The sequence below is a fragment of the Paraburkholderia sp. Ac-20342 genome, from assembly GCF_017104985.1.
GTDB lineage: Bacteria > Pseudomonadota > Gammaproteobacteria > Burkholderiales > Burkholderiaceae > Paraburkholderia.
This window is the reverse complement of the sequence record NZ_JAAGPQ010000013.1, coordinates 1-114,758: the sequence shown is the minus strand read 5'-3', so window position 1 is coordinate 114,758 and position 114,758 is coordinate 1. Positions and strand designations below refer to the sequence as shown.

General features: G+C 62.7%; 103 protein-coding genes and 1 tRNA gene (1 of these 104 running past the window's edge). 51 read left to right on the top strand and 53 right to left on the bottom strand.

Annotated features, from left to right (window positions below; all coding sequences use genetic code 11):
• The 6 genes from treZ to G3N58_RS07810 all read right to left on the bottom strand — a co-directional run.
• A protein-coding gene (gene treZ / locus G3N58_RS07835; RefSeq protein WP_205998888.1) for a malto-oligosyltrehalose trehalohydrolase crosses the window boundary here: on the bottom strand, window positions 1–127 show its beginning. It extends 1,802 nt beyond the left edge of the window; the window shows 127 of its 1,929 coding nt (coding positions 1–127); its start codon is at window positions 125–127; its stop codon lies beyond the left edge, outside the window.
• 67 nt (window positions 128–194) lie between these two features.
• A complete protein-coding gene (gene glgX, locus G3N58_RS07830) occupies window positions 195–2,426 on the bottom strand; it encodes a glycogen debranching protein GlgX (RefSeq protein WP_167283645.1) in 2,232 nt (743 codons plus the stop codon).
• A gap of 128 nt (window positions 2,427–2,554) precedes the next feature.
• Window positions 2,555–4,765, bottom strand: a complete 2,211-nt coding sequence (gene glgB / locus G3N58_RS07825) for a 1,4-alpha-glucan branching protein GlgB (RefSeq protein WP_205998887.1) — start codon at window positions 4,763–4,765, stop codon at window positions 2,555–2,557.
• A complete protein-coding gene (gene treS / locus G3N58_RS07820; RefSeq protein WP_205998886.1) occupies window positions 4,758–8,237 on the bottom strand; it encodes a maltose alpha-D-glucosyltransferase in 3,480 nt (1,159 codons plus the stop codon). The genes glgB and treS overlap by 8 nt, the downstream gene beginning before the upstream one ends.
• Window positions 8,234–11,734, bottom strand: a complete 3,501-nt coding sequence (locus tag G3N58_RS07815) for a maltotransferase domain-containing protein (RefSeq protein ID WP_205998885.1) — start codon at window positions 11,732–11,734, stop codon at window positions 8,234–8,236. The genes treS and G3N58_RS07815 overlap by 4 nt, the downstream gene beginning before the upstream one ends.
• Window positions 11,735–12,266: 532 nt before the next feature.
• Window positions 12,267–12,929: a DUF1345 domain-containing protein gene (locus tag G3N58_RS07810; protein WP_167039140.1), complete on the bottom strand. Its 663-nt coding sequence runs from the start codon at window positions 12,927–12,929 to the stop codon at window positions 12,267–12,269.
• A gap of 347 nt (window positions 12,930–13,276) precedes the next feature.
• Here G3N58_RS07810 and G3N58_RS07805 point away from each other — a divergent pair, with 347 nt between their 5' ends.
• The 4 genes from G3N58_RS07805 to G3N58_RS07790 all read left to right on the top strand — a co-directional run bounded on the left by G3N58_RS07805 (window position 13,277) and on the right by G3N58_RS07790 (window position 17,980).
• Window positions 13,277–13,921: a sugar dehydrogenase complex small subunit gene (locus G3N58_RS07805; protein ID WP_167039142.1), complete on the top strand. Its 645-nt coding sequence runs from the start codon at window positions 13,277–13,279 to the stop codon at window positions 13,919–13,921.
• A gap of 73 nt (window positions 13,922–13,994) precedes the next feature.
• Entirely contained in the window at window positions 13,995–15,596 is a 1,602-nt protein-coding gene (locus tag G3N58_RS07800) for a GMC family oxidoreductase (RefSeq protein ID WP_167039144.1), read from the top strand.
• A 20-nt stretch (window positions 15,597–15,616) separates the two neighbouring features.
• A complete protein-coding gene (locus G3N58_RS07795) occupies window positions 15,617–17,056 on the top strand; it encodes a cytochrome c (protein ID WP_205998884.1) in 1,440 nt (479 codons plus the stop codon).
• A gap of 186 nt (window positions 17,057–17,242) precedes the next feature.
• Window positions 17,243–17,980, top strand: coding sequence for a metallophosphoesterase (locus tag G3N58_RS07790; protein ID WP_205998883.1), 738 nt, complete (start codon window positions 17,243–17,245; stop codon window positions 17,978–17,980).
• A gap of 75 nt (window positions 17,981–18,055) precedes the next feature.
• Here G3N58_RS07790 and G3N58_RS07785 read toward each other — a convergent pair whose 3' ends face one another.
• Together G3N58_RS07785 and G3N58_RS07780 are read right to left on the bottom strand one after the other, a co-directional pair.
• A complete protein-coding gene (locus G3N58_RS07785) occupies window positions 18,056–18,757 on the bottom strand; it encodes an RES family NAD+ phosphorylase (protein WP_205998882.1) in 702 nt (233 codons plus the stop codon).
• On the bottom strand, window positions 18,754–19,191 hold the full coding sequence (locus tag G3N58_RS07780) for an MbcA/ParS/Xre antitoxin family protein (RefSeq protein WP_167039152.1): 438 nt from the start codon (window positions 19,189–19,191) through the stop codon (window positions 18,754–18,756). Before G3N58_RS07780 ends, G3N58_RS07785 begins: the two co-directional genes overlap by 4 nt.
• Before the next feature lie 113 nt (window positions 19,192–19,304).
• On the opposite strand from G3N58_RS07780, the gene G3N58_RS07775 reads away from it, so the two are divergent.
• Entirely contained in the window at window positions 19,305–19,988 is a 684-nt protein-coding gene (locus tag G3N58_RS07775) for a hypothetical protein (protein ID WP_205998881.1), read from the top strand.
• A gap of 116 nt (window positions 19,989–20,104) precedes the next feature.
• Here G3N58_RS07775 and G3N58_RS07770 read toward each other — a convergent pair whose 3' ends face one another.
• Window positions 20,105–20,956, bottom strand: a complete 852-nt coding sequence (locus tag G3N58_RS07770; protein WP_167283636.1) for a LysR substrate-binding domain-containing protein — start codon at window positions 20,954–20,956, stop codon at window positions 20,105–20,107.
• 97 nt (window positions 20,957–21,053) lie between these two features.
• Here G3N58_RS07770 and G3N58_RS07765 point away from each other — a divergent pair, with 97 nt between their 5' ends.
• On the top strand, window positions 21,054–21,437 hold the full coding sequence (locus G3N58_RS07765; protein WP_205998880.1) for a tautomerase family protein: 384 nt from the start codon (window positions 21,054–21,056) through the stop codon (window positions 21,435–21,437).
• A 60-nt stretch (window positions 21,438–21,497) separates the two neighbouring features.
• On the opposite strand, the gene G3N58_RS07760 is transcribed toward G3N58_RS07765, so the two are convergent.
• Entirely contained in the window at window positions 21,498–22,331 is an 834-nt protein-coding gene (locus G3N58_RS07760; RefSeq protein WP_167039160.1) for a class II glutamine amidotransferase, read from the bottom strand.
• A gap of 271 nt (window positions 22,332–22,602) precedes the next feature.
• Between G3N58_RS07760 and G3N58_RS07755 the strand changes: the two genes are divergently transcribed.
• Window positions 22,603–23,439 carry a TOBE domain-containing protein gene (locus G3N58_RS07755; protein ID WP_205998879.1) on the top strand — a complete coding sequence of 279 codons (837 nt, stop codon included), beginning with the start codon at window positions 22,603–22,605 and terminating at the stop codon, window positions 23,437–23,439.
• Between the two features lie 29 nt (window positions 23,440–23,468).
• Here the strand turns inward: G3N58_RS07755 and G3N58_RS07750 are convergent, their stop codons facing one another.
• From G3N58_RS07750 to G3N58_RS07735, 4 genes are all read right to left on the bottom strand, one after another.
• On the bottom strand, window positions 23,469–24,170 hold the full coding sequence (locus tag G3N58_RS07750) for an ATP-binding cassette domain-containing protein (protein WP_167039164.1): 702 nt from the start codon (window positions 24,168–24,170) through the stop codon (window positions 23,469–23,471).
• Between the two features lies 1 nt (window position 24,171).
• Window positions 24,172–24,846 (bottom strand): molybdate ABC transporter permease subunit, encoded by a 675-nt coding sequence (gene modB / locus G3N58_RS07745; protein WP_205998878.1) that lies wholly within the window; start codon window positions 24,844–24,846, stop codon window positions 24,172–24,174.
• A gap of 20 nt (window positions 24,847–24,866) precedes the next feature.
• Window positions 24,867–25,640: a molybdate ABC transporter substrate-binding protein gene (gene modA, locus G3N58_RS07740; RefSeq protein WP_167039168.1), complete on the bottom strand. Its 774-nt coding sequence runs from the start codon at window positions 25,638–25,640 to the stop codon at window positions 24,867–24,869.
• Window positions 25,641–25,853: 213 nt separating this feature from the next.
• A complete protein-coding gene (locus G3N58_RS07735; RefSeq protein WP_167039170.1) occupies window positions 25,854–26,555 on the bottom strand; it encodes a phosphatase PAP2 family protein in 702 nt (233 codons plus the stop codon).
• Window positions 26,556–26,976: 421 nt separating this feature from the next.
• Here G3N58_RS07735 and G3N58_RS07730 point away from each other — a divergent pair, with 421 nt between their 5' ends.
• Together G3N58_RS07730 and G3N58_RS07725 are read left to right on the top strand one after the other, a co-directional pair.
• Entirely contained in the window at window positions 26,977–28,143 is a 1,167-nt protein-coding gene (locus tag G3N58_RS07730; RefSeq protein WP_205998877.1) for a PHB depolymerase family esterase, read from the top strand.
• A gap of 108 nt (window positions 28,144–28,251) precedes the next feature.
• The gene (locus G3N58_RS07725) at window positions 28,252–28,434 is read left to right on the top strand and encodes a DUF3563 family protein (protein ID WP_167039175.1); all 183 of its coding nucleotides are present in this window, start codon (window positions 28,252–28,254) and stop codon (window positions 28,432–28,434) included.
• 158 nt (window positions 28,435–28,592) lie between these two features.
• On the opposite strand, the gene G3N58_RS07720 is transcribed toward G3N58_RS07725, so the two are convergent.
• The 7 genes from G3N58_RS07720 to G3N58_RS07690 form a co-directional block, all read right to left on the bottom strand.
• Complete coding sequence (locus G3N58_RS07720) at window positions 28,593–29,051, bottom strand: TspO/MBR family protein (protein ID WP_205998876.1); 459 nt, start codon at window positions 29,049–29,051, stop codon at window positions 28,593–28,595.
• 44 nt (window positions 29,052–29,095) lie between these two features.
• Window positions 29,096–30,595 carry a deoxyribodipyrimidine photo-lyase gene (locus G3N58_RS07715; RefSeq protein ID WP_205988667.1) on the bottom strand — a complete coding sequence of 500 codons (1,500 nt, stop codon included), beginning with the start codon at window positions 30,593–30,595 and terminating at the stop codon, window positions 29,096–29,098.
• 237 nt (window positions 30,596–30,832) lie between these two features.
• Entirely contained in the window at window positions 30,833–31,252 is a 420-nt protein-coding gene (locus G3N58_RS07710) for an organic hydroperoxide resistance protein (RefSeq protein ID WP_167039179.1), read from the bottom strand.
• 181 nt (window positions 31,253–31,433) lie between these two features.
• Window positions 31,434–31,886, bottom strand: coding sequence for a MarR family transcriptional regulator (locus G3N58_RS07705; RefSeq protein ID WP_167039181.1), 453 nt, complete (start codon window positions 31,884–31,886; stop codon window positions 31,434–31,436).
• A gap of 203 nt (window positions 31,887–32,089) precedes the next feature.
• A complete protein-coding gene (locus tag G3N58_RS07700; RefSeq protein ID WP_167039183.1) occupies window positions 32,090–32,896 on the bottom strand; it encodes a BPSS1780 family membrane protein in 807 nt (268 codons plus the stop codon).
• Window positions 32,887–33,882, bottom strand: a complete 996-nt coding sequence (locus G3N58_RS07695) for a homoserine kinase (RefSeq protein ID WP_167039185.1) — start codon at window positions 33,880–33,882, stop codon at window positions 32,887–32,889. The genes G3N58_RS07700 and G3N58_RS07695 overlap by 10 nt, the downstream gene beginning before the upstream one ends.
• A gap of 239 nt (window positions 33,883–34,121) precedes the next feature.
• Entirely contained in the window at window positions 34,122–34,517 is a 396-nt protein-coding gene (locus tag G3N58_RS07690) for a hypothetical protein (protein ID WP_167039187.1), read from the bottom strand.
• Between the two features lie 177 nt (window positions 34,518–34,694).
• On the opposite strand from G3N58_RS07690, the gene G3N58_RS07685 reads away from it, so the two are divergent.
• Window positions 34,695–36,221 carry an AMP nucleosidase gene (locus tag G3N58_RS07685; RefSeq protein ID WP_167283651.1) on the top strand — a complete coding sequence of 509 codons (1,527 nt, stop codon included), beginning with the start codon at window positions 34,695–34,697 and terminating at the stop codon, window positions 36,219–36,221.
• A gap of 74 nt (window positions 36,222–36,295) precedes the next feature.
• Here the strand turns inward: G3N58_RS07685 and G3N58_RS07680 are convergent, their stop codons facing one another.
• The 3 genes from G3N58_RS07680 to G3N58_RS07670 form a co-directional block, all read right to left on the bottom strand.
• Entirely contained in the window at window positions 36,296–36,826 is a 531-nt protein-coding gene (locus G3N58_RS07680) for a chromate transporter (protein ID WP_167039189.1), read from the bottom strand.
• Window positions 36,823–37,392, bottom strand: a complete 570-nt coding sequence (locus tag G3N58_RS07675) for a chromate transporter (RefSeq protein WP_167039191.1) — start codon at window positions 37,390–37,392, stop codon at window positions 36,823–36,825. The genes G3N58_RS07680 and G3N58_RS07675 overlap by 4 nt, the downstream gene beginning before the upstream one ends.
• A 229-nt stretch (window positions 37,393–37,621) precedes the next feature.
• Window positions 37,622–38,365, bottom strand: a complete 744-nt coding sequence (locus G3N58_RS07670; protein ID WP_167039193.1) for a TIGR00730 family Rossman fold protein — start codon at window positions 38,363–38,365, stop codon at window positions 37,622–37,624.
• A gap of 1 nt (window position 38,366) precedes the next feature.
• Here G3N58_RS07670 and polA point away from each other — a divergent pair, with 1 nt between their 5' ends.
• The 3 genes from polA (at window position 38,367) to G3N58_RS07655 (ending at window position 43,604) form a co-directional block, all read left to right on the top strand.
• Window positions 38,367–41,105, top strand: coding sequence for a DNA polymerase I (gene polA, locus G3N58_RS07665; protein ID WP_205998875.1), 2,739 nt, complete (start codon window positions 38,367–38,369; stop codon window positions 41,103–41,105).
• A gap of 168 nt (window positions 41,106–41,273) precedes the next feature.
• Entirely contained in the window at window positions 41,274–42,629 is a 1,356-nt protein-coding gene (locus tag G3N58_RS07660) for an NAD(P)/FAD-dependent oxidoreductase (RefSeq protein WP_167039197.1), read from the top strand.
• A gap of 102 nt (window positions 42,630–42,731) precedes the next feature.
• On the top strand, window positions 42,732–43,604 hold the full coding sequence (locus tag G3N58_RS07655) for a dienelactone hydrolase family protein (protein ID WP_205998874.1): 873 nt from the start codon (window positions 42,732–42,734) through the stop codon (window positions 43,602–43,604).
• 215 nt (window positions 43,605–43,819) lie between these two features.
• Here G3N58_RS07655 and G3N58_RS07650 read toward each other — a convergent pair whose 3' ends face one another.
• Window positions 43,820–44,689, bottom strand: a complete 870-nt coding sequence (locus G3N58_RS07650) for a sulfurtransferase (RefSeq protein ID WP_167039201.1) — start codon at window positions 44,687–44,689, stop codon at window positions 43,820–43,822.
• Window positions 44,690–44,850: 161 nt separating this feature from the next.
• Window positions 44,851–45,957 (bottom strand): aromatic ring-hydroxylating dioxygenase subunit alpha, encoded by a 1,107-nt coding sequence (locus G3N58_RS07645; protein ID WP_205998873.1) that lies wholly within the window; start codon window positions 45,955–45,957, stop codon window positions 44,851–44,853.
• A gap of 308 nt (window positions 45,958–46,265) precedes the next feature.
• On the opposite strand from G3N58_RS07645, the gene G3N58_RS07640 reads away from it, so the two are divergent.
• The 4 genes from G3N58_RS07640 to folE2 all read left to right on the top strand — a co-directional run bounded on the left by G3N58_RS07640 (window position 46,266) and on the right by folE2 (window position 50,480).
• Window positions 46,266–46,571: an exodeoxyribonuclease VII small subunit gene (locus G3N58_RS07640; protein WP_167039207.1), complete on the top strand. Its 306-nt coding sequence runs from the start codon at window positions 46,266–46,268 to the stop codon at window positions 46,569–46,571.
• A complete protein-coding gene (locus G3N58_RS07635) occupies window positions 46,568–47,449 on the top strand; it encodes a farnesyl diphosphate synthase (protein ID WP_205998872.1) in 882 nt (293 codons plus the stop codon). Before G3N58_RS07640 ends, G3N58_RS07635 begins: the two co-directional genes overlap by 4 nt.
• An 87-nt stretch (window positions 47,450–47,536) precedes the next feature.
• The gene (gene dxs, locus G3N58_RS07630) at window positions 47,537–49,444 is read left to right on the top strand and encodes a 1-deoxy-D-xylulose-5-phosphate synthase (protein WP_167039210.1); all 1,908 of its coding nucleotides are present in this window, start codon (window positions 47,537–47,539) and stop codon (window positions 49,442–49,444) included.
• Between the two features lie 229 nt (window positions 49,445–49,673).
• A complete protein-coding gene (gene folE2 / locus G3N58_RS07625) occupies window positions 49,674–50,480 on the top strand; it encodes a GTP cyclohydrolase FolE2 (protein ID WP_167039212.1) in 807 nt (268 codons plus the stop codon).
• A 112-nt stretch (window positions 50,481–50,592) separates the two neighbouring features.
• Here the strand turns inward: folE2 and tsaD are convergent, their stop codons facing one another.
• Complete coding sequence (tsaD, locus tag G3N58_RS07620) at window positions 50,593–51,621, bottom strand: tRNA (adenosine(37)-N6)-threonylcarbamoyltransferase complex transferase subunit TsaD (protein ID WP_167283623.1); 1,029 nt, start codon at window positions 51,619–51,621, stop codon at window positions 50,593–50,595.
• 152 nt (window positions 51,622–51,773) lie between these two features.
• Here tsaD and G3N58_RS07615 point away from each other — a divergent pair, with 152 nt between their 5' ends.
• The 6 genes from G3N58_RS07615 (at window position 51,774) to G3N58_RS07590 (ending at window position 58,680) form a co-directional block, all read left to right on the top strand.
• Window positions 51,774–52,991: an NAD(P)/FAD-dependent oxidoreductase gene (locus tag G3N58_RS07615; protein WP_205998871.1), complete on the top strand. Its 1,218-nt coding sequence runs from the start codon at window positions 51,774–51,776 to the stop codon at window positions 52,989–52,991.
• Window positions 52,992–53,059: 68 nt separating this feature from the next.
• Window positions 53,060–53,272, top strand: a complete 213-nt coding sequence (gene rpsU / locus G3N58_RS07610) for a 30S ribosomal protein S21 (RefSeq protein WP_008919901.1) — start codon at window positions 53,060–53,062, stop codon at window positions 53,270–53,272.
• 238 nt (window positions 53,273–53,510) lie between these two features.
• Window positions 53,511–53,957: a GatB/YqeY domain-containing protein gene (locus tag G3N58_RS07605; RefSeq protein WP_167039219.1), complete on the top strand. Its 447-nt coding sequence runs from the start codon at window positions 53,511–53,513 to the stop codon at window positions 53,955–53,957.
• Window positions 53,958–54,083: 126 nt separating this feature from the next.
• On the top strand, window positions 54,084–55,958 hold the full coding sequence (gene dnaG, locus G3N58_RS07600; protein ID WP_205998870.1) for a DNA primase: 1,875 nt from the start codon (window positions 54,084–54,086) through the stop codon (window positions 55,956–55,958).
• 90 nt (window positions 55,959–56,048) lie between these two features.
• Window positions 56,049–58,436 (top strand): RNA polymerase sigma factor RpoD, encoded by a 2,388-nt coding sequence (rpoD, locus tag G3N58_RS07595; RefSeq protein ID WP_167283620.1) that lies wholly within the window; start codon window positions 56,049–56,051, stop codon window positions 58,434–58,436.
• 156 nt (window positions 58,437–58,592) lie between these two features.
• A tRNA-Ile gene (locus tag G3N58_RS07590) sits at window positions 58,593–58,680 on the top strand.
• A gap of 402 nt (window positions 58,681–59,082) precedes the next feature.
• Here G3N58_RS07590 and G3N58_RS07585 read toward each other — a convergent pair.
• Window positions 59,083–59,334: a hypothetical protein gene (locus G3N58_RS07585; protein WP_167039225.1), complete on the bottom strand. Its 252-nt coding sequence runs from the start codon at window positions 59,332–59,334 to the stop codon at window positions 59,083–59,085.
• Window positions 59,335–59,422: 88 nt separating this feature from the next.
• On the bottom strand, window positions 59,423–59,932 hold the full coding sequence (locus G3N58_RS07580; RefSeq protein WP_205998869.1) for a MarR family transcriptional regulator: 510 nt from the start codon (window positions 59,930–59,932) through the stop codon (window positions 59,423–59,425).
• A gap of 180 nt (window positions 59,933–60,112) precedes the next feature.
• Between G3N58_RS07580 and G3N58_RS07575 the strand changes: the two genes are divergently transcribed.
• From G3N58_RS07575 to G3N58_RS07540, 9 genes are all read left to right on the top strand, one after another.
• Window positions 60,113–61,363, top strand: a complete 1,251-nt coding sequence (locus tag G3N58_RS07575; RefSeq protein WP_205998868.1) for a flavin-dependent oxidoreductase — start codon at window positions 60,113–60,115, stop codon at window positions 61,361–61,363.
• 14 nt (window positions 61,364–61,377) lie between these two features.
• Window positions 61,378–62,418, top strand: a complete 1,041-nt coding sequence (gtdA, locus tag G3N58_RS07570) for a gentisate 1,2-dioxygenase (RefSeq protein ID WP_167039231.1) — start codon at window positions 61,378–61,380, stop codon at window positions 62,416–62,418.
• Window positions 62,419–62,447: 29 nt separating this feature from the next.
• Window positions 62,448–63,146: a fumarylacetoacetate hydrolase family protein gene (locus G3N58_RS07565; protein ID WP_205988657.1), complete on the top strand. Its 699-nt coding sequence runs from the start codon at window positions 62,448–62,450 to the stop codon at window positions 63,144–63,146.
• The gene (gene maiA, locus G3N58_RS07560) at window positions 63,146–63,787 is read left to right on the top strand and encodes a maleylacetoacetate isomerase (protein ID WP_167039235.1); all 642 of its coding nucleotides are present in this window, start codon (window positions 63,146–63,148) and stop codon (window positions 63,785–63,787) included. Before G3N58_RS07565 ends, maiA begins: the two co-directional genes overlap by 1 nt.
• Window positions 63,788–63,811: 24 nt before the next feature.
• Window positions 63,812–64,735 carry a transporter gene (locus G3N58_RS07555; RefSeq protein WP_167039237.1) on the top strand — a complete coding sequence of 308 codons (924 nt, stop codon included), beginning with the start codon at window positions 63,812–63,814 and terminating at the stop codon, window positions 64,733–64,735.
• 66 nt (window positions 64,736–64,801) lie between these two features.
• Complete coding sequence (locus G3N58_RS07550) at window positions 64,802–65,422, top strand: UbiX family flavin prenyltransferase (RefSeq protein ID WP_167283615.1); 621 nt, start codon at window positions 64,802–64,804, stop codon at window positions 65,420–65,422.
• On the top strand, window positions 65,419–66,741 hold the full coding sequence (locus tag G3N58_RS34065; protein ID WP_241017028.1) for an MFS transporter: 1,323 nt from the start codon (window positions 65,419–65,421) through the stop codon (window positions 66,739–66,741). The genes G3N58_RS07550 and G3N58_RS34065 overlap by 4 nt, the downstream gene beginning before the upstream one ends.
• A 43-nt stretch (window positions 66,742–66,784) precedes the next feature.
• Complete coding sequence (locus tag G3N58_RS07545; protein WP_346778246.1) at window positions 66,785–68,230, top strand: UbiD family decarboxylase; 1,446 nt, start codon at window positions 66,785–66,787, stop codon at window positions 68,228–68,230.
• 568 nt (window positions 68,231–68,798) lie between these two features.
• Window positions 68,799–69,071 carry a DUF4148 domain-containing protein gene (locus G3N58_RS07540; protein WP_167283614.1) on the top strand — a complete coding sequence of 91 codons (273 nt, stop codon included), beginning with the start codon at window positions 68,799–68,801 and terminating at the stop codon, window positions 69,069–69,071.
• A 48-nt stretch (window positions 69,072–69,119) separates the two neighbouring features.
• Here G3N58_RS07540 and G3N58_RS07535 read toward each other — a convergent pair whose 3' ends face one another.
• Window positions 69,120–70,178, bottom strand: coding sequence for an extracellular solute-binding protein (locus G3N58_RS07535; RefSeq protein WP_205998866.1), 1,059 nt, complete (start codon window positions 70,176–70,178; stop codon window positions 69,120–69,122).
• A gap of 470 nt (window positions 70,179–70,648) precedes the next feature.
• On the opposite strand from G3N58_RS07535, the gene G3N58_RS07530 reads away from it, so the two are divergent.
• A complete protein-coding gene (locus tag G3N58_RS07530; RefSeq protein WP_167039246.1) occupies window positions 70,649–70,903 on the top strand; it encodes a DUF4148 domain-containing protein in 255 nt (84 codons plus the stop codon).
• 116 nt (window positions 70,904–71,019) lie between these two features.
• On the opposite strand, the gene G3N58_RS07525 is transcribed toward G3N58_RS07530, so the two are convergent.
• The 10 genes from G3N58_RS07525 to G3N58_RS07480 form a co-directional block, all read right to left on the bottom strand.
• Window positions 71,020–72,273, bottom strand: coding sequence for an MFS transporter (locus tag G3N58_RS07525; RefSeq protein WP_167039248.1), 1,254 nt, complete (start codon window positions 72,271–72,273; stop codon window positions 71,020–71,022).
• Window positions 72,274–72,286: 13 nt separating this feature from the next.
• Complete coding sequence (locus G3N58_RS07520; RefSeq protein ID WP_205998865.1) at window positions 72,287–72,742, bottom strand: hypothetical protein; 456 nt, start codon at window positions 72,740–72,742, stop codon at window positions 72,287–72,289.
• A gap of 3 nt (window positions 72,743–72,745) precedes the next feature.
• Window positions 72,746–73,876 (bottom strand): zinc-binding dehydrogenase, encoded by a 1,131-nt coding sequence (locus G3N58_RS07515; RefSeq protein WP_167039252.1) that lies wholly within the window; start codon window positions 73,874–73,876, stop codon window positions 72,746–72,748.
• Between the two features lie 76 nt (window positions 73,877–73,952).
• Window positions 73,953–75,113: a porin gene (locus G3N58_RS07510; RefSeq protein ID WP_167039254.1), complete on the bottom strand. Its 1,161-nt coding sequence runs from the start codon at window positions 75,111–75,113 to the stop codon at window positions 73,953–73,955.
• A 308-nt stretch (window positions 75,114–75,421) separates the two neighbouring features.
• Window positions 75,422–76,486: an extracellular solute-binding protein gene (locus tag G3N58_RS07505; protein ID WP_205192628.1), complete on the bottom strand. Its 1,065-nt coding sequence runs from the start codon at window positions 76,484–76,486 to the stop codon at window positions 75,422–75,424.
• 97 nt (window positions 76,487–76,583) lie between these two features.
• Window positions 76,584–77,702: a cupin domain-containing protein gene (locus tag G3N58_RS07500; protein WP_167039256.1), complete on the bottom strand. Its 1,119-nt coding sequence runs from the start codon at window positions 77,700–77,702 to the stop codon at window positions 76,584–76,586.
• 78 nt (window positions 77,703–77,780) lie between these two features.
• Window positions 77,781–78,389, bottom strand: a complete 609-nt coding sequence (locus G3N58_RS07495; protein WP_167039258.1) for a cupin domain-containing protein — start codon at window positions 78,387–78,389, stop codon at window positions 77,781–77,783.
• Between the two features lie 2 nt (window positions 78,390–78,391).
• A complete protein-coding gene (locus G3N58_RS07490; RefSeq protein ID WP_167039260.1) occupies window positions 78,392–79,012 on the bottom strand; it encodes a cupin domain-containing protein in 621 nt (206 codons plus the stop codon).
• A gap of 26 nt (window positions 79,013–79,038) precedes the next feature.
• A complete protein-coding gene (locus G3N58_RS07485) occupies window positions 79,039–80,139 on the bottom strand; it encodes an ABC transporter ATP-binding protein (RefSeq protein ID WP_205998864.1) in 1,101 nt (366 codons plus the stop codon).
• Between the two features lie 31 nt (window positions 80,140–80,170).
• A complete protein-coding gene (locus G3N58_RS07480; protein ID WP_345889881.1) occupies window positions 80,171–81,907 on the bottom strand; it encodes an iron ABC transporter permease in 1,737 nt (578 codons plus the stop codon).
• Between the two features lie 312 nt (window positions 81,908–82,219).
• On the opposite strand from G3N58_RS07480, the gene G3N58_RS07475 reads away from it, so the two are divergent.
• Window positions 82,220–84,031, top strand: coding sequence for an ethanolamine ammonia-lyase reactivating factor EutA (locus G3N58_RS07475; protein ID WP_205998863.1), 1,812 nt, complete (start codon window positions 82,220–82,222; stop codon window positions 84,029–84,031).
• A 21-nt stretch (window positions 84,032–84,052) separates the two neighbouring features.
• On the opposite strand, the gene nikR is transcribed toward G3N58_RS07475, so the two are convergent.
• A complete protein-coding gene (gene nikR, locus G3N58_RS07470; RefSeq protein ID WP_167039266.1) occupies window positions 84,053–84,487 on the bottom strand; it encodes a nickel-responsive transcriptional regulator NikR in 435 nt (144 codons plus the stop codon).
• A gap of 197 nt (window positions 84,488–84,684) precedes the next feature.
• On the opposite strand from nikR, the gene G3N58_RS07465 reads away from it, so the two are divergent.
• Window positions 84,685–85,734: a HoxN/HupN/NixA family nickel/cobalt transporter gene (locus tag G3N58_RS07465; RefSeq protein WP_167039268.1), complete on the top strand. Its 1,050-nt coding sequence runs from the start codon at window positions 84,685–84,687 to the stop codon at window positions 85,732–85,734.
• A 59-nt stretch (window positions 85,735–85,793) separates the two neighbouring features.
• Complete coding sequence (locus G3N58_RS07460) at window positions 85,794–86,861, top strand: porin (protein ID WP_205998892.1); 1,068 nt, start codon at window positions 85,794–85,796, stop codon at window positions 86,859–86,861.
• A 147-nt stretch (window positions 86,862–87,008) separates the two neighbouring features.
• Here the strand turns inward: G3N58_RS07460 and G3N58_RS07455 are convergent, their stop codons facing one another.
• The 3 genes from G3N58_RS07455 to G3N58_RS07445 all read right to left on the bottom strand — a co-directional run bounded on the left by G3N58_RS07455 (window position 87,009) and on the right by G3N58_RS07445 (window position 89,598).
• Window positions 87,009–87,542 (bottom strand): chromate transporter, encoded by a 534-nt coding sequence (locus tag G3N58_RS07455; protein WP_167039270.1) that lies wholly within the window; start codon window positions 87,540–87,542, stop codon window positions 87,009–87,011.
• Window positions 87,543–88,112 carry a chromate transporter gene (locus tag G3N58_RS07450; RefSeq protein ID WP_167283610.1) on the bottom strand — a complete coding sequence of 190 codons (570 nt, stop codon included), beginning with the start codon at window positions 88,110–88,112 and terminating at the stop codon, window positions 87,543–87,545.
• A gap of 196 nt (window positions 88,113–88,308) precedes the next feature.
• Window positions 88,309–89,598: an aromatic ring-hydroxylating dioxygenase subunit alpha gene (locus tag G3N58_RS07445; RefSeq protein WP_205998862.1), complete on the bottom strand. Its 1,290-nt coding sequence runs from the start codon at window positions 89,596–89,598 to the stop codon at window positions 88,309–88,311.
• 152 nt (window positions 89,599–89,750) lie between these two features.
• Between G3N58_RS07445 and G3N58_RS07440 the strand changes: the two genes are divergently transcribed.
• Window positions 89,751–90,077, top strand: a complete 327-nt coding sequence (locus tag G3N58_RS07440) for a non-heme iron oxygenase ferredoxin subunit (protein ID WP_167039276.1) — start codon at window positions 89,751–89,753, stop codon at window positions 90,075–90,077.
• Between the two features lie 79 nt (window positions 90,078–90,156).
• Here the strand turns inward: G3N58_RS07440 and G3N58_RS07435 are convergent, their stop codons facing one another.
• From G3N58_RS07435 to G3N58_RS07415, 5 genes are all read right to left on the bottom strand, one after another.
• Entirely contained in the window at window positions 90,157–91,092 is a 936-nt protein-coding gene (locus tag G3N58_RS07435) for a GTP-binding protein (protein WP_167039278.1), read from the bottom strand.
• Window positions 91,093–91,111: 19 nt separating this feature from the next.
• Window positions 91,112–91,792, bottom strand: coding sequence for a class II aldolase/adducin family protein (locus G3N58_RS07430; protein WP_205998861.1), 681 nt, complete (start codon window positions 91,790–91,792; stop codon window positions 91,112–91,114).
• 5 nt (window positions 91,793–91,797) lie between these two features.
• The gene (locus tag G3N58_RS07425) at window positions 91,798–92,526 is read right to left on the bottom strand and encodes an ABC transporter permease (RefSeq protein ID WP_240162794.1); all 729 of its coding nucleotides are present in this window, start codon (window positions 92,524–92,526) and stop codon (window positions 91,798–91,800) included.
• A 62-nt stretch (window positions 92,527–92,588) separates the two neighbouring features.
• Window positions 92,589–93,392 carry an ABC transporter ATP-binding protein gene (locus tag G3N58_RS07420; protein WP_167039282.1) on the bottom strand — a complete coding sequence of 268 codons (804 nt, stop codon included), beginning with the start codon at window positions 93,390–93,392 and terminating at the stop codon, window positions 92,589–92,591.
• Window positions 93,393–93,409: 17 nt separating this feature from the next.
• A complete protein-coding gene (locus G3N58_RS07415; RefSeq protein WP_205998860.1) occupies window positions 93,410–94,453 on the bottom strand; it encodes an ABC transporter substrate-binding protein in 1,044 nt (347 codons plus the stop codon).
• Between the two features lie 322 nt (window positions 94,454–94,775).
• Here G3N58_RS07415 and G3N58_RS07410 point away from each other — a divergent pair, with 322 nt between their 5' ends.
• The 5 genes from G3N58_RS07410 to G3N58_RS07390 all read left to right on the top strand — a co-directional run bounded on the left by G3N58_RS07410 (window position 94,776) and on the right by G3N58_RS07390 (window position 99,696).
• Entirely contained in the window at window positions 94,776–95,582 is an 807-nt protein-coding gene (locus tag G3N58_RS07410) for an IclR family transcriptional regulator (RefSeq protein ID WP_167039284.1), read from the top strand.
• Between the two features lie 31 nt (window positions 95,583–95,613).
• Window positions 95,614–96,636 (top strand): 2Fe-2S iron-sulfur cluster-binding protein, encoded by a 1,023-nt coding sequence (locus G3N58_RS07405; protein WP_345891007.1) that lies wholly within the window; start codon window positions 95,614–95,616, stop codon window positions 96,634–96,636.
• A gap of 27 nt (window positions 96,637–96,663) precedes the next feature.
• Window positions 96,664–97,656, top strand: coding sequence for an ABC transporter substrate-binding protein (locus G3N58_RS07400; protein ID WP_167039288.1), 993 nt, complete (start codon window positions 96,664–96,666; stop codon window positions 97,654–97,656).
• Between the two features lie 66 nt (window positions 97,657–97,722).
• On the top strand, window positions 97,723–99,102 hold the full coding sequence (locus G3N58_RS07395; RefSeq protein WP_167039290.1) for an MFS transporter: 1,380 nt from the start codon (window positions 97,723–97,725) through the stop codon (window positions 99,100–99,102).
• 174 nt (window positions 99,103–99,276) lie between these two features.
• Window positions 99,277–99,696, top strand: a complete 420-nt coding sequence (locus G3N58_RS07390; protein ID WP_240158804.1) for a hemerythrin domain-containing protein — start codon at window positions 99,277–99,279, stop codon at window positions 99,694–99,696.
• A gap of 134 nt (window positions 99,697–99,830) precedes the next feature.
• Here G3N58_RS07390 and G3N58_RS07385 read toward each other — a convergent pair whose 3' ends face one another.
• The 3 genes from G3N58_RS07385 to tssJ form a co-directional block, all read right to left on the bottom strand.
• The gene (locus tag G3N58_RS07385) at window positions 99,831–100,613 is read right to left on the bottom strand and encodes a DotU family type IV/VI secretion system protein (RefSeq protein WP_167039294.1); all 783 of its coding nucleotides are present in this window, start codon (window positions 100,611–100,613) and stop codon (window positions 99,831–99,833) included.
• A complete protein-coding gene (gene tssK / locus G3N58_RS07380) occupies window positions 100,610–101,956 on the bottom strand; it encodes a type VI secretion system baseplate subunit TssK (RefSeq protein ID WP_167283605.1) in 1,347 nt (448 codons plus the stop codon). The genes G3N58_RS07385 and tssK overlap by 4 nt, the downstream gene beginning before the upstream one ends.
• A gap of 90 nt (window positions 101,957–102,046) precedes the next feature.
• A complete protein-coding gene (tssJ, locus tag G3N58_RS07375; protein ID WP_205998891.1) occupies window positions 102,047–102,661 on the bottom strand; it encodes a type VI secretion system lipoprotein TssJ in 615 nt (204 codons plus the stop codon).
• Between the two features lie 368 nt (window positions 102,662–103,029).
• Between tssJ and G3N58_RS07370 the strand changes: the two genes are divergently transcribed.
• The 9 genes from G3N58_RS07370 (at window position 103,030) to tssA (ending at window position 113,860) form a co-directional block, all read left to right on the top strand.
• On the top strand, window positions 103,030–103,713 hold the full coding sequence (locus G3N58_RS07370; RefSeq protein ID WP_167039299.1) for a hypothetical protein: 684 nt from the start codon (window positions 103,030–103,032) through the stop codon (window positions 103,711–103,713).
• Window positions 103,714–103,771: 58 nt separating this feature from the next.
• Window positions 103,772–104,317 (top strand): type VI secretion system contractile sheath small subunit, encoded by a 546-nt coding sequence (tssB, locus tag G3N58_RS07365; RefSeq protein WP_167039301.1) that lies wholly within the window; start codon window positions 103,772–103,774, stop codon window positions 104,315–104,317.
• Window positions 104,318–104,335: 18 nt separating this feature from the next.
• The gene (tssC, locus tag G3N58_RS07360; protein WP_167039303.1) at window positions 104,336–105,829 is read left to right on the top strand and encodes a type VI secretion system contractile sheath large subunit; all 1,494 of its coding nucleotides are present in this window, start codon (window positions 104,336–104,338) and stop codon (window positions 105,827–105,829) included.
• Window positions 105,830–105,959: 130 nt separating this feature from the next.
• Window positions 105,960–106,463: a type VI secretion system tube protein Hcp gene (locus G3N58_RS07355; RefSeq protein ID WP_167039305.1), complete on the top strand. Its 504-nt coding sequence runs from the start codon at window positions 105,960–105,962 to the stop codon at window positions 106,461–106,463.
• A 106-nt stretch (window positions 106,464–106,569) separates the two neighbouring features.
• On the top strand, window positions 106,570–107,049 hold the full coding sequence (gene tssE, locus G3N58_RS07350) for a type VI secretion system baseplate subunit TssE (RefSeq protein ID WP_167039307.1): 480 nt from the start codon (window positions 106,570–106,572) through the stop codon (window positions 107,047–107,049).
• 84 nt (window positions 107,050–107,133) lie between these two features.
• Window positions 107,134–108,972: a type VI secretion system baseplate subunit TssF gene (gene tssF, locus G3N58_RS07345; protein ID WP_205998859.1), complete on the top strand. Its 1,839-nt coding sequence runs from the start codon at window positions 107,134–107,136 to the stop codon at window positions 108,970–108,972.
• A complete protein-coding gene (tssG, locus tag G3N58_RS07340; RefSeq protein ID WP_167283601.1) occupies window positions 108,936–110,021 on the top strand; it encodes a type VI secretion system baseplate subunit TssG in 1,086 nt (361 codons plus the stop codon). Before tssF ends, tssG begins: the two co-directional genes overlap by 37 nt.
• Before the next feature lie 31 nt (window positions 110,022–110,052).
• Complete coding sequence (tssH, locus tag G3N58_RS07335) at window positions 110,053–112,722, top strand: type VI secretion system ATPase TssH (protein ID WP_167039313.1); 2,670 nt, start codon at window positions 110,053–110,055, stop codon at window positions 112,720–112,722.
• A 1-nt stretch (window position 112,723) separates the two neighbouring features.
• Complete coding sequence (gene tssA / locus G3N58_RS07330; protein WP_205998858.1) at window positions 112,724–113,860, top strand: type VI secretion system protein TssA; 1,137 nt, start codon at window positions 112,724–112,726, stop codon at window positions 113,858–113,860.
• A 131-nt stretch (window positions 113,861–113,991) separates the two neighbouring features.
• On the opposite strand, the gene G3N58_RS07325 is transcribed toward tssA, so the two are convergent.
• A partial coding sequence (locus G3N58_RS07325) for an OmpA family protein (RefSeq protein ID WP_205998857.1) occupies window positions 113,992–114,758 on the bottom strand: 767 nt, incomplete at its 5' end.

Below are 114,758 nucleotides of genomic sequence, written 5' to 3'. Positions count from 1 at the left end.
TGCACGACGGCGCCCAGAAACGGAAACGCGTGCGCGGCCTGGCGCCCGTCGCGCCGATCAGCTGCGCGCTGAACGGCAGGCAATGCGCGTGATGATGCGCATGAGGATCAATCGGACTTTCGGACATGATTCTTCACCCTTCGAGAATCGGCTATCGAACTGTCTTGCAACGTGTTTGCCGCAGTGGTCGCCGGTTAGGGCGACACATCGCCTTCCGGCGCTTCCGCGCCGGCCTCGCCGCCGGCGCGAGGATCGGGCGGCAGCGCGCTCAGCAGCCGCGAGCCGTGCCGCGCGCCGGCTTTCCAGCCGGCCTGCCAGTCCGCCTCGCCGCTCGGCTGCGCGGCCAGCATCACGAGCGTGTGCGCGCCGACTTCGACTTCGGCCGTGGCGAGCCGCCGCGGCGCGTCGTCCGGGGCCGCCGTGTCCAACAGCACGTGCCATTCCAGATGCGGGGCGGGCGGAACGAACTGCCGCGGCTCCTCGTGCGCGTTGAGCATCAATAACAATACTTCCGTTTCGCCATTCAGGCCCGGACCCGCGCGGCGCAACGTGAACGCGCGGCCTTCCGGGTCTTCCCAGGCTTCGATCGTAAGCGGGTCGCCGTGCTCGTCGAACCAGCCGACGTCGAACAGGCCCGGCAGCACCTCGCGGTCGCCGAACAGAAAACGCGTTTCGCGCAGCAGCGGATGGCGCTTGCGCAACGCGACCATGCGCGCAACGAACTCGGTCATGCGCCGGCCTTCCGGCGAATCCGCGAGCGGCCAGTCGAGCCACGATATTTCGTTGTCCTGGCAATACGCGTTGTTGTTGCCGAACTGCGTGCGCAGTGCCTCGTCGCCGGCCAGCAGCATCGGCGTGCCGAGCGCGACCAGCAGCGTCGCGATCAGCGAACGCGACACACGCCGGCGCGTGGCGAGAATCGCGGGGTCGTCGCTCGGGCCTTCCACGCCCCAGTTGCGGCTGCAATTCTCGTTGTGGCCGTCGTTGTTGTCTTCCTGATTCGCCTCGTTGTGCTTCTGCTCGTAAGCGGTGACATCGGCCAACGTAAAGCCGTCGTGTGACGTGATGAAGTTGATCGACGCCCACGGTTTGCGGTGCCGCCGGTTGAACAGATCGGCCGAGCCCGTCAGGCGCGCGGCGAGATCGGGCCGCAGGCCCGCGTCGCCGCGCCAGAAGCGCCGCACGGTGTCGCGAAAACGATCGTTCCATTCGCTGAAACCGGGCGGATGATTGCCGAGCTGATAGCCGCCGGGGCCGATGTCCCACGGCTCGGAAATCAGCTTGCGCTGAGACAGGAGCGGGTCCTGGCGCAACGCGTCGAAGAGGCCCGAGCCCGGATCGAAGCCGTGGCTCTCGCGCCCGAGCGTCACGCCGAGATCGAAGCGAAAGCCGTCGATGTTGAACGCACTCGACCAGTAGCGCAGCGAATCCATCACCATTTGCAGCACGCGCGGATGCGCGAGGTTCAGCGTGTTGCCGCAGCCGGTGTCGTTGATGTGGTGGCGCTCGTCGCCGGGAATCAGCCGGTAGTAGCTCGCGTTGTCGAGCCCGCGCCACGAGATCGTCGGTCCCATTTCGTTGCTTTCGCAGGTGTGGTTGTAGACCACGTCGAGCATCACCTCGATGCCGGCCGCGTGCAACTGCCGCACCGCGATGCGCATTTCGTCGAGCCGGTGCGAACTCAGATACGACGGCTCCGGCGCGAAGAACGCGGCGGTGTTGTAGCCCCAGTAGTTGCGCAGCCCGCGCTCGACCAGAAAACGGTCGTTCAGAAACGCATGCACGGGCAGCAGTTCGACCGCTGTCACGCCGAGCTTCAGCAGATGCTCGATGAACTCGGGCGAGGCCAGCGCGGCGAAGGTGCCGCGTTCGTGCTGGCGCAGGTTGGCGCGCAGCATCGAGGTGCCGCGCAGGTGCGTTTCGTAGATCACGGTGTCGCCCCACGGCACGTCCGGGCGCCGGTCGTGCGAGGCGTCGAATGCCTCGTCGATCACGACGCACTTCGGCATCGCGGGCGCCGAGTCGCGCCGGTCGATCGACAGGTCCGCGCGATTCGAATGCATGCGAAAGCCGAACAGGGCATCGGACCAGCGGAATTGCCCGACGAGCTTGCGCGCATACGGATCGAGCAGCAGCTTGTGCGGATTGAAGCGATGCCCGTATTGCGGCTGATACGGCCCGTGCGCGCGAAAGCCGTACGCGGTGCCCGGATGCGCGTTCGGCAGATAGCCGTGCCAGATTTCGTCGGTGCATTCGGGCAGCGCGAAGCGGCGTATCTCCTTGCGGCCGGTGGGATCGAACAGGCAAAGCTCGATTTTCTGCGCGTTCGCGGAGAACACCGCGAAATTCACGCCGAGGCCGTCCCAACTCGCTCCGAGCGGATACGGCGCGCCGGGCAGCAGCCGGTCGGGCATGGCATGCGACATGGTTCCCCTTTCCTGTTCTGACTTATGAGCGCGAAGCCCGGGTTTTCATGCCACGGGCGCGTGGCGCATGTTCCGGCGAGTTTCCTGCGAGTCCTCGCGAACCGCGCGCCCGTGGTGCGGCAGCTTCGTCAATCCGCGCGCAATACGATCGTCGCGAGCGGCGGCAGCGTCAGCGCGGCCGAGTACGGGCGGCCGTGGCTCGGCACATGGTCGACGTGAATCCGGCCGCCGTTGCCCATGTTCGAGCCGCCGTACACGCTCGCGTCGGTGTTCAGCACTTCGCTCCAGTGTCCGCCGCGCGGCATGCCGAGCCGATAGCCGAGACGCGGTACCGGCGTCATGTTGCACAGCACGACGCACTCCGCGCCCGCGCCGTCGGTGCGGCGATACGCGAACACGCTGTTCGCGCTGTCGTCGCCGATCAGCCATTCGAAGCCGCCCGGTTCGCTGTCGAGCCGATGCAGCGCGGACTCGTCGCGGTACAAGCGGTTCAGATCGCGCACCAGCAGCTGCACGCCGTGATGCAGCGTATCGTCGAGCAGATGCCAGTGCGGCGAGCCGTCGTGATCGAACTCGGCCATCTGGCCGAATTCGCCGCCCATGAACAGCAGCTTCTTGCCCGGATGCGTCCACATGAAACCGAAATACGCGCGCAGATTCGCGAAACGCTGCCAGCGGTCGCCGGGCATCTTGCCGAGCAGCGAGCCCTTGCCGTGCACCACCTCGTCGTGCGAGAGCGGCAGCACGAAGCGCTCCGAGTACGCGTACACCATGCCGAACGTCATGTCGTGATGATGGTATTGGCGATACACCGGGTCTTCGTGCAGGTAGTGCAGCGTGTCGTGCATCCAGCCCATGTTCCACTTGAAGTCGAAGCCGAGGCCGCCGTCGTCGAGGCGCGCGGTCACGCCGGGCCAAGCGGTCGATTCCTCGGCAACCGTGATCGCGCCGGGCACGCCCGGCACGTAGCGGACTTCGTGATTGAGGCGCTTGAGGAACGCGATCGATTCGAGATTCTCGCGGCCGCCGTGGATGTTCGGCACCCACTCGCCGGCCGCGCGCGAATAGTCGCGATAGAGCATCGAGGCCACCGCGTCGACGCGCAGGCCGTCGACGTGATAGCGCTTGAGCCACGCGAGACCCGAGGCGATCAGGAACGCGCTGACCTCGTTGCGGCCGAGGTTGTAGATCATCGTGTTCCAGTCCTGGTGGTAGCCCTCGCGCGGATCGGCATGCTCGTAGAGCGGCGTGCCGTCGAAGTCGACGAGACCGTGCGCGTCGTTCGGAAAATGCGCGGGCACCCAGTCGAGAAGCACGCCGAGCCCGGCTTCGTGTGCGCGATCGACGAAGCGCGCGAACTGCTCGGGCCTGCCGAAGCGCGCGGACGGCGCGAACTGCCCGAGCGGCTGATAACCCCACGAGCCGCCGAACGGATGCTCGGCAATCGGCATGAACTCGAGGTGCGTAAAGCCCATGCTCGTCACGTAGGGAATCAGCCGTTCGGCGAGTTCGTCCCAGTCGAGGCCGCGCTGGCCTTGTTCGGCGATGCGCAGCCACGATTCGGCGTGCACTTCGTAGATCGTGAGCGGCGCGCTCGCGGTCTGCCGGTCGGCGCGGGCTTGAAGCCAGTCGTGGTCGGTCCACGGAAACTGTTCGACCTCGTCGACGTACGCGACGACCGATGCCGTGCCCGGCGGTCTTTCGGTCTGCATCGCGCACGGGTCGGCCTTCAGCGGCAGCGGATGACCGTCGCGCGACAGCAGTTCGTACTTGTAGCGCGCGCCCGGCCCCACGCGCGGCACGAACAGTTCCCACACGCCGGCCTGATGACGCAGCCGCATCGGATGACGGCGGCCGTCCCATGCATTGAAGTCGCCGACCACCGACACGCGCCGCGCGTTCGGCGCCCACACCGCGAAGCGCACGCCGGGCACGCCGTCCATGTCGATCGGCCGCGCGCCGAGACAGTCGAGCACCGCATACGGATCGCCGCGCGCGAGACGTTCGAGTGGTTCGTCGCCGAGTACGGGACCGAACGAGTAGGTGTCCTCGACTTCCTGCACGACGCCATGCCAGTCGATCCGCAAGCGGTACGGTTGCGCGGACGCGACGCGGCCCGCGAACAATCCCCCGCGCAACGGTTCGAGTTCGCCGAGCGTCGCGCCGTCGGCGCGCGCAATCACGCTGACGTGTGCGGCGTTCGGCAGCAGCGCGCGCACGACCGGTCCGGCGTCCGTGCGATGCGGGCCGAGTTGCGAGAACGGATCGGGATGGCGCGCTTCGACGAGCGCGTCGATATCGACCGGTTGCAGGCCAGCGGCCGGATCATGCTCATTCATAGTCGCCCTCGGCCGGGTTAGGCGGCGCGGCGTCGCGCGGCGCCTCGCTGGATGGATTCGACGGATCGTGACCCGGCGGCGTGCCGGGGGTGCCGAGCAGGCGGTCCGCGAGCGCCGCGAGGCCGCGCACCGGCAGGCTGAGCCACGTCGGCCGGTTGGCCGCTTCGTAGCGGATCTCGTAGGCGGCCTTCTCGATCAGGAACAGGTCGAGCAGCGCCTGCTCGGATTCGGGCGCGACGAGCGGTGTCGGCGTCTGTTCGACGATCGCGCGGTACTCGGCGAGGAACGTTTCCGTGGCTTGCACGCGGAAGCGTTCGAACAGCGCGCGCTTGCGGTCCGCGGTCTGTTGCGGCGCGCTCTCGGTGGTCGATTGCGCGGCCGCGCTCGCATACGACAACGAACGCATGAGACCGGCCACGTCGCGCAACGGGCTCGATTTCTGCCGACGCTCTTCGAGCGAACGCGCGGGCTCGCCCTCGAAGTCGATCAGATACGCGTCGCCCTGCGCGACCAGCACCTGCCCCAGATGGAAGTCGCCGTGAATGCGGATGCGCAACGCGCCCGCCGCGCCGGACACGAGCCCGCCGACCGCCGCGACGAGCCGCTTGCGCCGGTCGAGCAGGCTTTGCGCGAGCGCCTTGGTGTCGGCATCGAGCAGGTCGGCAATGCGCGGCGCGAGCAGATCGAGCGCGCTCGCGAGCATCGCCTGCGTTGCGTCGACCCATGCCTTGACGTGTTCGGCGCTGGCTGGTTCCGGCGCGAATGCGGGGTCGTCGGTCGGGCTCGCGAGCGCGACGTGCAGCTCGCCGAGCCGTTTGCCGATGATGCCGGCGAGTTCGCCGTAACCGTCCAGCAGGATCGCCTCGTTGTCGCGATCGGGCGCGGTTTGCGTATCGGTGTCGATCGCGATCGCGAGTTCGTCGACCGAGCGGCGCAGATAATCGAGCGACCAGTTCCACGCGTCGCCCTGATTGTCGATATAGCCTTGCAGGATCGCGAGCGTATGCGGCACGCCCTCGGGATCGACGCGCACCACTTCGCCATACAGCGGCGCCGTGTTCGCATAACCGAGCTGCGTCAGATAGCGGCTGATTTCCGCTTCCGGATGAATGCCGCTGACGAGCCGGCGCACGAGCTTCAGCACGGCGGCATCGGCGACGATCAGCGAGCTGTTGCTCTGCTCGGCCGCGAGCCAGCGAATCTCGGGCCGCTCGCCGAGAGCGTCGAGTTCGGCGAAGCGTTCGGTCGGCAGGAATTGGATCTCGCTCTTCTGCACGGTCGGCACGACCGCGCGTTCGCGCAGCTTGCGCAGCACGTTGTGCGCGAAGATCGGCAGCGAGAACGCGTCGGTCAGATAGCCGACGTTGCGGCCGCGCCGCACGCGTGCGAGCGCCAGTTGCAGGAACAGCGGCGTGGTGGTTTCGCCGCCCCACGTGAGCGCGATCGGCACCACATAGCGCTCGGTATGAGCGCCGACGTCCACCTCGATTTCGGTGAACGCGAAGCCGCCGTTCGGAATCGTGGTCAACGCGGCGAGCCGCACCGCGTGCATCTTCTGATCCTTCGAGGCGAACCAGCGGCGCCGGCTCAGCCATGACGGCAACACTTCCGATTCGAGCAGGCGCACGTTCTCGGGCGTCGGGCCGGTTTGCCCTTCGCGGATCACGATCGTGACGAACTCGGGCAGCGGCTCGGAATGCGCCTGCGCCCACGTCGGACGCTGGCTGCCCTCGCAGAGCAGGAACCACAGGAAGCCGTACGGCGGGAACGTCAGCAGATAGGTGAGCTGGCCGATCGCGGGGAACACCGAATCGGCGGTCATTTCGATCGGCACGGTGCCGTTGAATTCGGACAGGTCGAGTTCGACCGCCTGCGGCGCGCGCGAGAGATTGGCGACGCACAGGATCGGCGGCTCGCCCGGCATCTCGCGCAGATACGCGAGAATCTTGCGGTTCTCCGGCTTCAGGAAGCGGATCGTGCCGCGCCCGAAGGTCTGCTTCGCGCGCCGCGTCGCGAGCATGCGGCGCGTCCAGTTCAGCAGCGAATGCGGGTCGCGGCTTTGCGCTTCGACGTTGACGGCGTCGAAGCCGTAGAGCGAGCCCATCACGGGCGGCAGCACCAGCTGCTCGGGGTCGGCGCGCGAGAAGCCGCCGTTGCGGTCCGACGACCATTGCATCGGCGTGCGCACGCCGTCGCGGTCGCCGAGATGGATGTTGTCGCCCATGCCGAGTTCGTCGCCGTAATAGATGACCGGCGTGCCCGGCATCGACAGCAGCAGCGAATTGATGAGTTCGATGCGGCGGCGGTCGCGCTCCATCAGCGGCGCGAGGCGGCGGCGAATGCCGAGATTGAGGCGCGCGCGACGATCGCTCGCATAGGTGTTCCACAGATAATCGCGCTCGGAATCGGTGACCATTTCGAGCGTGAGTTCGTCGTGATTGCGCAGGAAGATCGCCCACTGGTTCGATTCGGCGAGGTCCGGCGTCTGCTTCATGATGTCGGTGATCGGAAAGCGGTCCTCGCTCGCAATCGACATGTAGATGCGCGGCATTAGCGGAAAGTGGAACGCCATATGGCATTCGTCTTCGTTGCCGAAGTACTCTTTCACGTCTTCGGGCCACTGGTTCGCTTCGGCGAGCAGCATCCGGTTCGGGTATTCGGCGTCGATGGTCGCGCGAATCTTCTTGAGGATCGCATGCGTCTCCGGGAGGTTCTCGTTGTTGGTGCCTTCGCGTTCGACGAGGTACGGCACCGCGTCGAGCCGCAGCCCGTCGATGCCCATGTCGAGCCAGAAGCGCATCACCTGCAGCACTTCCTTCATGACCGCCGGGTTGTCGAAGTTCAGGTCGGGCTGGTGCGAATAGAAGCGATGCCAGAAATACGCGCCCGCGACCGGATCGTGGGTCCAGTTCGACGGCTCCGAGTCGATGAAGATGATGCGCGTATCGAGGTACTTCTGATCGGTATCGGACCACACGTAGTAGTTGCGATAGTTCGAGCCGGCCTTCGCGCGGCGCGCGCGCTGGAACCACGGGTGCTGGTCGGACGTATGGTTGATGACCAGCTCGGTAATCACGCGGATGCCGCGTGCGTGCGCTTCCTGAATGAAGTGCCGCACGTCGGAGAGGTGCCCGTAGTCGGGATGCACGTTGCGGTAATCGGCGATGTCGTAGCCGTCGTCGCGGCGCGGCGACGGATAGAACGGCAGCAGCCAGATCGCGTTGACACCGAGTTCGGCGATGTAGTCGAGCTTGGCGATGAGGCCGGGGAAATCGCCGACGCCGTCGTTGTTCGCATCGAAGAACGACTTGATGTGCACCTGGTAGATGATCGCGTCCTTGTACCAGAGCGGATCGTCGCTCAGCGTGGCCGGCTTGCCGCGCCGGCGTGCATGGGGGTGCGCCTTGGCGCTGCCGGCGGCCGCGGCCGTCTGCGCCTCGTGCGCGGTTTGGGCGGGATCGTCACGCTTCATGTTCCACCTTCCATCCAGATTGGGTTGCCAGCGTCTGCGTGAGATGCGCTGTCGGGATCATGGTCGGCCTCCTGCGGACGCTCGGCGGGCAGGCCGCCGAGCGGTGCGATGCGCCAGATCGAGAACGGCTGCCCCGAGCGGAGCCGCACGTGCTGCCAGCGTCCGTGCCATTCGAAGCGCGCGCCGCTCATCTGGTCGGTGACGTCGAGCGCGCCGTGATCGTGCAGATGCCAGCGCTGGAACGTGTCCCACGACAACTCGACATCGGCGCCCTGTTCGTTGAACGGATCGAGATTGATTGCGACGACGATCACGTTGTCGCGTGCCTCGGTGGCCTTCTCGAAGAACAGGATATGGTCGTTGTGCGCGGTGAGGAACGTGAGGCCGAGATGCGATTGCAGCGCCGGATTGGCGCGGCGAATCCGGTTCAATGCCGTGATCTCGCCGACGATGTTGCCGGGCCGCTGCCAGTCCCATGCGCGCAACTGATACTTTTCGGAATCCAGATATTCTTCGCTGTTCGGCAACGCGGCGGCTTCGCACAGTTCGAAGCCGCTATACACGCCCCACAAGCCGGCCAGCGTCGCGGCGAGCGCCGCGCGAATCAGAAAGCCCGTGCGTCCCTGCGCCTGCAGATGGCGCGGGTTGATGTCGGGCGTATTGACGAAGAAGTTCGGCCGGTAGAAATCGCGCGCGCCCGTTTGCGTGAGTTCGGTCATGTACTCGATGAAATCGCGCTTCGACTCGCGCCACGTGAAGTACGTGTACGACTGCGAGAAGCCGATCTTGCCGAGCCGGTTCATCATGCGCGGCCGCGTGAACGCTTCGGCGAGGAAGATCGCGTCGGGGTAGCGCGCGCGCACGTCGCCGATCATCCACTCCCAGAACGGCAGCGGCTTCGTGTGCGGATTGTCGACGCGGAAGATGCGCACGCCCGCCTCGATCCAGAACAGGATCACGTCGCGCAGCGCGAGCCACAGGCCGGGCTTTGCGTCGTGCGCATAGAAGTCGGGATTGACGATGTCCTGATACTTCTTCGGCGGATTCTCGGCATAGCGCAGCGTGCCGTCGGGACGCCACGCGAACCATGTCGGATGCTCCTTCAGCCAGGGGTGATCAGGCGAGCATTGAATCGCGAAGTCGAGTGCGATTTCGAGGCCGTGCCCGTGCGCGGCGGCGAGCATCGTCTTGAAGTCGTCGAGCGTGCCGAGCTGCGGATGCACGGCGGTGTGGCCGCCTTCGGCCGCGCCGATCGCATACGGACTGCCCACATCTCCGGGCTGCGCGGTCAGCGTGTTGTTGCGGCCCTTGCGGTTCGCGAGCCCGATCGGATGGATCGGCGGAAAGTACAGCACGTCGAAGCCCATCTCGCGGATACGCGGCAGTTTCGCCGTGACGTCGGCGAAGGTGCCGTGGCGCGCTTCGTCGTCGCTCATCGAACGCGGGAAGATTTCGTACCAGCTTGCGAAGCGCGCGGCGGTGCGTTCCGCGTCGATCCTGTAGATCACCGGGTCGCGGCTCAGGAACGGACGATGGCGCGCGGCCGTCATCGCCTGCGCGGTGGCCGGCGCCAGGATCAGCGCGAGCTTCTGTTCGGCGCCGGCCTTCGTGAAGTCGCGCACGATCCGTTCGAGCGCTTGCTTCTGCGCGCCATCGGCTGTTTCGACTTCGGCGAGCACGAGCGCGAACAGATGCGCGGCTTCGTCGATTTCGATCTCGACGGTCTGCCCCGCCTTCAGCTTCTTCTCGATGTGCTCGACGAGCGAGACGAAGTCGTCGCGCCAGGCGATCACGGTGAACTCGTAGCGGCCGATTCTTTCGAGCGGAATGCGCGCGCTCCACAAGTCGAGCCCGGCCGGCGGCGCGGGCGACATGAGCGTTTCGTGCCACGCGGTTTCGTCGGCGGCGCGCCAGAGCACGGCGGCCGCGATCTTGTCGTGACCCTCGGCGAAAATTGCCGCGCCGATCTCGGCGCGCTCGCCGACGCTGCGCTTCGCCGCGAAGCGGCCCTGCTCGACCGACGGCGAGACGCTTTCGATCGCGACGCGCGGCGCGTCGATTGCTTCGAGCACGGTCTTGTGGCCGCTGTGCTGGCTGTTCGGTTTGTCGATCGGCGGCGCGAGACAGATCGGCTGCTCGGCGAACGCGCGCCAGAGCCGCACGGCGCCAGGCGCGAGCGCGAACGGTGCGAGCGCCGCGGGTTGACTCTCCTGTTGCGCCTCGGTATGCGCAGCGGGAGCGTCGACAGGTGGTGCAACAGGTGGTGCGAAAAGCGGCGCAAAGCGCGTGAAGCCGCCCGGCACGCCCGCGAGGAAGCGCGCGGGATCGACGCGCAGCGGCGCGCCGAGTTCGGGATTGACGACGATCAGCATGGCCTCGCTCGCATCACGCAGATCGGCCTGCTCGGCGCGCAGCAGCACCGCGGCCGGCGCGTCGGGCCCGGAGAGCGGGCGCAATTCACCGTTCGCGTGCAGCACGGGCGTATGGCGCGCGATGTCGTTGGCCTGCGTGATCGCGGCTGTCAGGTCGAAGCGCCGCGCCTGCGCCGCGAGCGCGAACTGTGCGGCATCGCCCCGTGTTTGCGACAACGGTTCGGTAAGGCCGTACTCGAAGCCCATCGGCATCATCCAGCCGCTGCCGATCGCCACCGAGGTGAACAGCGCGCGCCGGTACGCGCGCTCGACGAGCGCGGCGTCGTGCGCGTCGCCGAATTCGGCGGCGAGGCGCGTGCCGTACGGCGCTTCGGGAAACGCGATCGGCGTGCCGATCCGCGCGAGCGCCGCGTGTTCCTCGGCCATCCAGCTTGCCCGAAAGTCCCACCAGCGCACCGAGGAAAACACGCTGTCGAAGCCGGCTGGTTCGAGCGCGGGCAGATCGCCGCGCGCGAGGCCCGGCGTCGCGGCGAGAAAGCGCACGTGCGTATGCTTCGCGCGCACCGCCTCGCCGAGATGCCGCCATACGCCGGCCGGCACGCGATGCGGCGAGTCGCAACGGAAGCCGGCGACGCCGGCATCGGCGAGCGCGAGCAACTGCTGCGCCCACCAGACGGTTAGCGCGGCGCTCGTCGCCGGGTCGTCGAAGTTCGCGTAGGCGACGTTGTCCTCACGATGCGCGTGACGCGGATCGAGCCGCGCTTCAGCGGATTCGCGCGCGTGGAACCACTCCGGATGGTCGGCGTAAAGCGCTCCGTCGGCGGCCATGCGGTCGATCACGAGATCGACGAGCAACGCGAGGCCGTTGCGGCGCGCGGCATCGGCGAGCCAGCGCAGCGCGTCGTGAGCCGGCTGCTTCGCCTCGAACACCGGATGCAGCCGCGCATGATTGCCGACCACCTGACCATGACCGGCCTGGCCGGGCTCGAACAGGCCGCCGATCAACGCGTGATCGAAGCCCAGCGCGGCCGCGTGAGCGAATTGCGCGGGCCAGGCATCGAGCGGCCCGACGAGAAGCGAATGGAAAAAATAAATCCGTGGCGCGTACCCGTTTGGAGATTCCATCGGTCGTTTCCAGAGTTGTCCTGCTGCGGTGTGGATGCAATGGCATGCGATCACAGCGCTCATCGGGCTTCCCGGGCGGATACCACGCAGGCGTCAGCGAGGGCGCGTACTGGTCAAATGTAGTGCATAGATCGTCACGCCGCTGGCCAGTCGCGGGTGTTTCGACGCCAGATGCCGGTTGCACGAGGCTGCTCAGCACTCGTGGCGGAAGGGAGCAAGCGTTGTGCCAATGAGGGCCTCGCGAGGACGAGGCAGAGGACGGGGCAGCGGCGGGGGCGAGTGTCGAGGGGAGGTGCGCGGGAGTCCGCACGGGACTGCGCACAAGCCGGTTGCGTGCGATGAAGCGCGCATGGCATGCGTAGCGCGCCGGCTGCCAGCGTGTAAAACGGGCGGGTGCCGTGCGGGTTTTACACGCAGCGGATCAATGCTTCGGCGCGTGCTGCAAAAAGCGGAGTGTTCGGACTGTGTGGCACGCATGTGGCGTTCGCATGAAGTTCATGCGAACGCCACATGCAAACCCATGCAGACCGTCTCACGAACCGAGCAGGCCTGCCGCGATGTTCACGCACAAGCCCAGCACGGCGACGTTGAAATAGAACGACAGGATCGATTGCGCGAGCGTGGCCCGGCGAATCGAACGCGAGCGCAGCACCACGTCGGAGGTTTGCGACGCGACCGCGATCGTGAACGAGTAGTACAGGAAGTCCCAGTAGTTCGGCGTGAGCTTGTGATCGGGAAACAGCAGCGCGGTTTCGTGTGCGTCGGTGTCGTAGTAGAGCCGCGCGTAGTGCAGCGTGAAGATCGTCGGAATCAGAAACCATGCGCCGAACATCGTCAGACCCGTCAGCAGATAGTGCCAGGCGGTCGACGCGCCCGCCGTGCCCTTCGCCGAGGCGAGTTCGAGCACGATCGCGGCAATGCTCGCGACCGTCGCGAGGCAGATCACGAACAGCACGACGCCCGCGTTTTCGTCGTCGCTCAACGCGCGTTCGCGCACGCGGTTTTCGTCGGCGAGGGCCATGTGCAGCCAGATCATCAGCAGGTAGCTCCAGACGGCCGCGTCCCAACCGATCAACGCGCGCGCCATCGAACTCGTATGCGCGGGCACGAGAAGCGCAACGACGATGCCGATGAAAAGACCGATGACCGTGCGCGGACGATTGCGAAGAACCTGCGGATAGTATTTCATGAACATGTGGTCGGGATGAATGACGGTTGCTGTCGCGAATTTTACTCGCGCGGCGCAGATCATTTGTCGAATCGGCGGATCACAGGCTATAGTCTTTCGCAGTGGCCTTGCACGCCGCTTTCAGTTGAAAGGCGATTGGCAGACACCGCCACGCGGTTGCCGTCGCGATATCGCATGCGGCGCGGCGCGCAAGATGCTGTATGCGGTGCGTGCGAACGTCACGCGCAAACACGAGACCGCTCGAGCGGCGCAAAGACCAGGTTTGGGGAAGAGAGCAACCGAAGCAGCACGCGAGCGGCACCCTGCCATCGCCTCGCTGCTCGTTGAGAATGACTCATCATCTGGAGCCCCCAATGACAGATGCTGCTGAGAATAACGATGCGCACCGCGACGTGACGCCTCGGCCTCGCGCACCATCGTATCGCAACGTGATACATCCGCCGGGCGGGCCAGGGCCGTCGTCGGCTGGACGCCGGACCTGGGTGCTCGGCTCGTGCGCGGCGGCCGCGGCGCTCGCGTTTGCGGGCGCGAACCGCTCGCTGTCGTGGATCGCCCCCGCTTTCGCCGATGCCGCCAGTGCCGCCGCTGCGCCTTCCGCCGGCGGCGGGCTCGATGCCTTCCTCGCGCTCTCGCGGCACCTCACGGGCCGCAGCGGCTTCGATGCCGTGCTCGGCCAACGCGTCTACGACGCACTCGCCCAATCCGACAACCAGTTCGCGCAGAACGTCGCCGCGCTCAATACGTGGCTGCAGGCTCATGGCGGCGTGCCGTCCGATACCGTGACGCAGGTGTTGCAAAGCGACCAGCCCGCGCTCGCGAAGCCGGTCGGCGCGATCATGCGCGCGTGGTATCTCGGTCTCGTCGGCGAGATGCCGCATGTCGAGGTGGTCGCCTATGAAAAGGCGCTGATGTTCGAGCCGGTCAAGGACGTGCTCACGATTCCGTCCTATTGCCGCGACGTGCCGTTCTACTGGACGCAGAAGCCGGCGTCCGCCTGAGCGGCGTTGCGCGCGCGGAGCAAGGAAAAAAGCGAAGAAAAGCGCCGCAGCAAGGGCGCTGAAGAGGGCAACGATGGCAAACACACATTCCGCCGATATCGTCGTAGTCGGCTCGGGCGTCGCCGGTAGTCTGGTCGCGCATCAACTCGCGCTCGCCGGTGCCTCGGTGATTCTGCTCGAAGCCGGGCCGCGCATTCCGCGCTGGCAGATCGTCGAGAACTTCCGCAATTCGCCGGCCAAGTCCGACTTCGCGACGCCGTATCCGTCGACGCCTTATGCGCCGCATCCCGAGTACTCGCCCGCGAACGGCTATCTGATCCAGAAGGGCGATTATCCGTACAACTCACAATATGTGCGGCTGGTCGGCGGCACCACGTGGCACTGGGCCGCGGCCGCGTGGCGGCTGCTGCCCTCGGACTTCCAGTTGCACAAGCGCTATGGCGTCGGGCGCGACTGGCCGTATCCGTACGAAACGCTCGAACCGTGGTACGTGGCGGCCGAAGTGCAGCTCGGCGTGTCCGGGCCCGACAGTTCGATCGATCTCGGTTCGCCGCGCTCGAAGCCGTATCCGATGCAGCAGTTGCCGCTCTCGTACATGGACCAGCGCTTCAGCGACGTGCTCAACGCGCAGGGCTTCAAGGTCGTGCCCGAACCGGTCGCGCGCAACAGCCGCCCCTACGATGCGCGGCCGACCTGCTGCGGCAACAACAACTGCATGCCGATCTGTCCGATCGCGGCGATGTACAACGGCGTGATCCACGCGGAAAAGGCCGAGCAGGCCGGCGCGAAACTGATTCCCGAGGCGGTCGCGTATCGCGTCGAGGCGGACGACAAAGGGCTCATCACCGCGGTCCACTACAAGGACCCGAACGGCAACAGCACGCGCGTGACGGGCAAGCTGTTCGTGCTCGCGGCGAACGGCATCGAAACGCCGAAGCTGATGCTGATGTCGAGCTCCGATAAATTCGCGCACGGCATCGGCAACAGCTCCGACCAGGTGGGCCGCAACCTCATGGATCACCCCGGCACCGGGGTCACGTTCCTCGCCAACGAACCCTTGTGGCCCGGCCGCGGACCGATGGAGATGACCTCGATCGTCAACTTCCGCGATGGCGCGTTCCGTTCCGACTACGCGTCGAAGAAGCTGCATCTGTCGAACGGCGTGCCGACCATGAGCGTGACCGCCGACCTGCTGAAAAAAGGCTTGACCGGCGCGGAGCTCGACCGGCAGATTCGCGACCGCGCCGCGCGCACGCTCAACATCAACAGCTTTCACGAGCATCTGCCGGAGCCGCAGAACCGCATCGTGCCGTCGGCCGATCACAAGGACGCGCTCGGCATTCCGCAGCCCGAGATCTACTACTCGATCAACGACTACGTGAAGAAGAGCGCGGCCAACACGCATGAACTCTATGCGCGGATCGCGGCGCTGTTCGGCGGCACCGAAATCTCGTTCGACGATACCTTCGCACCGAACAATCACATCATGGGTACGACGATCATGGGCAGCGACCCGGCGACTTCGGTCGTCGACGCGGACTGCCGCACGCACGATCACCCGAATCTGTTCATTGCCAGCAGCGGCGTGATGCCCACCGCGGCCTCGGTGAACTGCACGCTGACGATCGCGGCCTTGTCGCTGAAGCTGGCCGACAAACTCAAGCGCGAAATCTGAGCCCCGACCGGAGAGCCACCATGCTGAAGAACCTCTCTCTCGCGCGGCCGGACCCTGCGCACAGACATGCGGCGCGGCGCCGCCGCTTTGGCGCCGCGCTGGCGGTCGCGTTCGCGCTGTTCGCGCTGTCGATGGCGTGGCGCGAGGTGTCCGGCCCGGGCGAGCCATTGAGCGACGAATTGCCGATCACCCAGGCCCATGCCGACGACGCCATGCAAGCGTCCGATGCCGGGGCCGTCGCGCTCGCCGGCTCCGCCGCCAACGGCGATCTCGTCAAACGCGGCGAGTACCTGACGCGCGCCGCCGATTGCGCGGCCTGCCACACCGCGGACAAGTCGCGTCCGTTCGCGGGCGGCCTGCCGATCAGCACGCCGTTCGGCACGATCGTCACGCCGAACATCACGCCCGACCCCGACACCGGCATCGGCCAATGGAGCGACGCCGACTTCATGCGCGCGATGCACGAAGGCATCGGCAAGGGCGGCGAGCGGCTGTACCCGGCGTTTCCCTACACGGCCTATACGCGCGTGACCGATCAGGACGTGCTCGCGATTCGCGCGTACCTGAACACGCTCACGCCGATTCACTACACGCCGCCCGCCAACAGCCTCAAGTTCCCGTTCAACCAGCGCTGGCTCATGGTGTTCTGGAACCTGTTCAACTTCAACGAGGGCCGCTTCGTTCCCGATCCGAAGCAGAGCGCCGAATGGAATCGCGGCGCGTATCTCGTCGAAGGGCTCGCGCATTGCGAGGAGTGCCATACGCCGCGCAATTTCATGCAGGGGCTGCAGACGAGCGCGCGCTTCTCGGGTGCGGTGCAGGCAGGCTGGCACGCGTTCAACATCACGCCGGACAAGGTGAGCGGCGTGGGCGACTGGCACGACGACGAACTCGCCGCGTATCTGTCGACGGGCGCCGTGCCGGGCCGCGCGAATGCGGCTGGACCGATGGGCGAAGTGGTCGCGAACAGCACGCAGTATCTGACGCCGGTGGACCTGCGCTCGATCGTCGTCTATCTGCGCTCGCTACCGGCCGTGAGCGGCGGCGAGACGCGCGGGCGCCACCAGTGGGGCACGCCCGCCGCCGACGTCACCGCGCTGCGCGGGGCGAAGATCACTGGCGCGAGCGGCGAGGTGAGCGGCGCGCAGCTGTTCATCGGCAATTGCGCGACCTGTCACAGCTGGACCGGCGAGGGCGTGGGCGCGAGCGCGCCGGGAGCGTATCCGTCGCTGATTCACAATTCGACGGTCGGCGCGAGCGACGCGAACAATCTCGCGCTGGTGATCCTGCACGGCGTGAGCCGCACCACGTCGCACGCGGACGTGCTGATGCCCGCGTTCGGCGGCCATCTCGACGACGAGCAGATCGCCGCCATCACGAACTACGTGACGAAGCAGTTCGGCAATCCGCAGGCGACCATGACGGCAGCCGGGGTCGCGAAGCTGCGCGCGCAGCAGTGACACAGTGAGGCGAGACGATGGCGTTGCAATGACGCCGTGGCCGCGTGGCCGTGTCGAGGTCCACGGGCGAAGACGCCGGGCCGATGTCGGTCCTGTATCGTTTTGTGACAATTCTGCCCGCCCGGACACAACGATACGATGGGCGCCGCGCATACGATACCGCGTCTGCCGCATTATCATGAACAGATGGATTCCACACCCGCCAACGTCGTTCAGCATCACGCAGCCAACGAGCTTGGCCGCGATTTCGTGGTCGGCGATTTGCATGGCTGCGTCGATGCGCTCCGTTATCTGCTGTGCCAGATCGTGTTCGATCCGGCGCGCGACCGGCTGTTTTCCGTCGGCGATCTCGTCGATCGCGGCGAGCATTCCGAGCAGGCGCTCGCACTGCTCGCGAAGCCGTGGTTCTTCGCCGTGCTCGGCAATCACGAGGACACGCTGTGCGCGGTCGCCGATGGCCGTTTGCGGCGGCAGTGGTGGTACGGCATCGGCGGCGCATGGGCCGCGGACGTGCCCGACGAGCGCCTGCGCCACTACGCGCAGCATCTGCGCACGCTGCCGCTCGCGCGCACGATCGGCAGCGGCAAGGACCGCTTCAACGTTCTGCATGCCGAATTTTTCGGCTCGGACGCCGATCTCGACGCGGGGAATTTCTCCGCCGAAAAGCGTCAGCAGTTGCTATGGGGGCGTGAGCTCGCGCTCGGCAACGGCGACCCGCTGCGGCAACGCGGCTTGTCGCTGACCTACTGCGGCCATACGCCGATGCGCGACATCACGCAGATCGGCTCGCAGGTGTTTATCGACACCGGCGCGTTCGGGCCCGACGGCAAGCTCACGATCGTGCAGCCGCTGGCGCTGCGGCGCTGGTCGATTTCGGTCGAGGAAGCGCGGGCCGATGGGGCGGCGGCGCTGGCACTGCCGTGAGCGTGTGCCGTCTTCCGCCGCACGGCGTTGCGTTTGCCGTGCGGCTTGCCGCTTGCTTCGGCCCGCGGTTCGTCGTTACCCCACCTGATTGAGCTCGAACACCATATCCACGCTCGTGCCGTTCCAGTTGTATTCCAGATACGCCGCGTGATGGCAGTCGCGCAGCACCGTCGTGCGAAACGCGGCGAGGCATTCGCCCGCGCCGTCGCGCACCGACGGATAGGCGATGCCCGGCGCGCCCGCCTGCCGCACCGCCCGCCCGAGCGCCTGGCCGGCCAGGTAGTCGTGCGGCGAGAGCACGGCGGGATCGAGCGCGGCATCGTGGCGCAGATCGACGACCGTGCCTTGCGCGACCACGGTGTAGAGACGCATCTGCTGACGTAGCGGTGGTTCGGCGGTCGCGGCGAGGAATTTCCCCGTGTGATAGCGCGTTTCGGCGATCGCCGTCGCGCGCGAGCGGGCGCAGTAGAACACGCCGTAGGTGCCGTCCGAAAAGCGGCTGCCGAGCGGATTCAGATGCGTGAGCGCGGCCATGATCGGCCCGTAGCCGGGTCCGAAGCGGCGCTCCTCGCGCGGCACGAGATCGAGTTCGCCGACTTCGGTACGCAGACGGTCGTTGGTCATCGCTTCGAGCGCGTAGAGCGCGTCGAAATCTTCGGGGGAAGCGACCCGGTCGAACAGATTGACGGCCGGAAAGCGGGTTGGAATGACGCGATACGCGGGCGACCAGTCGAGCGCGGCGCTGGTCCAGCGGTCCTGCCAGTTCGCTTGTGTCACGCCCAGCCGCCTCGCATTGCGTCGAGATACTGGCGCACGGCCACGAGATCGCTGATATTGCCCGCCAGCATGCGGTCCAGCGCGCGCCGGCCGCCGAACGGCGGCGCGCTGTTGGGGCGCTTGATCCAGGTATCGGCGGCGCTCGGTTGCGGCAGCAGAATCTGCAATGCCTTGTAGATGCCGAGCAGAAGCGACAGGCGCTCCAGTGTGTCGCGCCCGAGGCGCGCCGTTTCGGGCGACGCCTTCCATTTGAAGAACGTGGAGCGGCCCGGCGAGCCGAGCAGGACGATCTGCTCGTCGGCGTTCAGGTCCCAGTCGCGCGCGATGTTGAAGAACGCGCGCAGCCCCGCAGCCGACATTTGCGTGAGCGTGGGTTCCGGGGCGGGCCGTCGTAACGGCGACTCGGGCGGAGTGAGGCGGGCAGCGTGAGCCATGATCGGGTGAGTCCCTATATGTACTTTGAATGGATATTAGTCCATAAATGGATTTTTGCAAGAGAATATAATCGCGGCTCGTTTTTGCAGTCGTCGATCAGGAGAAGCAGGAGATGCGGGTTCGAGCAGTAGCAGCGGCGCTGGCCGTGTGGTGTGTGTCGGAAGCGGCCATGGCGGCGGGTTATACGGAAACGTGGAATCCGCCCGAGGCGAGCGGGCATGTCGTCAGCGGACATGTCACGAAAGCGGTGCGGCAAAAGCCGGGTGGGGCGAAGGGTAAGGTGGCCGAGGCCAAGGCCGGTGGGAAGCGCGGCGGCGCGCATGGGAAGCAGGTGGCGAGCGTTCGGCACGGGGCGGCGCATGGCGCGGCGGGTGGCGGCGTTCACAGCAGCAAGCTCGCGGCGCATGGCGCTGGCGCGAAAAAGGTGGCGGCGAGCGGGGCTGCGAAGGGCGGCATGAAGTTGGCGGCCTTGGGTAGGGGCCGAGCGCATGCGGGCGTGAGCGCGCAGGCCGTGAAGCAGCGTACACAGCCACATGAGCAGCCACATGCGCAGCTTGCGCGTGCGAAATCGACGCAGGGCAAGGTGATGCACGCGGACTTTGCGCCGGGGCATACGGTTCGCCCGCATGTCGCGAAGGTCGCGGCGAAGCCGGTGGCGGCGAGCACGAATCCGGTCGCGCCGGCCGTGCAGACTGCGCCGGCCGCGTCCGTGAACGTTGGCGACATCGCGCCGATGGGCACTGCGCCTAATCCGGCGACCGCTCGCAGCGGCTCGTTGCCGCCGATTATTCACTGAGCGTTATTTCGGCGGGGACGTGTTGTGGCCGACGCGTTGTGCCGTCGCCCATCCGATCTGTTTGACGGCAAACGGGGCGTGTGCCGGGCGCGAAGCGCGTACTTGCGAACGCAGTGTTACCCCGTCGCTAACCCATTCGCCAGCAACCGCAGCGTTTCCGCCGAGCGCGGATCGCGCACGCGCGAATGCAGCGTCACGCGCGATTCCGGCAGCTCCGGCAAGCCGAGCCGCGCACCGACGTCGACGAGACCGCGCGGCGCAACCCGGCGCGCGAGCGGCGAGACGGCGAGCCCTGCCGCCACCGCCGCGCCCACCGCGGCCATGCCGCCGCCGACAAACACTTCCTGCCACGCAACCCCCGCCGCCGTCAGCGCGCGCAGCGCGACGTCGCGCACCTTGCACGGCGGGCTCAGCAATGCCAGCGCGAGGGGCTCGCCGACGCGCGGCAGCCACGCGGGCGAGGCGAGCCAGCCGAGCGGTTCGCTGAAGAGCGTCTGCGCATCGTCGCGCGGCGGCTCGTCCGCGCCATAGCGGATGATCGCCGCGTCGAGCCGGCGCTCGTCGAATTGCGTGAGCAGTGCCGCCGACGTCCCCATATGCAGCTCGATCACGAGCCCCGGATCGTGCGCATTGAGCCGCCTGAGCAACTGCGGCAGATCGGGACCCGCGACATGCTCGCTGAGCCCGAGCGCGAGCCGGCGCCGTTCCACCGACAGCGCGCCCAATGCGCGCTCGTGCGCATTCAGCAGTTCGCGCGCCGCGCCGAGAAACGCGTTGCCATCGGCGGACAGGCGCACGAGGCGCGGCGTGCGTTCGAGCAACGGCTTGCCGAGATGCGCTTCGAGCCGCTTCAGCTTGAGGCTGACGGCCGATTGCGTGGTGTCGAGCGCGTCGGCGGCGCGCGTGAAGCTGCGCAGATCGGCGACGAGCACGAATGCCCGCACCGCATCGAGATCGAGCACTTTCATTTCCAATGAATATGGATGAAATAGGCGAAGATATCTGTTTATTATGACTGAGCGTGCCTAAGCTGTGTTTAACCCAACACCGCAACAGGAGTCGATCATGCCGCTCACCCGAATCTCACTGCGCGCCGGCAAGCCGGCCGAATACCGCGAAGCGCTGACTGCGGGCATCCAGCGCTCGCTGGTGGACACGTTCAACGTGCCGCCCGACGACATGTTCATGCTGATTACGGAGCACACGCCGGGCAACATGATCTATGACCGGCAGTATCAGAACATCGAGCGTGGCGACGATTTCGTCGTGATCCAGTTGACCGTGAGCAACACGCGCACGATCGAGCAGAAGAAGGCGCTGTACCGGCGGATCGTCGATGAACTGGCGAAATCGCCGGGCGTGCGGCGCGAGGATGTGTTCATCAACCTCGTCGAGGTGGAGAAAGAGAACTGGTCGTTTGGGAATGGGGTTGCGCAGTATGCGACGTAGGCGCGTGCGGGGCAGAGCATCTTCGATGCTCCGCCCCTGCGATTATCCGGTTCAAGCCCCTCAAGCCATTTGAGGCTCAAACGGAAACTGCTCGATCTCCCCGCCGCGCGCCACCACCACCGTGCTCTCCGGAATTTCCTCCCACCAGTCCGGCAAATCGGAGAGCGGTTCCGACAGGACCAGAAACGCATCTTCACCGACCATCGCGATGCGCGGATCGTCGGGATACAACTCGTGCAGATGATGGAACGACGTGCTGTGATACAGCGAGCGTGATTGCTGTTCACTCGAATAACGCACCGCCACGATCTGCTCGCCGTCGGTTGCGCAGACGGTCATGTTCAGCGGCTGATCCACGCCGTGGCGGCGGCCGGTTTCCTCGACGAACGCCACCATGCGCCTGAGCGCGGTGACGGGCGCCAGTTCGAGACCGAACGTGAGCGCGAGGAAGAACAGCACTTCGGAATCGGTCGATCCCTCGACCGACGGGAACAGTTCCGGGTCGATCGCGACCATCAGATCGCGACGCAGCGCCGGATAGTTGCGCACGAGGCCGTTGTGCGCGAACAGCCACCGGCCGTGGCGAAACGGATGACAGTTGGTTTCCTGCGAAGGCGTGCCGGTCGCCGCGCGTATGTGCGCGACGAACATCGGCGCGCGAATCGCGCGCGCGGCTTCACGCAGATTGCGATCGCTCCACGCCGGCTGAATGCAGCGATAGCGGAACGGAATGTCGGTCGGATGGCCGTACCAGCCGATTCCGAAGCCGTCACCGTTGGTGGTCGTGTTGCCGAGCCGCGAATGCAGGCTCTGATCGATCAGCGAATGCTTGGCGTTGAACAGCACCGTTTCGAGCTGAAGCGGTTTGCCGGAATAAGCGAGCCAGCGGCACATGAAATGTCTCCTGTCGAATACGCTTCTATCTGGCGGCCGGTTGCAGCGTCGTGATCGTGATCCGTACACCGATGCACGGCAGCAGCGACGACGATACACGGATTACCGCCCCGGCACCTTTCAAGCCGAAATAATGGGCAAAAATTTCCACGCGGCGGCGGATCGGCATGCCGTAAGCGCTACTCATGGTCGACAAAGACCGTGTCGTTATAATGATTCGCGGTCCTTTCCGGACCCTAGCCCTCGCCCCGGCCCTTCAACTTCTCCCGCCATGCCCACCGACCGCACCGATCCCCCTCGCGAATCCCTCGAACTCGGCGGCTCCGTCTGGTTTCAAGCCGGCACGCAGACGCTCGGCGGCGCGGCGCGCATCGCGCTGCTCGCGGCGATCGGCGAAACCGGCTCGATCACGAGCGCGGCGAAGGCGGTCGGCATCAGCTACAAAGGCGCGTGGGACGCCATCGACACGATGAACAACCTCGCGGGCGAACCGCTCGTCGTGCGGATGACGGGCGGCAAGGGCGGTGGCGGCACCACGCTCACGCCGCGCGCGGTGAAGCTGATCGCGACGTTTCGCGCGGTCGAGCGCGAGCATCGGCGTTTTCTCGAACGCGCGGGTGCGGCGATCGAAGGTTTCGCGACGGACTGGGACCTGATCGGCCGCATCGGCGTGAAGACCAGCGCGCGCAACCAGTTCTACGGCACCGTTTCGGCGATTACGCGCGGCAGCGTCAACGACGAAGTCACGCTCGCGCTGCCCGGCGGCCAGGCGATTGTCGCCGTGCTCACGCACGAGAGCACCGAGGCGCTGGGGCTCGCCGAGGGCACGGTGGCGTTCGCGCTGATCAAGGCGTCGTGGGTCGTGCTGCTCGTCGATGGCGCAGACGGCGCGCCGCTCAGGCTATCGGCGCGCAATCAGTTGCGCGGCGCCGTGCAGAGCGTGAAGCGCGGTGCGGTGAACGCGGAAGTGTCGCTGGCGCTCGACGGCGGCGCGGTCATGACCGCGGTCGTCACCAACGAAAGCGCCAACGCACTCGGCTTACGGGAAGGCGCGAGCGCGGTGGCCGCGTTCAAGGCGTCGAGCGTGATACTCGGCGTGAAGGACTGAGCGGTGGCAGGGACGGCGAGACCGCGCCCTTATGACTCGCTGCGCACATACCCCGCGAACGGATGGTCTTCGCGCACGCGGCCATCGTTGACCTGCACGACCTGATCGCCGAATGCCGCGACGTCGTCGGGATCGTGCGTAATCAGCACCATCGGAATATCGAGCCGCGTTTGCAGGTCCGACAGTTCGCGCCGCATGCGCTGGCGCAGCGCGCTGTCGAGCGCGGAAAACGGCTCGTCGAGCAACAGCAGGCGCGGCTGCGCGACCAGCGCCCGCGCCAGTGCGACGCGCTGCTTCTGCCCGCCGGACAGTTGCACCGGGTGATTGCCCGCGACGCCCCTCAACTCCAGCGCCTCGAGCCAGTAATCGACCTGCGGATGCGAGCCGCGCGCGCGCGGATTGAACCAGCCCCGGCGCAGCCCGAAGCCGATGTTCTGCCGCACGTTGAGATGCGGGAACAGCGCGTAGTCCTGAAACAGATACGCGATCTTGCGCGCCTGCGGTTTCTGATCGACGCCGCTCGCGCTGTCGAACAGCGTGGTGCCGTGCAGCGTGATCGATCCCTCGTCGGGGCGCAGCAAACCGGCAATCGCCTGCAGCGTCAGGCTCTTGCCCGCGCCGGACGGGCCGAACAGCACGAGCCGCTGGGTGTTCGCGCGGAACGAAACGTCGAGCGTGAAGCGGCGCTCGGCGGTCTCGAAGGTCTTGCGGATGGCGACGTCGAGCGGCATGTCAGCGAGACCTCAGAAGCGTGTGCTGCGGCACGAGCCGCCCCGCGAGCAGCAGGATCGTGACGCACGTCGCCGAGGTTACGAGCACGAGGAAGTTCGCGGTGCTGTCGTCGCCGGCCTGCACGGCCGAGTAGACCGCGACCGAGAGCGTCTGCGTGCGGCCCGGCAGATTGCCGGCGATCATCAGCGTCGCGCCGAATTCGCCGAGCGCGCGCGCGAACGCGAGCAGGCCGCCGGCGAGAATGCCGCGCGCGGCAAGCGGCAGCGTCACGCGAAAGAAGATCGCCGCTTCGCTGACGCCGAGCGTGCGCGCCGCGCGCTCCAACTGCGGATCGACGCCCTCGAAGGCGGCACGCGCCGACTTCAGCACGAGCGGAAACGCCACCACTGTCGAGGCGATCACCGCGCCCTGCCATGTGAACACGAGCTGGATGTCGAAGCGGTCGAGCCACGCGCCGATCACGCCGCGCCGGCCGAGCAGCACAAGCAGGTAGTAGCCGAGCACGGTCGGCGGCAGCACGAGCGGCAGCATCAGCAGCGAGTCGATCACGTCGCGCGCGCCGGAGCGCCAGCGCGACAGACCGAGCCCCGCCGCGACGCCGAGCACGAGATTCAGCGCGGTGGCCCAGCCCGCCACCTTCAGCGACAGCAGCAGCGGAACCCAGGCCTGTTGCATGACGTGTGCTTTCCCGTCGATCAGTGCGCGGGCTTGAAGCCGTACTTCGCGAGCACGGCCTGGCCGGCCGGCGACAGCACGAAGTCGATGAACGCCTGGGCGTCGGCCGCGTGATGGCTGCCGTCGACCTGCGCGATCGGATAGGTGATCGGCGTTTGCGTCGGCAGGCTCAGCGCGACCTTGACCTTGTCGGGCATGATCGCGGCGTCGGTGCCGAACACGAAGCCGGCGTCGACTTCGCCGCGCGCGACGTAGTCGAGGCTCTGGCGCACGTTCGCCGCGAGCACGGCCTTCGCGTTGACCGCGTCCCACACGCCGGCAGCCTTCAGCGCGCCTTGCGTATAGCGGCCGACCGGCACCGAAGCCGGATCGCCGAACGCGACGCGCTTCACGTTCGCGGTCGTCAGATCGTTGAGGCTCGCCGGGGCGAAGTGGCTGTCGTTCGGCACGATCAGCACCAGCGAATTGGCCGCGAAGTCGCGCCGCGTGGACGGCACGATCACTTTTTGCGAGGCGGCCATGTCCATCGCCTTCTGGTCCGCCGAGGCGAACACGTCGGCCGGCGCGCCCTTGACGATCTGCTGCATCAGCACGTCGGACGCGCCGAAGTTCAGCAGAACCTTGGTGCCCGGATGCTGCTGCTGGAACGCGTCGCCGACTGCCTTGAACGCGTTGGTCAGGCTGGCGGCGGCGGAGACCACGAGTTCGTCGGCGTGGGCGTTCACGCTGACCACAACGGAGACGGCGCTTGCGACGCAAAGCGCGTATTTCTTCAGATGGCGGGAGAGTGTCATGAAGGACCTGAAAGTCTGACGTGGACGGGAAGCAGCGGTTTAAAAACGCTATCGTAATATATGCGCGGTTATAGCGGTGTGCGCATGACCGGCGATCGAGGCTGACGCTTCATTTTCGGCGTGCAGCGCTCGTGGATCGGGACAGGATCGGCGGGGAACCGGGAACTGCGAGGAACGCTCGCAGCAAACCCGAAGAGAGCGGCGCCGTGCCGCTCAGACGTGAGACGCGTGCTGCGGCGCGAGCGTATTGAGCGTTTGCGACAGCGGCAGGCTGGCCGGACGAATCTCGCGCGCGGCCTTCCACTTGGCGCGGATGAACGGCCGGTCGTGGCCGGACACCTTCAGCGCGATATGCGTGACCCAGCGCTGCGTCGGCACATGCACGTCGTGCATCGCGATGGCGAGCACCATCATGCTGACGGCGACTGGCAGCGCTGCGAGGCGCCCCGGCTCGGCATTCCACGCGATGCGCACGAACAGCAGCGCCGCGAGCGCGCCGACGATGCAGCCGGTGACCGCTTCGGACGGCGAATGCGCGCTCAGCACGACGCGCGACAAGCCCACCGCGATGCCGGCGGCCAGCCCCGCCAGCACGCCGAGCAGACGGATGGCGGGCCGCGCGGGCAACAGCATCAGGAACATCGCGACCGGGTAGACCGCCGTGGACAGCGTCGCGTGGCCGCTGACGCCAGTGAAATCGAGTTCCCGCACGCCGACGCCCCAGCCGAGGAAGGCCAGCTTGGTCACCGTCACGATGCCGATGGCCGCGCCGAGCAGCAGCAGCCAGCCGGCCGCGAGCCGCCACGAGTAGCCGACCGCCAGCCAGAGTGCGATGGCGAACGCGAGCGGCAGCGTGAGGCCGGCGCCGCCGAGGCTGGTAATCGAATACCACAGGTGGATCGGTAAGTCGGGCATGGCTAAAGTGCGACGTGGGCCGCGTGAAATGAGGTGGGTGGGTAGCCGAACCGGCGCGCGGCCGGCACGGACGCCGCTTTCGCCCGGGTTGGGACCTTCGGCATTAACCGCCAGTATAGACGGGTGTCGCTCGCCGGTCTTGCCGCGCACCGCGCATTTACGCGCCAAATGTTGGCTGGCGAACGGGACGTCGTGCCAGCTTGCGCGGTGCTTACCGGGTGCCTGTCGTGGACGTCGACGAGCAGCGGTTAGGGTTCGACGGCAGGATGGCAACAAGGTTCGCCGGAGAGAAAATCGGACTCGGCATGATTGTCAGTCTTCGGCAACGCATGAAAAATGATGTTATTGTGCATTGCACAACTTCGTGTGAACTCGCGTTTTTCGCCGGTTTGCACTGTCCCTTTTTGCGAGGTTATCGCCGATGGCAAAAAGCCTATCGAAAATCTGGCTGCGCGGTTTGAAGCGCCTGCTCGCGATTCAAACCGAACATGCGCAAAAGTCCACCCGACGCGCACCGGCGCGACCCGTGCGCGCCGCCGCCAACAAACCGTCGAGCAAGGCTCGTCCGCTCAAGCCGGCCGACGCGCTGCGCACGCCCGTGAAGCGCGAGTCGCGCGTGCGGCCGCGCGCGGCCGCGTGGGCGAGCGGCTCGTGGACGCGCTCGTTCCACTCCGCGCCGGTGGCGCCGGGGCGGCTCGTCAATCATCTGCAGTACGGGCTGTATGTGCCGTCGGGCCATGCGCTGGAAGCGATGCCGCTCGTCGTGATGCTGCACGGCTGCACGCAATCCATCGACGAATTCGCCGAGGGCACGCGCATGAATCTGCTCGCCGATCGCTACGGCTTTGCGGTGGTGTACCCGGAGCAGTCGAAGCACGCGCACTCGCACCGCTGCTGGCACTGGTACGACGCCAGCGACAGCGCGGGCGGCGCCGAGGCGCGCGCGGTGGTGTCGCTCGTCGACGAGCTCGTCGCGCAGCATGGTTTCGACCGGGAGCGCGTCTACGTGGCCGGGATTTCCGCGGGCGCGGGCCTGACGGCGCTGCTGGCGCTCAACTATCCGGATCGTTTCGCCGCGGTCGCGCTGCATTCCGGCCCCGCAATCGGCGAGGCCCGCTCGGGCATCGCCGCCATGGACGTGATGCGGCGCGGCGTGCGCCGCGAACCGGCCGAGCTCGTCGACGAAATGACGGACGTTGCGCAATATCCGGGCATGCCGGCGCTCATCATCCACGGCGACGCCGATCACGTGGTCGCGCCCGTCAACGCGGACCAGCTGGCGGCGCAGTTCCTGCGTCTGAACCGTCTCGTCGACGCCGACGGCGCACGCCGGGCCGGCGAAATGCGCGAAGACCGCAAGGGCGGCGTAGTGATGCGCGACTATCTGCGCGGCGGCCGGCGTGTGGTGCGGGTGTGCCGTGTGCAGGGGCTCGGCCACGCATGGGCGGGCGGCGACGACGCATTGCCGTTCCATTCCGCCAAAGGTCCGGACGCGAGCGCCATGCTGTGGGAGTTTTTCAGGCATCAGCGCCGCACGGATGCGAGACGTGCCGTGGAAGGCCTGGCGGCGTCGTCGGCCGGGAGATGACACCGGAAGCGCGCCTCGAAAATGAGCAGTAGCGCGAAACTAGGGTTTTCCCTATAATACGGGTTATCCCTTAGTTGTAACGCACAGCCTTCATTTCCGAGGTCGACCATGTATCTGCTTAGCCGCCTGTTCCTGTTTCTGACCAAATCGCCGGACCAACTCGCAAAAGAGCGCGCCGACGACTACCTCTCCGAAGCGACCGATCTCTACGATCTCGAATTCCGCATGCGCAAACTGGACCGCGAAGGCAGCGTGCGCCAGCCGTCGTGGATGAGCCAGCACTACGGCTAAGCAGGCGCGAGCGTCGCGATAGTCGGAAAGACATCGGCGTGTGGTGAGGCGCCGATGTGCGGGGCGAGCCGCTCAGGTATCGCGAACCGCCACGGGTTTTTCAGCGTAGTTGCCGCCGGGCAGCCTGCGCGCCCAACGCCCAACCAATCGGCTCCGCGTCAAGCAGCCGGATTCAACTGCCAGAGCGCGTAATTCAGTAGCGCCGCGTACGCGACCCAGATCACGTACGGCATCAGCATCACACCGGCCAGGCGGTCCCGTCGCCAGAAGACGCCGGTCAGCATAACGATCAGCACCAGCAGAATCACGATATCGGCTAATGCCATTTCCGGCCGATGCAGACCGAAGAATAGCCACATCCACGCGGCGTTGAACACCAACTGAACCACCCACAGGACGATTGCCGCGCTCAGGCCATTGTGCTTCCATACGCGCCACGCGGAAAACGCCATCAGCACGTAGAGCACGCTCCAGACCGGCGGGAAGACCCAGTTCGGCGGATTGAACGCGGGCTTTTGCAGTCCCGCGTACCAAGCGTCCGGCAAGGACAGGCTTGCGGCCCAGCCGGCCGCAAGCGTCAGAATCAGAAACACGAGCAGCGACGGCAGACGGCGCATCTTCATCCCTCCAGGCGTTTTTCTTCAATGATGTAAGCGGGCACTCACTTGCCGAAACGGGCCAGTGTACGCAGGCGCGCCTGCGCATGATCGACGATCGGCTCGGGATAATTCCCGCCCAGCACCACGCCGAATTCCGCCAGCCGTTCCGCGCCCGCCAGCCACGGCGCGTGAATCCATTTTGCCGGCAGCTTCGTAAGCTGCGGGAGATAGCGTTGGATAAAGCGCCCGTCCGGGTCGAATTTTTCGGATTGCGTGACCGGGTTGAAGATGCGGAAGTACGGCTGCGCGTCGCAGCCCGTTGATGCCGCCCACTGCCAGCCGCCATTGTTCGCGGAGAAATCGAAGTCGTTGAGCCGATCGGCGAAATAGCGTTCGCCGCGGCGCCAGTCCACGCCGAGATCCTTCGTGAGGAAACTCGCCGTCACCATTCGCAAGCGGTTGTGCATGTAGCCGGTGCGGTTCAGTTGCAGCATGGCCGCGTCGACGAGCGGATAGCCGGTGCGGCCGTCGCACCACGCGGCGAATGCGGCGTCGGCTGCGGGGCCTTGTTCCCAGCGCAACTGCTCGTATTCCGGCTTGAACGAGGCGCCCTTTGCGAGGCGCGGATGATGCGCGAGGATCATGAAATAGAAATCGCGCCAGATCAGTTCGGAGAGCCACGTCGCCGCGCCTTGTCCGTCGGGCTGTAGCGACGTTTCGTAGGCGAGCCGCGCGAGCGTGCGGATCGACACCGTGCCGAAGCGCAGATGCACTGACAGATAGCTCGGCCCCTTCGCGGCGGGAAAATCGCGCCGCTCGGCATAGCTGTCGATGCGCGTCAGGAAGTCGTCGAGCAAATGCCGGGCGCCGCTCATGCCGGCAGGCAGCTTCAGGTCTGCCAGATTGCTCGGCGCGAAACCGAGCTGGTCGAGCGTGGGTAATTGCCGGTCGAGCTTGCGCGGCAGCGCCGCGAGATGCTTCGCGTAGGTTTCCACGGGGTAGGGCTTCAGGTCGAATGCATCGAGTTGTTTGAGCCACGCGTTCCTGTACGGCGTGAATACCGTGAACGGTTTGTGCTGGCCGGTCAGCAGTTCGTCGCGCTCGAAAATCACCTGATCCTTGAACGTTAGCCACCGACGCCCCGCTTGCGCGAGGCGCACGCGCACGGTTTCGTCGCGTTCGAGCGCGACCGGTTCGTAGTCGTGATTCGCGAATACGGCATCGACGCGCAGTTCCGCGGCGAGCTTCGGCACCTGCTCGGCCGGATCGCCGTACAGCACGACGAGACCGCCGCCGTGTGCGCGCAACGCGTCGCCAAGCTCGCGCAATGACTCGAGAATGAAGTCGATACGACGATCCGGAGCCCGCTCGCCCGGATGGCGCGCCTGCCACGCGTCGATCAACGGTTGCAGGATCGTCGTGTCGAACACGAATACGCACCAGACGCGCTCGCAATGCTTGAGCGCGTAGTACAGCGCCGCGTGGTCCGTGCTGCGCAGGTCGCGGCGGAACCAGACGAGGCCGGTATCGAAGATGTCGTTCAGGCGGCGGGCAAGTGTCATCGAGCGCGTCGGTCGGAATGAAGGGGGCTCGAAAGCCAGTGCAGCAGATTGCGTGCCCCGTGCGCCCAATGCGTCAGCGCCCGCCCCTATTGTGCAGGGGCGGGCTCTGTTCGCGAGCGCGCGAGGGTGTTGCGCCGGCGGCGCTCATTGGCGGCGTGCTTATCAGCACCATCGCCTATGCTGCCATGAGCAAAGGCCGCCGCAACGCGCAACGACTAACGCAGCGGCGAACCCAGCTTAAGCGACGTGCAGACGCACCGCGACGTTGTTGCGCGTGGCGTTCGAGTACGGGCAGACCTGGTGCGCGGCATCGACCAGTTCCTGCGCCGCATCCGCGGCGAGGCCGGGCAGCGAGATTCGCAGATCGATGTCGAGCGCGAAGCCGCCCTTGTCGTTCGGGCCGATGCCGACCTCGGCCGAGACCTGCGTGTCGGCCGGCAACGCCTGCTTGCGCTGGCCGGCGACGAACTTCATCGCGCTCAGGAAACAGGCCGAGTAGCCGGCTGCGAAGAGTTGTTCGGGGTTCGTGCCCGCTGCGCCGTTGCCGCCCAGTTCACGCGGTGCTGCCAGCTTCACGTCCAATGCATTGTCCGACGATACTGCGCGGCCGTCGCGGCCACCGGTGCTCGTTGCGCTTGCCTTGTAGAGGATGTTCATGGTGCTGCTCCTTAGCTGGGTTGTCAGGGTTTGCATGCTTGCCGCTTCGTGTTGCTTTCCGGTCCGGCCGGGTGGTTGCGAGGTAGTTACGAAGCGGCATGTCGTTAAGATAGTACACAAATGATTTGTGTGCAAATTAAATTTGAGTGGATACCGGAACAAGTCTTTTGCTGTGATTGCACTACTGGTCCATGTAATCGTTGAGCGTCGTGCGCAAGCGCGTCAGGTCGTCGCGCAGACGCAGCAGAAAGTCCGGCGTCTGCTGGGTCGCGCAGAGAATTTCGGCAGGCACCTCGCGTGCTTGGCGCTTGAGCGCCTTGCCCGCGCTGCTGAGGCGGATATAGACGATGCGTTCATCGTCGACGCCGCGCACGCGCTCGACGAGGCCTTGCGCTTCGAGGCGCTTGAGCAGCGGTGTGACGGTGGCCGGATCGAGATTCAGGCGCGCGGCCATGTCCTTGACCGCGACGTCGTCGGCTTCCCATAGCACGAGCATGGCCAGATATTGCGGATACGTGAGTCCGAGCTTGTCGAGCAGCGGCTTGTACGCTTTCGTCATCGCAAGCGAGGTCGAGTAGAGCGCGAAGCAGAGTTGCTCGTCGAGCGTGAAAGGCAGGATGGGGCGCTGTGTCATGGTGCATCTCGGCTGAAAGAGCGTACGAATGAATTGCACGCAAACCATTGTGCCGCAAATCGATGCGGGCCGGTGAGCACAGGCAGAGGCACGGGCGGGGAGCGGCGGGTAGCGCGAAAGGCGGCCGCTAAAGCAGGAAAGCGAAGGAAAGCCGCGCGAAGAAAACGCGGGCATCCCGACGACGCCCGCATGCAAGCGGTCGATCAGGCCGCCGGTTTGGTCGGCAGATCCGGCGTTTGCGGTGTCTGCACGCCGAAGCAGCCGCGGTAGGTCGCGTAGAACGAGCAGTACAGCATGGTCGTGACGATCATCGTCGCGGGCATCAGGACCGCGAACGCGAAGTCGGCGGCGCCGAGCGCCTGCATCACCGCGGACAGACCGAACGACACCAGCGTCGCGACCGCGAACCACAGCGCCACGAACACGACGAAAGCACCGCGATTGCGCCAGCAACTGACGACGCTGAAGAACATCGCCTTGACGGGCGGCACGTCGTGCCAGGCGGCGAGAATCGGCGAGAACCAGAACAGCATCGCAACCGGCACATAGAACGCGAGCGCCGTGAGCACCGCGAGCGGGATGTTGCTGTTGACGATCGCGTCCTGATCCAGCTGCGCGCCGCCGAGCATCACCTTCAGCAGCATGCCGCCGTCGGCGAGCGCGGAGCCGGCCAGCACGAGCGCCATCGCGACGACATACAGCGCGCCGAGCACGAGCAGCCGCCGCGCGACCACCGGGCCGTACGAATGAAAGCCATCCACGAGGATGGTCGGGAACACCGGCTTGCCCGCGATCGTGTTGCGGCACGCGGCCATGAAGCCGACCGCGACGCCGGGAATGAACAGCAGCGGCAACACGCCGCCGATCACCGGAATCTGCGAAACGAGCGTCATCACCAGCACATAGGTGAAGAACAGCGTCAGGAACGCGAGCGGATTCTTACGGAACAGCCAGATACCTTGCCGGAACCATACATAGCCGGTTTTCGCGGGGACTTCGATCAGTTGCATGAGGTAGGGATGCCTGGATGCGCGACGCCGGCGAGGCGTTCGCGCAGAATGCGTTCGAAATGGCCGGGATCGTGCGGCTTGAGCAGCTCGGCCGCGCGCGGCAGGTGAAAATCATACAGGCGCGAGACCCAGAAACGGTACGCACCCGCTCGCAGCATGTCGCCCCAGTGGCGGTTTTCCTCGGCGGTGAACGGCCGCACCGTCTGGTACGCGCGCAACAGCGCTTCGGTGCGCGCGGCGTCGAGCTTGCCGGTCGCGAGGTCGACGCACCAGTCGTTGACGGTCACCGCGACGTCGAACAGCCACTTGTCGCAACCGGCGAAATAGAAGTCGAAGAAGCCGCCGAGCCGCACTTCGTGGCCCGTATCGGGCGCCGCATGCGCGAACATCGCATTGTCGCGGAACAGGTCGGCATGGCACGGGCCTGCGGGCAGCGCCGCGTAATCGGCCGAGGCGAAGAACGCTTCCTGATGCGCGAGCTCGGACGCCAGCAACTCGCGCGGCTCGCCTTCGAGAAACGGCAGGATGGTCGGCACGGTCTCGCGCCACCACGGCAGGCTGCGCAGATTCGGCTGATAGCGCGGATAGTCGCGGCCCGCGAGGTGCATGCGCGCGAGCATCTGCCCGACTTCGACGCAGTGCTCGACGCCCGGCGCGAGTTCCGGCTTGCCTTCGAGCTTCGTCACGATGGTCGCGGGCTTGCCGAGCAGCATGCCGAACAGCGCGCCGTCGAGGCGCGGCATCGGGTCCGGCACCGGCACGCGGTGCGCGGCGAGGTGGCGCATCAGGTCCAGATAGAAGGGCAACTGCTCGGCGGTCAGCTTTTCGAAAATCGTCAGCACGTATTCGCCGCGCGTCGTCGTCAGGAAGAAGTTGCTGTTTTCAATACCGGACGAGATGCCGCGAAGCTCGACGACATCGCCGAGATCGTAGTGACGCATCCATTCTGCGAGTTGGGATTCGTTGACAGCGGTGAAGACAGCCATGCGGGAAACGTCGGATCAGGTTGCTCGGGCTGGCGCGATGCGGCCAGTGCGAAGTGTGGCGAATGGATGTTGCGAATACGGTGTCGAACGATGCGGCGGGACGCGGGCGATTCCGGCTGGACTCGCCGGCAAACAGGACAAGCGCGACGGGCGCATTGCCACATGTAGCGCCGGAGCAACCCGCCAGCCACCGGAATCAGGCGCGGCGGCCCACGACAGCCGCGCCCACGCGCATCGGCTCAATAGTGCAGATTCACCGAAGGCAAGCGCGTACTCGGACGGCCGCTGTCGTGGACAGTGGGCGAGGTGTCGAGCGGCGCGCTCATCTGATAGCGCGTGCCGAAATTCGAGTGCACGTTGATTTCGACCGGCTTGCCTTTGTCGCGGTATTCGGTAATTTCGGTGCCGTTCGGGCTGACTTCGTGGAAGCTCGGCGTGCGCGGAACGTTGATGTCGACCTTCGAGCTGACCTCGGCGCCCGGACGGTTGATCTTGTCCAGGTCGGGCAGACCGGCCCGTTCATTGGCGGACTGGGGCGCGTCGGCGGGCGGCGGTTCGTCGACGGGCTGGGCAGCCATCGCGGCGTTGCCGAAGGCGAGGGCCAGCGCAACGGCGACGGGAAGGAGCGGCTTCATGGTGATTCTCCGATGGGATGCGCCGATTCTAGCAAATCCGGCCTCGCGTACGGTCGCGAAGCCTTATTTTGCGCCGCTTTCGCGCGCCGCGCGCGAACCGTGCCGGGAACGCCGCGAGGCCATGTGGCGCGCGCGTGTTCCGTGGTAATGTCGTCTCATCAATAGGGGTGAACGATGATGAACAACGATATCAATCAGCGCGCGCTGCAGACGCCCGCCAACAGCTTCCCGACCGAAGGCTTCGACGACGCGGCCGAGGCCGTCACCCGCCTCGCCGCGATCTACGAGGCGAACACGTCGTTTCTGCGCGATGCGTTCGCGCGTTATCGCCGCAACGAACTGTTCGAGCGCCGCGTGCGCGCGTGCTATCCGTTCGTGCGCGTGCGCACCGAGGTCAACACGCACGTCGATTCGCGCCGCTCGTACGGCTTCGTCGCCGGGCCGGGCGTGTTCGAGACGACGGTCACGCGTCCCGATCTGTTCGGCGACTACTATCGCGAGCAGTTGCGCCTGCTCGCGAAGAACCATCATGTGCAGATCGAGGTCGGCGTGTCGGACCAGCCGATTCCGATTCACTTCGCGTTCGCCGAGGGCATTCACCTCGAAGGCGATCTGGACCGAGAGCGTCTGTTCCTGATGCGCGACATCTTCGACACGCCGGACCTCGCGCTGCTCGACGACCGCATCGTCAACGGCACGTACGAGCCGATGCCGGGCGAGCCGCATCCGCTCGCGCTTTTCACGGCGGCGCGCGTCGACTTCTCGCTGCATCGGCTGAAGCACTACACGGCGACCTCGCCGACGCACGTGCAGAACTACGTGCTGTACACGAACTACCAGTTCTATATCGACGAGTTCGTCAAGTTAGGCCGCACGATGATGGCCCGTACCGACGACGAGCAACTGCGCGCCCATCGCAGCGAATACACGTCGTTCGTCGAGCCCGGCGACGTGATTACCTATAACGAGAATCTCGGCGAGCAGGCGCAGGAAGGCGCGCCGCCGCCGCGTCTGCCGCAGATGCCCGCGTATCACCTGAAGCGCGCGGACGGCAGCGGCATCACGATGGTCAACATCGGGGTCGGGCCGTCGAATGCGAAGACCATTACCGATCACATCGCGGTGCTGCGTCCGCATGCGTGGATCATGCTCGGCCACTGCGCGGGTCTGCGCAACACGCAGCGTCTCGGCGACTACGTGCTCGCGCACGGCTATGTGCGCGAAGACCATGTGCTCGATGCCGATCTGCCGCTATGGGTGCCGATCCCGGCGCTTGCCGAAGTGCAGGTCGCGCTCGAGCGCGCGGTCGCGCAGGTTACGCAGCTCGACGGCGTCGAGTTGAAGCGCGTGATGCGCACGGGCACGGTGGCGAGCGTCGACAACCGCAACTGGGAACTGCGCGATCATCGCGAGCCGGTGCAGCGGCTGTCGCAGAGCCGCGCGATCGCGCTCGACATGGAAAGCGCGACGATCGCCGCGAACGGCTTCCGCTTCCGCGTGCCTTACGGCACCTTGTTGTGCGTCTCGGACAAGCCCTTGCATGGCGAACTGAAGCTGCCCGGCATGGCAGATCAGTTCTATCGCGCGCAGGTCGATCAGCATTTGCAGATCGGCGTGATGGCGATGGAGATCTTGCGCACGAACGGGCTGCACCGCCTGCATAGCCGCAAGCTGCGCAGTTTCGCCGAGGTGGCGTTTCAGTAGGCCAAGGGCGAGCGGGTTGCGTCGGCCCGCTCGCGCTGCGTTAGCGTTGCCTCAGCCTCGCATCGCATCTGCCATCACACCTGCCCGAAGCCGGTCAGCCCGATCAGGCTGCCGGCCGCCAGCAGCCAGAGCGGATGAATGCGCGTCTTCGTCGCCAGCACGGCGGTGAACGCGGTGATGGCCCATGCGATCGCGTTCGGGTTCGATGCTTTCGCGATCAGCGCCGCGCTGGCCGCGACGATGCCGGCCGTCACCGGCACGAGCCCGAGTTGCGCATAGCGCCGCCACGGGCGGTCCTTGAAGCGATCCCACGCATGTAGCGCGAGGACCGTTACGAGCGACGACGGTCCGAACTTCGCGATCGACGTCACGAGCATGCCGGCCCAGCCGGCCACATGCCAGCCGATCAGCGTCACGATCATCAGGTTCGGCCCCGGCGCGGCCTGCGCCAGCGCGAACAGCGCGCTGAATTCGCTGGCCGGCATCCAGTGATGCACCTCGACCACCTGCCGCTGCATTTCCGGAAGAATCGTATTGCCGCCGCCGAACGCGAGCAGCGAAAGCTGGCTGAAGATGATGGCGAGAGAAACGAGCGTGTCGTTCATCGTGCGTTCCTCGCTGCGAGATAGATGCTGATCGGCGTGAGCACGAGCATTGTCGGCAGAAGCGGAACGCGCAGGATCGCAATCGCGATGAAGCCGAGTACCGCGATCAGCGCGGCCAGCGGCTGGTTGCGCAACGGCAGCACGATCTTGATCGCCATCGCGATCAGCAATCCCGAGGCCGCGGCCGCGAGTCCCGCGAACAGATGGCGCACGTGCGGATCGTTCTGCGTGTGCTCGTAAAGCACGCCGAGTCCGATCACGACGAGCGAGGGCCCGGCGATGAGTCCGAGCAGGCCCGCGAGCGCGCCGGGCACGCCGCGAAAGCGCATGCCGAGCGCGACCGCGAGATTGATGACGTTGCCGCCCGGCAGGAATTGACAGAGGCCGAGCAGATCGGTGAATTCGTCGGCGCTGAGCCAGCGGCGCTGTTCGACGATCGCGCGGCGCGCGAGCGGCAGGGCGCCGCCGAATGAAATCAGCCCGAGGCCGAGAAAGCCGCCGAAGATTTCCCGCGATGTCGGCGTGGGCGCGAGCGCGGGTTCGGACGAGGTGAGTTCGTGGTTCATATCGCGAGGCTTCGAGTAGAAGCTCAGCAGGTTAGCGCCGAACCGGCGGCCCGCAAAACGATTTTTACGCGAACGAGTCGTTCGCGCGCGAGAGCCGCCTATAACCGTAAGCGTGCCGCAAACTGCCCTGCAAAACGAAAGCGGGCGGCCCGAAGGCCGCCCGCAGGATGCGTGGCGATGCGCGTGATCTCACGCGCAAGGCTCAGGCTATTCGCGTGGCATCACGCGATTACAGATAGAACATCCTGTCCTCATCCGACTTGGCCGGATGCGCCTCGCCTTCCTCGCGGTCTTCGTAGAACTTCAGCACCGCTTCGAGCACCTGGTCCGGATCGTCGATCACCTGCATCAGATCGATGTCGGTCGGATTGATGAGGCCCATCGGGATCAGCGAGCTCTTGAACCACCCGAGCAGTCCTTCCCAGAACTCGGCGCCGACCAGGATGATCGGCACGTGGCGCGACTTCTTGGTTTGAATCAGCGTGAGTACTTCGGCCAGTTCGTCGAGCGTGCCGAAGCCGCCCGGCATTACGATGACCGCGTCGGAGTTCTTCACGAACGTGACCTTGCGCGTGAAGAAGTGGCGAAAGCGCAGCGAGATGTCCTGCCATTGATTGCCCGACTGCTCGTGCGGCAACTCGATGTTCAGACCGACCGACGGCGCCTTGCCCGCATGTGCGCCCTTGTTGGCCGCTTCCATGATGCCGGGGCCGCCGCCGGAGATCACCGCGAAGCCTGCGTCCGACAGTTTGCGGGCGATCTGCGTGGTGAGTTTGTAGTAGGGCGAGTTCGGTTTGAGGCGTGCCGAACCGTAGATGCTGACTGCCGGGCGGATCTCCGAGAGGTATTCGGTCGCCTCGATAAACTCTGCCATAATCGTGAACATCTGCCACGATGCGCGGGCTTTTTTGGCCGTTGCGCGCTCTTGATCTGCGAGCGATCGCAGACTCGGAATCACTTTTCTCTTAGTCATAATGCCTGAAGAACGAAGCCTTGAAGGTAAGACCCTGCTGTTGGTCGACGGTTCGAGTTATCTGTACCGGGCCTACCATGCGATGCCTGATCTGCGCGGTCCCGATGGTGGCCCGACCGGTGCGCTCTACGGGATCATCAACATGCTGCGGCGCATGCGCAAGGAAGTCACGGCAGAGTATAGCGCGTGCGTGTTCGACGCCAAGGGCAAAACGTTTCGCGACGACTGGTATCCCGACTACAAGGCGAACCGTCCGTCGATGCCCGATGATCTCTCGCGCCAGATCGAGCCGATTCACGTCGCGGTGCGCGCGCTCGGCTGGCCGCTGCTGATGATCGAAGGCGTCGAGGCCGACGACGTGATCGGCACGCTTTCCACCGCGGCGGAAAAGCTCGGCATGAACGTGATCGTCTCGACCGGCGACAAAGACCTCGCGCAACTCGTGTCGGAGCGCGTCACGCTCGTCAATACGATGACCAACGAAACGCTCGATCGCGACGGCGTGGTTGCGAAGTTCGGCGTGCCGCCGGAGCGCATCGTCGACTATCTGTCGCTGATCGGCGACACAGTGGATAACGTGCCGGGCGTCGAGAAGTGCGGCCCGAAAACGGCCGTCAAGTGGCTCACGCAATACGACTCGCTCGACGGCATCGTCGAGCATGCGAGCGAGATCAAGGGCGCGGTCGGCGACAATCTGCGCCGCGCGCTCGACTTCCTGCCGATGGCGCGCAAGCTCGTGACCGTCGAGCGTCATTGCGATCTCACCGGCCATCTCGAGTCGATCGAGGAAAGCTTGCCGAGCCTTCCCGAGTCGCGCGAAGAATTGCGCGACGTCTTCACGCGCCACGGCTTCAAGACGTGGCTGCGCGAAGTCGAAACCGCCGCCGAAGAGGGGCCGGCAACCGACGCGCCGCCCGCGCTCGCGGTGGATCAGGAGCGCCACTACGACACCGTGCAGACGTGGGAGCAGTTCGACGCGTGGCTCGAAAAAATCGACGCGGCCGCACTGACTTCGTTCGATACCGAAACCACCTCGCTCGATCCGATGATCGCGCAGATCGTCGGCCTGTCGCTCTCGGTCGAAGGGGGCAGTGCGGCCTATGTGCCGCTCGCGCATCGCGGGCCCGACGCACCCGTGCAACTGCCGCGCGACGAAGTGCTCGCGAAGCTCAAGCCGTGGCTCGAAAGCGCGCAGCACAAGAAGGTCGGCCAGCATCTGAAGTACGACGAACAGGTGCTCGCGAACTACGGCATCGAAATGCGCGGCGTCGAGCACGACACGCTGCTCGAATCGTACGTGCTCGAATCGCATCGCACGCACGACATGGACAGCCTCGCGCTGCGTCATCTCGGCGTAAAGACGATCAAGTACGAAGAGGTCGCGGGCAAGGGCGCGCAGCAGATCGGCTTCGACGAAGTCGCGCTCGAGCAGGCCGCCGAATACGCGGCCGAAGACGCCGACATCACCTTGCGTCTGCATCAGGCGATGTATCCGCAGATCGCCGCCGATAAATCGCTCGAACGCGTGTATCGCGAGATCGAGGTGCCGACCTCGCGCGTGCTGCGCAAGATGGAGCGCACGGGCGTGCTGATCGACGCGGAGAAGCTGCGCCAGCAAAGCAGCGAGATCGCCACGCGGCTGATCGAACTCGAAGGCGAGGCGTACGAACTCGCGGGCGGCGAGTTCAACCTCGGTTCGCCGAAGCAGATCGGCCAGATCTTCTTCGAGAAGCTCGAGTTGCCGGTGGTCAAGAAGACGCCGAGCGGCGCGCCGTCCACCGACGAAGAAGTGTTGCAGAAGCTCGCTGAAGACTATCCGCTGCCGAAGATCCTGCTCGAACATCGCGGCCTCTCGAAGCTGAAGTCGACCTATACCGACAAGCTGCCGCGCATGGTCAACCCGCAAACGGGCCGCGTGCACACCAACTATGCGCAGGCCGTCGCGGTGACGGGGCGGCTCGCATCGAACGATCCGAACCTGCAGAATATTCCGGTGCGGACCGGCGAAGGCCGCCGCATCCGCGAGGCGTTCATCGCGCCGCCGGGCCACAAGCTCGTGTCCGCCGATTATTCGCAGATCGAATTACGCATCATGGCGCACATCTCCGGCGACGAATCGCTGATGCGCGCGTTTTCGCAGGGTGAGGACATTCACCGCGCCACCGCCTCGGAAATCTTCGGCGTGACGCCGCTCGAAGTGTCGAGCGACCAGCGGCGCGTCGCGAAGGTCATCAACTTCGGCCTGATCTACGGCATGAGCGCGTTCGGCCTCGCGTCGAACCTCGGCATCACGCGCGACGCGGCGAAGATGTATATCGACCGCTACTTCGCGCGCTATCCGGGCGTCGCGCGCTACATGGACGAGACGCGCACGAGCGCCAAGGCGAAGGGCTACGTCGAAACCGTGTTCGGCCGCCGCCTGTGGCTGCCCGAGATCAACGGCGGCAACGGTCCGCGCCGCCAGGCGGCCGAGCGTGCCGCGATCAATGCACCGATGCAGGGCACCGCCGCCGACCTCATCAAGATGTCGATGATCGCCGTGCAGAAGTGGATCGAAGACTCGAACATCGGCACGCGCATGATTATGCAGGTACACGACGAACTGATTCTCGAAGTGCCTGACGCCGAGTTGTCCGAGGTCCGCAAACGTCTGCCCGAACTGATGTGCGGCGTCGCCGCGCTGAAGGTGCCGCTCGTGGCCGAGGTCGGCGCGGGCCTGAACTGGGAGGAAGCGCATTGACATGCCTGTGACACAGGTACGATGAGTGCGCGATAACGTCGTGCGCATGTCACACATGGGTTTTGGCGACTTGTGGCATCCCGTGAGGGTCGAGGACAATCGGGTCAGGACGGCGCATTCATGCGCAGCGTCGCGACAGATAATTCATCGGCTACACGGAGAAGTGCAATGCATCGATTTATCGTCGTTGGCGGAGGTGCGGGCGGACTGGAACTGGCGACACGTCTGGGTGATCGCTATGGCGCCGGCAAAAGAGGGAGCAGCGCGCGGGCCGTGGTCACGCTGGTCGACCGCAATCCGACGCATATCTGGAAGCCGCTGCTGCACGAGGTGGCGGCCGGCAGCATGGATCCGTTCACGCAGGAACTCGAATACGCGGCGCAGGCGCGCTGGCACGGCTTCGAGTTCCAGCAGGGCGAGCTGACCGGTCTCGACCGCGCGAACCGGCGCATCACGCTCGGCACCGTGCTCGACGACGACGGCGCCGAACTGCTGCCTGAACGCCAGCTCGAGTACGACACGCTGGTCATTGCAATCGGCAGTACCACGGCCTTCTTCGGCGTGAAGGGCGCGGCCGAATTCTCCCTTGCACTCGATACCGTCGGCCAAGCCGAGCGCTTCCGCAAGCGGCTGATCGCCGCGTGCATGCGCGCCGAGCATCAGGCGTACGAGCCCGTCGAGTCGCGGCCGGGGCCCGGCACCTCGACGTCGAGCGAGCCGCGCATCCAGGTGGCGATCGTCGGCGGCGGCGCGACCGGTGTCGAGTTGTCGGCGGAGTTGCGCAATACGGCGCAGGTGCTGTCCGCGTATGGCTTGCACAAGCTCGATCCGCGGCACGACGTCGGCATCGTGCTGATCGAGGCCGGGCCGCGCATTCTGCCCGCCTTGCAGGAGCGCGTTTCGACGGCCACCGCCGAATTGCTGACCAAGCTCGGCGTCAAGCTGATGATCGGCGAAACGGTGGCCGAGGTCGCGCCCGGCTATATCCGCACCGCGAGCGGGCACACCGTGCGCGCCGATCTGACCGTGTGGGCGGCGGGCATCAAGGCGCCGGCGGTGCTGAGCCAGCTCGACGGGCTACCGGTCAACCGGCTCGGCCAGCTCAACGTGCGCCGCACGCTGCAAACCGAAATCGACGACAACATCTTCGCGCTCGGCGATTGCGCCGCCTGCCAGTGGCCCGGCAACGAGCGCAACGTGCCGCCGCGCGCGCAGGCCGCGCATCAGCAGGCGGCCTTTTTGCTGAAGGCGCTGGCGGCGCGGCTCGACAACAATCCGCTGCCGGAATTCACCTATCGCGATTTCGGTTCGCTCGTGTCGCTCGGCCACTTCAGCGCGGTCGGCAATCTGATGGGCGGGGTGATCGGCGGCAACATGCTGATCGAGGGGCTGTTCGCGCGCTTCATGTACATGTCGCTGTACCGGTTGCACATCGCCGCGCTGCACGGCTATCCGCGCATGGTGCTCGACACCTTCGCGCATTGGCTGCGCCGTACCACGCTGCCGCGCGTCAAGCTGCACTGACGACTGCCCCGACGCGGGCGGACGTTCTCCTCAGTCGAATCTGCAACGGGATGCGCCCAGGGCGTATCCTGTTGCTTCCCACCCTTCATCGAGGAGCGCCGCATGCTGAAACCCGAAGTCGACGCCCTGGTCCCGCACGTTCCCTTCAACCGGCGTACCTTCATCAAGACCGCGCTCGGCAGTGGTTTCGCGGTGGCCGTGCTGCCGGTCTCGGCGCAAACCATCCATACCGACAGCGACGGCCTCGAAGCCGGCGAAGTCGCGTTTCATTCGCAAGGCACGCTGATCCCGGCCTATCGCGCGCGGCCATTGGGCAAGACGCATCTGCCGGTGATCCTTGTCGTGCATGAGATCTTCGGCGTGCACGAGCATATCGCCGACGTTTGCCGGCGCTTCGCGAAACAGGGCTATCTGGCGATCGCGCCGAACCTGTACGAGCGCGAGGGCGATCCGACCGTCTACACGAGCATGCAGCAACTCAACGAGCAACTGGTCAGCAAGGTGCCCGACGAGCAGGTGCTGGCCGACCTCGACGCGGCCGCCGCGTGGGCCGGCGAGAACGGCGGCGACCTGAAGCGGCTTGGCGTGAACGGCTTCTGCTGGGGCGGGCGCATCGCGTGGCTGTATGCCGAGCACAATCCGCGCGTGAAGGCGGGCGTCGCCTGGTATGGCCGCGTGACCGGTGCGAAGAATGCGATGACGCCGGCCAATCCACTCGATCTCGTCGCCGATCTGCATGCGCCGGTGCTCGGCTTGTATGGGCGCCAGGACCCGAGCATTCCGCAGGACACGCTCGCGCAGATGAAGCAGACCATCGCGCAGGGTCCGCAGGCGGGACGCGGTTCGCAGTTCGTCGTCTATGACGACGCGGGCCACGCGTTTTTCGCCGATTACCGGCCGAGCTACAGGAAGGCCGATGCCGAGGACGGCTGGCGTCGCACGCTCGTGTGGTTCAAGCAGCACGGGGTGATTTGAGGCACATGGTGCTGTCAGGCGGTAACGACGGGGTTGGCGCAGTCCTCGTGCCTCGTTGATCCGATACGTCCGACGAAAAGGAAAAGGCCATGGCCGCGTTGAGACGGCGATGGCCTTTTTAGTCGGCTTTCCTGGCAGGGCTAATGCATTGGACTAACGCGTGCCTCACTGTGGCTGCGCCCGCCCATCGCGGCTTGCTTGCCCGCAAGCTCAGCTCAAGGATTCGGCCCCGTCGCGACCGGCCGCTTCGGGTCCGAACTCCATTCGCTCCACGACCCTGCGTATAGCGCGGAGCCATGCATGCCGGCGATTTCCATCGCGAGCGAGTTCACGCAGGCGGTCACGCCCGAGCCGCATTGCAGCACCACGTGTTCCGGCGGCGTGTCGCCGAGCAGCGCGTGGAATTCCTCGCGCAGCGTGTGCGCCGGCTTGAAGCGGCCGTCGGCGGTGAGGTTGTCCTTGAAGAAGCGGTTGAGCGCGCCGGGGATATGGCCGCCGACGCGATCGAGCGTTTCGTTCTCGCCGCGATAACGATCGGCCGCGCGCGCGTCGACCACGACGCGCTCCTTCGAGCCGAGGTTACGCTCGACCGTCTGCGCGTCGACAGTTACGGCGAGCGGCGCGGCCGCGCTGAAGTCGCCGGTGTTCTGCGCCGGCACGTCCGGCGTCAACGGTTGGCCCGCGGCCTGCCAGGCTTGCAGGCCGCCGTCGAGTAGCGCGACCGCATCGTGCCCGAGCCAGCGTAGCAGCCACCAGATGCGCGCGGCGTACATGCCGCCATGCGCGTCATACGCGACGACCTGCTGGCCCTGCTTGAGTCCGCGCGATTCCAGTGTCTCGACGAGCCGTGCGCGGTCCGGCAGCGGATGCCTGCCGTTCGAGCCGGTCTTCGGCCCGGACAGATCGCGGTCGAGATGCAGATAATGCGCGCCCGGCAGATGGCCGGCGAGATACGCTTTCTCGCCCGCTTCGGTATCGGCGAGGTCGAACCGGCAGTCGACCACGAACACGCTGCCCGGCGCGGCGGCGAGCCGCTCGGCAAGATTGGTCGCGGAGATCAGGGTGGTGTAGTGGGTGTGGGGCATGACGTTTCCTCGATACGTGCGATGGTGGCTCCGGTTGCGTGGTGGGGCGCAGCGGGCGGAGAGCCGGTCTATGTCGGTAGTCTAAACAAAAAAAGACGGGCCGCAGCCCGTCTTTCCTTGTCTTGCCCATTGTGCCAACGAGTGGCGCTGCTTGCAGCGAATCAGACCATGCCGAGTTCGCGACGCAGAAACTCGTGGAAGTGCTGCATACCGTCTTCCATCGGGCTCTGATACGGACCCACCTGCGATTCGCCGCGTTCCATCAGCGCGCGGCGGCCGGCGTCCATGCGCTCGGCGATCTCGTCGTCTTCGCGGGCCGTTTCCATATAGGCGGCGCGCTCGGCTTCGACGAAGTCGCGTTCGAACAGCGCGATTTCCTCGGGGTAATAGAATTCGACCACGTTGGTGGTTTTCTGCGGACCATGCGGAATCAGCCACGACACCACGAGCACGTGCGGATACCACTCGATCATGATGCCCGGGTAGTACACCATCCAGATCGCGCCGAACTCGGGCGGGTTGCCGCCGCGAAAGCGCAGCACTTCGTCGTGCCACTTGCGGTACGTCGGGCTGCCCGGCTGCTCCAGATCCTTGTGCACGCCGACCGTCTGCACGCTGTACCAGTCGCCGAACTCCCACGTCAGGTCGTCGCAATTGACGAAGCTGCCGAGGCCCGGATGGAACGGCGCGACGTGATAGTCCTCCAGATAGACCTCGATGAAGGTCTTCCAGTTGTAGTTGCACTCGTGGACTTCGACGTGATCGAACATGAAGCCCGAGAAGTCGAAATGCCGCTTCGTGCCGAGACGTGCAAGGTCTTTCGCGACGTCGCGGCCCTGTGCCTCGAACAGCAGGCCCTGCCAGTTCTGCAGCGGCGTCGCGCCGAGGTTCAGGCACGGGTTGTCGGCGAAATGGGGCGCGCCGAGCAGCTCGCCCTTCAGGTCGTACGTCCAGCGATGCAGCGGACAGACGATGTTCTGCGTCTGGCCGCGGCCGTTAAGCATGATGGCCTGGCGGTGGCGGCACACGTTCGACAGCAGTTCGACCTGCGACTGCTGGTTGCGGACGAGCACCCGCCCCTCGCGTTCGCTGGGCAAGGCAAAATAATCCCCCGCTTCGGGCACCATGAGATCGTGGCCGATGTAGCGAGGACCTTTCTTGAAAAGGGTGTCGATTTCGCGCGTAAGAAGCGCTTCGTCAAAGTAAGCCGTGACTGGCAGCTGGCTGTGAACAGACCGCAACTGCAATGCATTGCTCAGATTGGACATTCCCACTCCCGATGAAGACGTGAAAGCAGTGAACAACCCAACCATCGAAGATTCGATTTAGGGAGCCGGAGATTATACCCGTTTCTCGCTGCCAGGGGCACTTAAGTGACTGATTTGGGTCAAAAATGTCCGATTGGTTCGGCATTTTCGCCGCAGATTCAGCGGTTTTTTTCTGCGAGACTTCAGGCTCGAAGCCGCTGCAAAGCAGGGTCGAAGCGGGGTAGGGCGGCGAGGCGAAGGGGGCGAGCGGATCGGAAACGCCGCTTTTGCCGTAGAATGTCCGACTTGTTTTAATTTTGCGACTATTCATGGCGAAGACCGCATCGAAAGATACTGCCGCCGCGTCGGCCGAAAGCGGCGATACCACGCCGCTGCCCGGCAACTACGAGGCCGCGCAGGCCGAACTGGAAGAGCTGGTGGCGCGCATGGAAGGCGGCAGCCTGAGTCTCGAGGAGTCGTTGGCTGCCTACCGGCGCGGGGCCGCGCTTGTCGCGTTCTGCCAGCAGCAGCTCGAAAAGGTCGAGCAGCAGGTGCGCGTGCTCGACGGCGAAACGCTGAAACCACTGCCCATGAATACCGCAGGCACAGCCGCTGAAAGCGGGGACGATCTATGACATTCGAACAATGGACGCGCTCGGTGCTCGAACGCGTCGAAACGGCGCTGGAACATTACCTGCCGGCTGACACGACCACATCCGCCAATCTGCACGAGGCGATGCGCTATGCGGTGCTCGGCGGCGGCAAGCGCGTGCGGCCGCTCCTGTGCCACGCGGCCGGCGAGCTGACCGGCGCGCACGCCGAATGCCTCGACGCGGCGGCAGCGGCGCTCGAAATGATCCACGTGTATTCGCTCGTGCACGACGACATGCCGTGCATGGACGACGACGCATTGCGCCGCGGCAAGCCGACGGTTCACGTCAAATACGACGAAGCGACCGCGCTGCTGGTCGGCGACGCGCTGCAATCGCAGGCATTCGTCACGCTCACTTCCGACGTGCTGGCCCCGCCGCAGCAGGCCTCGCTCGTGCGCGAACTCGCGCTCGCGAGCGGCTCGCTCGGCATGTGCGGCGGGCAGGCCATCGATCTGGCGAGCACCGGCCTGACGCTGGCGCGCCCGCAACTCGAAACGATGCACCGTATGAAGACCGGCGCGCTGCTGCGCGCGGCCGTGCGCATGGGTGCGCTGGCCGGCGAAACGCCGGACGCGCAGGCTCTGGCGTCGCTCGACGCCTACGCCGCCGCGATCGGCCTCGCGTTTCAGGTTGTCGACGACATTCTCGATGTCACGACCGACTCCGCAACGCTCGGCAAGACCGCCGGCAAAGACGCGAAGCTCGGCAAGTCGACCTACGTGTCGATTATCGGGCTCGACGCGTCGCGCGCGCTTGCGGCGCAACTGCGCAGCGACGCCCACGCCGCGCTCGCGCCGTTCGGCGCGCGCGCGCAGCGTCTTGCCGAATTGGCCGACCTGGTGGTGAACCGGGTCAGCTAAACGCGAAAGCCCGCCGCCGCGCACCTTCTGTCCCCGGGGTGCATGTATGAAGTGCGGGCGCGTAAGTTTTCCTACAATGGAACGACGATGTACGACTTGCTGAAAACCATCGACGACCCGGCGGCCCTGCGCCGCCTCGATCGCCGCCAATTGCAACCGCTTGCAGACGAGTTGCGTGCCTTTGTGCTCGACAGCGTATCGCAGACGGGCGGCCATCTTTCGTCCAATCTCGGCACGGTCGAGTTGACCATCGCGCTGCACTATGTGTTCGATACGCCGCATGACCGGATCGTCTGGGACGTCGGTCATCAGACCTATCCGCACAAGATCCTGACCGGCCGCCGCGAGCAGATGCACACGCTGCGCCAACTGGGCGGCATCTCTGGCTTCCCGAAACGCGACGAATCCGAATACGACACCTTCGGCACCGCGCATTCGAGCACGTCGATTTCGGCGGCGCTCGGCATGGCGGTCGCGAGCAAGCTGCAGGGCGACAACCGCATGGGCATCGCCGTGATCGGCGACGGCGCGATGACGGCCGGCATGGCCTTCGAGGCGATGAACAACGCGGGCGTCGAAGACGACGTGCCGCTACTCGTGATCCTCAACGACAACGACATGTCGATCTCGCCGCCGGTCGGCGCGCTCAATCGCCATCTCGCGCGCCTGATGTCGGGCCGCTTCTACGCGGCCGCGCGCGCGGGCGTCGAACGCGTGCTGCGCGTCGCGCCGCCGGTGCTCGATCTCGCGCGCAAGCTCGAAGAGCACGCGAAGGGCATGATCGTGCCGGCCACGCTGTTCGAGGAGTTCGGCTTCAACTACATCGGGCCGATCGACGGCCACGATCTCGACTCGCTGATCCCGACGCTGCAGAACATCAAGGAACTGCGCGGTCCGCAATTCCTGCACGTCGTCACGAAGAAGGGCCAGGGCTACAAGCTGGCCGAGGCCGATCCGGTGCTGTACCACGGCCCGGGCAAGTTCAACCCGGCCGAGGGCATCAAGCCGGCCGCGACGCCGTCGAAGAAGACCTACACGCAGGTGTTCGGCGAATGGCTGTGCGATGCCGCGGAGCTCGATTCGCGTGTGATCGGCATTACCCCGGCGATGCGCGAGGGCTCGGGCCTCGTCGAATTCGAACGGCGCTTCCCGGACCGTTACTTCGACGTCGGCATCGCCGAGCAGCATGCGGTGACGTTCGCGGGCGGCCTCGCCGCGGACGGCATGAAGCCGGTCGTCGCGATCTACTCGACGTTCTTGCAACGCGCGTATGACCAACTGATCCACGACGTCGCGCTGCAAAACCTGCCGGTCGTGTTCGCGATCGACCGCGCGGGTCTCGTCGGCGCGGACGGCGCCACGCACGCGGGCGCCTACGACCTCGCGTTCATGCGCTGCATCCCGAACATGACCGTGATGGCGCCGTCGGACGAAAACGAATGCCGCCAGATGCTGTACACGGCGTTGCAGCAGCCGAATCCGACGGCCGTGCGCTATCCGCGCGGCGCGGGCACCGGCGTTGCAACGGTCAAGCAGATGGCCGCGCTGCCGCTCGGCAAGGGCGAAGTGCGCCGCGAAACCTCGGCGCCGGCCGGCAAGCGCATCGCGATTCTCGCGTTCGGCACGATGGTCGCGCCGTCGCTCGCGGCAGCCGAGCAACTCGATGCCACGGTCGCGAACATGCGTTTCGTGAAGCCGCTCGACGCCGAGCTCGTGCGCCAGCTGGCTGAAACGCACGACGCGATCGTCACCGTCGAAGAAGGCTGCATCATGGGCGGCGCGGGCTCGGCCTGCGTCGAAGCCCTGCTCGAGAGTGGGGTTATGCGACCCGTACTACAATTGGGCCTCCCCGACCAGTTCATCGATCACGGGGACCCGGCCAAGCTGCTCGCCGCGTGCGGTCTCGACGCCGCGGGCATCGCCCGGTCGATCCGCGAGCGTTTCCTCGCAAGCGGCACGGTCGGCGGTCAGTCGTCGGTGAAGCGCGTCGCGTAAAGCGCTGCCGCGCGTCAGGCCGCTGCGCTGCCGTCATGCGGCGGCGGCCGCGACAATCTCCTGTTTGAGCTGACGGGCGTAACGGCCCGTCTTCCAACGCCGGCGGAAGCCGGCGTTCGCCGTTGCGCGTGCTGATCCGCGCGGCCGCCGGGCGTTTCGACGTCGTCGCGTGACAGTTTCCGATGCGGCGAACCGGGAGCGGCCCGGCGCTTTCCAGAAAGGACAAAAAATGAATCAGATGAACCCCGCCTTTGTGATGCCCGACGTGCAAAGCACGCCCGACACGCGCCAGATCCCGATTCAGCGGGTCGGCGTCAAGGGCGTGCGTCATCCGCTGACGGTGCGCACGCAAGGCGGCGAAGTGCAGCCGACGGTCGGCACGTGGAATCTCGATGTGCATCTGCCGGCCGATCAGAAGGGCACGCATATGTCGCGCTTCGTCGCGCTGCTCGAAGAGAACAAAGCGCCGCTCGAGCCGGCCGCGTTCCGCTCGATGCTCGCGGTGATGCTCGAAAAGCTGGAAGCCGAGGCGGGCCGTATCGAGGTGTCGTTTCCGTACTTCGTGAACAAGACCGCGCCGGTGTCGGGCGTGCAAAGCCTGCTCGACTACGAGGTCACGCTGACGGGCGAGACCCGCAACGGCGCGACGCGGCTGTTCCTGAAGGTGCTGGTGCCGGTCACGAGCCTGTGCCCGTGCTCGAAGAAGATTTCGCAATACGGCGCGCACAACCAGCGCTCGCATGTGACGATCGACGCCGAGCTGGCTGGCGACGTCGCCGTGGAAGAGCTGATCCGCATCGCCGAGGAAGAGGCGTCGTGCGAACTGTGGGGGTTGCTCAAGCGCCCGGACGAAAAGTTCGTTACCGAGCGCGCGTATGAGAATCCGAAGTTCGTCGAGGACCTCGTGCGCGACGTCGCGCAGCGCCTCAATGCCGACGAGCGCATCGTTGCCTATGTGCTCGAGGCCGAGAACTTCGAGTCGATTCACAACCACAGCGCCTATGCGGTGATCGAGCAGGACAAACGCCTCGCTTGATCGCTTCTTCGCCGGTCCGCCCCGTTTCGTTGCGGGCGCATTGACGCAAAAAAGCCGCTTTAAAGCGGCTTTTTTTATCGCACCGGGATTCGCGGCATTCGCTTCCGGCGACTCAGCGCGCGAGCGAAGTCAGGTCCCAGCGCGGCTTCACCGTGAACGCGTAGTCGTTGCCGGCCTGCTCGGGCCAGCGCTGCAAGCGCAGCGCGCCGGCCAGCGCGATCATCGCGCCGTTGTCCGTGCATAGCGACAGGTCCGGGTAGTGCACGTAGAAATTGCGTTTCTTCGCGGCGGCCGAAAGTGCTTCGCGCAGTTGCCGGTTCGCGCCGACACCGCCCGCGACCACCAGCCGGTTCAGCTTCGTGCGCTTGAGCGCCGCGAGCGACTTGGCCGCCAGTACGTCGACGGCGGCGTCGACAAAACCGCGCGCGAGGTCGGCCTTCGCCTGCTCGCAGATATTCGCGCCGCCGAGCCGGTTCGCGTGTGTGAGGACCGCGGTTTTCAGCCCGCTGAAGCTGAAGTCGAGATCGCCGGAATGCAGCATCGGACGCGGCAGCACGACCGCGCCGGGCGTGCCGAATTCGGCCATGCGCGAGACTTCCGGGCCGCCCGGATAGCCGAGGCCGAGCAGTTTTGCGGTTTTGTCGAAGGCTTCGCCGGCGGCATCGTCGAGCGTCTCGCCGAGCGTCTCGTAGACGCCGACGTCGGTGACGCGCATCAGTTGCGTATGACCGCCGGACACGAGCAGCGCGACGAACGGAAACGGCGGCGGTTCATCGACGAGCAGCGGCGACAGCAGGTGCCCTTCGAGATGGTGAATGCCGACGGTCGGCTTGTCCCAGGCCATTGCCAGTGAATTGGCGATGCTCGCGCCCACGAGCAGCGCGCCTGCCAGCCCCGGCCCTTGCGTGTAGGCGATCGCATCGATGTCGCCGCGCGCGACGACCGCGTGTTCCATCACCTCTTCGAGCAGCGGCAGCGCGCGGCGAATATGGTCGCGCGACGCGAGTTCCGGCACGACGCCACCGTACTCCCGGTGCATGGCGATCTGCGAATGTAAGGCGTGCGCGAGCAGGCCGCGCTCGGTGTCGTAGAGCGCGAGTCCGGTTTCGTCGCAGGAGCTTTCGATGCCGAGAACGAGCATGATGAATCGCTTGAAGGCGGGCACACGTAACGCGGGCCCAACAGTGAAAGGTAAGCCTAAAAGTATAGCAGCGCGGGCAAGCAGGCGCTGCTACTGGCGGCCTTCGGGGCTCGGCCACGAACGCGCGGACCCGGCAGGTACAATGCGGCCCCATGGAATCTTTTGATATCGCGGTGATCGGCGCGGGCGCGGCCGGCATGATGTGTGCGGCCGTGGCCGGACAACTCGGCCGGCGCGTGGCGTTGATCGACCACTCGCAGCGTCTCGCGGAAAAAATCCGCATTTCCGGCGGCGGCCGCTGCAACTTCACGAATCTGTACGCGGGGCCGGCCAACTATCTGTCGGCGAATCCGCACTTTTGCCGTTCCGCGCTCGCGCGCTACACGCCGCGCGACTTCATGGCGCTGCTTAAGCGCCATCGCGTGACATGGCACGAAAAGCACAAGGGGCAACTGTTCTGCGACCAGTCGAGCGACGCGATCATCGACGTGCTCAGGAACGAATGCGACGCGGGTGCGGTGGCGTGGCGCGCGCCGCTGTCCGTCGAAGCAGTGAGCCACGACGGGCAGCGTCAGTTCACGCTCGGCACGCCGGCGGGGACGATCACCGCCCGCGCGCTCGTGATCGCGACGGGCGGCCTGTCGATTCCGAAGATCGGCGCGACTGACTTTGCCTACCGGCTTGCCAAACAGTTCGGCCACAAGCTGATCGACACGCGTCCCGCACTGGTGCCGCTGACCTTCGCGCCGGCCGACTGGGAGCCGTTCGCGGCGCTGTCGGGCGTGTCGCTTGAGGTGCAACTCGCGACCGGCAACAAAAAGACCGGCGCCGAATTCACCGAAGATCTGCTGCTCACGCACCGCGGCCTGTCGGGTCCCGGCATCCTGCAGATTTCGAGCTACTGGCAGCCCGGCGAGCCGGTCCATATCGATCTGCTGCCGGAGCGCGATGCCGCGGTCGCGTTGCTGGAGGCGAAAAGCGGCACGAAGCGCCAGATCGCGAATCTGCTCTCGGAGTGGGTGCCGCAGCGGCTCGCGCACGTCTGGCTGGAGACTCACCAGATTCCCGCCGAGGCGCGCGTCGCCGATCTGCCGGACAGGACGCTGCGGCGCGTCGGTGAGGCGCTGTCGCGCTGGACGCTCACCCCGAACGGCACCGAGGGCTACCGCAAGGCCGAGGTGACGCGCGGCGGCGTCGATACGCGCGGCCTGTCGTCGACGACGATGATGAGCGCGCGCGTGCCGGGCCTCTATTTCATCGGCGAAGCGGTCGACGTGACCGGCTGGCTCGGCGGCTACAATTTCCAGTGGGCGTGGGCTTCGGGGGTGGCGGCCGGTCAGGCCGCCACCGACTATGCACGAGGGGCTTGACGGCGCCATCGCTTTGTGAGAAAGCTCTGCTATACTCATCAACCTTTACAAAGTTCCGTTATTGAAAAATGACGACCATCCGCGTAAAAGACAATGAGCCGTTTGAAGTTGCCATGCGCCGTTTCAAGCGCACCATGGAGAAAAACGGCTTACTGACGGAACTTCGCGCTCGCGAGTTTTACGAGAAGCCCACGGCCGAACGTAAGCGAAAGAAAGCGGCGGCGGTGAAGCGTCATTTCAAGCGTCTGCGTGGCCAGATGCTCCCGAAGAAGCTCTACTGATTCTGGCGTTGCCGCGCTCCGCTTCACACGCGGTGCGGCAGCATCCAAGCCGATGGCGGCACGACAGGTGCCGTCACGGAAAACCCGGCCCATCGGGCCAGCCGGCAGGGTCGCATCCACCAACATATTGCGCCAACCCGCTTGAGGAAGAGGTCCCAAGCGGGTATTCGTGTTGATGCCGCGGTATGGCCGCCATCGACCCGCCGGTTTTTCAACTTTCAACGCATTCAGGTGAGTGATGAGTCTCAAAGACCGGATCAACGACGATATGAAAGCTGCCATGCGGGCGCGCGAGACCGAGCGTCTCGGCGCGATCCGCCTGCTGCTCGCGGCGATCAAGCAGCGTGAAGTCGATGAGCGCGTCACGCTCGACGAAGCCGGCGTGACTGCCGTTGTCGACAAGATGATCAAGCAGCGCAAGGATTCGATCAGCCAGTTCGAGGCTGCCGGCCGCACGGATCTGGCCGACAAGGAAAAGGCCGAACTGGCCATCCTGTCCGCTTACATGCCGGCGCAGATGTCCGAAGCGGAAATCGTTGCCGAAGTGCAGGCCGCGGTCGCGCAAACCGGCGCGGCCGGTCCGCAGGACATGGGCAAGGTGATGGGCGTGCTCAAGCCGAAGCTCGCCGGCCGGGCCGACATGACGGCCGTCTCGGCGCAGGTCAAGGCCGCGCTCGCGAAGTAATTCCTGTGGTTTGCCCGGACCGCGCGCGCCGTGTTCGAAAGCGGGCGCGGCGCCGGGTTGCGGTGTCGAGCCTGAGTACCCGTACCGGGCTTGGATTTTAAAGCTTTCCTGGCAGCGTCATTTACTGTGATCCCACCGTCATTCCTGCAGGACCTGCTCAACCGCGTCGATATCGTCGACGTGGTCGGCCGGTACGTGCAGCTGAAAAAGGGCGGCGCAAACTTCATGGGGCTTTGTCCGTTTCACAACGAGAAGAGCCCTTCGTTTACGGTTAGTCCGACTAAACAGTTTTATCACTGCTTCGGTTGCGGCGCGCACGGCACGGCCATCGGTTTCCTGATGGAGCACGTGGGCGCGTCGTTCCCCGAAGCGGTCAACGAGCTCGCGCAATCGGTTGGCCTGACCGTGCCGAACGAGCCTTCGCCGGGCTACGGCGGAGGCGGCGGTTCGGGCGGCGGCTATGCGCCGGCGGCGTCGAAGGCCGTCACCACGGCGCTCTCCGACCTCATGCAGACTGCCTGCGACTTTTATCGCAAGCAGCTGCGCGGCGCGACGGGTGCGATCCAGTACCTGAAAAAGCGCGGCTTGACCGGCGAGATCGCCGCGCGTTTCGGCCTCGGCTATGCGCCGGACGGCTGGCAGAACCTCGAGGCGGCCTTCCCGAACTATCGCGACGACGGGCTCGTCGAGGCGGGTCTCGTGATCGTCAGCGAAAAGTCCGACGGGCAGGGGCAGAACCGCCGCTACGACCGTTTCCGCGAGCGGATCATGTTCCCGATCCGCAACGTGAAGGGGCAGGTGATCGGCTTTGGCGGGCGCGTGCTCGACGGCGGCGAGCCGAAATATTTGAATTCGCCCGAAACGCCTTTATTTAACAAAGGCAGCGAGCTGTACGGCCTGTTCGAGGCGCGTCTCGCGATCCGCGAGCAGCATTACGTGCTGGTCGTCGAGGGCTATATGGACGTGGTCGCGCTGGCCCAGCTCGGTTTCCAGAACGCGGTCGCGACCCTTGGCACGGCCTGCACGCCGATTCATGTGCAGAAACTGATGCGGCAGACCGATACGGTCATCTTCAGCTTCGACGGCGATTCGGCCGGCCGGCGCGCCGCGCGCCGCGCGCTCGATGCCTGCCTGCCGCACGCCGCGGACAACCGCACGATTCGCTTCCTGTTCCTGCCGGCCGAGCACGATCCGGACAGCTACGTGCGCGAGTTCGGCACCGAGGCATTCGCGGAGCAGGTCGAGCGCGCGATGCCGCTGTCGCAATTCATGCTCAACGAGGTGCTGACCGGCAAGGAGCTCGACCAGCCGGAAGGCCGGGCCCGCGCGCTGTTCGACGCGAAGCCGCTCTTGCAGGCGCTGCCGGCCAACGCCCTGCGCGCGCAGATCATGCACATGTTCGCGGACCGGCTCGACGTGCCGTTCAACGAAGTCGCGGCGCTCTGCGAGGTCGATGTGCGGATCGCGGCCGCGGCGCGCGAGGCGCCGGCCCGCAAGGACCGCCGCAGCGTGACCGGGATCGAGGAAAAGACGCTGCGCAATCTGGTGATGTATCCGCGCACGGTCGCGATGCTCGACAGCGAGGCCGAAGAGGCGCTGCTCACGGTGACGCGGCATGGGGAACTGTTCGGGGAAGTGACCACGCATGCGCGCGCGCTCGGCGATTCGGCGGAATTCCAGTTGTTGTCCGATCTCTTGCGAAATGGCGCGAACGCCCCAACTTTCGAGGAAATCTTTCGCAAAATTCTAGACTATGATGAAAACGTCCGGGATTTGCTGCTGAAAGACCCACAGGACGCGGCCGTCATCGAGGAACGGCGCGAACAGGAGCGGATCGTCGGCGAGGAGCTGAAGGCTGCGATTCTGAAGATGCGGTATGACGCTTATTGCGATCGTCTCGAGCAGCTTTCGCGACAATCCCGGCATTCGCCTGAGGAATTCGCCGAGCTCTCGGAACTCAACCGGAAACGGGCTGACATGAAGCGTCAGCTCGGGCTCTAACGGAGAGGCCGAAAGCTCGGGTGGTATAATAAAAAGTTTCTAGCGGTTTGTTTTTCAAGGGTTTTCCTAGCAAAGGCGAAAGGCGATGCGATGGCAAAGACGACAGGCGGAAATCAGGCAGCAGGCACACGCTCGCAGGAGCGCACCGCGAAGGTTACCGAGGCCAGGCTGACTTCATCCGCCAGAAAATCGTCTGCTGTCAGCGTTGCGCCGGCCGGGAAAAAATCGTCGACCACTGCGGCCGCGCAGGCGGCTTCGGTAAGGGCGGCGAAAGCTGTACCACCGTCGGCTGCGAGGCGGCCGGGTGTCGGAAGCGCAAGGGAAGCGGCTGCCGCTGATGACGATGCGGTAGCGCGCGTGACTCCAGTATCCACGGTTCAACCGGCTGTTGTCCAACAGCCGGAGGTCGAGATTACAGCCGGTACGACGAACTCCATGACGAAAAAGCTGAACGAAGTATCTGTCGACGACGATGCAACCCAAGCCGAAGAAACCGCTGCCGCCGCGCCGGGCAAGACGGAGAAGGTCAGGGCTCGCGACCGTCGTGCAAAGGAAAAAGCGCTGCTGAAGGATGCGTTCGCGTCGTCGCAGCCGGGCACGGTGGAGGAACTCGAAGAGCGCCGCTCGAAACTGCGCGCGCTGATCAAGCTCGGCAAGGAGCGCGGCTTCCTCACGTACGCTGAAATCAACGATCACCTGCCGGACAACTTCACCGAGACCGAGGCGATCGAAGGCATCATCAGCACGTTCAATGACATGGGTGTGGCGGTCTACGAACAGGCCCCCGACGCCGAAACGCTGCTGCTCAACGACAACGCACCGGCCGCTTCGTCGGACGACGAAGTCGAAGAGGAAGCCGAAGTCGCGCTGTCCACCGTCGATTCCGAATTCGGCCGCACCACCGACCCGGTCCGCATGTACATGCGCGAAATGGGCACGGTCGAGCTGCTCACGCGCGAAGGCGAAATCGAAATCGCCAAGCGCATCGAAGACGGCCTCAAGCACATGGTGATGGCGATCTCCGCGTGCCCGACCACGATCGCCGACATCCTCGCGATGGCCGAGCGCGTCGCCAACGACGAAGTGCGCATCGACGAACTCGTCGACGGTCTGATCGACGCCGACGCGGAAGACGCCGACGGCTTCTCCGCGCAGGAAGCGGAAGCGATCGAGAACGAAGACGAGGAAGCCGAGGAAGAAGACGAAGAGGACGAGGAAGAAGACGATGGCGCGGCGCAAGCCACGGCCAACGCCGCGCAGCTCGAAGCGCTGCGGCGTGCGTCGCTCGAAAAATTCGCGCTCATCAGCGAGTGGTTCGACAAGATGCGTCGCGCGTTCGAGAAGGAAGGCTACAAGTCCAGGTCGTATCTGAAGGCGCAGGAAACCATCCAGAACGAGCTGATGACGATCCGCTTCACCGCGCGTACCGTCGAGCGTCTGTGCGACACGCTGCGCGCGCAGGTGGATGAGGTGCGCCAGGTCGAGCGTCAGATTCTGCACACGGTCGTCGACAAATGCGGCATGCCGCGCGCGGAATTCATCGCGCGTTTTCCGGGCAGCGAGACGGACCTCGAATGGTCCGACAAGATCGTCGCCGAGGGGCACGCGTATAGCGCGATCCTCACGCGCAACATTCCGGCGATTCGCGAACAGCAGCAACGTCTGCTCGATCTGCAGGCGCGCGTGGTGCTGCCGCTGAAGGACCTGAAGGAAACCAACCGGCAGATGGCGGCCGGCGAACTGAAGGCACGCCAGGCGAAGCGCGAGATGACCGAGGCGAACCTGCGTCTCGTGATCTCGATCGCGAAGAAGTACACGAACCGCGGTCTGCAGTTCCTCGACCTGATCCAGGAAGGCAACATCGGCCTGATGAAGGCGGTGGACAAGTTCGAATACCGTCGCGGCTACAAGTTCTCCACCTATGCGACGTGGTGGATTCGCCAGGCCATTACGCGTTCGATCGCCGACCAGGCGCGCACGATCCGGATTCCGGTTCACATGATCGAAACGATCAACAAGATGAACCGCATCTCGCGGCAGATTCTGCAGGAAACCGGCCTCGAGCCGGACCCGGCAACGCTGGCCGAGAAGATGGAGATGCCGGAAGACAAGATCCGCAAGATCATGAAGATCGCGAAAGAGCCGATCTCGATGGAAACGCCGATCGGCGACGACGACGATTCGCATCTGGGCGACTTCATCGAAGATACGAACACGGTCGCGCCGGCGGATGCCGCATTGCATGCGAGCATGCGCGATGTCGTGAAGGACGTGCTCGACTCGCTGACGCCGCGCGAGGCGAAGGTGTTGCGCATGCGCTTCGGTATCGAGATGAGCACGGATCACACGCTCGAAGAGGTCGGCAAGCAGTTCGACGTGACGCGCGAGCGGATTCGTCAGATCGAGGCGAAGGCGCTGCGCAAGCTGCGTCACCCGAGCCGTTCGGACAAGCTGAAGTCGTTCCTCGAAGGGAATTGAGCGTAGCGGGCTTCGAGAGGTAATCAGTGATGTAGTTTGAGGGGCCTCCTTGTCGTTTCGCATAGGCGAAGCGGTCACGGCGGCCCCTTTTTCGTGTAGTATGTCGGCCAATCGACGAAACAGGCCCGGCCTTCACGACCGGGTCTTTTTCTTCTTGGGCTGGACGCCGTGTTGGTTGCAGGCAGTGGACTCATAATCCACCTCCGAAAGGACATCGTGGGTTCGAACCCCACCCGGCCCACCATTTCTCTTCCGCTGGATTCCCGGGCGTTCCGCCCGATTCTCCGAGGCCCTTGCCGGACAGGCATTCTGGGCAGTCTTCAGCTCCTTGGTCTACCGTGTTGGTTCATTGACTTCCGACATTCTCTGAGGGTAGTTTTGGGGGTACGCTGTTCTTCGCGACAGGAGATACCCCCATGCCCCTCTCCGACGCAACAATCCGCAGTGCCAAGCCCAGCATCAGATCGATCAAGCTTTATCGATGTGCTGTCGACTGCAACGACGCCTTTTCGCGGCGGCAGTATCGCGTTCAACAGCTATGAGGCGAACGTGCGATACGATCTGACTGCCGCACTGACGCTGGCAGCCTCTTACAATTACACGGATGCCGGGTAGAACGAGGCGGTTCCTCCTGTTGATATCACTATCAGAATACTGCCCATCGCTGTCCTATAGATACAGCGCGGCTAGCTACCGCGCCTGTGACTGCCGCAAATAAACGCTCCCTGTCGTGTGACGTGAAAATCGTCCAGGCGATGCGTGCAAGCTTGTTGGGCAAACCGAGCTTGTAGGGCAGGTACCAGCGCACACAAAGAACAATGATTCCACGATCAAAACACCGATCATCGAACAATCCTTTCACACCTTTGCGCTTGCGGATCATCGCCTGCCGAGTCATTGAGCGGGCTGCGTTAGCTGATTCCAACGACTTATTTGCACCAGGTACTTCTGTGCTGTGGGCGATCGTCGCACATTGTTCGTGCTTCTTAATTATTGGACGATGATGAGCCAGTTATGCTCACACGCGTTGTGTCGTTGTGGTAACTGACGAATTTTTCAAGCAGGTGCAGAAATTGTTCGCTTTCTTTATTGGTGAACGGTTCAAGTAGCGTCTTCATTTCATATTCCGCCAATTTTTGCGCCTCTCGGAATATTTTTTTTCCTTCATTCGTAAGCTGTATCTCGATCTTTCGAGCATCCTCCGTGCTTTGTGTTTTGGTCAGCAGTCCGCGATCCGTGAGTAGCTTGACAACGAGTGCCGTCGTAGAACGATCCAGACCAATCAGGCGTGATATGCCGATCTGACTGAGTGAGCCGAGGGTATTCACGATGTATAGCACTCCGTACTGACTCGGTGTGATGTTCACCGGCAGGCAAGCCTGGACGAACAGATCAATGGCGATCTGATGTGCACGTCGGAGCATAAAACCTGGTCGGGAATAAAGCTCGGTGAGCATGGCACCTTCAGCATGCTTATCGGGATTAGGTTTGGTCATTTTTAAAATTGATCGCGTAGGTAGCGCGCCTCATTCTAACTGACCTCGGCGCCATCCACGGCCGCAAGTAGGTACATACCCCAGGGTGATAGGAATTTGACTTGCATCAAAGTCTCTTAGTACTATTCGGCAGACGTCTGTCGTTTTTGGGGCGACAAATCTTGAGGTGAGGAAAGCTGCATGAACAAGGAATGTGAAGTCGCGATCATCGGCGCGGGCAATGGCGGGTTGACCCTCGCGCTGGCCCTGCATGAAGCCGGTATCAACTGCCGTGTCTACGAAGCGGTCCCGGAACTCAAACCGCTCGGCGTAGGTATCAACATCCTGCCGCACGCGACCGGCGTGCTCGGACGCCTGGGCGCGAATGAGGCGCTTTCGAAGATTTCGATTTCGACGCAGAACGCGTCGTTCTTCAACCAGTACGGCCAGCACATCTATACCGAAGCACTCGGCACGAACGCCGGGTATGCCACGCCGCAATTCTCGATTCATCGGGGCGAACTGCAATTGGCGCTGTTGAAGATCGTCGAGGAGCGGCTAGGGGCGGATTCCGTGGTTATGGATCGCCGCTGCATCGGCGCAACTACCGTGGGCGATGAAGCACATGTGCAATTCGAGAACGTAGCGGGTGAGAAATTCACGGTGAAAGCCAGCGTCGTGATTTCCTGCGACGGCTTGCATTCGGCGTTGCGCAAGCAGTTCTACCCGGATGAAGGTGCTCCGCACTATACGGGCGTGAACATGTGGCGCGGCGCGCTGAACTGGTCGCCGTTTCTCGATGGCGCGACGTTCGCACGTGCCGGTGCGCTGACGGCCGACACCGGCAAGATGGTGATCTACCCGATCCTGAACAATCCGGACGGCACGCAACTGATGAACTGGGTCGCGGAAACCGTTTCGCCGCAGCCTGCAATGCGCGACTGGAACAGGCAGGGCAGCCTGGACGACTTCTTTCCGGTCTTCAAGGACTGGCATTTCGACTGGCTCGACGTGGCAAAGATGATCGAGTCGACCCAAAACGTTCTCGTGTTCCCGATGGTGGATCAGGAGCCGCTGCCGCGCTGGACGCATGGGCGTGTGACGCTGCTGGGCGACGCCGCACACCCGATGGTACCGCGTGGTTCGAACGGCGCCGGTCAGGCAATCATGGATGCGGAATATCTGACGGCGCAATTCGTCAAGTTCGGCGTCGGTACTGAAGCGCTGGAAGCGTACGACCGCGAACGTGTCACGGCGACGGGCAACGTCGTACTGGCGAACCGCAAGGCACCGCCCGACAAGATTCTCCAGGTCGTGTACGAGCGCACGGGCGGCAAGCCGTTCGCGTCGATCACCGACGTAATCAGCCTGGATGAGCTGCGCGAAATCACGAGCAGCTACAAGGCCGTCGCCGGGTACACGCTCGAAGGTCTGGCGAACAAGGCCGCGTAACAGGAGATGACGAAATGACAGACGTTAAAGCAGACCGTGCCGCGTATTACGGCCAGATCAAACATAGAAATATGGCCCCGTTGTGGGAGTCGCTGCACAACCTGGTGCCGCCGCAACCGCGCCCGCAAGCACGGCCAGCGATCTGGAAATACGCGGAAGTTCGTGATCTGGTGATGCAGTCGGGCGGCTTGATTACAGCTGAGGAAGCGGTGCGCCGTGTACTGTTCCTGGAGAATCCGGGCCTGCCCGACAAGGCCAGCATTACGCCCGCGCTGTACGCCGGGCTGCAATTGATCCTGCCCGGTGAAATCGCGCCGAGCCATCGTCATACGCAATCGGCGTTGCGCTTCATTCTGGAAGGCTCGACCGCCTATACGGCCGTCGATGGCGAACGTGTACCGATGCAACCGGGTGATTTCATTATCACGCCGTCGTGGACGTGGCACGACCATGGCAACAAGACTGAAGAAGACGGCGGCGAACCCGTTATCTGGCTCGACGGCCTGGATATTCCGATTGTCTACCAACTCGATCAGGGGTTCGCAGAGAACTATCCCGGCAAGGTCCAACCGGTGCAACGCGAATCTGGCGATAGCGCCGCGCGTTACGCCCAGAACATGCTGCCGGTGCGTCATGTCGCGAGCAACCCGACCTCGCCGTTGTTCAGCTATCCATACGACCGTACACGTGAAGCGCTCGATACGCTCTATCGCCATGGCGAGGTGGATCAATGGGATGGCGTGAAGCTGAAATTCATTAATCCTGCCACCGGTAGCTGGCCGATGCCGACCATGGCGACTTTCATGCAGTTCCTGCCTGCCGGGTTTCGTGGCCGCCAGTACCGCACGACCGATGCGACCGTGTATTCGGTTGTGGAAGGTTCCGGCGTCGCGAAGGTCGGTGACAGGACGTTTGAATTCGCGGCGAAGGATATTTTTGTCGTGCCGTCCTGGGTGACGGTGAGTCTCGATGCTGACGTCGATTCCGTGATCTTCAGCTATTCGGATCGCCCGATCGTCAGCGCTCTCAATCTGCTGCGCGAAGAGCGGATTTAGAGCTCGCTTTACATTCATAAGGAAACAAGATGGCGTTTATTTTCCCCCCTGAAGTGCACGTTGCCGTTCCCGTTTTCGGAACGGAAGATAGCGTTGCTGTACGCCGCGTCTACTGCGTCGGTCGTAACTACGCGGCACACGCCCGCGAAATGGGCTTCGATCCGGATCGCGAACCGCCGTTCTTCTTCTGCAAGCCGGACAATGCCGTCGTACCGGCCGCATATGGCGAAACGCTGGAACTCGCGTATCCGGCGCAGACGCAGAACTACCATTACGAAGCGGAACTGGTCGCCGTAATCGGTAAGAGCGGTGTGAACATTGCCGTTGAAGATGCGTTGTCTTATGTGTACGGCTACGCAGTTGGCCTCGACATGACGCGCCGCGATCTCCAGATGAAGATGCGCGAAATGGGCCGCCCGTGGGAACTCGGCAAAGCCTTCGACCGCTCCGCGCCGATCGGCCCGATCCACCGTGCGAGCGAAGTCGGTCACTTCGAGCAGGCGGGTATCTGGTTGACCGTGAACGGTGAAACGAAGCAGAAGAGCGATGTCACGCACCTGATCTGGTCGGTTGCCGAAACTGTTTCGTATCTGTCGCAATTCTTCCAGATCGAACCTGGCGATCTGATATACACGGGCACGCCGGAAGGTGTGGGTCCTGTCGTCGCGGACCAGACGATAAAGGTCGGCGTCGATCGCCTGGGCGAACTGACCGTGCTGGTTGTCTGATGGAACTACATAGCTTCTTCAACAGTTCGGCATCGTACCGCGTGCGGATCGCCCTCAATCTCAAGGGACTTCCGTACGAGTACGTACCGGTCAATATCCGCACCGGCGAGCATCGTGACCGGGAATACGTCGAGCGCATTAATCCGTCCGCGGGTGTGCCGGCGCTGGTCGATGGCGATTTCAGCCTCGGACAGTCGCTGGCAATTATCGACTGGCTGGATCAGATACATCCGGAGCCATTGCTGATTCCAGGTGAAATAGACGCGCGTGCTCGCGTTCTGGAATTAGCGACGCTCATCGCTTGTGATATTCACCCCGTGAACAACATGCGAATCCTGAAGTATCTGGACAGCGTATTGAAGGTCACACCGGAACAGAAAAACGCATGGTATAGGCACTGGATCGTGGAAGGCATGCAGGCAGTTGAACGTCTTCTGACTGATACAGGCGGCGACGACTGGTGCATTGGCGACGCACCTACGCTCGCGGATTGCTGCCTCATTCCTCAAATCGCGAACGCTGAACGCATGGGTTGTGACCTGACGCCATATTCGCGCAGCATGCGAATCTATCAGCACGCGATGCAGCACCCGGCTTTTTTCACGGCAGCACCAAAACAACAACCTGACTATACGAACTAGTCGGTAGCAGAAGGAGACAAAACAATGAAAAACTCTAAAAAAGCAGTGCTTGCGTGCGCGGTAGCATTGTGCGCCGCCTCCGCGGGGGCCACGGAAGGCGGCAATTCCGCCTACGTGATTGGAGCGCAGACGATCTTTCCCGGTACTCTTGATCCCGGTATGCAATTCCAATCGTTCACGGTGATCTATAACTCCGGGAATTTCAAGGATTCGAACGGCAATAACAAGTTCAAGCAGTTCTCGTCCAACGTTCAGGTGCAGGCGTTCCGCTTCCAGTATGTGCTGCCGGAAGAATTTCACGGCTTCCGCTTCGGCATGGCCGCGCTGTTGCCGTTCTTTCACATCAACACTTATCGTCAGCCGCCCGGCGGTGCGATGATTCACGGCAACGACACGGGCCTGTCAGATCCGCTGATTACTCCCGTCATGATCGGCAATAGCTTCAATGCGCCGTTTCTCGGACATGTGAATCAGGCAGTGCGATTGACGGTGAACGTGCCGATTGGCAATTACGCGGCGAGCCAGCCGTTCAACGTCGGTCACCATTACTGGGCGTTTTTGCCCAGCTACGGCATCGATGTACATCCCGACGACAAAACGACAATCGGGATGAACTTCACGTACATCTGGAATGGTCGCAATCTCAACGATGGGTACCGCAGCGGTCAGGAAACCGTGACGGAATTCGTTGCCATGCGCAAGGTGACGCCGAAACTGTCGTTGGGCTTGAACGGGTATTACTACAAGCAGATTTCCGGTGACGTACAGAAAAACGGAACTCCATTTAACGGTGATGGCTTTTACGGCCGCGCTGTCGCCATTGGGCCTCAGATCCAGTATCAGTTCACCAAGAAAACGGCTGTGACGGTGAAGTGGCAGCACGAAATGCTGGTGCAGAACCGTCCGCAAGGCGAGCGCATCTGGATGCAGTGGTCCTTTAAGCTCTGATGTAGCGCGCCGCCTCTCTTGTGGAGCGGTATGTCATTCGAGCATGGTAAAAACAAGCAGGTGTAAATGAAACGTTTGATAGTAGGTATCACTGGGGCTTCCGGTGCGATTTACGGCGTCAGGACCCTCGAAATCCTGCGTGGGCAAGCGGATGTCGAAACGCATCTGGTCGTTTCGCCGTCAGGCTTGCGGACGCTTGAAGAGGAAACCGGTCTTGGACTGGCACGTTTGCGTGAGCTTGCGGACGCAACGCACAGTTACAAGGACATTGGCGCTTCACTTTCCAGTGGTTCATTTCGCACTTGCGGCATGCTGGTTGCGCCGTGCTCGATTCGTGCATTGAGCGGCATCGCCAATTGCTATGACGCGGACCTCATCACACGCGCGGCTGATGTTTGCCTGAAAGAACGTCGTCGCGTCGTGCTGATGCTTCGCGAGACGCCTTTTCACGCCGGGCATATCGAACTGATGGCACAGGCGACGCGCAACGGGGCAATCATCATGCCACCGGTTCCTGCGTTTTACGCACAACCGAAGACACTTGACGATATGGTCAATCAGACTGTCTCGCGTGCACTGGATCTGTTCGATATCGATGTCGGTATCGCGAAGCGCTGGAACGGCGGACAAAAATTCAAGGTGCAACAGGAAGTCGAAAAAGTACAGAACGTCGGAGACAGAACATGAGCACAACGAGTATGAATGCAGCACCGATCACGGTGGAAGACTGGCTGGCAACGCGGCGCGTCAACGTGTTCCAGATTTTTACGACGGTGTTGTGCGGCCTCGCGGTGTTTCTCGACGGCATCAGTACGCAGATTATCGGATATACCGCACCTGCCATTCATAACGCGCTGCATCTGGATCATCAGCAGATGGGCACAATTTTCTCCACGGGCCTTTTGGGCTTGCTTATCGGAGGCTTCAGTTGCAGTGTGCTGGCGGACCTATACGGTCGCCGCCGTATGCTGATTGCCTGCACGATAATTTTCGGTATTTTCACGGTAGCAACCGGTATGGCTACATCGCCATCTGAAATGCTCGCGTGGCGTTTCATCGCCGGTCTGGGCCTCGGTGGCGCGATGCCCACTGCAATCACGCTGACGGCAGAAATCGCCCCGGCCCGCGCACGCAGCGTTATGGTGATGTCCATGTTCTGCGGTTTTCCCGCTGGTGGCGCAATTGCTGGAGTACTGGTTTCGTCCATTTTGCCGTGTTACGGCTGGGAAGCGGTGTTCTACACCGCCGGCGCCGTTTCGCTGATCGTCGCGCTCGCACTCATCATGTGGTTGCCCGAGTCGCTGGTGTTTCTCGTGAATCGCAATGCGGATGCAGCACGTATCGAGCAGGCGAAGCAGCGCATTTCGCCGCTGAGCGATATTGTCGAATTTACGCGCGATGAGAAGAGAAGCAGCACGCCGGTCGCTGGACTGTTCCAGGAGGGGCGAGCACCCGGCACACTTATCCTGTGGGTGATTTATTTCATTAGCCTCCTGGAAATTTATTTCCTGGCCTCGTGGCTCCCGACCGTGCTCAACAGTGATGGCCGTTCGCTTGCGAATGCTGCATTGGGTACGTCGCTGATGCAGTTTGGTGGCGTTGCCGGTACGTTTGTCTTTGGCCGCTTCATGGATCGCCTGAATCCGCACCGCGTGCTGATGGCTTGCTATCTCCTGGGTTGTTTCTTCATCGGCTCTATCGGCTTCCTGTACAAGAGCAGCATCATCCTGCCGACGCTGTTTCTCGGAGGCATGTTTCTGATCGGCGCTCAATCTGGCCTGAGCGCTGTATCTTCAGTGTTTTATCCGACGAGTGCTCGTGCCACCGGGGTAGGCTGGAATCTGGGCGTGGGTCGTATCGGCTCGATCTGCGGCCCTATGGTTGGCGCGTTACTGCTCAGCAAGAATTTCAGCGTGCAGTCGATGTTCATCTGGATTGCGGTGCCGATGTTTATCGCTGCTATCTTCTCGATGGTTCTGCAATACGTTCGCCCCAAAAACTCCTGAACGGAATCTGTCCGTGCTTTCGTATGGACAACACAAGGAATACATGATGACAAACCACACTCCGCACGCCGATCTGCGTGAATTTCTCGAACGTTGCGACGCCGCGGGCGAACTCGTGCGCATGAAGGGCGTACATTGGGATCTGGAAATGGGGGCGATTGCGGAAATCGTCAATCACAAGCGCGCCGAAGCACCCGCGATCCTGTTCGAAGACATCCCGGATTATCCCGGTATGCGCGTGCTGTCGGGCGCAACGAATTCATCGAAGCGACTGGCAATCACACTGGGTTTTCCGGAACCGGCACACCCGATGGATGTGGTGCAGGCGTACCGCAATCGCATGAAGACATTCCAGCCGATTCCGCCGCGAGAAGTCGAAACCGGCTCGATCTTTGACGTTGTCGACCGCGATGACGATGTAAACGTACTCAAATTCCCGGTGCCGAAGTTGCATGAACTGGACGGCGGGCGCTACATCGGCACGCATGACCAGGTCATCATGCGCGATCCGGATGAAGGCTGGATCAACCTCGGCACCTACCGCGTGATGGTGCACGATGAAAAGAGCGTCGGTCTATGGATGTCGCCAGGCAAACAGGGTCGTCAGATTCGCCAGAAATACACGGATCGAGGCCAGCCTACGCCGGTCCTGATTTGCGTTGGCATGGACCCGCTGATGTTCCTCGCGTCGGGCAACGAACTGAAATGGGGGTTGTCCGAATACGATTACGCTGGCGGTCACCGTGGCGCGCCGTTCGAAACGGTCAGGAGCGAACTGTATGGCCTGCCGATGCCGGCGCATGCGGAAATCGTGCTCGAAGGCGAAATCATGCCGGGCGACGACAAGATCGAAGGCCCGTTCGGTGAGTTCACCGGCTACTATGCGAACCATCCGAGCGAACAGCCGGTGGTGCGTGTGCGTCGTGTCTATCATCGCAAGAATCCGATCTTGACGATGGCATCTCCGATGCGCCCGCCTTCGGATTTCAACTTCTCGAAGTGCGTCATGAAGTCCGGCATGATCTGGGATGAAATCGAAAGTGCCGGCCTGGCTGGTGTGAAGGGCGTGTGGGTTCACGAGGCCGGAGCCGCGCGCATGTTCAATGTGATTTCCATCAAGCAGGCGTTTGCCGGTCACGCCAAGCAGGCGGGGCTGCTGGCCGCGGGTTGTCAATCGGGTTCGTATATGGGCCGCTACGTTGTGGTCGTGGATGATGATGTAGATCCGAGCGACATGTTTGACGTGATGTGGGCGATCTGCACGCGCGCTGATCCGGCGCAGGACATCGACATCATTCGCCGTGCGTGGAGCGGCCCGCTCGATCCGATTTACGATTCGGCTTCGTCCACGAACTCGCGTGCGATCATCGACGCGTGCCGTCCGTTCGAACGCATCAAGAACGGTAGCTTCCCGCCTGTTGCGCGGGGGTCGAAGGAGCTGATCGCGCAGGTGGAGGCGAAATTCGCAGATGTGCTGAAGAAAATCTAAGCTTTCCTGTGCATTAGAACAACACGTCTGTTGAATTTGAAATGCGCCCCAAAGGTTGGACACTAACCTAACCTTTGGGGTGACCAGGGGGCCTTGAACAGTCTGGTCGACGAGGACGAAGCGGCGCGGCGCATCGACGTCCACAAACCGGTCGCGGAGGAGGCTGCTGGTGCCTGTGCCGTGTTCGGGATGAGCGATGTCTACCTGGAGGTTTGCGACGCATCATATTCTCAGGTCGAGTGGTGCCTGCTTGCCTTCCTGATCGGGTTCCCTGCATTCGTGGTGAACCGATATGGCCGGAGGACGTCGAGGCTGCTGCAACAATGCTCAGCCAGCCGGGGTAACGGAAGTTTGACGGGTTCCAGGGCCGTCTCGTGCAGCGATCTGACAAGTTGCTTGCGAAACGTCCGGTATCTGGCCCGCCGTCGCGCACCAACAGGTTTTCACATTTGTTCCGTATATAAGAACGCATTTCCTTTATAGTTAACACATGGTAAGTAAAAACCCGTATAATGGTTTCCACGGGTTGCCTTGGTGCGCCACCCACGAATCGCTACGGGACTCTCACATGAAATCGCTCATCAATATTGCCTTCGCAGTTGCCCTTATCGCTCCGGTGCTGTCGCATGCCGCTGAGCCGCTTACGCACGCGCAGGTACGCGCGGAACTGATTCAACTGGAAGACGCGGGCTACGACCCTGCCGACGTCAACGGCTACCCGAAGAACCTGAAGCACGCGCAGACCATCCTGGCGCAACAGAACGAAGCCAATACCGCGTACGGTTCGGATATTGCTGGTGCGTCGCAATCCAGTGGCATGAAGCAATCCATCGCAAAGTAAAAAAGCTGCCTTGAACCGAGGCAGCTTTTTATCGAAGGAATGCGGAGCCTAGCTCAGAAACAGGTGGTTAAAGAGGTTGTTCCATTTGGTGCGCTCGGCTGCTGACATTGCAGGATCGACAGGCGTTATCTGGCTATTCTGGAAAGGTGACGCGATATTCCGATGCGTCGGAACATAGTCCATGTTCGCCAGAATTTTTTGCGCCTCCAGCGAGAGCATGTAATCGTAGAGCAATATGCCCGCAGCCGGATGCGGTGCATGTTTGAACAGGGCAATGCCATTCGCTCGCGCCACCGCTGGCTGCAACAGGAACCAGTCGATAGCCGCATTTTTGCGCTTCGCCTGCATGGGCATGTAGTTGTACGTCTCGAGCGCGAGTGGCACTTCGCCTGAGGCAACCATATTGTTCAGCAATGAGTTGCCGTTGCGGACAGACACACCATTAGTGGCGATCAATTCCTTGAAGAAGGCAATGCCTTTTTCGGTGCCCATCTGCTGACAAATGGTTGCAAACCAGTCGGAGCTCTTCGACTCGATGCCGAGTTTGCCTTTCCATTTCGGCAACAGCAGATCGTCAAAGGAAGAGGGCAGGTCTTCTTTTCTGATGGTGTTCGTGTTGTAGGACTGAACCCAGACAGAGAGCAGTGTCGAAGCCCACATGCGATGTTCCGGCACCGATCCTGGAATCAGGTCTGCGAACATGGGCGAGGCGACAGGCTGCAACAGGTTCTCCTGTCGCAGATTATTCAGGAATGAAGAGCCGACATGCACATTGTCGGGCATGAAACGGCCGGCTCGCGCTTCTGAAACGGCGCGTTGCACGACTTGCTCATCTCCTGCACGCCAGGTATTGACCTTGACGCCGTATTTTTTCTCAAACGGATTGAACAATGGTTCGAGGTCCGATTTTGCGATCGTGGTGTAGAAGTTCACTTGCCCTTCTTTCTTTGCCGCTGCGAGAATCCGGGCTGCGCGATCCGATCCGGCATAGTTTGCCAGCGCAAGATTCGACGAATTCTCCTCGGCCGATCTGGCATGGAACGGCACGAATGCCGCGCTCGATGCGAGGCCCAAACTGGCTTTCAAAATGGTACGTCGAGTAGTCATCCTGTCTCCATGTTTGAAATAAAACGCCCCGAATGTGGCAGCATTCAGGGCTGTAGTTGGCGCGTGCCCGTGTATCGCGCGATTCGCGCACCTGCATCAATTCGGTCTGCATAGTTTCATGCATCTGCGCATCGAGCGCAGAAAACGGCTGGTCCATCAACAGTACTTCGGGCTCTACTGCTAGTGCGCCTGCGAGGCTCGGGTGTTCGCGCATGCCACGGAATAACTGACGTGGTTAGGTTTCTTGAATCCATCGGGTCCGATTCGTTACAACAATGCGCGCACGGCATGGTTCGACATCGTTGGTGCGACCGGCAATTTTGCTCGCTGCCCGCATTCGGGAACGATCTGCGTTGAATTAATTGGTAATCAATCCCGTCATGTGTAAATTAGTAATTTCCCCATGGCGGTCCTATAATAATGAGATAGTGATCTGACAAATCAGACGTCCACACCCCAGAGGTAAGGCCATGAAACTCCTGATCAATGCTGTTTGCGCTGCTGCCATCCTTGTTCCAATGTTGTCGCATGCTGCTGAGCCCATCACGCACGCCCAGGTGGTCAAGGAACTTGAGCAACTGGAAGCGGCGGGCTACAACCCCGGTGTCGCCGACGACAGCTATCCGGAGAATCTGGAGCAGGCGAAGGCCGTCCTCGAGCAGCAACAGAACGCAGCGACTTCTTGGGGGCCGGACATGCACGGCACAACGCAATCGGGTCATTAAACGGCCTCGCGCGAACAAAGCCGTTTCAGACCTGCTGGCGTTCAGAGTCGGCGCCACACGCCGGGCATCGCGACTACCTGTCCTGTGCCGTGTCAGGATCGCCAGTACCATTGGGATCAGGCTGAGGCGCCTGCCTTGACTGCGGCACGCTTCGGATCACGCTGTTCCGGATACACGTATGGCCCGAGACACATGATCGAGACGACGGCGATCGAAATAAATCCCGAGAACGTCCAGAGGGCAATCGTGTAGGAGTGCGTGAGGTCGAACGAGAGTCCGGATGCGAAGATCATGATGCCCGCACCCCATCCCCACGCCATCCACATCGCACCACATACCCGGCCAAACAGGCGCAGATCGAAGTAGCGGCTTACGATGAACGTAATGATGTCCGCTTCCGCGCCAATTGAAACGCCAATCAGTCCGGCGGCAATCATTGCGGTGTAACCGGTCGCGCCCGTTGCGAGAATGAGCACGCCAATGAGCGTTAGCGAGAACGACATCGCAGCACAATAGGGCGCATGAATCCGGTCCATCAACCAGCCAGCGAGCAGACGGCCGAGCGCTGATGTCAAACCGGCGATCGACAGCATCGTTGCGGCAGCCGACACTGTTTCGCCGCGATCGCTCATCATGGGTACGAGTTGCGAAAGCAACGCGAGCAGCACGCCGGACACACAGAAGATCGAAAGGCCCAGCAGGCGGAAAGTCCGATCCTTGAGGAATAGCGACCAGAGCGATGGTAGTTCGCGTCTCGCTTCATGCGCCTTACGCACGAGTTCTTCGTCGACGCCCGGCGGCATTTTGACGAGGAAGTAAAGCGCGGGAACGGAGAACATGGCCATCAACGCAGCGACGCCGAAATAGCCTGCACGCCAGCCAAAGTGTTTCAGCAGGTAACCCGCATAGTGCGGCATGAACATCGCGCCCACTGCCGTGCCGCCAACCATCAAGCCCAGTGCCAGGCCACGCTGGCGGTCGAAGCGAGCGCAGATTACTTTCGCATAAGGCAGTGCATTCGTACTGGGTGCGAACAGGCCGACCGCAACGAATGCCAGTGCGAATATCCATGGAGACGCCGGCAACACACCTACGAGAGCCGTCGATGCCGCAAACAGGATCAGAAATAACAGGGTGGGGCGGCGCACACCCATTTTGTCGATGAGCGAGCCGAGGAGGATGGTGCCGGGTCCCATCGAAAATTCGAAGACGGTCAAGCCGAGCGAAACCTGTGCACGGCTCCAGTGATTCTCCGCGGCGATCGCCTTGATGAACATGCCGAACATGAATGCCGACAATACCCCCGCGCCGACGGAAACACAGACTGCGCCGCCGAGTACTGTCCACCATCGATTGATGTCGCGCTGCAAAATATTCTCCTTGTTACGCGCCGAGTGCGGAAAGCAGGTCGTCCAGATAACCGGCCTTCGTCGGAAGAACCATCATCGTGCTGTAAGGACGCAACATATCGGCCGTGCTGTTCGATTTCCTGTCGGAAGGACTGATTACGACGGATACGGTGACGCCATGCATGCGATACGTCCTTGCCGCGATTGCCATCGCTCGGGCATCGTCACCGTCGCGGCCCGAAATGACGACCGTATCGGGCGTGCCGAGCCATTCGCTTAGCACCTCGGAGTCCAGGTCAGCACTTGCATCAGAGCTTTGCGAAAGCGCGGCGAGATCGCTCGCCATCGCAAACTCCACATCGGCGTATGTGCGGCAGCTTGCGACTTCGGGGTCGTTATCCGTCAGCGCGATTACGCGAATGCGCCGAGGAGAAGAATTCGGCGTCTGAATTCTGTAACGCACTTCGGATGGGGTCTGGTAATCAGGCATAGCTTACTTCCACGGATCGATCGTCATGTGAATCGCACCGCTGACACCTTCGCCCTGCAAGGTGCGCAACGCCAGGTCCGTGTCGTCGAGACCGAACGTGTGCGTGCTCATCTGCGTAACGTCGTGGCGGTTCGCGGCGATCAATTGCAATGCGAGTTCTACGGACTGGTAACTGTGACCGCGCATGCCTTTCACCGTGAGAAAGCGCGCGATGATCATGTCGCTGTTGAATTCGGGAATCGGCACGCGTTTTTGCCCACCGAGCACGACCGTTCCGCGCTTTCGTGCAAGCTGGATTGCGGAGACGACGGTGGCCGGACCGCCCGATGCGCAATCGATCACGAGGTCGGCCATCGAGCCGCCCGTGAGGTCGGCGACGCGTTCGAGCACGTCTTCCTGATCGACCTCGATCGTGTGATCCGCGCCGAGCCGTTTTGCCAGTGCAAGACGTTCGCGGTCGGTGTCCGTCGACAGTCCCGTGACGATGATTTTTTCGGCACCCGCTTCGCGCGCTGCAACGACGCACGACAAGCCCTGTTGTCCAGGACCCTGGATGACGACTGCCTGGCCCGGACCTGCACCGCCCTGCAAATAAGCCCATTCGATGCCGTTACCAAGAGGCAAGGCAAGTGCCGCGTGTTTCGGTGCGACGCTCGAGGGGACGCGGTGAAATACGGTGTTCAGCTGCAGGTACTGGTATTGGCTGAAGCCACCCCAGAAAGACGGTGCGGTCTTCAGACCGGTTGCGCCATAACGCAGACCGTTCAGGCGCCAATCTGTTGCGTTGCACAGGCGGAATTCGTTCGACAGGCAATATTCGCAATGACCGCACGGAACGTATTCTTCGAGCGCGACGTAATCGCCTTCTTTAAGCCCCCAACGTGTGCTGGCAAGCTCGCCTGCTTCTTCGATATGGCCGACTGTCTCGTGCCCGAGAATCAGCGGCCCGCGGCTTTGAGGAAGTTGCTGGTAATAAGGGCCATCGCTGCCGCATACGCCCGTAATCGCAACGCGAAGCAATCCGGTAGACGGCGTAATTGCCGGGCGCTCGAATGTCTGAATCTCCGTGCGTGATGGTTCGACAGCAACAGCCGCCTTGAAGTGACGTGGGGTGAGTTGGATCGTGTCGTTCATACGTAGTGCGCGTGCGAAATTTCCGAAATAACGCGAGGCTCCATGCAACAGAGCCTCGCACGTCCATCAACCGGTTTTAGAAGCGATGCCGAAGAAGGAGCTTGACTGCAACCTGCGTGGGCGTTGAAGAGCTGCCGAGCGAGCCGATCGTTGCGACCGCGGACTTGCCGGTCGAATCGATACCGGAGGCGAGTTGCCATACGCCGCTCAATTGAATGTCGGTGCGTTTGGAGAGGAAATAATCCGGTCCGGCGTTGACCTGGTGATAGTGCGCCGCCCTGCCCTGCGCGCGCACTGTCGTGTAGTCATACGCTGCCGCAAGCAGCAGTGTCGGCATCACGCGGTAGCGAATGTTGCCTTCGTAGCTGTTGAACGTCGCCGACCCGGTATTCGGCGTCGTTTTCGTTGGCAACATATTGCTGAAGACGGTTCGCGTGTACACGAAGCTGACCTGGCCGCCGGTGCCGAATTTGTAGCCGACACCTGCTGCGAAGATGGCTTGCGTGTCTGCGGACAGGAAGCCGCTGAACGATGGCGACTTGCCGGGCGACGAGAAGGCCGACGTGCCGGGTGCAGCAGCACTGTCGTAAACCGACACCGCCGGATTGTTCAGATTCTCGTACGCGATTGCGCCGATAATCGGGCCGGAATCGTATGTCGCCGCAGCCTGATAACGACGGTTGGTGGCGAAGCTACCCGGTGCGCCGCCCGGTGCGAATAACAGATCGAGCTTGACGCCGGCATACGTCGGCGAGATATAGCGGATCGAGCCATCCATCCGGAAATTGGCGTTCAGGTTGTCGAAGTCGCCCACGTGACTGCCGATCCACGCCCATATTCCGGTCGAGGACAGGCGCTCGCCGACATCGTCGTGCATGGCATCGTATTGACGACCGAACGTGAGCCTGCCGTACGGCGTTTGCAGACCCATCCATGCCGAGCGGCCAAAAAGACGGCCGCCTTGCGAGAGCGTGCCGGCAGAACCGTCGAAACCGTTCTCCAGGTCGAAGACGGCTTTCAGGCCGCCGCCAAGATCTTCCGTACCGCGCAGACCCCAGCGACTACCATTGGTCTGACCTTTGATGAGGCCAACCACGGCGCCACCGCCCTGATTGTTGATGTAGTTGATCCCCTCGTTCACAATGCCGTACAACGTAACCGAACTTTGTGCGTGGGCAACGCTTGCAATACTTGCAAGAGCGGGGAAGGACATCAGTGCGAGTATTTTTTTATTCATGAGTCTCCGACCTTGATTTAATAAAAATTCAGTGTGGATCGACAGATATCTGCATGCAGAAATGCCGCAATTTGTAGAAATAAGTATACCTAATGAAAAAGGATATACTTTGCGATCTGGTACAAACCCCTGCTGGAACGCGGCACTAAATGCACGGCCTATCCCGTGTTAAATGAAACACACGCATAAGATTCCATGACGGATAAAGATTATCCGCGTGGAAAGCAGTCCTTATAATAATAATGATACTTTGGGTCTGCCTGAAAGAAGAAGTGCGTGGACCAGACGCACCTCTTTCTGATCGGGACTTAATTCATGCCGTTGAATACGGTATTGAACAGCGCCTGGTTTTTCGCCTGGTTGTCGATGATGTCCTTGTTCGAGATGATCTGCATCGCCACGCTCGGCAGCTTGTGCTTGACCGTCGTATTCGTCACAGCCATATCGTGATCGGCATACATGGCCTGGCCTTCGGTCAGCAGGAAATCATAAAACAGCACGGCCGCGTTCGGATGCCTCAGCATGTGCGCGACACCGACGCCGTTCGGCTGGGTGATGGCCGATCCAATCGAAAACCAGTCGATGGAAGCGCCGGCCTCCTTCATGGACTGGACCTTGTAGTTGTAGATGCCGAAAGCCATCGGCACGTCACCCGAGGCGACCAGATTCGCCAGCAGCGTATGGCCGCGACGCACGGACACGCCGTTTTTGGCAACGATCTGCTTGAACAGGTCGATACCCGGCTGACCACCGAGTTCCTGCACCGTGCCTGCGAACCACGGGATCGAATCCTGGCCTTCCACGCCGAGCTTGCCTTTCCATTTCGGGTCGAGCAGATCCTTGTACGTCTTCGGCAGGTCTGCCTTCTTGATCAGGTTCGTGTTGTACGCGACGGTGAACACGTTCAGGCGCGTCGCCGTCCAGGCGTTGTTGTCCTGAATCGCTTCGGGAATCAGCGATTTCAGAACCGGCGAGTTGATTGGCTGCAACAGTTTTTCGCGGTACATCGCTTCGAGCTGCGGGCCGTTGGTTTCGAACACGTCCGCTTCGTAGCGGCCGGCACGGCCTTCCGAAATGGCGCGTTGCAGAATGCCCGAAGCGCTTGAACGCCAGACAGTCACGTGTACGCCGTATTTCTTTTCGAAGGCCTGCACGACCGGATTGAAATCGTCAGGCGGCAGCGACGCATATACCGTCAGTTTGCCTTCTTCCTTCGCCCCGGCGATCAACTTTTGCATGCGATCCGCGCCGTTGTATTGCGCGACGGATTCGCTCGATACATAACCGGCTGCGAAAGCGGGACTGGAACCCATGAACGTCAGCGCGGCACCCAGAAGCCCAGCAATGGCTGCGAGGCGGAAATTACTCTTCATCGAGAGTCTCCGATGTGTTTATTTTCGGCAGGGGCACATCGGCCTGATGTACCCCACACCTTTAGCCGTACCGGATTAGCGGTTCAGCGGCAGGAATTCAAACCGCGAGCGGCGGCAGCGTTTCCAGTTCCTTCGTGTATGCGCCATCCATCTGCATCGAGAGGCCGATCTTTTCCAGTTCCGACGAGAACGTCGAACGGATGACCGGGTTTTCGTCCGCATAGTCGATCTGGCAACCGCCGATGCGACGCGAAATCCAGGCCTTCGGCACGCCTTGCGAATTGCGCTGCGATACGACTTCGTGCTTGAGCGCGAGGTAACGCGACGGATTCGGGTTCGTGTTGAAGTGCTGGTGGAACTCGCCGTTGGACGGCGTGATGAGCGAACCGGTTTGCCAGTCGTAACGCTTCGGCTCTTCGCCTTCGCGCCACATCATCGAGTAACCCGAACCGCTCATGATGATGACGTGCGCGCCGGGACCATGCGAGTGCGCTTTCTTGTACGTCGAGGTCGGGAATTGCGAAATGTGGCTGTTCTGCGAGCCGCGTGCCATGCTGAAGCGGATGTGACCGCCGCCGGCACCACGTTCGGCGGCGCTGATCAGCGGCAGGTTCACCGCATCGGCGACGAAATTCGTGTCCATCAGCAGGCCTTTCTGTTCGCCGCCGTTGGCGAAGTAATCGGGCTCGCCATTGAAACGGTTCTTGAAATCGTACGCCGTGCCGAAGATGAAATCGATGTCTTCGAGCGCGTTGATCGTAGGCGGACCGTTCGTGACCGCGACGAAACGCGCGGCGTCCTTGCCGGACGTATTGTAGTGCGTGTGCCAGCAGTTCAGCGGGATCGCGAAGAGGGCCCCGGCTTGCCATTCGAACGTGACTTCCGCGCCGGCTTCGTTGCGAACGGTAGTCGATCCCCGGCCACTCAGAACGTAGATCATTTCTTCGAACAACTGACGCTGCGGCGCAAGCGATTTGCCCGGCGGAATTTCGCAGACGTAGCAGTCGTTCGACGTGCGCGACGCTTCGTGGTTGATGTAGACGCCCTTGCCGCCGCGACGCGCCCAATCCTTCAGATCGACCGTACGCAGGTCCTGGATGTAATGACCGTCGATAATGTCCAGGCCTTGCTGGGCAACCCAGCGCGTATACGCGGTTTCCTTTTCGGAAGCGAATTTCTTCGCCATGTCCTCGGAAACGACTGCGTTCTTGCTCATTTACTTCTCCATTCAATGCGGGTTGCGTATACAACAAGTTAGCTCGCAGACCTGCAAGCTAACCGATCCGGGTACGCCTTAGACGGTCGCCGTATTCTTCAGGTACTCGCGAATCTTCTCGGCCGTGAGCGTCACGCTCGGGTCGTATTCCGGCGCGTCTTCGAGCTGTTGGAGATCGTTGAGGCCGCACTTCCAGAAAATGCGGTTGATCGCGGAGATCAGGCGTACGGGGCGCTCCGGGTCCGCGTTGAAATGCTGATGCGCGGTGCCGGGCGGAATATAGATCACGTCGCCGGCTTCCCACTCGAAGCGCTTGAGTTCGCCGACCGGCTTCCACGCGTACTGATCGACGATTTCGACATCGTAGTCCTGGTGCAGGTCATAGCCGCGACCTTCGAGCACGTACAGGCACTCTTCGGCCAGGTGACGGTGTTTGCCCGACTTGCTGCCCGGCGGAATGATCTGCATGTACGCGTCGACCGTCTCCATGCGCGTGTTCATGCCTTCGTTCAGCAGGTGCTTGAGCAGGCCTTGACGCGACATTTCCCACGGCATGTTTTCCGGCCGCACGATCTTTGCGCGCTTGGCGTTGCGCTCCGGAGCCTGTTCGGCGTTTTCCAGAAGGCCCTTGTAAAGCGCGCTATTTTCCTTGCCTGCCAGCCAGTTTCCCGATTCGGTCCATGCCATGATCAGTAGCCTCCTTCCGGATGATTGAAATCAGTTTCTTCCATGCGCGCGACGAAACCAACGCCGGTCGGCGACGGCTCGTCAGGGCGAGGTTCGACGGTCTTCTGGAACAGCATGTTCATGAACATGAACATCGGCTTCGTCTTGATGACGAGCGCACGCGCGGGCTTGTCCAGGCTGCGGTTGAAGTGCTGGTGCACGCAGTTGTTGTGGACGATCGCGATGTCGCCGGCTTCCCAGTCGTAGCGGATGCCGTCGTGTACTTCGTAGCCGATGCCGTCGAGAATGTAGAACGCCGCTTCGTTCACGTGGCCGTGCTTCTGCGAGTGACCGCCCGGCGAGTACTCCTCGATATGAAGGTGGAACGTTTGCGTGATTCCGTTCTTCGGCTGCACGTAGTGGCGGCTGAAGGTTTGCGGTCCCTTGCTGAACTTGACTTCCTTGCCTTTGCGCACGCGCGGAACCGAACGCAGACGCTCCAGTTCCGTGCTCAGGCTGTACGCCCCTTCGATACCGCGCACGAAAATGCGATTCTTCACATTGCCAGCGGTGCTGTGATGCGATTCCTCAGCGCGCTGATCTTCCTCATACATCGTGTTTGTGTCGATGTTTGCTTCAGACATAGTGCCTCCTTGTTGGTACAGCGAATTTACTGCGGGTTCAGCGCGACACAGCGGGCTGGATCAATGGTGACCCAGATCTTCGAGCCGACCGGCTGGCGATGCGACGGATGCGCACGCGCGAGCAAAATCTGTTCACCGACCTTGATCTGCAAATCAAGCGTTTCGCCAAGGAATACTTTGGAATAGACGGTGCCTTCGAACACGTTGCCGTGTTCGAGCGTCGGCTTGTTATCGAAGATTTCCAGGTTCTCCGGGCGCAACGACACGACGGCTTTTGCACCGGCATTCATGCCGTCGCCGTGAGCCACCGTGATCGGGCCGATGCTCGAATGAACGGTCAGATTCTGACCGTCCGTGTCCCGGACCGTGCCATCGACAAAGGTCGTCGTGCCGATGAAATCCGCCACGAACCGGTTGGCCGGCTGTTCGTAGATATCGCGAGGCCGCGCCTTCTGAACGATGTGGCCGTCCTTCATGATCGCGATTTCGTGCGACATCGCGAGCGCTTCTTCCTGGTCGTGCGTCACGTAGATCGTCGTGACGTTCAGCTCGCGCTGCAGACGCTTCAGCTCGAAACGCATCTTGTCGCGCAGCTTCGCGTCGAGATTCGACAGCGGCTCGTCGAGCAGCAGCAGTTTCGGCTCCATCACGATTGCACGGGCGAGGGCCAGACGTTGCTGCTGGCCGCCGGACATCTTCGTTGCATCGCGATCGGCAGCATGATCGAGGCCGACCGCGGTGAGTGCGCGCATGACCTTGTCGGCAATCTGCTGTTTCGTGAATTTCTTCGTGCCGACTTCAAGCGGAAAGCTGCAATTCTTGAAAACGGTCATGTGCGGCCAGATCGCGTACGACTGAAACACCATGCCGAACTGACGTTTATTGGGCGGCACGAAGGTCTTGCGATCCGCGTCGAAGACGGTTACGCCGCTCGCCGTGATTTTTCCGCCATCGGGTTTTTCGAGGCCCGCAATCGAGCGCAGGGTCGTGGACTTACCGCAGCCGCTCGGGCCGAGCAACGTGAACAGCTTGCCTTCAGGCACCTCGAAACTCACGTTTTCAATGCCCGCGACTTTCACGCCGTGACTGTCGAAATACGCCATGTTCAGATTCTGAATGTTTAGCATTGTCGTCTCAATAGTTTCTGTTATGGCGGGTTCAGACCGATTTCACGCCGAATTTGCTGCCCACCCACTGCGCGAGCGATACCAGCGCGAGCAAGCCAATCGCGAACATCACGCTTAACGCCGACAGTTCGACGTATTGCCCGTTTTGCCACAGTTCCCACACCACGACGGAAATCGTTTCGCTACCGGGGCTGTACAGCAGGATCGAAGCGGACAATTCGCGGATCGATACGATGAACACATAAATCCAGCCGCCCATCAGACCCGGTTTGAGCAGCGGCAAAACGATACGAAAGAACGTCGTGCCCCAGCCGGAACCGCACATCTCCGCCGATTCTTCCAGTTCCTTCGACAACTGAACCATCGAGGTCTGCGTATAACGCATGCCGTACGGCATGAATCGCGTGATGTATGCGATCAGGAGAATCCACAACGTGCCGTAGATGCCGACGTTGACGTTCAGGAAGAAGATCATGAATGCCAGGCCCAATACGAGGCCCGGAAACACCATCGGCAGCGATGCGAGGTTATCGAGCAGCCAGCGGCCCCGAATCTTCGTTTTGATCACGATCCAGCACACGATTGCGGAAAGCAGCATCACGCCCGTTGCGCAGGAAAACCCGAGAATCAGGCTGTTGCCGACGGCTTCCTTAAGTTCCGGATAGCTGAATATGTAGCGGTACGAGTCGAGCGTCAGGTGGCGCAGCGCTTCCATCGACGGCGGCGCATAGAACTTCTGGAACGACGACCATAGCAGAACGAGCAGAGGCAGCACCACGATCACAAGCGCATACAGCACGAAGATTGCCGCGGTGAGATAGCGCCATGCGCCAAGGTCGATGGTGCGTGCGCGGAACGCTTTGCCGGTGACCGTCGTGAATTTGCCGCCCTTGGCCAACAGGCGGCTCTGGACGAAGATGCCGACCGACGTGATGAGCAGCAGGATGGTGGAATAGGAAGAGGCCAGCCCGGTCGGTGTCGGATATTGCTGCAGTGCTTCGTAAATCGACGACGTGAGTACCTGAATTTTTACCGGCAGGCCGATCAGCGCAGGCACTTCGAACGATTCGACCGCGCGCACGAACAGGATCAGCACCGTCGAAACGATGGCCGGCACTGCGAGGCGAAACGTGATGCTGAACGTCGTCCTGAACAGGCTTGCGCCGCTCATGATGGCGGATTCTTCCAGCGACGGGTCCATGCCGCGAAACGCTGCCGACATCAGCAGGAACGCCATGGGCGAGTATTGCAAGCCGTCGATCCAGATCATCCCGCCCATACTGTAGATATTGAGCGGTGGATGCGAAAGGCCGAGCCAGTGCATCAGCGCAACGTTCAGCACGCCGATCTTCGGGCTGGCAAGCAGAATCCAGGCAATCGTGAAGAGAATCGCCGGATTGATGAGCGGAACGATCGTCACGATCGAAAAAAAACGCCGCAAGGGCGTATTGGTACGCTCGTTGATCCAGGCAAGACCCGAGCCGACAACGAACGAAACGAGTGCGGCACCAATGGCGAATTCCACCGAATTTGCGAAAGCCGACCAGGAGTCCGCGCTACCGAATGCAATCCGGTAATTGTCGAGGGTAAATACCGATGACGTATCCGCTCCCTGCGGCGTCATGAAGCTCTGCCATAACAGGAAACAAAGGGGAATCAACGCCAGCACCGCGACGATGAAGATTGCGCTGCCGATCACCAGCCATTTCGAGTCGAACCGCTTCCAGAACCGGGGCGGCGTATTGGTGACATCAAGTTGAAGCTCCACCAACTGTCTCCTTAGATAACTTCATTTCCGTTGTTCCTTTATATAGAACACCGTTTCTATATGAAGGTGCAGTTGCCGTATTGGGCGCGTCTGCTTGATTTTTGTCAAGATGTAAGGGGATCGGGTTAGCCCTAGTGTGGGCGGTTCTATTGATTGCTGCGCCGCGTTTTTTGCCGCGCAGCCAATAAGCGATGCCGGTATTTAAAGGGGAACAATTCTTTTATGCGGAGAGTCGTTCCATTTTCAGCTACTACCGTTCCATAAGCTACGGTATGATCGCTGTACAAATGCCCTACAAACCGGAGACGCCCCATGCCGAACGATGCAAACGTTCATTCGCTTGACGATCACCTGTACGGTTACGACCCTAACCACGAGCACGGTGACGATGCCGATCATGATCACGACCACGATTTCGCCGAGTCCGAAACGAATCAGGAGGCCATGTGGCTGCTTGATAACGTCGTGCTCAATAGCGTCGGTATCGATATCGGTTCGTCGGGCACGCAACTCGTGTTCTCGCGTATTCATATGCGGCGCATTGCTGAAGAACTCTCGAGCCGTTACATCATCGTGGGGCGCGAACCGATTTATCAGAGCCCGATTTCGCTCACGCCGTATCTGAGCGAAACGCAGATGGATACGCAGGCGCTCGAACGCATCGCGGCCGCGGCCTACAAGGAAGCCAATCTCGGTCCGGACGATATCGATACCGGTGCCGTGATCCTCACCGGTGAAGCGCTGCGTCGCGAGAACAGCGAAGGCATTGCGGATATGCTCGCGGAACAGGGCGGCGAATTCGTCTGCGCGGCTGCCGGGCACCACATGGAAGCCATGCTGGCCGTGTATGGTTCGGGCGCGGCCAGGTATTCTCACGAGCACAAAAAGCGCGTGCTCAATGTCGACATCGGCGGCGGCACGACCAAGCTGGGTCTGGTCGATTCCGGCAACGTGATCGGCACGGCCGCGGTTCATCTCGGCGGACGATTGATCGTGACGGACCAGCAAGGGCGCATCACGCGTCTCGATCCGGCAGGCAAGGAACATGCGCGGGCGGCCGGATTTGCCTGGGAAATCGGCACGCAGACGACGCGCGAGCAACTTGCGCAGGTTGCCGACTGGATGGCGCAGACGCTTATGCGTGTGCTGAGCGAGCGCTTCACCGCGGAAGATCTGAATTCACTGTTCCTGACCGATCCGATTGCCGATTTGGACAAGCTGGATGGTCTGATCTTCTCGGGTGGTGTCGGCGAATATGTCTACGAGCGCGAAACACGGGACTTCCTCGATCTCGGGAAACTTTTCGGTTCCGCCGTGCGTCGGCGCCTGCTTGCCAATGAAGTGCCGTGGACGCTGCTGCCGGCCATCGAGTGCATTCGCGCGACGGTTCTCGGCGCGTCCGAATACAGCATCCAGCTGAGCGGCAACACGACTTTCATTTCGAATCCGCGCAATCTGCTGCCGCGCAAGAATATGCCGGTCGTGCCGATCGAAGAGCGCATGCCCGAAGTGATCGACCCGGCGGCGATCGTCGAGTCGCTGCGCAAGAGCTTCCAGCGCTACGACCTGAAAGAGGGGGAACGCGACGTGGCAATCGTGGTGCGCTGGGCGGGGCCGCCGGAATATTCGCGGCTGTCGGCACTCGCGCGCGGGCTGATCGACGCAAATCCGTCGACCATCGCTGCCGGCAAGCCGCTCTACGTTATCGCCGATGGCGACATTGCCAATTCGCTCGGCAACTTGCTGCGCGAAGCACTGGACGGAAACGACCTGTTCGTGATCGATGGCGTTTCGCTGCGAGGGCTCGATTACGTCGATCTGGGCCGCATCCGCATGCCGTCACGCACCGTTCCCGTCACGGTCAAATCGCTGGTGTTCAGCGAAGACCCGAGCCTGCACGGTAAATCCGATGCGTCCGAATGGCATGCGCACGAGGATGGCACCGTACATCGTCACCACCACCCTGTAACCGCCGGCAAGCATCAACATCACGATCATGCACACGCACACGGTCATCACCATCATCACGATCATGATCATAGCCACGGCGCTGATCACGGGCATCACCACCATGGGGATCACGCGCATGACCACTCGCACGGCCACCCGCACAAGCACGACTAACGGCTAAAGCAACCCACGCCGTCACACGTGCAGATGCTCGTGTGACGGCGCACTCTCTCCCATCAGCGGCATCAGATGCAGGTTGCTGTTGCGCACGCCACGCTGCGACGCAAGCGACCATGCGAATTGCTGAATCGTACCCACTTCACCGCGTAGCACGATCGTTTCCAGGCAATTGTCGTGGTCGAGATAGATGCGATTGCTGCTGACGATCAGCGCGTGCCGTTCGTGATACGCATCCGACAGGCGCTGCGCGAGTTCGCGTACGCCATGCTCGAACACGATCGTCAACGTGCCGATACATTGCACGTGGGCGTCAGCCAACAACTCCTTTGAACGATGGGCACGCAGGATGTCGCGCAGCGCTTCCGAGCGGCTGTTGTAGGCGTGCCGCTTCATCGTGTCGTCGAGCATCGCGAGCAGGAAATCGTCAATCGTAATCGTGATGCGTTGCATGTCGGCTATCCATTTCGCGCCAATTGCGTCTTGACACCACCATAGCATAGCCCGCATTATTCTCGCAAAGCGTTCCAGATAAAGATTCGATGTTCTTTTATAAGGAACGACTGGATGTGATCGGGAGTATGAGGATTCTTTAGAAAAGTATGAGCGATGTGCGATCCGCGCATGGCGATCTTTCGGTGGAGACGTGAATGATTCGATTTCTGAAATTCCTGTTCAACGATGCCGGCCCGAATATTCGAGGCCGTATTGCCGCGATGTATGCGCTTCTCGCGGTATTCAATCTCGGCGCATGGGCGTGGGCATTCATTGCGTTTCACGGCCAGCCGGTGCTGCTCGGCACGGCCTTTCTCGCCTACAGCTTCGGGCTGCGTCACGCGGTCGACGCCGACCATATCGCCGCTATCGACAATTCGACGCGCAAGCTCATGCAGGAAGGGCAGCGGCCGGTGACGGTGGGTTTCATGTTCTCGCTGGGTCATTCGACTATCGTGATCGCCGCAACCGCAGCGATTGCGGCGACGGCCATGACGCTGCAACACCGCTTCGAGGCATTTCATGAAATTGGCGGCGTGATCGGCACGCTGGTGTCGGCCGTCTTCCTGTTCGTGATCGCCGCGATCAATCTCATCGTGCTGAAATCCGTGGTCGCTACCTTTATGCGCGTGCGCCGGGGCGAGCGTTACGATGAAGAAGATCTCAATCTGCTGCTCGCCAATCGCGGCCTGCTCGCGCGCATTTTCAAACCGATGTTCCGGCTGATTACGCGCGGCTGGCATATGTACCCGCTCGGCGTGCTCTTCGGGCTCGGCTTCGATACGGCATCCGAAATCGGCTTGCTCAGTGTTTCGGCAACCCAGGCATCACATGGCGTGCCTATCTGGTCGATCATGGTGTTCCCGGCGCTGTTCACGGCAGGCATGTCGCTTATCGATGCGACGGACAGCATCCTGATGCTGGGCGCGTACGGCTGGGCGTTCATGAAGCCGATCCGCAAGCTCTACTACAACATGACGATTACGTTGGTATCGGCGGTTGTCGCAATCGGCGTTGGCGGAGTAGAAGCACTCGGGCTGATCGCCGACAAGCTGCATCTGAGCGGCGCGTTCTGGGATGAAATCGGCGCGATCGGCGACAACTTCGGGATGGTCGGCTACGCGATCATCGGATTGTGCGCGTTTATCTGGCTGGCCTCGACCCTCGTCTACAAATGGCGGCGTTTCGACGAAGTGGAGGTGTAAGCACGATGGCAGAACGACACAATAAATATCGTCCCCAAAGCATCGCCCGCCTTGGCCTGATGGCGGCACTTGCCGCGGCCGGCTCGAACGCATTGGCTCAAAGCAGCGTGACGCTGTACGGTGAAATCGATGCTAGCGCCGTTTGGCTGAACCATGTCGATGGCGGGCATCAATTCAAGCTGGCATCGGGTCTGATCGACGGCAGTTTTTGGGGCCTGCAGGGTTCTGAAGACCTGGGCGGCGGTAATCGGGCCATCTTTCGTCTCGAACGTGGTTTCAGCGTCACGACCGGTGCCGATCAGAACGACCATCCGTATTACGTGGGCCTCGAGAACGACGGATATGGCACGCTGACGCTCGGGCATCAATACGATTCCATCCACGACTACCTTGCCCCGTTCACGCTGACGGGCGGCAATGGCGGTACGGCGTTCGCGCATCCATTCGACAACGACAACGCGAATAATTCATGGCTCGCGCGCAACTCGATCAAATACGCCAGCTCATCGTTTGGCGGACTGAGTTTCGGCGGGATGTATGCGTTCTCCAATGCGGCGGGGCGCTTTGCCGACAATCGCGCCTACAGCATCGGCGCGAATTATGGCAGCGGCGATTTCAACGCCGGTGCGGCCTGGCTGCATGCGAACGGGCGGGGCAACACGGAAAGCGGCGCTTACGATGCGGTAACGTTGCCGGGCACGAATCGCAGTACGTTCGATGCTTCGGTACAGGCACAAAACACTTTCGGTATCGGTGCCAGCCAGGCGGTCGGTCCGTTCACGCTGGCAGCATCCTGGACGCGCTCGATTTATAGCGGCATAACCGACACGGAAACGGGGCAAGCCGCGCGATCCGTCGCCTTCGGCAACTACGAGATCAACGGAACGTGGCAAGCAAGCGCCGCGTTGTCGCTCAGCGGCATGTACACGTATACGAAGGGTACGGGCGCACATTGGAATCAGGGCGCGCTGCAGGCCGATTACATCCTGTCGAAGCGTACCGATACCTACGTCGAAGCAATCTATCAGCGTGCCTCGGCTGACGCGCCGGCCGTCATCAACTCGATGATGCCTTCGGGCGGAAGCAGCCAGTTATTGCTCGCGGCGGGTATTCGCCATCGCTTCTGAAGCGGCGTTCCTGGTGCGCGTTCCCGGTGCTTAACCCGGGAAGCTGGGCGGTTCAGGAATCCCGGTCGGTTCAATGAAAAAACCCCGGGAGTCGGATCGATGTCCGACTCCCGGGGTTTCAGTTTATCCGCCGTCTGTTCGGTTCTATTAGAGCGGCACGTAGAACACGGCTACGTAGATTAGCGCTACGGCCGACATCAGAATGTACGGATTGAGCTTGGTGAAGTAGACGACGCAGGCTGCAATAGCCGTTGTTGCCCACGCGAGCGTGGTTGCGTGCATGGATTCCATCACGGCCACGGCCCCGGCGAAAATCAGACCGACCGCCACCGGTGCCAGCCCGCGCTCGATGGCGCGACGCCAACGCGTGCCTTCGCTCTTATGCCAGAACAGCGTGACGACCACGAATACCACCGATGACGGGATATACATCGCGAGCGTCGCCACGATCGCGCCTGTAAAGCCCTCCAGATGCCAGCCGATCAACGCGGAAATCAGGGTGGTCGGCCCGGGAGAGACGCGGGAGATAGCGAAGAGGTCCGCGAATTCCTGACCCGACAGCCAGTGGTAGACCGACACACTTTGATGCTGGACATCGGCAATGATGGTTTGGCCGCCGCCGAACGACAACGCGGAAAGCGGCGCGAACAGAAGAACGATTCTTAGCAGGACGTTAGCCATTTAGTTTTCCATAGCAGCGCAAATGATACTGAGCGGGACGAGTACGAGCACGACAGGCACGGTAGGCCAATGCAGCACGCCGACGGTGACGAAGGCGACCATGGCAAACACATAGCGGAGCAGTTTGCGCTCGACGCGCACCGCAACCTTGGCACCCATCGAGAACGTCGCGCCAACGCCGGCAGCGGCAATGCCGAGCAGCAGAAAGTGGGTGAGCGGATAGCCCGAGAGACGCGTATAGAGCACCGCCAATACGAGCACGACGACAAGAGCAGGCAAGATCATGCCGATCGCGCCAACGAGCGCACCGAGCGGCCCACGCAGACGCTGGCCGACATAAAGCGAGACATTGACCGGGTTTGCGCCGGGCATGACTTGCGAGAGGGTCATGCCCGCGACGAAGGCATCGTTATCCATCCATTTGCGCTCCTCCACGACGGCTCGATAGGCCCATGCGGCAGTGCTGCCGCCGAACGACATCACGCTGATGCGCACGAAGGCGGTGAATATGTCCCATAACGCGACGTTTTGAGCCGCGGGCGCGGCAGCGGATTCTTCAAGGGTAGACATGGCATGAAGTGGACAGAGGGTTGATGTATGTTCCGTATAAGGGAACTTCGTTCCTATTTAATTGCTATTTTTAGCACGCTGACGATTTGCCGGGCAACCAGGTTTTACGCGACCTCGGCGCCCGTCGTGTTACGGGAAATAAAAAAGCGCTGTGTCCATCGGAGCACAGCGCTTTGAGCGGCGGAGCTATAGGGGCTCAGATCGATTGCTGCTTCTTGCCTTCTTCCGCGACCATCGCTTCGCGTGCGCCTTCGCTGAACGGCGTTTCGCGCTTCAGCAGAATCGCGACCGAGCGAACCTTCTGCGACTCCGGATCGCGGCCCGGCGGCAGCGTGCCATTCTCGGCGAGTGCGCGCGCGGACTTCATGATCCGGCTGCGCATCATGATGATGCCGTTGTCGGTGCCAACGAGGTTTTCTCTCGTGCGATCCTGAATCGGCCCCATGCTTTCCTGCAGCGAGGCATCCTGCATGGCGATGCCTTCGACGCCGCTGTACGCGGTGCCTGCCCTTTGCGCCGCACGGTCCATCAGGTAGTTGTTCGTCTTGTTCTGCTCGGGAACGTAGTTGCTGCCTGGCACATAGCGCACGTGGATGCCCTTGCCTTCCTTCATCGCCCGCACTTCGCCTTCCGTTAGCGCGCGCGTCGGATGGTAATCGAAGCTCCATGCCCAGCAGTGGTGATCGTCGATCGGCACCCAGAAGTGGCCGTGCATCGGGTGATCGCCGCGCGGCGGAACCATCGTGAAGCAAGGCATGACCCACGGCGTGATACGCCAGTAATACTGATCGTCCTCGGCATTGCGACGCACGCCGATTGAGAGACCGCCCGACGCCTCGACCACCTCGAACACCGGAGCCAGGTCGTTCAGGTTGTACTGGTTGCCCTTCGAGCCCTTGAACAGCGGGTCGGAGTTGAGGCTGCCGCTATGCAGGAACGACACGTGGCTCGAATCGATGCCGCCTTCGAGCGCCTGCAACCAGTTGCATTCCTGAATCCGCTTGCTCATGAACGACTGGCGTGCCGGCACGGTCGAGAATTCCCATGCGGGCAGGGGCGGCTGCTGATCGGCCGGTCCCATGTAGACCCAGATGACGCCGCCCTGTTCGACGAGCGGATACGACTTCAGTTTGATTCTCTGCGCGTAGCCGCTTTCCTGCGCTTCGGACGGTACCTCGACGCACTGACCGGTCACGTCGTATTTCCAGCCGTGATACGGGCAGCGAATGCCGCCTTCCTCGTTGCGGCCGAACCACAGCGACACGCCACGGTGTGCGCAGAATTCATCGATCAGGCCCAGCTTGCCTGCCGAATCGCGGAACGCAAGCATCCGTTCCGAAAGCAATTGCAGGCGAACCGGTTCGCCGCCAGGTTGCTCGAGTTCTTCCGACAGAAGCGCCGGCAGCCAGTAACGGCGGAACAGTTCGCCCATCGGCGTGCCGGGGCCGGTTTGTGTGACGAGATCGTTTTGTTCTTTTCTCAACATGGTAGGAGCCTCAGGGTTGCTGTTGTTGCGCGACGCAGTTTGGTACGGTTAGCAAGCTACTTGTTTTGTTGTTCCTTTATAAGGAACGCTGTTCAAAACTTGAGAACAAAGTTATCATCGGACCCACAACATGTCAACGATGGAGATTCCCTATGAGTCACGCTTGCGCATTTGCTCACCTCTGCCACGCTGGAGACGTTGCCGAGGGTAAAGCGATCAAGGTCGAGAAGAACGGCCTGACGCTCGCCGTATTCAATATCCAGGGCGAATATTTCGTCACGGATGACACCTGTACGCATGGTCCGGGCTCGTTGTCGGAGGGCTATATCGATGGCGATACGGTGGAATGCGATTTCCACAACGGCTCGTTCAATATCAAGACCGGCGAGGTGGTCGCGCCGCCCTGCATGATTCCGCTCAAGACGTACAAGACGCGCGTTGAAGACGGCGTGGTCGTGATCGAAACGGATGGCGAATGAAATCGATGCGCCAGGCGTGTTTAAAAATACCTGGCGCATACCTTCATGCTGCGTTCGAGCGTTCGTGAGTACACAGCTCCTAATTTCTCTTCACGATCAAGGTCAGGCCGCTTTTCACGCCTGCCATATTTGATGTCGCCTCGGTAATCTGCGCGAACCGGTCGCCCAGCACGAATTGCACGATGACGGGTGAACGGCCATTTTTCAGGCGCACACAGCCCTTCAGGCGCAAAAGCGATTTGTCGTACTGCGAGGTGAGTTCGCGCAGGCGTGCACACAGCGCGCCGCTATCCGGCACGTCGTCCATTGCAACGAACCGCGTAATCGCCCCGTGCGTACGGGTCAAGCGCGAAAGAGGCACACCCGGAACGGTGATGCGTTCGGCGCGCTTCACAGGCCGCGAAGGCGGCGTAAGCGCCTCATGTAGCCGGAGATTGCCGTTAGCGGAACGAAGAATGTGCGAACCCGCGTAATAGTTGCCTATGAGCGATTCCGCAGCGTCGATTTCCGGCGGCTCGGCAATATCCGTGTGAGTGAGGATCACCGTGTCGGCGCCTTGCAGCTGCGCACGCGCCTCGTCGAAGCGTGCGAGCGTATTGGCCGCGTGATGCGCCGCAATCGTCGTGAACGTACCGGCGATGCGGTAGCGCTCTTTCACGAGCGAATTCAGACTCAGAGCTGCAATCAGCGGACCCGGATCGGCAAGCCCGGTCGTTTCGATCACGACCATGCCGAAGCGGGGGATGCTGCGATGCAGGCGTGCCCAGAATAGCGTTTCAAGCGCTTCGTTCAGCGCCGGCAGCCCGTTGCAACATACGCACGCGTCCGCGAGCAGCGTCGAGGTATCGCCTGCAAATCCCAGCGTCGCATGATCGAGGCCGATTTCACCAATCTCGTTGACGATAAGTGCCGCGTTCGAAAACGGCGTTTCCTTCATCCAGCGGGCGAGCAGCGTCGACTTGCCGCTGCCGAGAAAGCCGGTCATGACATAGATGGGTATGCGTTCGTGATGCATGTTCGACGGCCGGATTCCGTTACGCGCGGAGCTTGCCGGCGTGGTAGTCCCACACTTTTTGCAGCAGGTTCGGTTTCCACAGATTGCGGCTGATCGTTTCGACCTGCTCGGGAGAAAGAACCATCGGTTCGCCGATTTGCTGCGCAAGATACTGACGATGCGCGTTCTCTTCGAGATAGAACGCGAGCACGAACGTTTCCAGAATGCCTTCGGCCGCAATGACCGCGCCGTGCGATTTGAGCATGGCGACGCGATGTGCGCCGAGGCATTCCGCGAGTTCTTCACCGAGCGGCTTTTTGTTGATCGAAGCCGTCTTCGGGAACTGCTGAATTTCGCCGAGCACCGACGCCTGCATGATGACCGGTTGAACGACATGGCCGGTCATGCTGAAGAGGGTGGACCAGGTCGGGTGCGTATGCACGACCGAATGGACGTCGGGGCGTTTGCGATAGATTTCCGAGTGAATGTGAAACTCCATCGGCGGGACGGCATCGCCTTCAATCAGGTTGCCGTCGAAATCGATCGTGACGATATCGTCCACAGTCAGTGCGCTACGCACCGATGCGCCCGAATTGATCAACATGCGATCCTGGCCTGGCACGCGCCAGCTGAAGTGACCGTTGAAGTCGATCACTTCGGCGCGTTCGAGCATCAGGATCGCGTCAACGAGCATGTGCTTCTGTTGCGTGTATTGACTCATCGCGTTCACTTCCAGGGAATCAGCTTGCGTTCAATTTCGTTCAGCAGCAGGGAAATGCCATAGCCAAGGATCGCAATGACAATCAGGCCGACATACATCTGCTCGACCGAAAGCAATTCCCATGCATTCCAGATCATGTAGCCAAGACCGCTCTTCGAGCCGATCATTTCGGCAATGGCAATCAGCATCAGGCCCAGACCAAAACCAAGCTTGATGCCGCTCATGATGTGCGGCACGGCGCCGGGCAATGCGATAGTGCGAAATACCTGCCATGGATTCGCGCGAAAATTGCGGCCCACGTCCAGATAGATCCTGTTGATTTCGAGCACGCCCGTCGTCGTATTGATGAGCATCGGATAAAACACGCCGATCGCGACCATCGCGATTTTCGACGCTTCGCCAAGGCCGCAAATCAGCATCAGCAGCGGAAAGATCGCACTCTTCGGAACCGGATAGGTTGCCGCAATCAGCGGTTCGAATACGGCGTGCAACGGTTTCGACAGACCGGTTGCAACGCCTAGCAGCAAGGCGGGAATGCCGCCGATCAGTCCGCCCCACAGAAGGCGCAGCAGCGTTGCCGAGGTGTTGTCCCATAGCGAGCCGTCCTTGACGAGCGCGCCGAAGGTACTGAAGATCTGCGTGGGTGCGGGGAAAAAGCGCACGTCGATAAGACCCGTCTGCGCCGCACCCTGCCATAGCAGCAGTAACAGAACGGGCGACGCAATGCTGATCATGCGATCGCGTTGCCCTTTGCTTATCTTGCGTCTCTTCGACGGCGTGGTGCCCAATAAAGTACTCATACTTTTTCACCGAGGTCGCGGGAACGCACGCGCTCGACTTCCTCGCGCAATTGGCCCCAGATGGAATAGACAAATTCGCCGTATTCCGGCTGTGCGCGCAGTTCGAGCACCGAGCGCGGGCGCTGGAACGGAACGTCGATCACGCGTTTCACGCAACCGGGCTGCGCCGTCATGATCATGATGCGATCGCCCAAGGTCGCCGCTTCGTCCACGCTGTGCGTGATGAACAACACCGTCTTGCGCGTTTCGTCCCAGATGCGCAGCAACTCTTCCTGCAGCAGCAGCTTGTTCTGTTCGTCGAGCGCCGAGAATGGCTCATCCATCAACAGGATGTCCGGATCGTTCGCGAATGCACGGACGATGGAAACGCGCTGTCGCATACCGCCCGAGAGTTGATGAGGGTAGGCCTTCGCAAAACGCGTGAGGCCGGTGCGATCGAGGTAGTAGCCGACCGTCTCGCGAATTTGCGCTTTCGGCACACCGCGAAGCGCCAGCCCATAAGCCGCATTGTTGAACACCGTCATCCACGGAAACAGCGAATCGCCCTGAAAGACCATCGAATTCCCTGGCCGATTCTGCGCGGGCGAGGTGATTTCGACCGTGCCGCTCGTCGGCGCTTCGAGATTCGCGAGGATGCGCAGCAGCGTCGTCTTGCCGCAACCGGATGGCCCGACGATCATGAAAAAGCAGCCGGTCGGGATATCGAGCGAAACATTGTCGAGCGCCGTGACCTTGCCGCCTGCCGTCTCGAACGATTTCGTGAGATTCCTGAGCCGGATTTTCACGGAGGTGTCTTGCATCGTGCGTGAAGCTCCCGTTATTTCGCGCGCGGCCGGTACGGGCCCAGCGCTGTGTCTGCGGCTTCCGCAAACGACGTATCGACAACCTGGGCAACGGTGACATTGCCCTTCACGTCGCCGTGACTCTTGAAGTACGCCAGATCATTCTCGAGACTCGCGATGTTGAGCTTGCCGTCGGGATTCGTACCTTGAGGAACGATCTCGCGATAGAGCGAGGCATCCTTGATCGACGTGTACTGAGTCAGAATCGAAATCACCTCGTCCGCGTTCGGGCCGGCGATCCTGCCGTCCTTGAGCGCATCGTTGTAATCGCGCGCGGCGCGCAGATAGGCGCGCATGAATGCTCTTGCCGTGTCCGGATGCGCATGGATGAAGGTGTCCGAATAGAGCAGGACGGCGAGCTGATGATTCAGGTAAATCTGGTCGTCGCCCATCACGCGGATCGCGGCACCGCTGCGAACCGCTTGAGTCGCGGAAGGCTCGGTTGTCAACGATGCATCAACGGCCTTGTTTTCGAGCGCCATCACGTGCTGCGGAAAGCCCAGATAGACGCGCTCGACGTCGCTCGGCTTGAGGCCGGCTTTCTTGAGCGCTTCGTTCATCGTGGACGTAGAAGCGCTGCCGGTTGCACTGCCGGCAATCTTCATGCCTTTCAGGTCTGCAAGCGTTTTGTAACGACCGCTCTTAACGAGATCCGTGCGCACGAGCAACGGCTGATAACCGTAGCCCGACGGCGTCGATCCCTTGTCTGCCACGACCTTGATGCCGATGCCGCGCATGACGGCGTTATAGAGCCCCGCGGACGGCGAACCGCCCGCGACTTCCAGTTGCCCGGAGCCGAGCGGCGCAACCATTTTCGCGCCGGAATCGAACGGAATGAATTTCGCGTCGATGCCTTCGGCGCGGAAATAGCCTTTCTTGTCGGCAATGAAGAACACGACATCACTGCTTGCATCCGCAATGCCCACATGAACGGTCTGCAAGCCCGCAGCCACTGCCGCGGCCGGGCCCAGCATGAAACACATGGCCAGCGCCGCGCCCATCATCCTGATGCCTTTCACTGCCTGTCTCCTTGATTTGATCTTTGCGGCGCTCGGGTGGACTACCTCAGTTTCGATCTCCGGCGCAAGTGGTGCTCCCTTCGCTGCAACACAAAAAATGGTTCTTATATGTGGAACTATGTATGTTATAATGGAACGATTGAAGTTTCCCTTTGAACAGATGAGAAAGTCAAGGTAAACGAAAGAGACTTGGGGTTAGTCCGCATGTGTCGAGAGAGGCGGGCACCGGAACATGCGTGGTCGTGGCTATAAATAGAAGATTGCGTTCCGTGACCAGGGGGCGCTAAATTGAACGAGGATTGATAAATTGGACGCGAAGATCATGCGGAACAATGAAACGGGAATAGAAGAAGCAGAGGTGGAACAGGATGGCCCGCGCAGGCTGTCGTCGGTAACGGCGGCATTGCGGCTACTCAAGATCTTTTCGGAAGAGGAGCCTGAACTGGGCATCAGCGCATTGTCGAAGCGCATGGGTGTCGCAAAGAGCACGGTGCATCGTCTGTGCGCTGCGCTGCTTGCCGAGGGATTGCTGGAACAGAACCCGGATAACGGCCGTTATCGGCTCGGCGTCCAGTTGTTCACGCTCGGCGCGCTCGTGCGCCGACGCTTCGACGTAACGAAACAGGCGCTGCCGTTCCTGCACGTGTTGCGCAAACAGACGGACGAAACCGTACAACTCGCGATTCTCGACGACACGAGCGTCGTTTACATGTTCAACCTCGAAAGCGAACAGGCAATCCGCATGCGCTCGTATATCGGCGTGCGCAAACCCGCCTGCTATACCGCGGAAGGGCATGTACTGCTCGCCTCCAGCACGCCGGACGTCGTTTCGCGCGCGCTCAAGCAAGGACTCGTTGCGCGCACGCCCAAGACGAACACGGATACGCAGGTGTTTCTGAAAACGCTCGAGGACGTGCGTCGAGAGGGTTATGCGATCGATGATGAGGAGTCTGAAGTAGGCATGCGCGGTATTGCCGCGCCCGTGCGTGACACGACGGGCCATGTCGTTGCGGCGATCGGCTTCGGCGGCCCCGTACAACGTCTCACGAAGAAGGCGCTGCGCGCGGCGGTGCCGCATTTGATCGCCGCCGCCGAAGGCATTTCCGCAACTCTCGGCTATCACCCTTGAGATAGCCCATCAGGACATGGAAGAGACACTTGTGAATAACCATAAACATCGCATCACACTCGCGGGCACGGAGCAGTCTTTCGAATGCGGTAGCGATGACGTGCTGTTGCGAGCGGCCCTGCGTAATGACATCGCGTTCCCGTACGAGTGCAACGTAGGCGCGTGCGGCAATTGCAAATTCGAACTGATCGAAGGCGACGTCGACGCCCGGTGGCCCGAGGCACCGGGGTGGACCGCGAAGGATCGCGAACGCCGTCGTTATCTCGGCTGCCAGAGCATGCCGCGCGGCGATTGCACGATCAAGATGCGCCCGAGTCAGCACTACGCGCCTATTCATCAACCGAAACGCGTCACGGGCACGTTCACGTCGTGCCGTCCGGTCACGCACGATATCGGCGAATTCCGTTTCGAGCTTGCGGACGAGATGCGCTTCGAGCCGGGGCAATACGCATTGCTCACGCTACCCGGCGTCAACGGGCAGCGGGCCTATTCGATGAGCAACATCGTGCAAGGCCCGAATGCCAAGGTGCTCGATTTTCAGGTGCGCCGCGTACCGAACGGCCAGGGCAGCAACGCGCTGTTCGACATGCTGGCGAAGGGCGAACAGATCGAGATCGACGGTCCCTACGGCATGGCCTATCTGCGCCGGGACGTGAAGCGCGACATTCTGTGTCTTGCGGGCGGTTCGGGCCTTGCCCCGATGATTTCCATCGCGCGCGGCGTTGCGGCAGACCCGGACATGCAGGGCGTCAAACTGCACTTCCTGTACGGCGGCCGTACGCCACGCGACGTGTGCGGACGCGACATGCTCGAAGTACTCGAAAATTTCGGCAAGCACCTTCATTTCGACGCGGCCGTTTCGGATGCGGGCGGCGAGCAGTGGGACGGCCATACCGGCTTTGTGCATGAGCTGGCCGAGTCGATGTTCGGTGACGGCCTGCGCGAGATGGAAATCTATTTTGCGGGTCCGCCTGCGATGGGGCAGGCGATCCAGAAAATGCTGCTGGCACGCAAGGTGCCGTTTGGGCAGGTGCATTTCGATCAGTTCTATTAATTTTCTTCAGTCCATAAAGGAGACGGTGTGAGCAAGTTGCAGCTTTCAGTTGCGGTCGGTCCCTACGACCGTATGCGCCCCCTGGTCGATGGTGAAGTGCAGATCGAGGGCGTCGATCCGACGTTCATGTTGCAGGAACCGGAAGAAATCTTCTTTCGCGCGCTGCGTCATGCGGACTACGACATCTGCGAACTGTCGTTGAGCAGCTATTCGGTCAAGACGGCCGCGGGTACGTCGGCTTACGTTGCCATTCCGGTATTTCCGTCGCGCGCGTTTCGCCATACGTCGGTGTATGTGAACGCGAACGCGGGCATTCGCAAGCCGGAAGATCTGAAGGGCAAGCGCATCGGCGTGCCGGAATACCAGTTGACGGCAAACGTGTGGGTGCGCCTGTTCCTCGAAGAGGAGTACGGCATCAAGGCGTCGGACGTCACGTGGGTACGCGGCGGTTATGAAGACCCGACGCGCGTCGAAAAGATCAGCCTGAATCTGCCCAAGGATGTGGAACTGGTGAACGCACCCGAAGGCAAAACGATTTCCGGCATGCTCGAAGCCGGCGAAATCGATGCGCTGATCGGCCCGCGCGCACCGTCGTGTTTCGATCGCGGTTCTCCGAACGTGAAGTACCTGTTCGATGATCCGCAGGCGGAAGCCGCGGCGTGGTATCGCAAAACGAAGCTGTTCCCGATCATGCACACGCTCGGCATCCGGCGCACGCTCGTTGAGCAGCATCCGTGGCTGCCGATGTCGGTGATGAAAGCCTTCGAGAAATCGAAAGCGATCGCGCTGCACCGTCTGACCGATACGTCTGCGACGAAGGTGACGCTGCCGTTTGTCGATACCCAGCTTCGCGCCGCGCGCGAATTGATGGGCGAGGATTTCTGGCCGTATGGTTTCGCCGCGAACGAACATACGCTCAACCGGTTCCTCGCGCAGCATCACGCGGAAGGGCTGTCGAGCCGCCTGCTGGAAGCGAAGGATCTCTTCCATCCGGCGAGCCTCGAAAGCTTCAGCATTTAATCGGTCATCAGGCAACGCTGGGGGAATCCCCGGCGTTGCTGTTTTGGATCGCGTCAAAATATCATCATGCAACAGATCGCAATAGAGCAGGGCGGTTTGGCAACGAAGGAAGACGGGCTGAGCGGCAGCAAGCTGATATTCGGTGTACTGGCAATATCGCTTGCGACTGCGCTCAGTATGCTCGATAGCGTGATTGCCAACATAGCGTTGCCCACCATCACCAAGACATTGAATATCAGCCCGTCGGATTCGGTGTGGATCGTCAATGCTTACCAGCTTTCGATCATCATGACGTTGTTGCCGCTGTCGTCACTGGGTGATCGGGTCGGCTATGCGCGCATCTACATAGCCGGGCTCGTACTCTTCACGTTCGCATCGCTGATGTGCGCGATGTCGCAATCGCTCGACATGCTGATTATTTCGCGTGTCTTGCAGGGGCTAGGCGCCGCCGGCATTGGCAGCGTCAACACCGCCATCATCAAAATGATTTATCCATCGCGGCTGCTCGGGCGCGGCGTCAGTATTCATGCATCGGTCGTGTCCATTTCGACCGCCGCCGGGCCGACCATCGCGGCGGCGATCCTCTCCATTGCTACATGGCCGTGGCTGTTTGCGATCAACGTGCCGCTCGGCATTGTCACGTTCTTCGTCGGATTCAAGGCGCTGCCGCGTCCGCAGGTCTCGAAAGCATCCTATGATTATTTCAGCGCACTGCTGAATGCGGCGATGTTCGGGCTGCTCGTGATCGGCGTCGACCGGATGGGCCACAGCAACGGTATCAACGCAAGCATCGTCATCCAGCTATCCGCGGCTGCAATCTGTGCGTGGTTGCTGGTGCGTCGCGAGCGGCATCGAGCCAAGCCGCTCCTGCCGGTCGACCTGCTGCTTAAACCGGCATTTCTGCTGGCCGTCCTGACATCCGTCTGTTCGTTCACCGCGCAAATGCTCGCGTTCGTATCGCTGCCGTTCATGCTGCAGGATGCGCTCGGACGCAGTGCGATGGAAACCGGCGCGCTCATTACGCCGTGGCCGATTGCGGTCCTTTGTATCGCACCTCTGGCCGGTTCATTGTCGAATCGCATCAATGCGGGGGCGCTCGGCGGCGTCGGGCTGGCTATTCTTGCAACAGGCCTGTCGCTGCTCGCGCTATTGCCCGCACATCCCGCTTCGTTCGATATCGGTTGGCGCATGGCGGTGTGCGGGATCGGCTTCGGGCTGTTCCAGCCGCCGAATAACCGGTCGCTTCTCGCCCTTGCGCCGCCGGGACGCACCGGCAATGCCAGCGGCATGATTAGCGTGGCGCGCGTGCTCGGACAAACGTTCGGTGCCGTGCTGACAGCGTTTATATTGCTGATCGAGCCTCATCATGCAGGCGTGGTTGCGTTGATCACGGGCGCGAGTTTCGCGGCGGTTGCCGCGTGCGTCAGTCTGACTCGCCTCATATAGGCGAGTGGCTATAGAAGCGCGTTTGACGAGTCTGTGAGGGTGTTTTCTATCGCCTTCATTTTTGTTCTAGTGTCGATGGCGTTGCTTTGAGAGAAATTGATGAACACAAAAGATTTGACGCACGCATCCGCAACGGCAGACATCGAAGTACCGGTGCGGCAGAGTGATACCAGCATGGTCTGGTCGGATGCACGGCTGCTGGGCTTCACACCGATGGACGATGTGCACGAGGAATTCTATGCGGTCGCGCTACGGCTCGTGACCTGTACCGATACCACGGCGCTCGCCGCGATCGAGGACTTCGAGAAGCACGCCGTCAGTCATTTCGAGCAGGAAGACGAATGGATGCGCACGACGAATTTTCCGCCGCGCGATTGCCATATCGAAGAGCATGCGGCCGTTTTGAAATCGGTGGGCGAGGTCAAGGCGGCCGTTGCGGCGGGGCAGGCCAACGCCGAGGTCGTGCGTGATCTGGGTATGCACCTGTTTGGCTGGTTTCCCGGCCATGCGGACTATCTGGATTCCGCGCTGGCAGCGTGGATGACGAAACAGACAATGGGTGGAAAGCCTGTTGTGCTGCGGCGGACTATCTAGTCTGCAAGACCAAAGAAATGAAATGGAGCGGCGCGGCGATCGTCGGAATATGAAACGCCGCCGCCGCAATCATGCGTTGCATGTGCAACCAGAGCTGATCCGCCCCGGCCGCATGCCTGCATGCAGGCATGCATTCAAGGCAGCGAGATCGTCAGATTGGCCGACTGCGGCCCGAGCTTGATGAGCTGCGTATACGGGGCGAGCATATGCACCGTGTTATCGCGCAGCCAGGTGCTGAGGCCGAGCCAGGCAAGCAGGCCCGCCAGTGCGAATACGGTGCCGATCGACCAGAGCGGCACTTCGCGCTTGAGGCGGTGCGCGACCTGATCGGGCAGCGGCCAATGCGGCGCGAAAGGCGCGCGCTTGCCCTTGATGTGAGCGATCTCGTCGCCGAGTCGTGCCGTGAGATAGGCCAGCTTTTCCGGTCCTTCCAGAATGTACTTGCCCTGGAAGCCGAGCAGCAGGCACATATGAAAAACCTCGAGCGACTGTAGCCGCGGTGCGCCTTGCGCGCGGCACTCCTCGAGATACTGGAAGAACTTCTCGCCCGCGAGCTGCTCGCCGAACAGCGCAAGCTGCAACGGACGCCGTTCCCATTCGGTACGAATGCGGAACGACGACGCAAGCACCGATTCATCGAGGGCGGCACAGAACGCAAACTTTGCCGCGTACACGTCTTCGGCCGCGACGTTCAGCTTCTTCGCGCCGCGCTCGAAGTCGCCGAGAAACTGCTGCACGCGCGCGCCGAATTCGGGAGCGTCACCCGGTTCACGGCCGTTCTTCAGCAGGAACAGCATGAAGAAGCCGTCGTACAGCAAATCGAGCAGCGAGCGCACCTGGTAAGCCGGCTCGGCGTGAGGAGCAGGGTGATTCACGGCCGGCGCCGCGCTGCCGAAAAGAGAAGGGGCGTTGCTCATGACGTCACCGCGATCAGTTCGAGTTTGAGATCGTTAATGCCCGAAGGCGCATAAACCATGGCCGATTGCGACTGCACCATGCGCTCGAAGAGCGCGCTGCGTGCTTCCAGCGCGAAATAGCACGCGCCGGGCCGCACCGGAATGGCGGGCGGAACCTGTGGGGTGTAGACGAGCCGCACGCCCGGCATGGCCGAGAGCACGAGTTTGTCGACGTCGTCGGGGGCGCCGACCTTGAAGCGTGCCGGTACGGCCTCGACGAGATCGACCGCGGGCATGTCGGCCGACACGGCGAGATAGAACGTGGTCTTGTCGTCGATCTTGCCCGAGTCCAGGCGGCCGATATGGAACGAGGGGCGCACTTCTTCGAGCGCGATCGCGAAGTACTGCGTCGAGATAACCGTTTCGAGCAGATCGCGCAGAATCGTATCGAGGCGCGCGAAGCCGGGGCCGGGATCGTCGTGGCGATACGCGGGCAGGTCGGCGAGCGCGTAGCCCTTGGAGAACGTCATGAGCTGGCCGGCGAGGCGCAGCAGTTCGTGAAAGAGCCGCTCGGGATGCAGCGTCGCATGCTGATACAGATGCGCGAGCGTGGCGAACGCGCCGCTTGCCGTATGCAGCAGCCAGAACGAAGCGATGTCGCCCGAACGGAACTCGATGATGTTCTTGGTCGGCTCGCGATGAAAGCCATAGAGCGCATTGACCTTGGCCTGCAGCGCGTCGATGAGGCGGCGCAGCCGCTGGTGCAGCAGCGGGGAAGCCTCGATGGCGAGACTCGGCGGCACGAAGCTCTCGTCGACTTCGAAGCCCGAGGTCGCGGTGCGCCGCACGCGCACGATGGGCACCGAGAGCAGCTGGTCGCGCGGCTCGCTGTGCGCGATCAGCTTGACGTTCGTCTTCAGGAACGTCACGTCGGCTTGCGCCGCGTCGGTGTAGTGATCGGCCACGCTCGCCTGCTCGCTCACATAGCGCGCGACGAAGCCGGCATCGCGGTCCGGTGCGTAGTTCGCGCCGGTTTCGCGCAACTGGTGCAGCGCCAGGTAGAACGTGAATTCGTTCATGCCTTCGGGCAGCGTGTCGAGCGCGACGGGCGGCGGCAGGTCGTCGGCCTGCGGTGCGCTGTAGAGCGTGCCGTCCGGAAACACGAGCGAGAGTTCGCTCAGGCGCAGCATGTTGCTGCCCAACGCGTCGTGATCGATTCGTGCCGTACGCACGCCCCAGTTATACGGTGCGACGGCCTGAATCGATTCGAACAGGCGCGCTTCGTGATAAGCGTCCTGCCGCTGGAAGTGCTGAGGCCTCAGGAAAAGGCCTTCTCCCCAAAGCACTTTCGAGGAATAACTCATGTTAAATCGGCTATATGCGTGATTCAGCCTATTCCGCTCGCGGCAGCGATTGAGAGACTGAAATTGTTAAATATTCCGTTTGCCCGTTATTCACCCGCAAGTCACCGACGAAAGCAGATTCAGCGGCTGCGACGGTAATCCTTGCTGAGGCGGGATCACTGTGCCGTTCGTGACGGTCATCGCGCAGTTATGCAGGCCGACCATTATGCCGGATTTCTCGGATTTGGCAGGATCGAAGGCGAATTTCCAGCGCTGCATGGCCGGGTCGCGGAATAGCGCGACAACCCCGAATGCCTGTGCTTCCCGCGAAACCTTTTCGGTGGCGTTATATCGCTGCCCCGGGATCAGCGTCACCTCGCGCACGCCGAGCAGGTCGCTACCCAGCGCGCTCTTTTCCTTCGCCGGGTCGGTAAACGTATCGAAAGGCGATTGTTGGAATGACGTAGGGTCCTTCAGCACGTAGAGCCGCACCACCAGCGCGAGCGGCTTGTTGTCGGTCGCCGCGTTGAGATTGGGGGCCGCCAGCAGGGTGATGCCGAGATTGCGCGGCGGTTTCTGGCTGTCCGGCACATCGGGCTTGCCGATGCCCGCGAGCTGCAAGGCTGCCGACGCTGCGCTGCCGAGTGCCGGCACGGCCGCCGCGCAGCCTGCCAGCTGAATGCTGGCGAGAAGAATCGATGCGAAACGAATAACGCGCGCATTCATTTTTATTGCGCCGGGCGCGAATGCCCGGGACCCCTTGAGTGGTGAACTGCGACCTGGATTATGCCGACCGCATAACCAAGCGTTTAACCCTTTAACCCCGTGTTGCGCCAATAATTACGCGGTTATGTCATGCGGCAATCTTTGCCGACTCGCTCATCAATACATTTGATTGAAAAAGAAATTATTTCCAGTGCCAATTTCTTGCCGCTGCACACTCCCGGCTTCAAAGAAACTAATTAGAGTGTGCACCGATCATTCAGAAGTTGAATTATCAAAAATTGGCCTGTACTATACCCGCGCACTGGAGCTAAAGCAAAGCTCTGATTTCCCTTCCATCGAATTAAAAACTACACGTTGGTGAAACCACAATGATAAACCGGGTCATTACAGGGCTCTTCGGGGTGGTGTTGGCATGCGGGGTGATCGCGGGCTGCGCGACGCAGGACAACAACCTTGCGGCTTCACCGGACGCATTCAACAAGGCGTTGGCCGATGCCGACGCCGCGGCGAAGGGCGGCGACCAGGACCACGCGATCGCGCAGTACCAGAAGCTCGCCGCAGCCGATCCCACACGTGAGGAACCGTGGTCGCGCATCGCGCAGATCCAGTTCCAGCAGCAGCACTACGGACAAGCCATCGTCGCCGCGCAGGAAGCGCTGCAGCGCGACCAGAGCGACCGCGACGCGAAGAGCGTGCTGGCGGTGGCCGGCCTGCGCGTCGCCACCCAATCGCTCGGCGAACTGCGCCAGGACGCCTCGCTGCAAGGCGACGCGAAATCCGATGCGCAGGCGCTCGCGAAGCAGTTGCGCGACACGCTCGGCGAGGACTCGCTGTTCCCGCCCGAGCAGGCGGCCGAGAAGCCCGCGCCGAGGAAGCGCCGCATCGTGCGGCACGTGCAGAAGCCGGTGGCGAAGCCCGCCGAGGCGACCGAAGCGGCGGCCGCGCCGTCCGCACCCGCCGGTCCGGCTCCGGCCGTCCCAGCCGTTCCGGCAGCACCCGCGGCCAAGGCCGCGAAGAGCGGCGCGGCCGATCCGTTCAGCGCGCTGCGCTGACGGCCTCGCGGTGAATGGTCGACAACAGGCTTGAACGACTCGAACAGGGGAGCCCTCGATGGCAAAGAAAGAAAGTATCCAGAAGCGCTTGCAGAAAGTGCGGCCGCCGCGCGTTCAACTGACCTACGAGGTCGAACTCGGCGATGCGATCGAGGTGAAGGAGTTGCCGTTCGTGGTCGGCGTGATGGGCGATCTCGCGGGGCAGTCGGAAGTCGAGCAGCCGCGTTTGCGTGACCGCAAGTTCGTCAATATCGACCGCGATAATTTCGACGACGTGATGAAAGGCATCGAGCCGCGCGCCGCGTTCCAGGTCGAGAACCGGCTCAGCGAAGCGGGCGGCAAGTTCGCCGTGGACCTGCGCTTTCGCTCGATGGCCGATTTCAATCCCGACGAAGTCGTCGAGCAGATCGAGCCGCTGCGCCGCCTGCTCGAGGCGCGCTCGAAGCTCGCGGACCTGCGCAACAAGCTCGCCGGCAACGACAAGCTCGAAGACCTGCTGAGCGAAGTGCTCGCCAACACGCAGCAGTTGCAGGCGCTCGCGGGTGGCGCGAACGAGGCGGCAGGCGATGCGGGCAAAGAACCCAGCGACGGCGGCGATCAATAAGCGCCGGGGGAGATCGACATGAATCAGCAAACTGGCGCGGTTCGCACCGCCGCCGTGGAAGAAAACCAGGCCACGTCTTCGCTGCTCGACGAGATCGTCGAGAAGAGCAAGGTTGCGAAATCCGAGTCCGAGCATGCGCGCGCGAAAGACCTGATCGGCGAACTCGTGCATCAGGTGCTGGACGGCACCGTGGTCGTCTCGAACAATCTCTCGGCGACCATCGACGCCCGCGTGGCCGAACTCGACCGCCTGATCTCGACCCAGTTGAGCGCCGTGATGCACGCGCAGGAATTCCAGCGCCTCGAAAGCACGTGGCGCGGTCTCGAGTATCTGTGCAAGGAAAGCAATACCGGCTCGACCATTAAGATCAAGGCGTTGCATGCGCCGAAGCGCGACGTCGTGCGCGACTTCAAGACCGCGGTCGAATTCGACCAGAGCGCGCTCTTCAAGAAGATCTACGAGGAAGAGTTCGGCACCTTCGGCGGTGCGCCGTTCGGTGCCCTGATCGGCGATTACGAGGTGACGCGCCAGCCGGAAGACATGTATTTCATCGAGCAGATGTCGCACGTCGCGGCGGCGGCGCACGCGCCGTTCATCGCGTCGGCCTCGCCGGAACTGCTCGGGCTCGAATCGTTCGCCGACCTTGGCAAGCCGCGCGATCTCGGCAAGGTGTTCGACACCGTCGAATACACGAAGTGGAAGTCGTTCCGCGACGCGGAGGATTCGCGCTACGTGGGCCTCACGTTGCCGCGCTTTCTCGGCCGCCTGCCGTTCAATCCGAAAGACGGCGCGACGGCGGAAGGCTTCAATTTCGTCGAAGACGTCGACGGCACCGATCACGCCAAATACCTCTGGTGTAACGCGGCATGGGCCTTCGCGGCACGCCTGACGGCGGCGTTCGACGACTTCGGCTGGTGCGCGGCGATTCGCGGCGTGGAAGGCGGCGGTCTCGTCGAAGACCTGCCGACGCATACGTTCAAGACCGACGACGGCGAAATCGCGCTGAAATGCCCGACCGAAATCGCCATCACCGACCGGCGCGAAAAGGAACTGAGCGACCTCGGCTTCATTCCGCTCGTCCATTGCAAGAACTCGGACTACGCGGCGTTCTTTGCCGCGCAATCGGTGCAGAAGCCGAAGAAATACAGTACCGACAACGCGAACGCGAATGCCGTGCTGTCCGCGCAGTTGCAGTACATCTTCTCGGTGTCGCGCGTTGCGCACTATCTGAAGGCGATGATGCGCGACAAGATCGGCAGCTTCGCGTCCGCGCAAAACGTCGAAGTATTCCTGAATCGCTGGATTTCGCAGTATGTCCTGCTCGACGACAACGCCTCGCAGGAGCAGAAGGCGCAGTTTCCGTTGCGCGAGGCATCGATTCAGGTCAGCGAGATTCCGGGCAAGCCGGGCTCGTACCGGTCGGTCGCTTTCCTGCGGCCGCATTTCCAGCTCGACGAGCTGTCGATTTCGCTGCGGCTCGTGGCGGATCTACCGAAACCGGCCAATTCGTAATGGCGCGAACGGGCTGAACCGGGATGAGTGGACCGTCGTCCGGCGGCTCACTCCGACACGTGACCCGGGGCATCAAGCCCGGGGCACGTAAAAACTACCGCAAACCACCTTTCTGGGGAGTCGAGGAATTATGAAGGATATCTATCTAAAATTCGGAAATCCCGCGATCAAGGGCGAGTCGCAGGATAAGGACCACGCAGGCTGGATCGAGATCGATTCGTGGAGTCACTCGATCCTGCAACCGCGTTCGGCAACGGCCTCGACGGCGGGCGGCCACACCGCCGAGCGTTGCGAGCACTCCGACATGCGCTTCACGAAGGACATCGACGTGGTCAGCCCGCTGATTTATCAGCACGCGTCGGGCGGCACGACCTTCGACGAAGTGACGATCGACTTCATGCGCTCGGACGGCGAGGGCAACCGCATCAAGTACCTCGAAATCAAGCTCAAGTACGTGATCATCTCCAGCATCACGCCGGAAGTCATCGGCGAAGGGCTGCCCACGGAGCAGTTCTCGCTCAAGTATGCGGCCGTGCAGTGGAAGTACACGCAGCAGAAGATCGGCGGCAACCAGGGCGGCAATGCGCAGGGCGCATGGAGCCTCACGAAGAACGACAAGACCTACGCGGTCTGACGCAAGCCGGCGTAACACAAGGCAGGCGAGGGCGGTGCGCATTGGCGCGGGCCGCCTGCCTGCGTTTGTGCCTGCGCCCTATTGCTGACTGATATCACTTGAACCGATGAAGCGTTTCGAGCCAGGTTTGCTCGACAAGCTCTTCGACGATGATCCGCACTCGCCGGCACCGGCGGCGGTGCGGCAGTTGTCGATCGAAGAACTCAAGGGGACCGTTGCGCGCGATCTGGAGTCGATCCTGAACTCGCGCATCGTGTTCACGGAGTCCGACCTCGCGATGTTGCCCGAGTGCCGCCGTTCGATCCTGACTTACGGGCTGAACGACTTCGCGGGGCTGAGCCTCGCGAGCCATTACGATCGGGCCTTCATCTGCAAGTCGATCCAGCAGGCGATCGAGCGGCACGAACCGCGCCTGCAACGCGTGTCGGTGACGCTCGAACTGAATGAGCGCTCGACCAACGCGCTGTACTTCGGGATTCAGGCGATGCTGGTGGTGCATCCGGCGCAGGAGCCGGTGAATTTCGACGCGCTGCTGCAGCCTTCGACGCTGCAGTATTCGGTCACGCGCGCACGCGCGAAGTCCTGACGCCGGCGGCCATGGGCCGCATCGCGCGAGATAACAGGACGTAAAGGAAGTTTCGGGGAAGTTTCGGGGGCGGGAGAGTCATAGATGGAAGAGCTGTTGCCGTATTACGAACGCGAACTGTCGTTCCTGCGGCGTTATTCGCGCGAATTCGCACAGCGCTATCCGAAGATCGCGGCCCGCCTTGCGATGACGGGGGAGCACTGCGAGGACCCGCACGTCGAACGGATGATCGAATCGTTCGCGCTGCTCGGCGCTCGCATCAACAAGCGTCTCGACGACGATTATCCCGAGTTCACCGAGGCGCTGCTCGAAGTTCTGTACCCGCATTATCTGCGTCCGTTTCCGGCGTGCTCGATCGCACAGCTCGGCGTCGCGGGCTCGTTCGGCAACCTCACCGAGCCGGCGGTGATCGAGCGCGGCACGGAACTCAAGTCGCGGCCGATCCGCGGCGTGCAATGCCGCTTTCGCACCGCCTACGACGTGACGCTCGCGCCGATCCGCATTTCCGAGGCGCGTTACGTGCCGGCGGCAACTGCGCCGAGCGCGACCGTTCTGCCGCCGAACGCGACGGGCGTGTTGTCGATCACGTTCGAATCCACTTCGCCGCAATTCGATCTTTCCGCGTGGAAGAGCGGTGCGCTGCGCACTTACCTGCATGGCGAGCAGTCGTTCATCGCGGCGCTCGGCGACTGCCTGTTCGTGCATGCGATCGCCGCCTACGCGGAACCCGAACGCAACGGCCGCTGGCGCGAGCTTTCCGCGCTGCCGTTCGCGCAAGTCGGTTTCGACGAGGCCGACGCGCTGATCGACTATCCGGCGAAATCGCATCCGGCCTATCGGCTCCTCATCGAGTATTTCGCGTTTCCCGACAAGTTCGATTTCGTCGACTTCGACCTCGCCGCGATGACCGCGGCGGCGGGCCGCTGTCAGCGGCTCACGCTTCACATCGTGCTCAAGGAAGTGCGCGGCGACTCGCACGTCGCGCGGCTGCTGGACACGCTCGCGGCGCATCATCTGCGGCTCTTCTGCACGCCCGTGGTGAACCTCTTCAAGCAGCACGGCGAGCCGATCCGCCTCGATCATCAGGCGGCATCGTATCCGGTCGTGGCAGAGGGGCGGCGCGCATTCGCCTACGAAGTCTATTCGATCGACTCCGTGCAGCTGGTGCGGCAGCGCGCGCACGAGGAATCGGTCATCGAGTTCCGGCCGTTTTATTCGCTGCGTCATGGCGAGACGATGCGCGCCGGCCACTACTGGTTTGCGCGGCGCGACGAGTGGGTCGCGCAAAAGAGCCCGGGCTACGAAACCGAAATTTCGATTGTCGATATCGACTTCGACATGGCCGAGCAGCAGAACGAAACATTGAGCCTCGAACTGACCTGTACCAACCGAGATCTGCCCACGAGCCTCGCGACCGGGATCGAAGGGGGCGACCTGTTTCTGGAAGGCGGCACGATCACGAGCAGCATCTCGCTGCTGATGCGTCCGACGCCGTGCGTGCGTTTCGAGCGCCGCCAGGCTGCGCACTGGCGGCTCATTTCGCATCTCGCGCTGAACCACGTCTCGCTCGCGAGCCAGGGCGCCACCACGCTCAAGGAAATGCTCGCGCTCTACGACCTGCGCCGCACGGCGGTGTCGGCGCGGCATATCGACGGCATCGTCGACGTCGAGCAGCGCGCGGCGGTGCAATGGCTGCCCGGCAAGCCGTTCGCGACCTTCGTGCGCGGCCTTGAGATACGGCTCACCGTCGACGAAGACCACTTCGTCGGCACGAGCCTCGGAACGTTCGTGCGCGTGATCGACGTATTCTTCGGGCTTTACGTGCATATCAACAGCTTCGTACAACTGGTCGTCGTGTCGCGACGCACCGGCGAGGAGATCATGCGATGCAGTCCCCGCAGCGGCGAATCGATTCTGGCGTAATCGGGCGCCTGCTCGACGAGCCGCACCGCTTTGCGTTTTTCCAGGCGGTGCGCCTGCTCGAACGCTGGTTCGTCGAGAACAGCGACGCACGGCAGCGCGACGTGCTCCCTCAGCGCATCGGCTTTCGCAACACGCTGTCGCTCGCGTTTCCGCCCAGCGAAATCGCGGACGCCGTGTCGTACGACGCGGCCGGCGCGCCGCTGGCCGACGCGCGCGAGCGGGCGGACGCGCTCGATGCCGGCGAACTCGAACGCGTGGATCTCACGCCCGCGTTCTTCGGACTGCTCGGCGGTCAAGGCGCGCTGCCGCTGCACTATACCGAGCAGATCGTCGCGCGCGAGCAATTGCGGCGCGACCGCGCCGCGCGCGAATTCTTCGACGTGTTCTCGAATCGCGCCACGGCGCTGTTCTATTCGGCGTGGAAGAAATACCGCCTGCCGTTCCATTACGAACTCGACCGCGACGAGCGCTACCTGCCGCTCCTGCTCGCGCTGGCGGGCGTCGCCAGCGACGGGCCGCGCGCGAGTCTGCAGGACGGCACGGGCGCGCTGTTCGACGAGGCGATAGCGGGCCATGCCGTGGCCGCGCGTCATCAGCCGGTTTCCGCCGCGTATCTGCGTCATACGCTCTCCGACTATTTCGGCGTGCCCGTGCGCGTCGAGCAGTTCGTCGGCAAGTGGTACGACGTGCCGCCCGACCAGCTGTCCATGCTCGGCCAGCGCAACGCGATGCTCGGCGCTACGGCGCTCGCGGGCCAGCGCGTTTGGCAACGCGACATGCGCGCGCGTCTCGTCATCGGGCCGCTGTCGAAGGCCGATTACGAGGCCTTCCTGCCGGGCGCCGAACACGCGGTCGCGCTCGAACGCATGCTCACGCTGCTCGCGCGCGTGACGCTCGAATACGAGGTGCTGCTCGTGCTGCGCCGCGAAGACGTGGGGCCTAGCCATCTCGGCGCCGGCGCGCGGCTCGGCTGGGACGCCTTTCTTTGCACGCACGAAGCCGACCGCGATCGCCGCGACGCACGCTACGAACTGCACGTCATCCATTGAACACAAGAGCCCCGAGGCCGGACCGCACATCATGAGCACGCCCCTTAAAACCCTGATCGCCAAGCTGAACACGACATGCCGGCTCGCCGCGGAGCGCGCCGCGAGCGTGTGTCTGTCGCGCGGGCACTATGAAGTCGATCTGGAGCATCTGCTGCTCGCGCTGCTCGAAGAGCCCGCGAGCGATCTCGCGTGCGTGCTGCGCACGGCGCGTGTCGACGCGCATGCGTTGCGCGCGGATCTCGAACGCGAATTGCAGCGGTTCAAGACCGGCAATACACGTACGCCGGTCTTCTCGCCGCATCTGATTGCACTGTTCGAGCAGGCCTGGCTGATCGCCTCGCTCGACTCGCAGATCGGGCGCATCCGTTCCGGCCATCTGCTGCTCGCGTTGTTGAGCGCACCTGATCTCGCGCAGTTCGCGCAGCGCATGTCGGCGCGTTTCGCGGACGTGCCCGTCGCGGAACTCAAGCATCGCTTCGACGAGGTCACGCAAGGATCGGTCGAGGCCGCGCCGCGCGAGTCCGCGAGCGAGGCCGATGCCGGCGCCGGGCCCGTCGCGCACGATGCACCCGGCGCGCCGTCGAAAACGCCCGCGCTCGACACGTATACGACCGACCTGACCCAGCGCGCGCGCGACGGCCATGTCGACCCCGTGATCGGCCGCGAAGCGGAGATTCGCCAGGCGATCGACATCCTGATGCGCCGCCGGCAGAACAATCCGATCCTGACCGGCGAGCCGGGTGTCGGCAAGACGGCGGTCGTGGAAGGGCTCGCGCTGCGCATCGCCGCGGGCGACGTGCCGGAGCCGCTGCGCGGCGTGGCGTTGCGCGTGCTGGACATGGGGCTGCTGCAGGCCGGCGCGAGCGTGAAGGGCGAGTTCGAGAACCGCCTGAAGAGCGTGATCGACGAAGTGAAGAAAAGCCCGCAGCCGATCGTGCTGTTCATCGACGAGGCGCACACGATCATCGGCGCGGGCGGCCAGGCGGGCCAGAACGACGCGGCGAACCTGCTCAAGCCCGCGCTCGCGCGCGGCGAGTTGCGCACGATTGCCGCGACGACATGGAGCGAATACAAGCGCTACTTCGAGAAAGACGCGGCGCTCGCGCGGCGCTTCCAGGTGGTGAAGATCGAGGAGCCCGACGAAACGCTCGCGGCCGCCATGCTGCGCGGCATGGTGAATCTCATGGAGCGCCACTTCCACGTGCGCATTCTCGACGAGGCGATTACCGAGGCCGTGCGGCTGTCGCATCGCTACATCAGCGCGCGGCAATTGCCCGACAAGGCCGTGAGCGTGCTCGATACCGCCTGCGCCAAGGTGGCGCTCGCGCAGGGCGCGACGCCGGGCGCGATCGACGACGGTAAGAAGCACATCGAGCGCATCGAGGCGGAGATCGCCTCGCTCGAACGGGAGACCGTGCACGGCGCCGCGCACGATGAGCGGCTCGCCGCGCTGCGTGAGCAGCGCGATGCCGCCGCCCGCGAACTGGCCGACAACGAGGTGCGCCATGTCGAGGAGCGCGAACTCGTGGCGCGGATCACGGAACTGCGCGGCCAGATCGACGCGGCGCGCGAGGACAATACGTCATCCGAACGAATGCAGGCAGCCGATGCGGCGCGCGAGGCGCTGCCGCCGCTGATCGAGCGCCTGCACGCCTTGCAGTCCGAGGCGCCGATGGTCCCGTTGCAGGTCGATGCGCACGTGGTGGCCGAAATCGTCGCGTCCTGGACCGGCATTCCGCTCGGCCGCATGGTGAAAGACGAGATCGATACCGTTCTGAAGCTCGATTCGCTGCTGGCCGCGCGCGTCATCGGGCAGGACCATGCGCTCGAAGCGATTGCGCAGCGTGTGCGCACGGCGGGCGCGAATCTCGAAGACCCGAACAAGCCGCGCGGCGTCTTCATGTTCGTGGGGCCGTCCGGCGTGGGCAAGACCGAGACGGCGCTCGCGCTTGCCGACATTCTCTACGGCGGCGAGCGCAAGCTCGTCACGATCAACATGAGCGAGTATCAGGAAGCGCATAGCGTGTCGGGTCTGAAAGGCTCGCCGCCCGGCTACGTCGGTTATGGCGAGGGCGGTGTGCTGACCGAGGCCGTGCGCCGCAATCCGTATTCGGTCGTGCTGCTCGACGAAGTGGAAAAGGCCCATCCCGACGTGCTGGAAATGTTCTTCCAGGTCTTCGACAAAGGCACGATGGACGACGCCGAAGGCCGCGCGATCGACTTCCGCAATACGCTCATCATCCTCACGTCGAACGTGGGTTCGACCGCCGTCATGCAGGCGTGCCTGAACAAGTCCGCCGAAGAACTGCCGGATGCGCAGGCGCTTGCCGAGCTGTTGCGCCCGCAGTTGTACAAGACCTTCAAGCCGGCCTTCCTCGGCCGCATGAAGGTCGTGCCGTATTACCCGATTTCCGACGACGTGCTGGCGGAGATCATCGAGCTGAAGCTGGAGCGCATTCGCCGCCGTATCGAAGCGAACCACGGCGCCACGTTCGAATGGGACGAGTCGCTCGTCGACGCCGTGCTCGCGCGTTGCACCGAGGTCGACTCGGGCGCGCGCAACGTCGACCACATTCTGAACGGCACGCTCCTGCCGGAACTCGCGCAGCAGATCCTGGAGCGTATCGCGCAGGGCACGTCGCTCGCGCGCGTGAGCGTGCGCGCGGACGAGGCTGGCGAGTTCGAGTACACGGTGGAATGACATGACGGATATGACCGCGCTGCTCGCGCCCATCAACGAAGCGTCGCCATGCGGCGACGATCTGCTGTTTTCGTCGGACTTCGATGCGATCCAGCATGCGCGCCGTTTCGACGACGCCTCGCTCGATCAGGGCGAATGGATCACCGACATCAAGGAAGCCGACTGGCCCTTCGTCGTCGAGCGTTGCACGGCCCTGCTGGGCACGCAGACGAAGGACCTGCGCCTCGCCGTGTGGCTGACCGAGGCGCTGGCGATTCAGGACGGCGTGCCGGGACTCGCGCAGGGCTACACGCTGCTGACCGGACTCGTCGAACGGTATTGGGAGCAGGTGCATCCGCTGCCCGAAGGCGACGACACCGAGTATCGCCTCGGCAACGTCGCATGGCTGGCGGGCCGCTCGGCGGAGTTGCTGCGCTCGGTGCCGCTGACGCAATCGGGCGTCGCGTTCAGCGCGCTCGACTGGGATGTCGCGATGCACGTCGCGCAGGCGGTCAAGCGCGATCCCGATCACGCGGACGACATCGCGCGCGGCAAGCCGTCGGTGGAGCAGATCGACGCCTCGAAGCGTGCCACGCCGGCCGCGTTCTATCGCACGCTGCTCGCGCAACTGAAGGCCTTCGAGGGCGTGCTCGCGGGGCTCGACCAGGCGCTCGACTCGCGCGCCGGGGATGCCGCGCCCAGTTTCCGCCAGGCGCGCGACGCTTGCGAGAGCGTTTATCGACTCGCGGAGCGGTTTGCGCGCGACGTGGGCGTGAATCCGCACGAGGCCGAGCAGCAGCAAGAACAGGAACAAGGGCAGGCCGTGCCGCCCGCCGGCGTATCCGCGGCGAACGAGCGCGCGGAGCCGAGCTTCAGGACACCTTTGCCGGTCGAGGACACCATGGCGAACCCGATTCGAATGCCAGTCCGCACGCACGCGGGCATCCAGAGCCGCGCCGAGGCCGTTGCGCAATTGCGCGCGGTCGCCGTTTTCTTTCGCGAGACCGAGCCGCACAGCCCCGCTGCCTATCTCGCGGACAAAGCCGCCGAGTGGGCGGAAATGCCGCTGCACCAATGGCTTTCGATGGTGGTGAAGGACGACGGCACGCTCGCGCATATTCGCGAGATGCTGGGCGTGAAGACGGATGATGCGGGCTAGGCGCGTTTATCGATGAGACGTGCGGCCTCGGTATCGCTTGCGCTCGGCGTGCCCACGCCGAGCAAACCACGCAAGTCACGCAAACCGCGCGCAACAGGCCGATAAGGCGCCCGCTCCCGCGCGGACCGTGCTCACAGCCCCACGCGGAACTCGATGCGCCGGTTGCGCGCGCGTCCGTCGCTCGTATCGTTCGACGCGATCGGCTGGTCAGGGCCCACGCCCGTCGTCGTCACCTGTTGCGGCGAAATGCCCTTCGTCACGAGATAGCCCTTCACCGCATCGGCGCGCGCCTGGCTCAACGCAATGTTCGACGTGCGATTGCCGGCGTTGTCCGTGTGCCCGATGATGTCCACCGTGCGCGTATTCAGCTTCGCAAGCACGGCCGCCATCTGGTCGAGAATCGCGCGGCCTTGCGGCGTGAGCGTCGCGCTGCCCGTTTCGAACTCGATCGTGCGGTTCGCGAGCGTCTGGTCGAGCAGGCCCTGCTCGGAAGCGCTCACGTGCAGTCCGTTGCGGATCGTGTAAGTCGGATTGAGCGCGGTGGCCATGTCGCTCGCGATCTGCTGGCGCATGACCTCGTTGCCGACCTCGCCGCGCACGTCGATCTGCGTGCCGTCGATCTTCAGCTGTCCTTTGTGGATCTGCTTGAGTTGCGGGCTGAGCAGCTTCTGCACGTTGGCCGACCAGTTCGGCGGCGTGGCGACGTCGCCCACTTCGATCTGATCGACCACGTTGGCCGCGCCGTAGGTCTCGCGCAGACGCGCGAGCACGGCCGCGTGCGTGGCTTCGTCGGGCACCTTGCCGCCCGCCACGACCTGGCCCGGCGTGGCATTGACGGGCGCCGGCGTCGAGGTGGCGCCCGCGCGGGGCAACGACGCAGCAAGCGGGGCCGGCGCGA

Coding starts and splice junctions, on each gene's coding strand:
- glgX (WP_167283645.1), bottom strand. CDS start 2,426: ATGTCGCATGCCATGCCCGACCGGCTGCTGCCCGGCGCGCCGTATCCG.
- glgB (WP_205998887.1), bottom strand. CDS start 4,765: ATGAATGAGCATGATCCGGCCGCTGGCCTGCAACCGGTCGATATCGAC.
- treS (WP_205998886.1), bottom strand. CDS start 8,237: ATGAAGCGTGACGATCCCGCCCAAACCGCGCACGAGGCGCAGACGGCC.
- G3N58_RS07815 (WP_205998885.1), bottom strand. CDS start 11,734: ATGGAATCTCCAAACGGGTACGCGCCACGGATTTATTTTTTCCATTCG.
- G3N58_RS07810 (WP_167039140.1), bottom strand. CDS start 12,929: ATGTTCATGAAATACTATCCGCAGGTTCTTCGCAATCGTCCGCGCACG.
- G3N58_RS07805 (WP_167039142.1), top strand. CDS start 13,277: ATGACAGATGCTGCTGAGAATAACGATGCGCACCGCGACGTGACGCCT.
- G3N58_RS07800 (WP_167039144.1), top strand. CDS start 13,995: ATGGCAAACACACATTCCGCCGATATCGTCGTAGTCGGCTCGGGCGTC.
- G3N58_RS07795 (WP_205998884.1), top strand. CDS start 15,617: ATGCTGAAGAACCTCTCTCTCGCGCGGCCGGACCCTGCGCACAGACAT.
- G3N58_RS07790 (WP_205998883.1), top strand. CDS start 17,243: ATGGATTCCACACCCGCCAACGTCGTTCAGCATCACGCAGCCAACGAG.
- G3N58_RS07780 (WP_167039152.1), bottom strand. CDS start 19,191: ATGGCTCACGCTGCCCGCCTCACTCCGCCCGAGTCGCCGTTACGACGG.
- G3N58_RS07775 (WP_205998881.1), top strand. CDS start 19,305: ATGCGGGTTCGAGCAGTAGCAGCGGCGCTGGCCGTGTGGTGTGTGTCG.
- G3N58_RS07770 (WP_167283636.1), bottom strand. CDS start 20,956: ATGAAAGTGCTCGATCTCGATGCGGTGCGGGCATTCGTGCTCGTCGCC.
- G3N58_RS07765 (WP_205998880.1), top strand. CDS start 21,054: ATGCCGCTCACCCGAATCTCACTGCGCGCCGGCAAGCCGGCCGAATAC.
- G3N58_RS07760 (WP_167039160.1), bottom strand. CDS start 22,331: ATGTGCCGCTGGCTCGCTTATTCCGGCAAACCGCTTCAGCTCGAAACG.
- G3N58_RS07755 (WP_205998879.1), top strand. CDS start 22,603: ATGCCCACCGACCGCACCGATCCCCCTCGCGAATCCCTCGAACTCGGC.
- G3N58_RS07750 (WP_167039164.1), bottom strand. CDS start 24,170: ATGCCGCTCGACGTCGCCATCCGCAAGACCTTCGAGACCGCCGAGCGC.
- modB (WP_205998878.1), bottom strand. CDS start 24,846: ATGCAACAGGCCTGGGTTCCGCTGCTGCTGTCGCTGAAGGTGGCGGGC.
- modA (WP_167039168.1), bottom strand. CDS start 25,640: ATGACACTCTCCCGCCATCTGAAGAAATACGCGCTTTGCGTCGCAAGC.
- G3N58_RS07735 (WP_167039170.1), bottom strand. CDS start 26,555: ATGCCCGACTTACCGATCCACCTGTGGTATTCGATTACCAGCCTCGGC.
- G3N58_RS07730 (WP_205998877.1), top strand. CDS start 26,977: ATGGCAAAAAGCCTATCGAAAATCTGGCTGCGCGGTTTGAAGCGCCTG.
- G3N58_RS07725 (WP_167039175.1), top strand. CDS start 28,252: ATGTATCTGCTTAGCCGCCTGTTCCTGTTTCTGACCAAATCGCCGGAC.
- G3N58_RS07720 (WP_205998876.1), bottom strand. CDS start 29,051: ATGCGCCGTCTGCCGTCGCTGCTCGTGTTTCTGATTCTGACGCTTGCG.
- G3N58_RS07715 (WP_205988667.1), bottom strand. CDS start 30,595: ATGACACTTGCCCGCCGCCTGAACGACATCTTCGATACCGGCCTCGTC.
- G3N58_RS07710 (WP_167039179.1), bottom strand. CDS start 31,252: ATGAACATCCTCTACAAGGCAAGCGCAACGAGCACCGGTGGCCGCGAC.
- G3N58_RS07705 (WP_167039181.1), bottom strand. CDS start 31,886: ATGACACAGCGCCCCATCCTGCCTTTCACGCTCGACGAGCAACTCTGC.
- G3N58_RS07700 (WP_167039183.1), bottom strand. CDS start 32,896: ATGCAACTGATCGAAGTCCCCGCGAAAACCGGCTATGTATGGTTCCGG.
- G3N58_RS07695 (WP_167039185.1), bottom strand. CDS start 33,882: ATGGCTGTCTTCACCGCTGTCAACGAATCCCAACTCGCAGAATGGATG.
- G3N58_RS07690 (WP_167039187.1), bottom strand. CDS start 34,517: ATGAAGCCGCTCCTTCCCGTCGCCGTTGCGCTGGCCCTCGCCTTCGGC.
- G3N58_RS07685 (WP_167283651.1), top strand. CDS start 34,695: ATGAACAACGATATCAATCAGCGCGCGCTGCAGACGCCCGCCAACAGC.
- G3N58_RS07680 (WP_167039189.1), bottom strand. CDS start 36,826: ATGAACGACACGCTCGTTTCTCTCGCCATCATCTTCAGCCAGCTTTCG.
- G3N58_RS07675 (WP_167039191.1), bottom strand. CDS start 37,392: ATGAACCACGAACTCACCTCGTCCGAACCCGCGCTCGCGCCCACGCCG.
- G3N58_RS07670 (WP_167039193.1), bottom strand. CDS start 38,365: ATGACTAAGAGAAAAGTGATTCCGAGTCTGCGATCGCTCGCAGATCAA.
- polA (WP_205998875.1), top strand. CDS start 38,367: ATGCCTGAAGAACGAAGCCTTGAAGGTAAGACCCTGCTGTTGGTCGAC.
- G3N58_RS07660 (WP_167039197.1), top strand. CDS start 41,274: ATGCATCGATTTATCGTCGTTGGCGGAGGTGCGGGCGGACTGGAACTG.
- G3N58_RS07655 (WP_205998874.1), top strand. CDS start 42,732: ATGCTGAAACCCGAAGTCGACGCCCTGGTCCCGCACGTTCCCTTCAAC.
- G3N58_RS07650 (WP_167039201.1), bottom strand. CDS start 44,689: ATGCCCCACACCCACTACACCACCCTGATCTCCGCGACCAATCTTGCC.
- G3N58_RS07645 (WP_205998873.1), bottom strand. CDS start 45,957: ATGTCCAATCTGAGCAATGCATTGCAGTTGCGGTCTGTTCACAGCCAG.
- G3N58_RS07640 (WP_167039207.1), top strand. CDS start 46,266: ATGGCGAAGACCGCATCGAAAGATACTGCCGCCGCGTCGGCCGAAAGC.
- G3N58_RS07635 (WP_205998872.1), top strand. CDS start 46,568: ATGACATTCGAACAATGGACGCGCTCGGTGCTCGAACGCGTCGAAACG.
- dxs (WP_167039210.1), top strand. CDS start 47,537: ATGTACGACTTGCTGAAAACCATCGACGACCCGGCGGCCCTGCGCCGC.
- folE2 (WP_167039212.1), top strand. CDS start 49,674: ATGAATCAGATGAACCCCGCCTTTGTGATGCCCGACGTGCAAAGCACG.
- tsaD (WP_167283623.1), bottom strand. CDS start 51,621: ATGCTCGTTCTCGGCATCGAAAGCTCCTGCGACGAAACCGGACTCGCG.
- G3N58_RS07615 (WP_205998871.1), top strand. CDS start 51,774: ATGGAATCTTTTGATATCGCGGTGATCGGCGCGGGCGCGGCCGGCATG.
- rpsU (WP_008919901.1), top strand. CDS start 53,060: ATGACGACCATCCGCGTAAAAGACAATGAGCCGTTTGAAGTTGCCATG.
- G3N58_RS07605 (WP_167039219.1), top strand. CDS start 53,511: ATGAGTCTCAAAGACCGGATCAACGACGATATGAAAGCTGCCATGCGG.
- rpoD (WP_167283620.1), top strand. CDS start 56,049: ATGGCAAAGACGACAGGCGGAAATCAGGCAGCAGGCACACGCTCGCAG.
- G3N58_RS07585 (WP_167039225.1), bottom strand. CDS start 59,334: ATGACTCGGCAGGCGATGATCCGCAAGCGCAAAGGTGTGAAAGGATTG.
- G3N58_RS07580 (WP_205998869.1), bottom strand. CDS start 59,932: ATGACCAAACCTAATCCCGATAAGCATGCTGAAGGTGCCATGCTCACC.
- G3N58_RS07575 (WP_205998868.1), top strand. CDS start 60,113: ATGAACAAGGAATGTGAAGTCGCGATCATCGGCGCGGGCAATGGCGGG.
- gtdA (WP_167039231.1), top strand. CDS start 61,378: ATGACAGACGTTAAAGCAGACCGTGCCGCGTATTACGGCCAGATCAAA.
- G3N58_RS07565 (WP_205988657.1), top strand. CDS start 62,448: ATGGCGTTTATTTTCCCCCCTGAAGTGCACGTTGCCGTTCCCGTTTTC.
- maiA (WP_167039235.1), top strand. CDS start 63,146: ATGGAACTACATAGCTTCTTCAACAGTTCGGCATCGTACCGCGTGCGG.
- G3N58_RS07555 (WP_167039237.1), top strand. CDS start 63,812: ATGAAAAACTCTAAAAAAGCAGTGCTTGCGTGCGCGGTAGCATTGTGC.
- G3N58_RS07550 (WP_167283615.1), top strand. CDS start 64,802: ATGAAACGTTTGATAGTAGGTATCACTGGGGCTTCCGGTGCGATTTAC.
- G3N58_RS34065 (WP_241017028.1), top strand. CDS start 65,419: ATGAGCACAACGAGTATGAATGCAGCACCGATCACGGTGGAAGACTGG.
- G3N58_RS07545 (WP_346778246.1), top strand. CDS start 66,785: ATGATGACAAACCACACTCCGCACGCCGATCTGCGTGAATTTCTCGAA.
- G3N58_RS07540 (WP_167283614.1), top strand. CDS start 68,799: ATGAAATCGCTCATCAATATTGCCTTCGCAGTTGCCCTTATCGCTCCG.
- G3N58_RS07535 (WP_205998866.1), bottom strand. CDS start 70,178: ATGACTACTCGACGTACCATTTTGAAAGCCAGTTTGGGCCTCGCATCG.
- G3N58_RS07530 (WP_167039246.1), top strand. CDS start 70,649: ATGAAACTCCTGATCAATGCTGTTTGCGCTGCTGCCATCCTTGTTCCA.
- G3N58_RS07520 (WP_205998865.1), bottom strand. CDS start 72,742: ATGCCTGATTACCAGACCCCATCCGAAGTGCGTTACAGAATTCAGACG.
- G3N58_RS07515 (WP_167039252.1), bottom strand. CDS start 73,876: ATGAACGACACGATCCAACTCACCCCACGTCACTTCAAGGCGGCTGTT.
- G3N58_RS07510 (WP_167039254.1), bottom strand. CDS start 75,113: ATGAATAAAAAAATACTCGCACTGATGTCCTTCCCCGCTCTTGCAAGT.
- G3N58_RS07505 (WP_205192628.1), bottom strand. CDS start 76,486: ATGAAGAGTAATTTCCGCCTCGCAGCCATTGCTGGGCTTCTGGGTGCC.
- G3N58_RS07500 (WP_167039256.1), bottom strand. CDS start 77,702: ATGAGCAAGAACGCAGTCGTTTCCGAGGACATGGCGAAGAAATTCGCT.
- G3N58_RS07495 (WP_167039258.1), bottom strand. CDS start 78,389: ATGGCATGGACCGAATCGGGAAACTGGCTGGCAGGCAAGGAAAATAGC.
- G3N58_RS07490 (WP_167039260.1), bottom strand. CDS start 79,012: ATGTCTGAAGCAAACATCGACACAAACACGATGTATGAGGAAGATCAG.
- G3N58_RS07485 (WP_205998864.1), bottom strand. CDS start 80,139: ATGCTAAACATTCAGAATCTGAACATGGCGTATTTCGACAGTCACGGC.
- G3N58_RS07475 (WP_205998863.1), top strand. CDS start 82,220: ATGCCGAACGATGCAAACGTTCATTCGCTTGACGATCACCTGTACGGT.
- nikR (WP_167039266.1), bottom strand. CDS start 84,487: ATGCAACGCATCACGATTACGATTGACGATTTCCTGCTCGCGATGCTC.
- G3N58_RS07465 (WP_167039268.1), top strand. CDS start 84,685: ATGATTCGATTTCTGAAATTCCTGTTCAACGATGCCGGCCCGAATATT.
- G3N58_RS07460 (WP_205998892.1), top strand. CDS start 85,794: ATGGCGGCACTTGCCGCGGCCGGCTCGAACGCATTGGCTCAAAGCAGC.
- G3N58_RS07455 (WP_167039270.1), bottom strand. CDS start 87,542: ATGGCTAACGTCCTGCTAAGAATCGTTCTTCTGTTCGCGCCGCTTTCC.
- G3N58_RS07450 (WP_167283610.1), bottom strand. CDS start 88,112: ATGTCTACCCTTGAAGAATCCGCTGCCGCGCCCGCGGCTCAAAACGTC.
- G3N58_RS07445 (WP_205998862.1), bottom strand. CDS start 89,598: ATGTTGAGAAAAGAACAAAACGATCTCGTCACACAAACCGGCCCCGGC.
- G3N58_RS07440 (WP_167039276.1), top strand. CDS start 89,751: ATGAGTCACGCTTGCGCATTTGCTCACCTCTGCCACGCTGGAGACGTT.
- G3N58_RS07435 (WP_167039278.1), bottom strand. CDS start 91,092: ATGCATCACGAACGCATACCCATCTATGTCATGACCGGCTTTCTCGGC.
- G3N58_RS07430 (WP_205998861.1), bottom strand. CDS start 91,792: ATGAGTCAATACACGCAACAGAAGCACATGCTCGTTGACGCGATCCTG.
- G3N58_RS07425 (WP_240162794.1), bottom strand. CDS start 92,526: ATGATCAGCATTGCGTCGCCCGTTCTGTTACTGCTGCTATGGCAGGGT.
- G3N58_RS07420 (WP_167039282.1), bottom strand. CDS start 93,392: ATGCAAGACACCTCCGTGAAAATCCGGCTCAGGAATCTCACGAAATCG.
- G3N58_RS07410 (WP_167039284.1), top strand. CDS start 94,776: ATGCGGAACAATGAAACGGGAATAGAAGAAGCAGAGGTGGAACAGGAT.
- G3N58_RS07395 (WP_167039290.1), top strand. CDS start 97,723: ATGCAACAGATCGCAATAGAGCAGGGCGGTTTGGCAACGAAGGAAGAC.
- G3N58_RS07390 (WP_240158804.1), top strand. CDS start 99,277: ATGGTCTGGTCGGATGCACGGCTGCTGGGCTTCACACCGATGGACGAT.
- G3N58_RS07385 (WP_167039294.1), bottom strand. CDS start 100,613: ATGAGCAACGCCCCTTCTCTTTTCGGCAGCGCGGCGCCGGCCGTGAAT.
- tssK (WP_167283605.1), bottom strand. CDS start 101,956: ATGAGTTATTCCTCGAAAGTGCTTTGGGGAGAAGGCCTTTTCCTGAGG.
- tssJ (WP_205998891.1), bottom strand. CDS start 102,661: ATGAATGCGCGCGTTATTCGTTTCGCATCGATTCTTCTCGCCAGCATT.
- G3N58_RS07370 (WP_167039299.1), top strand. CDS start 103,030: ATGATAAACCGGGTCATTACAGGGCTCTTCGGGGTGGTGTTGGCATGC.
- tssB (WP_167039301.1), top strand. CDS start 103,772: ATGGCAAAGAAAGAAAGTATCCAGAAGCGCTTGCAGAAAGTGCGGCCG.
- tssC (WP_167039303.1), top strand. CDS start 104,336: ATGAATCAGCAAACTGGCGCGGTTCGCACCGCCGCCGTGGAAGAAAAC.
- G3N58_RS07355 (WP_167039305.1), top strand. CDS start 105,960: ATGAAGGATATCTATCTAAAATTCGGAAATCCCGCGATCAAGGGCGAG.
- tssE (WP_167039307.1), top strand. CDS start 106,570: ATGAAGCGTTTCGAGCCAGGTTTGCTCGACAAGCTCTTCGACGATGAT.
- tssF (WP_205998859.1), top strand. CDS start 107,134: ATGGAAGAGCTGTTGCCGTATTACGAACGCGAACTGTCGTTCCTGCGG.
- tssG (WP_167283601.1), top strand. CDS start 108,936: ATGCAGTCCCCGCAGCGGCGAATCGATTCTGGCGTAATCGGGCGCCTG.
- tssH (WP_167039313.1), top strand. CDS start 110,053: ATGAGCACGCCCCTTAAAACCCTGATCGCCAAGCTGAACACGACATGC.
- tssA (WP_205998858.1), top strand. CDS start 112,724: ATGACGGATATGACCGCGCTGCTCGCGCCCATCAACGAAGCGTCGCCA.